Source organism: Micromonospora sp. NBC_01740, from assembly GCF_035920365.1.
Lineage (GTDB): Bacteria > Actinomycetota > Actinomycetes > Mycobacteriales > Micromonosporaceae > Micromonospora > Micromonospora reichwaldensis.
Genome location: NZ_CP109150.1, coordinates 6455509 through 6569115 on the forward strand (window position 1 = coordinate 6455509; position 113607 = coordinate 6569115).

The following is a 113607-nucleotide window of genomic DNA, read 5'->3' on the forward strand; positions in this document are numbered from 1 at the left end:
GAGTGGTACGGCACGCCCTCGGGGCTGAAGTAGCCCGAGTTCTTGATCTTGCCGTACTGGTCGAGGAACCGCTTGACGTAGGTGTTGTCCCCGCCGCCGGTGTCGTTGTCGATCTCGGTGGCGGTGATCGCCAGCGGCGCGTAGCCGGTGGCCGAGGCGGTGACGGTGGCGGTGCCGCCGAGCGTGTCGGCGTCCTCGGCCGCCGCGACGGTCACGTTCACCCCGGTGTTCCAGTTGCTCGGGGTCAGCGTCACCGAGGCCGGCGAGACGGTGATGTCGGTGTCGCCGGTGCGGGCGAGGGAGACCGGCACGTTGGCCGTCGGCGCGGCGCTGAGCTTGAGGTTGACCGTCGAGCTGCCGCCCTCGGTCACGCTCACCGCCGACGGGGTGGCGACCAGCACCGGCCCGGACGCCGCCGTGACGGTGAAGGACTTCTCCGCGGTGGCGGTCAGGTTCGCGTTGTCGTACGCCTTGGCCTGCACCGTGTACGCGCCGGCCGGCAGGTCCTCCAGCGTGTAGCCGTACGGGGCGGTGGTGTCGGTGTTGACCAGCAGGCCGTTGCGGTAGAACTCGACCTTGCTGATCGTCCCGTCCGGGTCGCTGGCGGTGGCGCTCAGCGGCACGTCGGCGGGGGCCTCGAAGGGGCCGGCCGGCACGCTCAGCGCGACCGTCGGCGGCTGCTGCTGGGTGCCGCCGCAGGTGACGCCGTTGACCGAGAATGACGTCGGCTTCGGGTTGGTGCCGCCGTGCGAGCCGTTGAAGCCGATGCTGGTCGAGGCGCCGGTGCCGAGGTTGCCGTTGTAGGACTCGTTGGTGGCCGTGACCTGGTTGCCGGTCTGGCTCCACTTGGCCGACCAGCCCTGGGTCACCCGCTGGTCGCCGGGGAAGGCGAACTTCAGCGTCCAGCCGTTGATCGGGTCGCCGAGGTTCTTGATGGTGACGTTGGCGGTGAAGCCGTTGTTCCAGTCGCTGGTCGCGTAGACCACGTCGCAGGCGGGGGCGGCCTGTGCGGCGCCGGCCGGCAGGGTCACCCCGCCGACGGCGAGCGCGGTGGCGGCGACCATCGCCAGGCGGCGACGTCTTGCCAGATTTCTCATGTGCGCGGTGTCTCCTCGGACCTGGCCGGGGACGAAGGGCCCCGGCGGGGCGCCCTCCCGCGAACGGGATTCGGGGGCACCCGGGATGGTGGTCGCCCCGGCCCGAGGCCGGGGTACGGCGGGCGGCGCCCCTGCGGGGCGGCTGCTCCGCCGACTGCGTCGGATGCCGTACCGGAGACACCGGCTGCCCTCGGCGACCCACGCTTGCGCGATCTGGCTCCGCGTCGCGGTGGCGACAGTGTGCCATGCATGGAAGCGCTCCCACAATGGCCGGAGGCGCACCGAAGCAGCAACATGTTTCGATCTCGTTTTGGGGCTTTCACAAAGCCGTGACGGGCGTTACAGTCGCAGCATCGGTCGATGGGAGCGCTTCCATCGACAGAGATCCAATTAGAAGATCACCCGGAGTCCGTCCATGACGGACCCTGGGGACTCAGCCCGAGGGCTGACGGCGGGCCAGCCCGGACACCGCCGTCAGCCATTCCCACCGACATGGAGGGAGGTGGATCCTCTAGCCACTCGCGTGGCCCGGCTCCCGCGCGACACGCACGACAGGACGCCAATTCCGCCCGTGCGTGTGCAGCAATGGTGGGGACGGGGGTTGCCCTCCCCCGTCCCCACACACTAAACCCCCCGCCACGGCGGGAAAAGAGGCCGACGGGACTGGCCGTGTCGCCGTTCCGACCGGCCTCGTCCGCTGTCCGCCCGTACCGCCCGGTCGACGCCCCGCGCCCCGGCGCCCCGCGTCCCGCGGCCGGCCACCCGAGCGCCGGCGCCACCGCGCGCCCCCGCTCCCGCACCGCCGCCACGGGCGCATCACGCACGCACCTTTCCGCCGCCCCCGATCGCCCTTCGCCCGGCCGGGCGGACGCGACCGGCCGGCGGCTTCTGCCCTATGCTGGGAGCGCTCCCGGCCCGGCGGTGGCCACGCAGACCATGAGGAGAACCGATGTCGATGCCCACCCCGCGCCCGCCCCACGGCGCCGCGCTCTCCGCCACCGCCCCCGCCCCTACCGGCCCCGCGCCGCGCGCCGACGAGACGCCGTCGGCAGGCCTGCGCTTCCCGCCGGGCTTCGGCTGGGGGGCGGCCACCTCCGCCTACCAGATCGAGGGCGCGGCCAAGGAGGACGGCCGGGGCGAGTCGATCTGGGACACGTTCAGCCACACGCCGGGCCGCACCCGCAACGGCGACACCGGCGACGTCGCCGCCGACCACTACCACCGGTACGCCGAGGACCTGGACCTGATGCGCGACATCGGGCTGGACAGCTACCGGTTCTCCATCTCCTGGCCGCGCGTACAGGCCGACGGCACCGGCGCGCCCAACCAGCGCGGGCTCGACTTCTACCGCCGTCTCGTCGACGGGCTGCACGAGCGGGGCATCGCGCCGATGGCGACGCTGTTCCACTGGGACCTGCCGCAGTCCCTCCAGGACGCCGGTGGCTGGGAGTCGCGCGACGTCGCCCACCGGTTCGCCGACTACGCCGAGATCGTCTTCCGCGCGCTCGGCGACCGGGTGCCGGTCTGGCTGACCGTCAACGAGCCGAAGACGGTGGTGCAGAACGGCTACCTCGAAGGTCACCACGCCCCGGGCCGCCAGGACCCGGACGCCGCGTACCTGGTCGCCCACCACCTCCACCTGGCCCACGGGCTCGCCGTGGCGGCGTTCCGCGCCACCGGCTCCGGCCGGATCGGCCCGGCGCTCAACCTGCACCCCTGCTACCCGGCCGACGACTCGCCCGAGGCCGCTCGGGCCGCCCGGCTCTACGACGGCTACGAGAACCGCCTCTACCTCGACCCGATCCTCACCGGCCGCTACCCGCAGGACGTGCTGGACGACCTCGGCCCCGACAGCCGACTGGTCCGCGGCATCCGCGACGGCGACCTGGCGACCATCGCCGCGCCGGTCGACCTGCTCGCCGTGCAGTACTACACGCCCTACTACCTCACCGGCGACGGCGCGACGGTCGGGCGCTGGCCCACCTCACAGGCTTCCTGGCAGCAGATCCACCCCGACGGGATGTACGACATCCTGACCCGGGTGACCCGCGACTACGGCCCGATCCCGCTGACCGTCACCGAGAACGGGCTACCCACCCCGGACACCCTCGACGCCGACGGCACGGTCGACGACGCCGGCCGGGTCACCTTCCTGCGCGACCACCTCGCCGCCGCGCACCGGGCCATGGCCGCCGGCGTGCCGCTGGAGAGCTACCACGTCTGGTCCCTGCTCGACAACTTCGAGTGGGACGCGGGCTACGACGAGCGCTGGGGCCTGGTCCACGTGGACTACCAGACCCAGCGGCGCGTGCTCAAGCGCAGCGCGCACTGGTACCGCCAGGTCATCGCCGCCAACGGTCTCTGACCGCCGGGCATCCGCCACCCCGGCGCCGCTCGGCGGCGCCGGGGTGGACGCCGTCGGCGCGCCCGCCGGCGTGGACGCCGGGCGGGCGCGTCGACCCGGTCAGCGGGGCAGGGCCTGCTGGAGTTCCGCCCGCAGCGCCGGGGTGAGCATCTCCCCCGCCTGCTTGGCCAGCCGCGCCATCTCGTAGCCGACCACACCGATGTCGGCCTCCGCCCCGGCCAGCGTGGCCAGGATGGAACCGTCACGTACCTGCATGACCAGGAAGTAGCCGCGCCCCATCTCGACGACCGTCTGCTTGACGATGTCCCCGTCGAACATCTGCGCCGCGCCCGCGGTGATGCTCATCAGCCCCGAGGTCACGGCCGCGAGCTTGTCGGCGTGGTCCCGGGGCAGGTGGTCGGAGATCGCGACCAGCAGGCCGTCGGAGGAGACCACGATGGCGTGCACCACCCCCGGCACCCGCTCCGCGAACCCGCTGACCAGCCAGCTCAGGTCGCGGGCCTCCCGGCTCAACGTCGTCATCGCTGTCCCCCTTCGGTGCGTACGCCGCCCGGCGGCATGGAAATCTCCGTGGTGTCCTCGGCCTCGGCCCGCCGTACCCCGCTGTAGAACCGGGACAGCATCCCCCCGACCGCCTCCGGGTCCGGGTCGTGGCGTACCGCCGGCTGCTCCGGCCGGGCCGGGCGGGTGACGGCCGAGAGCTGCGCCATCGGCACCCGGACGGGCAGGCCGCGTTCGTTGGTCCCGCCGGTGACCGGGACGGCCGGCGGCGTGGGCGAGGCCCCCGGCACCGGACCGGGCGACGGCCCCTGCCGGGACCACCAGCCCCCACCGGTCGACGCGGGCGGCCGGGCCGCCGGGGCGAGCACGTCCTCGGCCCGCACCGGGACCGACCGGGCCTGCCGGGGCGGGGCCTCGGACCGCCGCCCGGCCGCCGGCAGCTCGCCCGCCGGTCGCGCACCGGCCCACGCCGGCGGCCGCCCGGCCACCGGCAACCCACCGGGCGGCGGCGCCCCGTCCCACGCCGCGGCGGCCAGCATCCGGGCCGCGACGGGCGCCTCCCGCTCAGGCGCTGGCGCCAGCAGGCCACCGGGCAGCCGTACCCGGGCGACGAGGCCCTCCTCGCCGCCGGCCAGGCGCACCTCGACGCGGAGCCGGGCGGCCAGGTGGCTGACCACGAACAGGCCCATCCGCTCGACCGTCGCCACGTCGGCGGCCGGCGGGGTGGCCAGGACGGCGTTCGCCTCGGCCAGCGCGGCCGGGCTCATGCCGATCCCCCGGTCGGTGATCTCGATGACCGCGCCGGCCCCCTCGCTCCGGGCGGTGACCGCCACGACCGTGTCGGGACGGGAGAACGAGGTGGCGTTCTCCAGCAGCTCGGCGAGGATGTGGACCAGCTCGCCGACGGCGTGGCCGACGACGTGCAGGTCGGCGACCGCCCCGTGCCGGACCCGCTGGTACTGCTCGATCTCGGCGCTGGCGGCGAGCAGCATCGGGCCGAGCCCCGCCGGCCGGTTCCACCGGCGGGTCGCCTCCGTCCCGGCGAGCACCAGCAGGCTGTCGTCGTTGCGCCGCATACGGGCGGCCAGGTGGTCGAGCTTGAAGAGGTTCTCCAGCTGGTCCGGATCGCTCTCCTCGCGCTCCAGGTCGTCGAGCAGCTCCAACTGGCGCTCCACGAGCACCTGGCTGCGCCGGGCGAGGTTGACGAACATCGCGTTGACGTTGCGCCGGGTGGTCGCCTGCTCGACGGCGACATTGACCGCGCTGCGGTGCACCGCGACGAACGCCTCCGCCAGCTCGCCGATCTCGTCGAGCGAACGGACCACCGCCGGCGGGACCTCGATGGCCGGGACACCCCCGGTCACGGTACGCAGCCGGTCCAGGGCGTCCGGCAGCTCCAGCTGGGCGATCCGCAGCGCCTGGCCGCGCAGCAGCCGCATCGACCGGGCCATGGACCGGCCGACGAGGACGGAGATGAGCAGGGCGACCAGCAGCACCGCGAGGATGCTGCCGACGACCAGCAGCGTGGTCCGCAGCTGCGTCGCGCTCACCCCGTCGGCCTGCCGTACGGCGTCGTCGAGCACCGACGCCTCGATGCGGCGGAGCAGCTCCTGACGCTGCTCGCCGGCCGCCCACCACTGCGGCGCCGGCAGCACGCTCGGCGCGGCGGCCCCGGTCACCAGGCTCTGCTCCTCCAACCGGGTGGCCGTCAGGAACCCCGGATCCGTCGAGGTCTCGTCGTAGCGGCGGACCTGCTCGGCGGTGGCGGCGACCCGGAACGCGCCCAGGGCGGTCAGCTGCTGGGCGCGCAGGTCGGTCAGGACCACCTGGTCCTCCACGCCGTACCGGCCGGCGCGGGCGGCCTCGTAGAGCTGGGCCCGGACCCGTGAGGAGAGCTCCTTGACCCGGGCGAGCTGCACGTAGCGCAGCACCGCGTCGCTGAGTGCGGGCCGGTCCTCGCCCGGCGAGGGCTCGGCGAGCAGGCGCAGCAGCGCGTCGACGGCCCGGTGGTAGTTGCTCAGGATGGTGTCGCTGCCCAGCACCGCCGGGGGGATCGCGGCCCGGATGTAGACGACCTGGTCGTAGGCCTCCAGCACCTCCGAGTAGGCGACCCGCCAGGAGGCGTCCGCGTCGGCCAGCGGCCCGGCGGCCCGGCGCAGGTCGCGCAGCGCCTGGTCGGTGGCGGCCTGCAACGGCCTCAGCAGCACGATCGCCGAGTCCCGGTCGGCGCCCGCGCCGCCTCGGCGCAACTCGCCCAGCTCACCGGCGGCCCGGTCGCGTTCCTGCTGGAGCTGGTGCACCAGCGTGACGATCTCCCGGCCGATGCCGACCTGCTGGGCGAAGTCACCCAACGCGGTCGTCCGCCCGACGAGGGTGTGGGTCTGCACGCCGGCCAGCACCAGGAACGCGACCGACGGGATGACCAGCACGGTGACGAGCTTGGTGCGCATCCGCCAGTCCCGCAGCCGGAACGGGGAGCGGCGACGGTGCGGCACGACCCGGACGTCGAACCGGCGCCGGCGGTGCTGCGACACCCCGTCGTCGGACGGTTCCGGACCTGCCCCCACACCTACCCCCTCCCTGTCCCGCGTCCGCCGCGAGCCGGGGAGCGGAGTCCATCCAACCAGGCCCGCTAGCCGTGTCAACGGGGCGGGCTGAGGTGCTACTCAGGAGGGTGAGCCGGTCTCGTCCGTCCGGACGATGGCGGCGAGCCGGGAGGCGTCACCGATGCGCCCAAGGGCCACCAGCGCCGCGCCGCTCGCCCCGACCTCCGGGTTGCGCCCGTACCACACCGGCCGGGGCGCGAGCGCCGCCGCGAACGACGTACGCCACCAGTCGGAGGCCGCCACCGCTCCCCCGCCGAGCACCACCTCGACCGACTCGTCCACCGTGGACTCCAGCACGACGAGGTCGCCGGCGACCAGGTCGCACAGGCCCCGCATCAGCCCCGCCAGGATCTCCACCGAGGTGGTGCCGAAGCTCAGGCCCCCCAGCGCGCCCGAGCCGGCCGGGGACATCCCGGGCGGCCGGTCCCCGCCGAAGCGGACGTTCACCGGCAGGGTCCTGTCGTGCGGCACCCGGGCCAGGGCGGCCTCCAGCTCGCTGCCCCCGGGCAACCGCAGCTCCCGGTCGGCCCAGGCGAAGAGGTTGCCGCCGGAGGAGTACGCGGCGCCGGTCACCACGTGGTCGTGGTCGACCCGGTAGCGCCAGAGCTCCTCGGGCAGCGGTGGCATGGCCTGCCCCGCCGGGACGCGCTGCACCAGCCGCACCGCCGCCGACGTGCCGACCGTCACCGCGACCCGGCTCGGCTCGACGCAGCCCGAGCCGACGTTCGACGCCGCGCCGTCGCCCACCGGGCCGGCCCAGGGCGCGTCGGTGAGCTGCGGCCAGCGCCGCGCGTACGCCGGCCGCAGCCGGCCCCGCCATCCGTTCGGCGCCAGCTCGGGCAGCTCGTCGGCGTGGCTGCCGGCCAGCGCGCACGCCTCGGCGTCCCAGTCCAGCGTCCGCAGGTCCAGCAGGCCCGTGCCGGAGGCCTGGGAGATCGACATGGGTGCCGAGTCGAGCAGCTCGCCCAGCACGTACTCGGCCAGGCCGGCGAACCGGGCGACCCGCCCGCCGGTGTGTTCCCGCAGCCAGGGCAACCGGACCGACCAGTAGCAGCGGTGCCACCACGTGCCGGTGCGCCGGTGGAAGTCGGCCGGGTCGGCCGGGCCGGCCGGGCCGGCGGGCGCCTCGGGACGGGTGTCCAGCCAGGTCAGCACCGGTCCGAGGGGCGCGCCGTCGGCGCCGAGCGGGACCACCGAGTGCCACTGCCCGGACGTCGCCACCAGCGACACGTCGCGCAGGTGGCCACCGGCGGCCAGCTCGTCCAGGCACGCCACCAGGCAGGCCAGGTAGCCGGGGCCGTCCAGCGTGCCGGTGCCGTCGTCGTGCACGGCGAGGCTCACCTTGCGCCGGGCCAGCGCGCCGGGCAGCGGGCGGGCGTCCGTGTCCAGCACGAGTCCGCGTACCGAGGAGGTGCCCAGGTCGAGCGCGAGAATGTTCATCGCGGGTCAAGTTACCCGGTGCGGCGCGCCCCGGCGTCCCAGCGCCTGGGCCGTACGCCCGATCGGCTTTCCGGTGCCCGCGCGGGGCCGTAGGGTGATCGCATGCCCGCGCACCTGTCCTGCTGGTGGCCCGCCGATCTGGCGGCCATCCCCCGCGCGTAGCTTCCCACGCGGCCGCCCGACGAGGCGGCCGCCGGTCTCTCCCCGGCCCTCCCGGTCGCCCCGCCGGGCGCCGCCCGGCCCGAGGAGACCCGATGACCCACCTGACCGAGTTGCTCGCCGCCGTCGCCAGCGGCGGCGACCCCGGCCCGTTCGCGCTCGTCCGCCGCGAGGACGCCGCGCACCTGGAGCTGTTCACCGGCACGGTACGCACGGCGGGCCGGCTCGCCGACCTCCCCCTGCCCGGCGGGGCGCCCGGCCCCCGGACGCTGGCGCTGGTGCCCTACCGGCAGATCACCGAGCGGGGCTTCGCCTGCGTCGACGACGGCGTCCCGTTGGAGTTCCTCGAGATCGACCGGCACGAACGGGTCGTCCTGGCCGAGGCGCTCGCCGCCCTGCCCGACGTGCCCGTGCGCACGGCCGACGCCGCCTTCGACGTCACCGACGACGAGTACGCCGCCACCGTCGGCCGGGTGCTCGCCGAGGAGATCGGGCGCGGCGAGGGCGCCAACTTCGTCATCCACCGCTGCCTGCGCGCCACCGTGCAGGGTCCGCCGCTGGTCGCCGCGCTCGCCGCCTTGCGCCGGCTGCTGCGGAGCGAGCGCGGCGCGTACTGGACCTTCCTCGTGCACACCGGAACCCGGATCCTGGTCGGGGCCAGCCCGGAGCGGCACGTCAGCGTCGACGACGGCCTGGTCATGATGAACCCGATCAGCGGCACCTTCCGGCACACCGGCGCGGGCGCCGACCGGGCCGCGCTGCTGCGCTTCCTCGCCGACCCCAAGGAGGTCGAGGAGCTGTACATGGTGCTCGACGAGGAGCTCAAGATGATGGCCACGGTCGCCGAGCACGGCGGCCAGGTGGTCGGGCCCCACCTCAAGGAGATGTCCCACCTGGCCCACACGGAGTACCTGCTCGCCGGCCGGGGCACGAAGGACGTGCGGGAGGTGCTGCGGGAGACGATGTTCGCGCCCACGGTCACCGGCAGCCCGATGGAGAACGCCTGCCGGGTCATCGCCCGGCACGAGGGCACCGGGCGGCGCTACTACGCCGGGGTGCTGGCGCTGCTCGGCCACGACGACGCCGGCCGGCAGAGCCTGGACGCGCCGATCCTGATCCGTACCGCCGAGATCTCCCCCGAGGGCGAGCTGCGGGTGCCGGTCGGGGCCACCCTGGTGCGGCACTCGACCGCCGAGGGCGAGGTGGCCGAGACGCACGCCAAGGCGGCCGGCGTGCTGGCCGCGCTCGGCCTCGGCCCGCAGGCGCCCGCCGGTGGCCCGGAGCCCGCCGTACGCCTCGCCGACGACCCGCAGGTGCGGGCCGCGCTGGCCGCACGCAACGCGCCGCTGGCCCGGTTCTGGCTCGACCAGCGGTCGCCGGATGCCGGTGGCCTGCCCGGGCTGGCCGGCCGGCGGGCGCTGATCGTCGACGGCGAGGACACCTTCACCGGCATGCTGGCCCACCAGCTGCGCGCGCTCGGCCTGGCCGTGACAGTGCGGCCGTGGCACGCCGCCGGTCCGGTGGACGGCCACGACCTGGTGGTGGTCGGCCCCGGTCCGGGCGACCCGGGCAGCACCACCGAGCCGAAGATGCGCACGATGCGGGGGCTGCTCGCCGGGTTGCTCGCCGAGGGCCGGCCGACCCTGGCCGTCTGCCTGGGCCACCAACTGCTCGCCGGCCTGCTCGGGCTGGCGCCGCACCGTCGGGACGCGCCCTACCAGGGGCTCCAGCGGGAGGTGGACATCTTCGGCACGCGCCGCCGGGTCGGCTTCTACGCCACCTTCACGGCGCGCGCCGACGCCGACCGGCTGGACACCCCGTACGGCCCGGTGGAGCTGGCCCGGGACGCGGCGGACGGCGCGGTGCACGCCCTGCGCGGGCGCGGGTTCGCGGGGGTGCAGTTCCATCCGGAGTCGGTGCTCAGCCCCGACGGCGTGGCCGTCCTCGCCGATCTGGTGGGCGCGCTGCTGCCGGCGCCGACGGGACATCCGTCGACGGCGCACGGCGGGTTGTCGGGAGCGGCCGAGCGTGCATAGCCGCCCCGATCGGGGGTAGGGGTGCTGCGACCGGCGGCCCGGACGGGTCGAGAGCCCCCGCCCGGGCCGCCGGTCGCGCCGGTACAGCCGACCCGCTGGCAGCGCCGGTCCAGCCGGTGAACCGGCGACGCCGGGTCAGCCGGCCAGGCCCGCCTTCAGCGCCGCACCGATCCGCACCGCGCGCTTGGCGGTCAACGCGGTGGCGCCGAGCGCGATGTCGTCCGGCGCCGTCTCGCCGTTGTTGCTGGTGTGCGAGGCGCCGTAGGGGTTGCCGGCGACGAACTGGCTCGGGTCGGTGTAGCCGGGGGTCACCACGACTCCGCCCCAGTGGTAGAAGACGTTGAACATCGACAGCAGGGTGGCCTCCTGCCCGCCGTGCGAGGTGGCCGTCGAGCAGAACGCGGAATAGACCTTGTCCGCCAGGGCGCCCTGCGACCACAGCGGCCCTGTGGTGTCCATGAACTGCTTGAGCTGGGCGGCCATCACGCCGTACCGGGTCGGGGTCCCGAAGATCACCACGTCGGCCCACGACAGGTCGTCCAGCTGTGCCTCGGGGACGTCCTGGGTCTCCATCTGGTGCGCGTGCCAGCCCGAGTTGGAACGGATCGCCTCGTCCGGCGCCAGCTCGCGCACCTTGCGCAGCCGCACCTCGGCGCCCGCCTCACCGGCGCCTTCGCACGCCGCCTGCGCCATCTGGTACGTGATGCCGGTGGCGCTGTAGTAGATCACCGCGACCTTGGTCTGGGCAGCCATCGGGTGTTCCCTCCTCATGTCGGGTCAGCTCCCGCGACTACCCGATGTTTGCGCCGTCAAACGGTCACCCGGGGTCGCGCGCCCGGCCCGGGGCTTCGTGGACCTGCCCGTCATGCACCGCCCACTGTGACGGCCCCGCTGCCGTCGGTAGCTCAAGATGTCCGCAAGTTTCGATCCGTTCCGGTGCCGGTCCGACCGCCGGCCGGGAATGCTGGTGCCACGGCGCCGGCGGACCGGCAACCGCCCGGCACCGGCCACCCTGAACGGGGGATCGCGCTGCGCCGGCAGCGTCGCCGGCGAAGCGCGATCAGGGGAGCCGACGCGCCCCGGCCTGCCGCGGCAGGGGCCGCCGGGTCAGGTGTCGAGGCGGTCGCGCAGGTCGTCGACCTCCTGTTGGATCCGGTTCACGGCGTCCTCGTTGTTGAGGACGGTGGTGATCCCGGCGGCGAAGGCCAGCCCGATCAGCACCGCCAGGGCGCTGAGCACCAGGCCGCCGATCGCCACGCCCCGGCCGGTCACCCCGGGCCGACCGGCCATCCTGAGCCCGACGATGCCCAGGATCACGCCGATGATGCCGAGCAGCAGGCCGATCCAGGACAGGATCACGGTCAGCACGCTGATCAGCGCGGCCACCCCGAAGACCAGTGCGAAGGCGGCGGCGGCGCTGGTCTTGGCGGCCGGGCCGCCTCGGCCGGCGCGGGTCGGTGTGCCGGCGCCCCGGGCCGGCTCGCTGGACGCGGTCATGTCGCTCCCTCCGGGCGCGCGGACGGCGCGCCTGCTGGCCGGCCGCTTTCCCGCCGCGACGGCGGTCATGCGTCGGATGTCGGAGGTCGGCCCTAGTCTGGTGCCCCACCCGAGCGGAGGAGCCCCCATGCCAGCGGAGCTGACCGGGCGCGAGGCGCTCGCGCTGCGGATGACCGGCCTGCTGCTCCGCCCGCATCCCACGGCGGCGGTGGGCGGGGTCGAGGGCGTGGTGGGGTGGTTCGGGGCCATGCAGGCGCAGGACCTGGCCAGCGGCATGTGGTCGCTCGGGGTGCGGCTGCCCGCGCTCGGCCACGCCGACGTGCACGCCGCGCTGGAACGCCGGGAGGCGCTGCGCACCTGGCCGATGCGGGGCACCGTGCACCTCGTGCCGCCCCGCGACGCCCGCTGGATGCTGGAGCTGACCGGCGTACGCTCGCTGGCCGGCGCCGCCACCCGCCGCGCGCAGCTCGGGCTCACCGAGACCGACGCGGACCGCGCGCTCGACGTGCTCGGCGCCGCGCTGGCCGGCGGCGGCCGGCTCACCCGGGCGCGGTGCCTGGCCACGCTGGAGGCGGCCGGCATCGACACCGGCGACCAGCGCGGCTACCACCTGCTCTGGTACGCCAGCGTCCGCGGCGTCACCTGCCTCGCGCCCAACGTCGGCACCGAGCAGACCTTCGCCCTGCTCGCCGAGTGGGCGCCCGAGGCTCGCCGGCCCGAGCGGGACGAGGCCCTGGCGATGCTCGCCCACCGCTACGTCCGGGGGCACGGGCCCGTCACCGCCCGGGAGTTCGCCGGCTGGACGGGGCTGACGCTCACCGACGCGCGCCGGGGCTTCGCGGCGGCCGGCGACGCCCTGACCGTGGTGCGGGTCGACGGGCAGGAGGCGCTCGTCGACGCGGCCCTGCTCGACGCGCCCCGCGAGCCGGTCGACGACCTGCTGGTGCTGCCCGGCTTCGACGAGTACCTGCTGGGCTTCAAGGACCGCTCGCTGATGCTGGACCCCGCCCACGCCGAGGCGATCGTGCCGGGGCGCAACGGCGTGTTCCAGGCCACGGTCGTCCGGGACGGGCGGGTCGTGGGCACGTGGAAGCGCGCGGTCGGCAGAAACCGGGTGACGGTCACGGTGTTCCCGCTGGTGCCCTTCGAGGAGGGGACCCGGGCCCGGGTGGCGGTGGCGCTGGGCCGTTACGCCGACTTCCTGGGCCTGCCGCTACGGATCGTCTGGCCCGACTGACCGCCAGGCCGAAGGCGCGACCTATCCCACGGATCCCATCGGCCCCACTGGCCCCGGCGGACCGCCTCGCCCGCCGCGCCCGCCCGAAGGCCGGTGCTGCTCCTATCCGGCCGGCCGTCGACGAATCCGTGCCGGCCGGCCGGGTATCCGGCCCGTGACACGAGAGGGAGGTCGACGACCGATGAAGCTGAGTGCACAGCAGGCCAACTCGCTGTACGGACAGGACGTCAAGGACCGCTCGGGTTCGAAGATCGGAAGCGTGGGCCAGATCTGGGCCGACGCCGCCGGCGAGCCCACGTGGGTCAGCGTGCAGACGGGCCTGATGGGCCGCAAGGAGTCGATGGCCCCGCTGGACAAGGCCCGGATCACCGACGGCGGACTCACCGTCGACTACGACAAGTCGACCGTGAAGGACGCCCCGGCCGTGGACGCCGGCACCGAACAGCCGCTGGACACGACGCAGATCCAGCAGCTCTACGGCCACTACCGCCTGACGCCGCAGGCGCCGCAAGCCCCCGACCGGGGACGGAAGCCCGCCGCCGGCGAGGACATGATCCGGTCCGAGGAGCGGATGCGGGTCGGCACGGAGAGCCAGCCCGCCGGCACGGCACGGCTGCGCAAGTACGTGGTCACCGAGGACGTGCACACCACCGTGCCGGTCGAGCACGACGAGGTGCACGTGGAGCGGGAGCCCATCGCCGCCCGCGACGCACGCGGCATGCGCGCCGACATCGGCGAGGCCGAGCAGGAGATGACCCTGCGGGCCGAGCGGCCGGTGGTCGGCAAGGAGACGGTGCCCGTCGAGCGGGTCCACCTGGCCAAGGACGAGGTCGTCGAGGAGCAGCCCATCGACGACCGGATCCGCCGGGAGCGGGTGGACGCGGACATCCCGGAACGCAGTCGGCGACGTCGCTGACCGCTGACACGGCGACGGGCGGGTGGGTCGGTTCGACCCACCCGCCCGTCTCGGCGTACGTCAGTCGGCGAGCGCGCCCGCCGCCCGTCCCTCGTGCAGGGTCAGGTTGCGCCCGTCGGACGGGTCGAACAGGTGGATCTTCTCCAGGTTGAACCAGACGCGCCGGGTCTGTCCCTCCTCGACCGGGGACTCGGCGGAGAGCCGCGTCACCAGGCTGGCCCCACCGCCACTGAAGTCGGCGCCCGCATCGGCCGCCAGCTCCTCCAGTTCGGCGGCGCTGGCCCGCTCCCCCTCGACGCTGAAGTAGACGTACTTGTCGGAGCCCATGGACTCGACGATGTCGACCGGCGCCTCGAACTCCGCGCCCCGGCGGCGGGTGTCGTCGTCGATCAGCGCGGCGTCCTCGAAGTGCTCCGGCCGGATACCGAGGATCAGCTCGCGCGGGGCGTCGGCCCCCTCCAGCTCGCGCCGGATCCGCTCGCCGATCGGCACGTCGCCCAGCGCCGTACGCAGCTTGCCGTCCTCGACCGCGGCGTGCAGGAAGTTCATCGACGGCGAGCCGATGAAGCCGGCGACGAAGAGGTTGCGCGGGTGGTCGTACAGCTCCTGCGGCGGGCCGACCTGCTGCACGGCGCCGCCCCGCATGATCACCACGCGGTCGCCGAGGGTCATCGCCTCGGTCTGGTCGTGGGTCACGTAGACGGTGGTGGTGCCCAGCTTCTTCTGCAGGCGCGACACGACGGTGCGCATCTGCACCCGCAGCTTGGCGTCCAGGTTGGACAGCGGCTCGTCCATCAGGAACGCCTTGGGCTGCCGGACGATCGCGCGGCCCATCGCGACCCGCTGGCGCTGACCGCCGGAGAGGTTGGCCGGCTTGCGGTCCAGCAGCGCGGACAGCTCCAGGACCTTCGCCGCCTCCTCGACCTTCCGGTTGATCGTCTCCTTGTCCAGCTTCGCCAACCGCAGCGGGAACGCCATGTTCTCCCGCACGGTCATGTTCGGGTAGAGGGCGTAGGACTGGAACACCATCGCGATGTCCCGGTCCCGGGGCGCCTTGTCGTTGACCCGCTGGCCGCCGATGCGCAGCTCGCCGGAGCTGATGTCCTCCAGGCCCGCGATCATGTTGAGGGTGGTGGACTTCCCGCAGCCGGACGGGCCGACCAGGATGACGAACTCGCCGTCGGCGATCTCCAGGTCGACGTCGGCCACCGCGACGGTCCCGTCCGGGAACTTCTTGCTCACCTTGTCGAGCACGATGTCAGCCATGAGTACCACCTATCCCTTGACTGCGCCGGAGGTCAGGCCGGAGACGATGCGGCGCTGGAAGAAGAGGACGAACAGGATGATCGGAACGGTGATCACCACGGCGGCGGCGCAGATCGCCCCGGTGGGGTCCTCGAACTGCGACTCGCCGGTGAAGAACGACAGCGCCACCGGCACCGTGCGCGCCCGCTCGGTGGAGGTCAGCGTGATCGCGAAGAGGAAGTCGTTCCAGCAGAAGATGAAGACCAGGATCGCCGTGGTGAACAGTCCCGGCGCGGCGAGCGGGGCGATGACCCGCCGGAACGCCTGGGCCTGCGTCGCGCCGTCCATCTTCGCCGCCTTCTCCAGGTCCCACGGGATCTGCTTGAAGAACGCCGACAGCGTGTAGATCGCCAGCGGCAGCGCGAAGGTGATGTACGGCAGGATCAGGCCCGGCCAGGTGTCGAAGAGGCCGAGCTGCCGCTCGATCTCGAACAGCGGCGACACCAGGGACACCTGCGGGAACATCGCGATCAGCAGGGAGACCCCGACCAGCAGCCGCTTGCCGGGAAAGTCCAGCCGGGAGATCGCGTACGCGGCCATGGCGCCCAGCACCACGGCGATCACGGTGGCGATCAGCGCGATGCCGATCGAGTTGACCAGGGCCCGGACGAACTGGTCGGTCTGGAAGATCGTCCGGTAGTTGTCGAGCGTCCACTCCTGCGGGATGAACTTCCCGTCGGTCAGGGTCGCCGGCGTCTTGAACGACAACGACATGATCCAGAGCACCGGCACCAGCGCGAAGACGACCACGATGGCGTCCAGCAGGCCCCAGCGCAGCTTGGCCCGGGTGGTGGTGTCAGCCATCTCAACGCCTCTCCCCGTCGTCGCTGCCGGGGGCAGCGGTACCGAACAGCTTCACGAAGACGAAGGCGATGATCGCCACGGTGAGGAAGATCAGCACCGACATCGTCGACCCGATGCCGAGGTTCAGGCCCCGGATCAGGTTGTTGTAGGCGAGCATCGACACCGATGAGGTCTCGTTGCCGCCCGCGGTCAGCACGAAGATGTTGTCGAACACCCGGAACGCGTCGAGGGTGCGGAACAGCAGCGCGACCAGGATCGCCGGCTTCATCACCGGCAGCATCACCTTGGTGAAGCGCTGCCAGGAGGTGGCGCCGTCGGTGGAGGCGGCCTTGAGCAGGTCCTCCGGCACCAGGGCGAGGCCGGCCATGAGCAGCAGCGCCATGAACGGCGTGGTCTTCCAGATCTCGGCCAGCATGATGATCGCCAGCGAGCTGGCCCGCTCGGTCAGGGGCGCGCCGTCGCTGAACAGGTTGGCCAGGTAGCCCGTGCCCGGCGTCCACGCGTACCGCCAGGAGAAGGCCGCGACGACCGTGACGATGCCGTACGGGATCAGGGCGGCGGTCCGCACGATGCCCCGGCCGACCAGCGTACGGTGCATGATCAGCGCCAGTCCCATGCCGAGCGCCAGCTCGACGGCGACGGTGACCACCGTGATCAACGCGGTGACCCCGAAGGCCGTCCACCAGAACTCGTTGGTCAGCACGGTGGCGTAGTTCTCCAGCCCGACGAACTGGCGCTCGGCGGGAAAACGCAGGTCGTAGCGCTGGAGGGACAGCCAGACCGAGTAGATGATCGGGTACGCGGTCACCAGCACCATGACCAGCGCGGCGGGTGCGCAGAGCAGCCAGCCCAGCCGGCGCTCGGCCTTCTTGTTCTCGCTCAGCGGGGCCTTGCGGCCCCGACCGGCGCGCTGGGCCGGCACCTTGGCGTCCCGGCCGGGCCGGGCGGCCGTCTCGTCGGCGGCCACGTCGGCGCCGGCCGGCGTGGCGTTGACGCTCATGCCGCCACCTCCGGGCGGTCGGCGTCGAGTCGCCGGGTGCGCTGGCTCACGGCAGGACCCCCTTCGATTCGAGGGCGTCGGCGATGGCGTCGCGCAGCTCGTCGGCGGTCTGCTCGGGCCGGATCGCCGACGGCGGCGACAGGATCGCCGACATGACGGTGGAAATGCTCTGGTACGCCGGGGTCAAAGGCCGGACCGCCGGCTCCTTGAGCTCTTCGAGGATGGTGTCCCGCATCGGGTACGCCTCAGCCATCTCCGGATCGGCGTAGACCTTCTCGATGGTCGGCGGCACGCCGTCGTTGACCGCGGAGAACTTCTGGTTCTTCTCGTTGCGGATGCAGCGGGCCGCCTCGAAGGACTCCTCGGGGTACTTCGAGTAGGCGCTGACCGCCATGTTGATCCCGCCGATGGTGACCTTGCTCGGGGTGTTCTCGTCGACGCCCGGGACACGGGCCCAGCCGACCTGCTTCGCCAGCTCCGGGTCGGCCTCCTGCAGCGCCGGGTAGACGAACGGCCAGTTGACCTGGAACGCGCCGTCGCCGGACTGGAATTCCAGCCGGACCGGGTCCTCGGTGGCGTTGCTGAACGACGGCGACGTCACGCCCGACGTGGCGAAGCGCTGGAGCTGCTCCAGCGCCCGCACGGTGCCCTCGTCCATGACGGCCTTCTTGCCGTCGTCGCTGAGGATCTTGCCGCCGGCGCTCTCGGCGAGGGTGTTGTAGAGGACGACGAGGCCCTCGTACTGGGCGCCCATGGTGAGCACCTGGTGCGGCTTGCCCTGCTGCTTCAGCTCCTGGGCGGTGGAGATCATCTGGTCCCACGTCTTCGGCGGCTGCGGCACCAGGTCCTTGCGGTACCAGAGCAGCTGGACGTTGGTGTTCTTCGGCGCGCCGTAGAGCTTGTCCTCGTAGCGCGCCGTCTCCAGCGGGCCGGCGAGGGTGCCCTGCTCGACCTCGGCCCGGTCCTGCCCGGTCCACTCCCTGATCCAGTCGGCGCTGGCGAACTCCTGGGTCCAGGTCACGTCGAGGCCGAGGACGTCCATGCCGCTGTCCTGTGCCGCCAGCCGGCGGACCATCTGCACCCGTTGGTCGTCGGCCTGCCGGGGCAGCACCCGGTAGGCGATCTTGTAGCGCCCCTGGGCCTGCGCGTTGCAGTCGTCGACGACCTTCTGCAGGTTCTGCTCCGGCGGGTAGTACAGGTTGATCGTGGGTGTGCCGCCGTCCCCGTCGGAACCGCAGGCGGCCGCCATCGGTGCCACCAGCGTCAACGCCGCGGCGGCAGCCACCGCGCGCACGCGTGGCCGCCGTCGGCGTCCGGCCTTGTCAGGGTCGCTCATCACCCCTCCCCTCGTGTCGGCCAAGGCCGGGGAGAGGCTCCGCGCCCCGGCGCACGGCGAGCCGTTCGGGCCGTCTGACCAGCGGTTGCGTCGCCCGGACGTTTCGTGGCCCCAACACTGCCCGACCTGCGAAGTTGCGAAACCTGACGCTGTTGGGACGGCGCCGGAGGCACCGGCTGTGGCGCGGATCACCGCCGTGCGGGCCGGCCCGGTCGCCCGTAGGCTCGGCCGATGGACGCCACCTTCTTCCTCGACCCGGCCTGCCCGTGGACCTGGCGCACCTCCCGCTGGCTCGTCGCGGTCGCCGACGCCCGGGGCCTGCACATCGAGTGGCGGGCATTCAGCCTGGCCATCCTCAACTCGGGCGGGGTGCCGCCGGAGTACGCCGACGCGATGACCGCCTCAAGCCGGGCGCTGCGGCTGGTGGAGGCGCTGCGCGCCGAGGGCCGTCACGACGACGTCGCCCGGTTCTACGCCGAGGTCGGCGCCCGCAGCCACGACGCGGGCAACCCGCTGTCGGCGAAGATCGTGGACGCGGCCGTCGAGGCGGCGGGCCTGCGAGAGGCTGCGCCGGCACTCGACGACGACCGCTGGGACGAGGCGGTACGCGAGTCGCACGCCCTGGCGTACGCCTCGGCCGGCCCGGACATCGGCGCGCCTGTGCTCATGGTCCCGGGCGCCGAGCGGGGCATCCACGGCCCGATCCTGACCGAGGTCCCCGGCACCGACGACGCCCTGACGATCTGGGACTCGCTGCTACCCCTGATCCGGATGCCCGCCTTCCACGAGGTCAAGCGCGCCCGCCACTGACCTGCGGCAGTCGGCTGCCCGGGCCTACGGCAATCGCTCGCCCGGGCCTGCGGCCGTCGCCTACCCGGGCCTACGGCAATCGCTCGCCCGGGCCTGCGGCCGTCGCCTACCCGGGCCTACGGCAATCGCTCGCCCGGGCCTGCGGCCGTCGCCTACCCGGGCCTACGGCAATCGCTCGCCCGGGCCTGCGGCCGTCGCCTACCCGGGCCTACGGCGCCGTCGCCTTCCCGGGCCTACGGCCGTTTGCCTTCCCGGGGCCTGCGGCCGGCGCCTGCTCGGGCCTCCCCGGTCGAGGCGCCTCGCCCGCTCGGGGAGGCGTGGCTGGCTGGCCCGGTCAGGGCCCGACGCGGCGCCGGTTGGTGATCGCGCGCACCAGCAGCACCACCCAGCCGATCGCGGCGAGCGCGCCGGCCCCCGCCAGCCCGGAGAAGAGCAGCCAGGTGTCGCCGCCCTGGACGGCGAAGACGCCCCTGCGGGCGCCGGTGTCGCGGGCCGCCACGGGGGTCCCCTGGGTCAGCCGGTCCGGCCCGTCGTAGACGATGACGTCGTGACGCGGCGTCCCGCCCCCGTCCGGGACGAAGTCGCCGTACCAGACGCAGTAGCGGCTGCACTTCTCGTGCAGTGCGGTGAACGTGCCCGCCGTGCCGCCACCGGACTTCGCCTGCCAGGCCGGGGTGACGTCGGGTACACCGAGGGCCAGCCCGAGAAGGGCGAGGAAGGGAAGCCCGGCCCAGAGCAGGACCTTCCTCCCCCAACCAGCCGCTCCATCCGCCACGACCACACCGTAACAAGATCCCCCCACCCCGCCCCTGCCTCGTTGATCACGACGTTGGCGTGGCGATTCGTCCGTTTCGTCGCGACCAACCTCATGATCGGCGTCGGGCGCCCCGGGCCGGTCGGTCCGCCCCGATCGGTGGGTTCTCGCGGGAACCTCCGCCGCCGCCGGCTGCATTGGGCAGGATCGTTGCCAACGAGGAGGTGCCGTCGTGCAGGACACACGCGCCCTCGCCCTGACGTTCGAGGTGAGTGGCCTGCCACCGGTCAGGACCGAGGCGCTGTCCGTCTTCGCCGCCGGGCACCGGCAGGCGACGAGGGTCCGCGCCCTACTCGAGGCGGCCTGCGAAGCGGCCCAGCGCACCGGCTGGACGCCGCTGTCGGAGCCGATCGAGGTGGACCTCGTGCTGCGCTGCCCGCCCGGGCACCGCACCTCCGACGCCAGCGCCCTGCTGGGCGGGGTGTGTGGGGTGCTCCAGGACAAGAAGCGGGTGGCCAGCATCGGCCTGGCCCACCTCGGCGTCCTGGTGGACGTCGCCCTCTACGACGACGACCGGCAGATCCGCCGGCTGTCGTACGCGCAGGAGCCGGCCGAGAACTTCTCGTACCGGGTGCGGGTGGCCGCCGTACCGCACGTGGTTTGACCGATGGCCGCGGTGGGGTACCGCGGACGCCGACGAAGGGAGCGCCGATGTCGGAGCCACATGTCACGCTGGACCCTCGCGGGCTCGATCCCGTGCAGCAGAAGCTGCAGGGCCCGCTGGAGGACCAGCTGACCTCGGCGTTGCAGGCCGCCACGGAACGGATCAGCGCCAGCTACGCCGGTGAGCCGGTGGAGCAGGTCTGCCAGCGGCTGCTCGACGAGACGCGCTCAGGGCTGCACCCGGACATCGCCGCCGGATTCAATCCCGACATGGACGAGTTCTGCCGGGTGGCGGTGGCGATCGTGCGCGGCGAGGTCTCCTGAGACGTACGCTCCCGCCGCTCCCGCCCGCCCCGGGTCCGGTGGCGGGCGGTCCCACGCTGCAGGGCGCCCGACGGGCCGGACGGCCGGCACCGGGTGGTACCGGTCGGTCATGCTCGAAGACATGATCCGATTTGTGCTCAACGTGCTGTGGCTCGTCTTCGGCGGCGGCATCGTCCTCGCCGCCGGCTACGGCATCGCCGCGCTGATCTGCTTCGTCCTGGTGGTCACGATCCCGTTCGGCGTCGCGTCGCTCCGGCTCGCGGTCTACTCGCTGTGGCCGTTCGGGCGCACCGTCGTGCCCAAGCCCGGCGCCGGGATCGCCTCCGGGCTGGCCAACGTCCTCTGGGTGGTGCTCGCGGGCTGGTGGCTGGCCCTGTCCCACGTCCTGGCTGGTGTCGCGCTGTGCCTCACGGTCATCGGCATTCCGTTCGGAATCGCCAACTTCAAGCTCGTTCCCGCCGCGATCTGGCCCCTCGGACGCGAGGTCGTCGACGCCCCGTGACGTGCCCGGCAACGCTCGTTACCGGCCGGGCCGCCACGTCCCGGGCCGAGCCGGCGGGAGTAGCCCTTGCCCTGCCGCCCTCCGCAGGGCTCGGCCGCAGCGGCCCGCGACGGTGATCCGCCGGCGCAGTCAGGCGACCAGTGGGCCCACCCGCCGGCCCGCCGACGCACCGGTCACCGAATCGAATGGTGATGCCCACGGTGGCGCTCTGCGACAGCGGGTCTTCCGCCGTCAGGCGGCGCGACGGAGAGGCGATCCGCCGAGGGTGTCAGGACCGGGGCCGCAACTCCCCGGTCCTGCCCCCAGCCGTCCGGCGTCGTAACGGACGCACCGCGTGAGCACGTGGGCGTGGCACGCCGCCCACGCCGGGCTCGACGCGGCGAGCCTGCCGCCTGCACTCAGCTCCGTGTGCCCGGCAACCGGACTTCGGCACGCTCCCGGCCCACCCCGAAGGGCCGTGAGCGCCGAATCAGGCTAGGCGTGCCGCCGGGGCCCGGACAAGGACGAGCCGGGGCCGAGGCGGCGTGATTGATGTCAAGGTGGAAAAGCGGCATGTCGACGTAACACGCCCCTCGGGGCCAACGCTGTTTCCCGTCGAGGCGACCATTGTGTCCGGTGCGCCGCCGCCGCTTCCTGGCAGCCCGGCTGTGGCTCCCCGGCGGCCCGGCTGCGGCTCAGAAGTGGCGCAGCAGATCGGGGAACGCGGACAGCCGCAGCACGCCCGGGTCGGCCGGGTCCAGCTCGTCGTGTTCCAGCACCCAGGTGTTGTCGTTCGGGATGAACACGGCGTTCAGCCCGGCGGCGCGGGCGGGCAGGATGTCGGACTTCGGGGAGTTGCCGATCATCCACGTGACGGCGGGGTCGACGCCGTGTTCCCGGACCAGCCACCGGTAGGTGTCGACGTCCTTCTCCGGCACGATGTGCGCGGCCCGGAAGTGGTGCAACAGACCGAAGGCGTCGAGCTTGCGCTGCTGCTCCTCGTGTTCGCCCTTGGTCAGCAGCAGCAGGTGGTGCCGGGCGGCCAGGAGGTCCAGCGCCTCGGCCACCCCGGGCATCAACTCCACCTGGTGCGCGACCAGGGCCGCCGCCAGCTCCTCGATTTCGCGCCGCTCCGCCTCGGTCACGGGCCGCTGCCGTAGTCGCTCCAGGCACTCCCCCAGGCTGCGCAGGAACACCTTGCTGCCGTAGCCGTGCGCGACCGCGTTGGCCCGCTCGATGTCGTCCAGGATGGCCCGGGTCTCGGCCCGGTCGAGGGTCGGATGGTCCAGCCACTCCAGGAAGTCGTCGATCACCCGCTCGAACAGGACGTTGTTCTCCCAGAGCGTGTCGTCGGCGTCGAAGACGAGCACCTGCCCGTCGCGGCGGCGAATCGCGTCCCCCATGCCTCCCCGTCCCCTCCCCGCGATGCGATGCGACTCCGGGCCGTGCTGGAGGCGCACCTAGCTGATCTTGGACAGTTACCGTGCGGTGCGCACCGTAACTGTCCAAGATTCCGAGCGGCAAGCGAGTTGCGAGCGGTCGGCGGGGCGGTGGGCCGCGCAGGTTGGGGCCGGGGAGGGGCCGAGCCGCGGGGTCGGGGGCCGAGCCGCGGGGTCGGGGATCGGGCCGCCGGGTCGGGGGCCGAGCCGCCGGGCCGGGGTTGGGCTGCGGGGTCAGGGGGCGGCGAATATGCCGGACATGATCATTTCCTCGCGCTGTTCCTGAACGTCCGGGCGCAGCCGCCCTCCCCGCGTCAGCATGACCGTGCCGTGCAGCAGCGCCCACCCGACCTCGGCGAGGGTGTCGGGGTCACGGCCGGCAGCCAGTGGCGTCAGGGCCGCGCGCAGCTCGGCGGAGGCCGCCCGGGGCGCCCCGGGCCCCGGGTCGCGGCCCAGCGTGAGGTCCGCGGTGTGCGCGAGCATCGCGTCGTAGACCTCGGGACTGGCGTACGCGAAGTCCAGGTAGGCCGTCACCACGGCCGGCCATTGCCCACGCTCGCCTCCGGTGGCGGTGTCCCGGGCGGCGGCGAGCGCGGCGGCCAGGTCGGCGAAGCCGAGCACCGCCACGGCGGACATCAGCGCGGCCGGGTCGGGGAAGCGACGGTAGAGGGCCTCGATGTCGATCCCGGTCCGCTCGGCCAGCCGGCGGTGGGTCACCGCCGCCCACCCCTCGGCCTCGGCCAGCTGTCGGGCGGCCAGGACGAGGCGCTCCCGCTCGGCCGGCGCGGCGTCTGCTTCCTCTGCTGGCGACACGCCACCGATGCTAGCCACCGTCACCGCTTGTGAGGCATCCGCGACGGATTGACGACTCTGCGCCCCGGCGCGTCGCCGTCGCCGTCGCCGTCGCCAGAGATCTTGGTACCGGAGCGCCCCCATAGGGGCCGATTCCTGCCAAGATCTGCCCCGTTCGCCTCGCCGTGCCGCGACCGTTCGGGGAGCGGGCCGGCCGCACCGAGCCAGGACGGGCCACGCGCGGCGGAACGGGGCGCGGCGGATCAGGCCGAGGGCAGCGAGGGCGGGCCGACCCCCGACACGCCGGCACGGCGACCCGCCTGCGTCACGGCAGCCTGACCCGCCTGCGGCACGATAACCACGGCCCGCCCGGCACGGCGGCTTGGCCCCGCCCTGACCCGCCTGCGGCACGGCGGGCACCACCCGCCCGGGCTCAGGGCGGGCACCGCCCGCGGGCTCAGGGCGGGCACCGCCCGCGGGCTCAGGGCGGGCACGGCCCGCGCGGGGTCAGCGGCGCAGGGTGAGGATCAGGTCGGCGACCAGTGCCGTCCAGCCGGTCTGGTGCCAGGCGCCCAGCCCGGCGCCGTTGTCGCCGTGGAAGTACTCGGGGAAGCAGATCAGGTCCCGCCAGTCCGGGTGGGTCTGGAAGAGCTGGGCGGCGCCGTAGATCGGCCGCCGGCCCCAGTCGTCGCGGGTGAACAGGGAGATCAGCCGCGCGGAGAGGTCGTCGGCGATCTCGTCGAGGGTCCGCTTCACCCCCGACCGCGTCGGGTACTCCACCTGGAGGTCGTCGCCGAAGAATGCGGCGTAGTCGCGCAGCGCGCTGATCAGCAGGAAGTTGGTCGGCATCCAGATCGGGCCGCGCCAGTTCGAGTTGCCTCCGAACAGGCCGCTGGTCGACTCTGCCGGCTCGTAGCCGACGCTGAACTCCTGGCCGCCGAGGGTCACCGAGAACGGCTTGTCGAGGTGGGCCCGGGACAGCGTGCGCAGGCCGTACTCGGAGAGGAACTCGTCGGTGTCGAGCATCCGGGCGAGCAGCCGGACGATCTGCTCCGGGCCGACCATGGACAGCAGCCGGTGCTGGCGGCCGTCGGGCCCGAGCCGGCGGGCGCCGATGACGTCGGCGTACTCGGGGCGGTTGGCGAGGAACCAGCGCAACCGGGCGTGCAGCTCGGGCAGCCGGTGCAGGGTGTGGGCGGTGAGCCGGGTCGTCGCGGCCAGCGGCAGCAGGCCGACGACCGAGCGGACCTTCAGCGGCACCTTCGAGCCGTCGGCGAGGCGCAGCACGTCGTAGAAGAACGCGTCCTCGGCGTCCCACAGGCCCTGCTCGTACGCGGCCGCGGCGATGTAGGCGAAGTGCTCGAAGAACTTGGTGGCGGTGTCGACCCAGGTGCGGTCGTGCTCGGCCAGCACGACGGCGATGTCGAGCAGGTTCAGCGCGTACATGCCCATCCAGCCGGTGCCGTCGGACTGCTCCAGCACCCCGGCCACCGGCAGCGCCGCCGACCGGTCGAACGGGCCGACGTTGTCCAGCCCGAGGAAGCCGCCCTCGAAGACGTTGTTGCCGCCGGTGTCCTTGCGGTTGACCCACCAGGTGAAGTTGAGCAGCAGCTTGTGCATCACCCGGGCCAGGAAGTCGTGGTCCCGGCTGCCGTCGATCTCGAAGACCTTCAGCGCCGCCCACGCGTGCACCGGCGGGTTCACGTCGCCGAACGCCCACTCGTACGCCGGGATCTGGCCGTTGGGGTGCAGGTACCACTCGCGGAGCAGGAGCAGCAGCTGCTCCTTGGCGAAGCCGGGGTCGACCCGGGCGATGCTGACGCAGTGGAAGGCCAGGTCCCAGGCCGCGTACCAGGGATACTCCCACGGGTCGGGCATGGAGATCACGTCGAAGCTCGTCATGTGCCACCAGGCGCTGTTGCGCCCGTGCCGGCGGCCCGGGGGCGGGGGCGCGGAGCCGGGATCGCCCTCCAGCCAACGCTTGACGTCGAAGTGGTAGAACTGCTTGCCCCACATGAGCCCGGCGATCGCCTGCCGGGCGATGAGGGTCTCGTCCGGTGTCGCGGCGGTCGGGATGACGCCGGCGAAGAACCGGTTCGCCTCCGCCCGCCGGGCCCACACCACCGCGTCGAAGCCGTCACCCAGGTCCGCCGGCGGGGGCGGGGCGCCGCCGGGCGGTGGGGCGGTACGGGTCAGCCGCAGCCGGATCCGCCGCTGCGCCCCGGCCGGCACGTCCAGCACGTAGTGCAGCGCCCCCTTGGTGCCCTCCCGGGCCGGGTTGACCGTCGGGGCGCCGTCGACCACGTGGTCGTTGATGCCGTCCTTCGGGTAGGCGGAGCGGCCGGGCAGCCCCCAGAGCCGTTCGGCGTTGGTGTCGTTGTCGCAGAGCAGCGGCGTGGGCTCCCCGTCGCCCTCCAGCAGCAGCTGACCGAGCACCCGGTGCTCGCCGACGAGCCGCGATCCCTCGCCGACCAGCCGGGGCACCCGGTCGCCGCCGGGCAGCCCCCACGCCCAGGTGTTGCGGAACCAGAGGGTGGGCAGCACGTGCAGGGTGGCCGCCCGGTCGCCCCGGTTGGCGACGGTGACGACGACGCACAGGTCCGTCGGGGTGGCCTTGGCGTAGTCGACGGTCACCGCCCAGTACCGGTCGTCGTCGAAGATGCCGGTGTCGACCAGCTCGTACTCGGTGTCGTCCCGGCCGCGCAGCGCGTTCACCGCGACCAGCTCGTCGTACGGGAAGGCGGCCTGGGGGTAGTGGTAGCGCCAGCGCATCCACGAGTGGGTGGGGGTGGAGTCCTCGTACCACCAGTATTCCTTGGCGTCCTCGCCGTGGTTGCCGCCGTCGCCGCCGAGGCCGAACATCCGCTCCTTGAGGATCGGGTCCCTCCCGTTCCACAGGGCGAGGGCGAAGCAGAACGTCTGCCGGTCGTCGCAGACGCCCGCCATGCCGTCCTCGCTCCAGCGGTAGGCTCTGGACCGCGCGTGGTCGTGCGGGAAGTAGTCCCAGGCCGTACCGTGCTCGCTGTAGTCCTCCCGTACCGTCCCCCACGCCCGTTCGGACAGATAGGGACCCCATGCGCGCCAGTCCTGCTCCCCGGCGTCGGCCTGAGCCAGCCGGAGCCGTTCGGGGTCGGGCGCGGAGTCGTCGGGGGGCGGCACGTCGGTGATCACTCGCACATCTTCGACGCCGCCGGGGGACTTCACCACAGGAGCCATTCTCGTCGTGGCGTGTTGCACCCCGCCGCCGGTGGAGGAAAGTTGATCGACATTCGCTTCGGCCCGCAGGTGTGCGGCGACCTGACCGGCGGCGCCGCCCGGGAGTGGCTGGTCACCGACGGTCTCGGCGGCTACGCCACCGGCACGGTGAGCGGGCTGCGCACCCGCCGGTACCACGGGCTGCTCGTGGTGGCCGGCGAGACGCCGGCGTCCCGCCGCGTGGGACTGGTCGGCCTGGACCCGGCCGTGCTGTTCCCCTCCGGCGCCCGGGTGCGCCTGGGCGCGCACGAGTGGGCCTCCGGCGACGTCGACCCGCGCGGCTTCGAGCTGCTGGAGCGCTTCGACCTGACCGACGGCCTGCCCCGGTGGCGCTGGCGCGTCGGCGACGTGGTGATCGAGCGGGAGCTGGCGATGACGCACGGCCGCTCCTGCGTGGCCGTCGTGCACCGGCTCGTCTCCGGCGGGCCGGTGCGGCTCGAACTCGCGGCGGCCTGCACCTGGCGGGACGCGCACGGCGAGCGCCGCGCCGACGGTCCGGCCCCGCGGGTGGAGCCGGTGCCGGGCGGGGCGGTGGTCGAGGGCGCGTTCCGGCTCGCCGGGCCGGACTGGACCCCGCAGGGACAGTGGTGGCTCGGCGCGCATCACCGGGAGGAGGCGGCGCGGGGCCTGAACCCCGACGAGGACCTCTGGTACGCGGGCCGGTTCTCGGGCGAGCTGGAGCGCCCGGGCGACACGGTGTCGGTGCTCGCCTGGGCCGGCGAGCTGGCCGAGGAGCCGCCACCGGCGACCGAGGTGGTCGCGGCGGCCCGGGCCCGTAACCGGCGGGTGGTGGCCGCGGCGAAGCCGGCCGACCCGGTCGAGGCGACGCTCGCGCTGGCCGCCGACGCGTTCGTGGTCCGCACCTCCACCGGGCCGGACGTGGTGGCCGGCTACCCGTGGTTCGGCGCCTGGTCGCGGGACACGATGATCTCCTACGAGGGGCTGTTCCTCTGCACCAACCGGGCCGACGAGGGCCGGGAGCTGCTGCGGGCGTACGCGGCGACGCTGTCGGAGGGCATGCTCGCCAACACCGCCGACACCGGGCGGGTGGAGTACAACACCGTCGACGCGACCCTGTGGTTCCTGCACGCGGTCAGCCGGCACGTCACCGTCACCGGCGACACCGACCTCGGCGACGAGCTGCTGCCCGCGCTGCACGGGGTGGTCGACGCGCACCTCGCCGGCACCCGCTTCGGCATCGCCGTCGACCCGGCCGACGGGCTGCTCACCCAGGGCGGCACCCCGGGCACGGCGCTGACCTGGATGGACGCCCGGGTGTACGGGGTGCCGGTCACCCCGCGTACGGGCAAGCCGGTGGAGGTCAACGCGCTCTGGGTCAACGGGCTGGCCGGCCTGGCCGAGCTGACCGAGCTGGCGGGGCGGGACGCGGGCGAGCTGTGGCGGCTGCACGAGCGGGCCAGCGCTTCGTTCCGGCACCGGTTCCCGGCCCCGACGGGCTGGCTGCACGACGTGGTGGACGCGCCCGCGCCGGCGTATCCGCTGGGTGGGGCCGCGCACCACGACGACGACCTGCTGCGCCCCAACCAGCTGCTGGCCTGGTCGCTGCCGTACGCGCCGCTGGAGCCCGACGAGCCCACCGTGCGCCGGGTCGCCGGCGGGCTGCTCACCCCGCTGGGCCCGCGCAGCCTCTCCCCCGACGCGCCCGAGTTCGTCGGGCGGCACCGGGGCGGTCCGGCCGAGCGGGACGGCGCCTACCACCAGGGCACCGTCTGGCCGTGGCTGCTCGGCCCGTACGCCGACGCCGCCCGACGGGCCAAGATGCCGGTCGATGACCTTTTCGTCGGCATCGAGGCCCATCTGACCGAGTACGGCCTAGGATCGGTGAGTGAGACGGCCGACGGACTCGCGCCGCACGCCGCCACCGGGTGCCCGTTCCAGGCGTGGTCGGTCGCCGAACTGCTGCGCGCCCGCAGGAACGGCCGGTAGCGCTTTACACGACCGCAACGGCGGCGTCTCCGGCGGTTAGCCAGCCGCCAGCAGGATGGGTCCCGATCCAGTCCCGACCGTCACGGGCACCGCTCCGGTGCCGGCGGCGCGCACTCGGGGACAACTCAAGGGGGCCGCATTGTCACCTGACGCCGACGTGATCGACATCCATCCCGCCCGGCGACAGCGGGTGCTGATGCTCTCCTGGGAATACCCGCCGGTCCTCGTCGGCGGCCTCGGCCGGCACGTGCACGCCCTCTCCGTCGCCCTCGCCGCCGCCGGCCACGAAGTCACCGTCGTCACCCGCCACACCGACGGCGCACCCCTCGAGGAGTACGCCGACGGCGTCCGCATCGTCCGCGCCGCCGAAGACCCCGTCACCTTCCCCCTGGCCACCTCCTCCCTGCTCGCCTGGACCATGGCCTTCAACCACACCCTCACCCGCGCCGCACTACGCGCCACCGAAGCCGGCACCTACGACGTCATCCACGCCCACGACTGGCTCGTCGCCCACACCGCCATGACCCTGCGCGAACACCTCGACATCCCCCTCGTCAGCACCATCCACGCCACCGAAGCCGGCCGACACCAGGGCTGGCTGCCCGAGGAGATGAACCGCACCATCCACGGCGTCGAACACTGGCTGAGCAACGCCTCCGCCCGGGTGATCGTCTGCTCCGGCTACATGCGCGAGCAGGTCGCCACGCTCTTCGACGTGCCGGCCGGGCAGGTCGACGTGGTGCCCAACGGGGTCGACGACCGGGCCTGGCGCGCCCGGCCGGGGGCGGTCACGGCCGCCCGGGCCCGGTTCGCCGGCGACGGCCCGCTCGTCGGGTACGCCGGCCGGCTGGTCTACGAGAAGGGCGTGCAGCACCTGGTGCACGCCGTGCCGTACCTGCGCGACCGGCACCCCGGGCTGCGGGTGGTGATCGCGGGCGACGGCCCCTACCGCGGCGAGTTGGAGGAGGAGACCCACCGCCTCGGGCTCGGGCAGACCGTACGCTTCGCGGGATTCCTGGACTCGACCCGGCTCCCGGCGCTGCTCGGCGCCACCGACGCGACCGTGGTGCCCAGCCTCTACGAGCCGTTCGGGATGGTGGCCCTCGAGGCCGCGGCGGCCGGCGCGCCGCTGGCCGTGGCCCGCACCGGCGGCCTCGCCGAGATCGTCGAGCCGGGCGTGACCGGGGTGACCTTCCCGCACAGCGACCCGGGCGCCCTCGGCGAGGCGGTCGACCAGCTCCTCGGCGACGAGGTCTTCGCCCGGCGGGTGGCCCGGCGGGCGCGCGCCATGGTCGGCCGTCACTACGGCTGGACGACCATCGCCGCCCGGACCGCCGGCACGTACGCGACGGTCGGCCGGGTGCACGGCCCGACGCAGGCCCGGCGCGCCGCCGCCCGGCTCGGCGGGGCCCGCCAGAAGATCACCATCCCGGAGGGGAACCTGCTCGCGGTCGGCGGCGCCGTCCGCTGAGCCGCCGTCGCCGCCGCCCCACCGTCCGGTGGCCGACAAACCGGCCCCGATTGCCGCCCGGCAAGGGCATACTTCCTGCCGGTGCGGCAGATCCACCCACCCCTCCCCGCCACCGTCCCCGGTGGACCGTCCGGGCGATGCCCCTGCGGAGCGTCGGCGAACTACAGTGGCGTAGTTTTGGCGCTCAAGATCCCTGGGGAGGGTGAGCCGACATGATGGGACCGTCCCACGCGCTGTCCGGCGCGGCGGTGTGGCTGGCCGGATCCTGGGCGCTGCAACAGTTCGCCGACTACCACCAGTCGCCGCTGGAGCTCGCCGTCGGCACCGCCGTCTGCGCCGGTGGCGCGCTCTTCCCCGACCTCGACCTCTCCGGCAAGGTGACCCGCAACCAGGGCGGGGCGACCGTCGCCCGTACCTTCGGCGTGTTCTCGCTCTTCATCGCCGAGGTGATGGAGAAGGTCTCCCTCGGGGTCTACTACGCGACGAAGCTCAGCAAGGATCCACGCCGCAACAACGGCCACCGCACCCTGACCCACACCATCCCGTTCACCCTGTTGGTCGGCTGGGGCACCACCACGCTCTGCGCCGCGTACGGCAAGTGGGCCGTCATCGGCATCCTCTTCTTCATGTTCGGGCTGGCGCTGCGCGGCCTGTTCGACAAGTGGGCGGAGCGCGCCGGCTGGGTCATCGTCACCCTCGCGTCGGCCGCCGCCGCCTGGTACACCTTCGCCAACCTGCCCGGCGGTCGGGGCTATCCGCTGATCGGCACCGCCGTCGGGGTCGGCTGCTTCGTGCACATCCTCGGCGACATGATCACCCGGGCCGGGGTGCCCATCCTCTGGCCCATCCCGATCAAGCGTCGGATGTGGACGCCGATCGGGCTGCCGAACAAGATCGCCCTGCGGGCCGGCAGCAAGACCGAGGTGGTGGTCGTCCGGGCCGTACTGACCGCGATCTCGGTGCTCGCGGCGGCCGGGCTGGTCGCCCCGTCGGTGCTGCAACGCTTCAACATCGACGTCTGACGGCCTGCCCGCACCCGGTCAGTCCCACGCCTCGGCGGCCCAGCGGGCCAGCAGCTCAAGCACGGGCCGGCGGCCCGCCATCATCTCCGCCTCGTCGCGGGCGTCGTAGGTGCCGCTGATGGCGGAGCGGCCCAGCCGGCCGAGCATCATCGGCGCCAGCCAGAAGTACTTGGCCGCCCCGGTGAGCCGGACGGCACGGGCCACCTCCCCCGGCGCGACGGCGCCACGCAGCCCCTCGGCGTACCGGTCGGGCACGGTCGCGGCAACCTCGTCGAGCAGCGCGACGTCGACCAGCCCGTCGAGGAAGGTATCCAGCACCAGGTTGGCCGCGTCCTCGCCGACCGGCCCCGGGCCGACGCCGGACCAGTCCAGCAGCACCGGGCCGTCGGCGGCGAACACCAGGTTCATCGGCCAGCAGTCGTGGTGGCAGAGCGTACGCGGCAGCCGGTCGGTGGCGGCCAGCACGTCGTGCCGCCGCTCCCACAGCACCCGCAGCGCGTCGCGCAGGGAACGCGGCCAGGCGGCGACGGCGACCGGGTGCTCCCACGGCACCGGCGCGGCCACCGGGCGGCTCAGCGTGTAGTCGCGCAGCCAGTCGCGCGCCAGCCAGTCCGGCGGGCGACCGCCGGCCGCCAGTTCCCGCGCCTCGGGGTCGCCGAGCCAGCGGGCGTGTCCGGCGCCGAGCCGGACGGCCACCTCCCCGAGGTCGGCGGGCGTGCAGGCGACGCCCGGCCGGCCGGCGACCTCGGGCAGCCACAGCGCGACCGAGCCGTCCGGCCGGTCGTCGACCGCCAGCGCCGTCGGCGCGGCCAGCCCGGCGTCGGCGTACGCGGCGGTGGCCAGCCCGCTGCGGTACGCCTCGACCTCGCGGCGCCAGTAGTTCCAGTGCCCCGGCTCCTCGCTGCCGGCCCAGTGCGCCGGGCCGGGGCGACCGGGCGGGGTGAGGAGTTTCAGCACGGCCGACCGCCCGTCCCGGCGGGTGCGCCAGATGCCGTCGGTCACCCCGTTGAGCATGTTGTGGGTGAGCTGCCCGGCCGGCACGTCGGCGGGGACGAGGTCGGTCGGCGGGCGGGACGTGGTCACGGGGCCTCAGAGCCGCCGGGGTGGTCCACCGAGGACGCGGACGGAGCGACCGTGGCCGGCGAGCCGGGGCGGCACCAGCGGGCCAGCCACCCGGTCGCCGCCCGCGCCCCCTGCACCACGGCCGCGTGGACCACCACCGGGCAGAGCACGACCGTCGTCGTAAGAAACCAGGCCAACGCCGCGTCGGCGACGACCGCCCCGGTGACGGCCGCGATGCCGGCGACGTACAGGCCGACGAGGAACACGGCCACCCCGCAGGCCGCCAGCGTGCGAGCGAACGCGCCACGGCGGGCGAGGGCGACGTCGCCGATGACGACCGCCGGCACCACCACGAGCAGCACCAGGACGGCACCCGGCAGGGCGGCGTCCAGCACCATGAAGGGCCTGGCCAGTGGCCTGCCCGGGCCGGCGTCGGCGACCAGGGCCAACGCGAGCCGCGCCAAGAGGCCGAACGACCCCTCGGCGACGTACACCAGCCAGGCGGCGACCGCCCCGGCTATGTGCCGGGTCAACGTTCCGATCATCGGCCGGCCTCCCCCGTCGTCAGCGGCCCGCCGCGGTGTGCCACGGCGGCGGTGCCGCGCCCGCCGACGCTAGCGGAACAGCGGCCCGGCATGGGGGCGGTGGCCGGAGCGGACAGCCGCCGACGGGGTGCAGGCCGAGCGGAGGGCCGATCTGGGCGATCCGCCGTCAGCGACCTGCCCCGGGCGCACACGACCAGTCGGCCGAATCGCCGGCAACGGGAGTGGGGACGACGATACGTTCGGGTTGTCGAGCCCGCGGCCGGCCATCCGCACCGGCGTCCGCCGAAAGGAGCATCCGATGGCCCTCTGGGAGGATCTCGCGAGCTGGCGCGGCCCCACCGCCAACCGGGTCCCGAACGGCATGGTGGAGGTTCGCGGCCTGGTGGTACACATCGCCGACGGCACCTATGAGGGCACCATCAGCCACCAGCAGGACCCGGACACCGAAACCTCCTCGCACTTCATCGTCAGTCGTGAGGGTGACATCGCGCAGATGGTCGACACGGCGGACAAGGCCTGGACCCAGCGAGCCGGCAACGGGCACTGGCTCTCGGTGGAGTGCTCCGGGTTCAGCGTCGGTAGCCCGCACCACGCCAGCCATCCCGGCTGGGAGAGGCTGACCGACAAGCAGATCGCCGCCCTCGGCCGGATCTTCGCCAGGGTGCACGAGGAGTGCGGCGTCCCGCTCGCCCTGACGGCCGACCCGTCGGGCACAGGCCTCGGCCATCACAGCATGGGAGGCAAGGCCTGGGGGCACGACAAGTGCCCCGGCCCGCCGATCATCGCGCAGAAGCCGGACATCCTGGCCGCCGCCCGGCAGGTCGCCCGTCCGTCCGGGCCCACGCCCTCACCGGGACTCGTCGTACGGCGCGCCGCACCCTGAGACCCCCCGGGCCGCGCGACTGTCGGTCACCTAGGCGCCGATGCGCTGGGGTGGAACGGTCAGCCCGTAGAGCGCCATCAGTTCCGGGGTGTCGACCCGGCTGCCGTCGGCCACCGAGTCGCAGGAGATGTCGACGATCTGGTCCTTGTGCGCGAGCAGGTAGGGCCGGGCGCCCACGTCCGCGCTGGCCAGGGTGGCGATGCCGGACCAGTGCCGGCGTCCGAACAGCATCGGGTAGCCGCGCAGCCCGTCGTAGGTGGCGCAGACCAGCACGTCGGGGTACGGCAGCGCGACGACCCGACGCACGGCGGTGGCGGTCAGGCCGGGCATGTCGACCGGCACCACCACGACTGCCTCGATGCCCTCGTCGTCGAGCGCGGCGAGGCCGGCCCGGATGGACGAGCCGACGCCGGTCCCCCACGCCCGGTTGATCACCACCGTGGCCTGGCTCAGGTCCGCCGTCTCGCGGACCTGGTCGGCCGCGGCGCCGAGCACGACCACGATCCGCTCGCAGCCCGCCTTGGTCATCGTGTCGATCATCCGGTTCACCAGGGGCTTCTCCCCCTGGTGCAGCAGCGCCTCGGGACCGCCGATGCGGCGCCCCCCGCCCGCGGCGATGATCATTCCTGCGATCCGGTTCAGCTGGGCCCCCTCCACCGTGGAGCGGGCCGTGACACGAGGGCACGGCCCGCTCCGTCGTACGGACATCGGGAGCAACGAGGAGAAGGCAGACCGGGTAGCGGGGCGAAAAGGGAAAATAGTGCAACCGTTACCGGCCCGGAACCGCACCGCGTCGCCCGTCTCCGGCGCGGCTGGCTCGAAGGTGGGCAGCCCCGTCGAGGCTGTGCGTACGGTCAGGACGGCGCCCCGGCGGCGGCGACCGCGACCGGCATCGGGTCGCGGGGCGGACGCGACAGCAGGCGCGCCAGGTCGCCGTGGGTCCGCGCGAGGAACCCGGCCGCCGTGGCGGAGTAGATCGACATGAGCATGGCCGGCTGGAACGGCAGCAGGCCCGGGCCCGTCAGGGCGGCACGCCGCTCGCCCAGCGACACCGGGCGGTAGGGCACGCCCAACTCGACGGCGACGCCGGCCGCGGTGAGCGCGACGGGCCCGGTCAGCTCGTACGTGCGGCCGCGATGGACGGCCGGGTCGGCGGCCACCCGCACGGCGGCGTCGGCCAGATCCTGTCGGGCCACCGCGGCCAGCGCTCCCGTGCCGAACGGGGCCGTGACCGCGCCGGCGACCGGGGCGGCCAGCTGACCGAACAGCTCGGCGTAGAGGCCGTTGCGCAGGATCGTCCAGTCGAGCCGGCTCTCCCGCAGTCGACGCTCCGTCCACCGGTGCGCGAGCGCGAAGGCAAGGTGGTCGCCGTCGCCGACCAGGCTCGTGTAGACCACGTGCCGTACCCCGTGCCGCTCGGCGGCGGCGATCACCCGGTCGTGGCGGGCGACGACGACGTCGTCCTCGCCGTAGCCGGCGGAGACCAGCACCAGCACGCGTACGCCCGTCAGGTCCGGCCCCGCCGGGTCGTCGAAGTCCACGCTCCGCCCGGCGTCGCCGAAGCGACCGGGCGTACGGGTGCCGGCGAGCGGGGCGAGCCCTCGCTCGACCAGCCCGGCGTGGATGAGGGAGCCCAGGTGCCCGGAGGCGCCGGTGACCAGCAGCATGTGGCGAGCCTTTCGGTGGTACCGAATCGGAACTAGCCTCATCGTCGGGAACCACGGACGCGGTCACAAGGAGGCACTTCGATGTCGGCAGGGCACACGGCGGTAACCGACGCGCTGGCGCCCTGCGGCCTGCCCGAGCACCCGGACTGCGGCATCCGAGACGTGCTCGACCGCATCGGCGACAAGTGGTCGGTGCTCGCGATCGTCGAGCTCTCCTCGGGCGTCCGCCGGTTCCGGGAGCTGCAACGGGCCATCCACGGCATCTCGCAGCGGATGCTGACCCTGACCCTGCGCCGCCTGGAGCGCGACGGCCTGGTGCTGCGCACCGCGTACCCGACCGTCCCGGTGACCGTCACCTACGAGCTGACCGAGCGCGGCAGGAGCCTGACCCACCTGGTGCGGCAGCTGGCCGACTGGTCGTTGGCGCACAAGGACGCCATCGCCGAGTCACGGCACGCGTGGGACGCCGCCAACCCCGACTCCGGCGTCTCCTGAGCGGGCGGGAGCCGTCAGGCCGCGTCGGCGTAGCAGTCGACGACGGAGAGGTCCAGCGGGAAGCGGACCGGGGTGTCGCCGAAGAGCAGCGCGGCGGCCTGCTCGCCGCACCGGGTGACCGCGTCGGCGACCGCGTCGGCCCGCTCCGCCGGGCAGTGCACGATCACCTCGTCGTGTTGGAAGAAGACCAGTTCGCCGCCGGTGGCGGCGAGCCGGCCGCGCAGCGTCGCCAGCAGGGTCGAGGCCCACTCGGCGGCGGTGGCCTGGATGACGAAGTTGCGGGTGAACCGTCCCCGGGACCGGGCCGCCCGCGCCCGCGGCGACTGCGGATCGTCGCCGCCGTCGGGCAGGTCGGCGTCGGGGTCGCCGAACCCGGCCGTGCCGGGCGGGCAGGTGCGCCCCAGCCAGGAGCGCACCAGCCCGCCGGCCTCCCCCGTGCGGGCCGCCGCCTCCACGTAGCCGAAGGCCGTCGGGTAGCTGCGCCGCAGCACCGCCAGCGCCGGCACCGCCGCCCCGCCGGTCTGCCCGTACATCGCGCCGAGCAGCGCCACCTTGGCCCGGGGCCGGTCGCCGCCGAAGGCGTCCTGGGCGAGGGCGGCGTAGAGGTCGCCGGCACCACCGGCGGCGGCGAGCCGGGCGTCGCCGGAGACCGCGGCGAGCACCCTCGGCTCCAGCTGGCCGGCGTCGGCCACCACGAACCGCCAGCCCGGATCGGCCACCACCGCCCGCCGGATCACCTTGGGGATCTGCAACGCGCCGCCGCCCCGGGTGGCCCAGCGGCCGGAGACGACCCCGCCCGGGACGTACTCCGGCTGGAACCGGCCGTCGCGCACCCAGGCGTCGCGCCAGGCCCAGCCGTGCGCCGTCCAGATCCGGTAGAGCTCCTTGTATTCCAGGACCAGCGGCACCGCCGGGTGGTCCACCCCGCGCAGCACCCAGGCCCGGGTGTTGGGCAGCTCCACCCCGGCCCGGGCGAAGGCCCGCAACAGCTCCGCCGGGGAGTCGGCGTGCAGCTGGCGTACGCCGAACGCGTCGGCGATCCGCGCGGCCAGCTCGGCCAGCCGGCGGGGCGGGCCGCCCACCGGCGACGGCTCACCGAGCAGCTCCGCGAGGAGTTGGTCGTGCACGTCGGCCCGCCAGGGCAGCCCCGCGGCCCCCATCTCCACGGCGATCAGCGCGCCGGCCGACTCGGCGGCGACCAGTAGCCGGAACCGGCCGGGATGCTCGGTGGCGGCGATCCGGGCGAGCTGGTCGGCGTACACCCGGGTCAGTGCCTCGACGCCGGGGCCCGGCGGGCCGGGCAGGGCGTCGAAGAGCGCGGCCTGCCCGTGGCCGGGTGGCGCGGCCGGCCGGGGCGGCGGGTCGGCCGGCACCGGCGCGCCGGTCAGCCGGGCCCAGGCCGCCGCGAACGAACGGGGCTCGCCCCAGCGGCCGGCGTGGCCGAGCAGCAGGGTCTCGGTCAGCTCGACGTCGTGGCAGCGCTCGACCCGCACCCCGGCGCGCAGCAGCGCCGGGTAGACGGTCGCGCCGGAGGCCCACACCCAGCGCGGCCGGTCCGCCGCCTCGCGCGCCGCGACGGCCGCGGCCAGGTCGGTGACCGGCTGCACCGGGCCGACGGGCTGCCCCGCGGCGTCGAGGGTTTGCAGCACTCCCCCGCCCCGCTCGTCCGAGACCACCGCCACCAGCACGGATGTGATTCTGCCTCGCCCCTGCGACACTCCACCCACCAACCACCCCGGCGGCCCCCGCACCGGGACGGGTCGGCCGCAGGCGCCGGCGACGAAACGACGGCGCGGTACGGCGGAAACGGGGCGGTGCGGCGGTGCCCGGCTCGCTAGCGTTGACCGGTGCCACCACGGATCCCCCATCCCGAGCCCGGCACCCCGGACATCCGGGGGCCGATGCGGTACCTGTGGTGGCTGGTCCGCTGCCAGCCGTGGCGGGTGCTGCGCGGCAGCCTGTTCGGCACGGCCTGGATGACCGGCCTGGCGGTCCGGCCCTACCTGATCTCCCGCGCCGTGGACGACGGACTGCGGGCCGGCGACAACCGGGCCCTGGCCCTGTGGGTGGCGGCGATCGTCGTCGCCGGCGTCGGGCTGTCCTGGCTGGGCATCATGCGGCACCGCACGATGACCTTCATCCGGGAGGACGCGAAGGCGCGCTCCGCCGCCGTGGTGCTCCGCCGGCTGTCCCGGGTCGGCGCCGTGCTGCCACGCCGGGCCGCGGCGGGCGAGGTGGCCACGGTCGGCGGCACCGACATCGACCGGGCGGCGCAGGTGATGACGGTGACCGGGCCCGGCATCGGCGCGGTGGTCGCATACCTGGTCGTCGCCGTCGTGCTCTGGTCGATCTCGCCCCTGCTCGCGCTCTGCGTGCTGGTGGGCGTGCCGTCGGTCGTCCTGGTCGTCGCTCCCCTGCTGCGCCGGCTGGAGCGGGCGGAGTCGGTCTACCGGCAGCGGCAGGGTGAGCTGACCGCCCGGTCGGGCGACATCGTGGCCGGGCTGCGGGTGCTCGCCGGGGTGGGTGGCCGGGGCCTGTTCGCCCGCCGGTACGCGGCCCGCTCCCGCGACCTGCTCGTCGAGGGATACCGGGTGGGTTCCGTGAACAGCTGGATCGACGCGGCGACGGTGGCCGTCCCCGGGCTGTTCCTCGCGGCGGTGGTGTGGCTGTCGGCCCGGATGGCGGTCACCGGCGACATCAGCGTCGGGGAGCTGGTCGCCGTCTACGGCTACGTCGCGACTCTCGTCGTGCCGGTCTGGTTCCTGCTGGAGGGCGGCCACCAACTGATCCGGGGCCGGGTCGCGGCCCGCCGGATCGTCGCCCTGCTCGCCGTCGAGCCGGACAACGTGGGCGGGCCGCGCGACACGCCGGCCCGTGCCCGCGCGGCGACGGTTCCCGGCAGCCGCCAGCCGGCCCGCCCCGCCACCCCGGTCGCGGCCCCTGCCGGTCCCGACACCCCGGTCGCGCCCTCCGGCAGGCCCGCCGGTCCTGTCCCGGCCCCCAGCGGCCCCGCCGGCCCCGTCCCGGCCCCCGGCGATCCAGCCGGCCCTGTCCCGGCTCCCGGCGGCCCCGCCGACCTGTACGACCGGTCGAGCGGGCTGACCGTCCGGGCCGGTCGCCTCACCGCGGTGGCCGCCGCCGACCCGGCGGACGCCCTCGCGCTGGCCGACCGGCTCGGTCGGTACGCCGTCAGCGACGCCACCTGGGGCGGCGTGCCGCTGACCGCCGTCGAACTCGACCAGGTGCGGGCCCGCATCCTGGTCGCCGACCACGACGCCTACCTGTTCGCCGGGACGCTGCGGGAGGTGCTGCGCGGGGCTCGCCCCGACGGTGACCGGGAGCGGATCACCTCCGCCCTGCACGCCGCGTCGGCCGAGGACGTCGTCGACGCCCTGCCGGACGGGCTCGACACCCCGCTGGACACCCGGGCCCGGTCCCTCTCCGGCGGCCAGCGGCAACGGGTCCGGTTGGCCCGGGCGTTGCTCGCCGAACCGGAGGTGCTGATCCTCGTCGAGCCGACCTCGGCGGTCGACGCGCACACCGAGGCGCGCATCGCCGAGCGGCTGCGCCGCGCGCGGGCCGGACGGACCACCGTCGTGCTCACCACCTCGCCGCTGCTGCTGGGACGGGCCGACGAGGTCGCGCACCTGGTCGCAGGGCGGGTCGCCGCCACCGGCTCACACGCCGACCTGCTCGACCGGGACCCGGGCTACCGGCGGCTCGTGGCCCGTGGCGACGCCGACGCCGAGCAGGCGCTGCGGTGAGCGGGCTGCCGGTCGCCGACCGGGCCACAGTGCGCCGGGCGACCCGGGGCCTGATCGCCCGGGACCGGCGTGCGGTCGGAGTCGTGCTGGCGCTGCACGCCGCCGCCACGGTCGCCGGGCTCGCTCCGCCGTGGCTGCTCGGCAGCATCGTCGACCGGGTGTCCGCGGGGGCCGGCGTCGCCACCGTCGACCGGTTCGCCCTGGCGATCGCTGGGGCCGTGCTGGTGCAGACGTTGCTGTCGCGCTACGCGCAGTACGCCGGCCACCGCTTCGGCGAGCGGGCCGTGGCCCGGCTGCGCGAGGAGTTCGTCGAGCGGACGCTGAACCTGCCCGTCGGCGTCGTCGAGCGGGCCGGCGCCGGGGACCTGGCGACCCGCAGCTCGGTCGACGTGGCCACCGTCGGCCTCACGGTCCGGGACGTGGTGCCCGTCATCGTCATCGCCTCGGTGCAGCTGGTGCTGCTGTTCGGGGCGGTCTTCCTGCTGCACCCGCTGCTCGGGCTCGTCGCGCTGGCCGGGCTGCCGACGATCGCCCTGGTCACCCGGTGGTACCTGCGGCGCGCCGGCCCGGCGTACCTGGCCGAGGGGGCGGTCGCCGCCGAGCTGACCGAGACGCTGACGAGCACTGCGGAGGGCGCCCGTACGGTCGAGGCGCTGCGCCTCGCCGACGAACGGATCGGGCACGGCACCGCGCGCATAGCCCGGGTCTGGGCCGCCCGGCGGAAGACCCTGGCGCTGCGCACGGTGTTCTTCAGCGTGGTGGAGGCCAGTCACCCGCTGCCCGTGGCCGCGCTGCTGCTGGTCGGTGGCCTCCTGCTCGCGCGGGGTGCGGTCTCCCTCGGCGCGGTGGTCGCCGCCGCGCTCTACCTTCAGCAGGCGATCGACCCGCTGGACCGGATCCTCATGTGGACCGAGCAGGCACAGCGCGGCCTCGCCTCGTTCGCCCGGGTGCTCGGCGTCGGTCAGGTGCCGCCGGAGCGGCCCGGTCGGGCCGCCGCGCCGGTGGACGAGCGGCTGGTCGTCCGGGGAGCCCGGTTCGCGTACGGCGGCGGACCCGACGTGCTGCACGGCATCGACCTCGAGGTGCGGCCCGGCGAACGGTTGGCGCTCGTCGGGCCGTCGGGGGCCGGGAAGTCCACCCTGGCGCGGCTGCTCGCCGGGATCGACGCGCCCCGGGAGGGGGTCGTCAGCGTCGGCGGCTGCCCGGTCACCGACCTGGACCCGGCCGAACGCCGGCGGCGCATCGCCCTGGTCACCCAGGAACACCACGTGTTCATCGGCTCGCTACGCGACAACCTCGCGTTCGCCGCCCCGGACGCCTCCGACGACCGGATGCGCGCGGCGCTGGCCACGGTCGGCGCCGACTGGCACGCCCGCCTGCCCGACGGCCTCGGCACCCTGCTGGGCGACGGGGCGCACCAGCTCGGCGCCGCCGAGGCCCAGCAGCTCGCGCTGGCCCGGCTGGTGCTCGCCGACCCGCACACGCTGATCCTCGACGAGGCGACCGCCGCTCTCGACCCGACGACCGCCCGGCGCACCGAGCGGGCCCTGGCCGCCCTGCTCACCGGGCGGACCGTCATCGCGATCGCGCACCGCCTCAACACCGCTCACGACGCCGACCGGGTGGCGGTGCTGGAGGGCGGCCGGATCACCGAGCTCGGCAGTCACGACGAGCTCGTCCGGGCCGACGGCCCGTACGCCGCCCTGTGGCGCTCCTGGCACCCCTGACCCGCCCGGGTCTACTTCACCGCGCCCGAGGTGAGGCCCGACTGGATCTGGCGCTGGAAGATCGCGTACACGATGATCATCGGGAGGATGGCGATGGTCAGGGCGGCGAAGAGGCCGGACCAGTCGGCCTCGTAGCCGGCGTTCACCGAGATGTCTGCGATGCCCTGGGTGAGCACCCACTTCTCCTTGGCGTTGGAGAGCAGCACGAGCGGCAGCTGGTACTGCGCCCACTGGCCGATGATGTTGAAGATCCCCACGCTGATCAGGCCCGGCTTCGCCATCGGCAGCATCACCTGGAAGAACAGCCGGGTGTGCGAGCAGCCGTCGATCATCCCCGCCTCGGCGACCGACGTCGGCAGCGTCTTGAAGAACGCGGTCAGGAAGAACACGGTGAACGGCAGCGAGTAGGCGATGTAGACCAGCACCAGCCCGGTGTGGGTGTCCAGCAGCCCCAGGTTCTTCACCACGAAGAAGAGCGGCACCAGGGCGAGGAAGACTGGGAACGCAAGCCCCGAGACGAACAGGTAGTAGACCGCCCGGTTGCCCCAGAACTTGTAACGTGCCAGCACGTACGCGGCCATCGAACCGAACAGCATGGTGCCGAGGACGCTGAACGTCACCACGATCACGCTGTTCAGGAAGTATCGGCCGACGTTGGCCTTGGTCCACGCCCGGGCGTAGTTCTCGAACCGCAGCTCCGCCGGGAGCGTCCACGGGCTGCTGAAGATCTCCGTGGTGTTCTTGAACGAGGCGAGGAAGGTCCAGAGGATCGGCACGATCACGATCACCGCCCAGACCGCGAGCGCCACGTGCCCGAGGCTGGCGAAGAACCGTACCTCCGAGCGTCGGCCCCCGCCCCCGCGCTTGCCCGCGGCGCCCGGCTTGACGTTCTTCGGCGGTAGTGCCGCCGGTGTCGGCGGCAGCGTCGTCTGCGGGTTCATCAGTACTCCACGCTTTCCCGCTTGGTCAGCCGCAGCGTCAACGCCGCGAACGTGAGGGTGAGGAAGAACAACGCCACGCCCATGGCCGAGGCGTAGCCGTACTTCGAGTAGACGAAGGCGTTGCGGTAGATCTCCATGGCCAGCACCGTGGTCGCGCCGTCCGGGCCGCCGCCGTCCACGGAGAGCACCGAGACGATGGCGAACGCGTCGAAGGCGGCGATGCCCAGGTAGACCCAGGCGACCTGGAGGGTGTCCCAGAGCAGCGGCAGGGTGACCCGGAAGAAGAGCGTCACCCGGCTCGCCCCGTCGATCTCGGCGGCCTCGTAGATCTCGCCCGGGATCGAGGCCATGCCCGCCGAGAAGAGCACCACGTAGAAGCCGACCGCCTGCCAGACCAGCACCGCGATGATCGACCAGAGCGCCAGGTTCGGCCGGATCAGGAAGAGCACCGGGTCGAAGCCGAGCTTCATCAGCACACCGTTGATCAGGCCGGACTCGTTCGGCCGGTAGACCATCTGGAACAGCACCGCGATGATGGCCACCGCCAGGACCTGGGGGAAGAAGAACACCACCCGGTAGAACTTCGACCCCCAGACTCCCTGGCGCTGCCCGCCGCTGCTCTTCCCGCCCACGTTGAGCATGAACGAGAAGAACAGCGCGATGGCGATGGTGATCAGCGGCAGGGCAAGCAGCAGTACGCCGTGGTGCTGGACGGCCTTCCAGAAGTTGTCGTCGTCGAACAACCTCCGGTAGTTGTCGAAGCCCACCCACTGCGGGGCGGAGAACCCCCGCCAGTTGGTCATCGAGATCTGGAACGCCTGCGCGTACGGCGCGATGACGAAGACCACGTACAGCGTGACCGGGACGAAGAGGAACCCGATCACGAACGGATACTTGCCGTGCCGCATGACCCTCACGCCCCGATCAGCGCTTGAACTTGGTGATGGAGCTGTCCTTCTTGATCGCGTCGGCACGCTTCTGGATGCGCTCCACGAAGGCGTCCGCCTTGATCCGGCCGAACATCAGCTCGTTGGTGGCCGTGCGGACCTCCGTGTCGAGCTCCTTGTACCAGCCGTCGAAGTAGATGTTGAACACGTCCTGGCCGGCGGCCTTGAGCGCGGCCTGCGAGCTGGCCACGCCGGGCGGGAAGGCGAAGCCCTCCGAGCCGGCGGTGACCACGGTCGGGGCCTTGACCGTCTCGGTGAAGCCCTTCGCGCCGGCCACCGAGAGCATCTGGCGCATGTACTCCAGGCCGCCCTTGGGGTTCTTGCTCTTGGCCGAGACGAAGTAGCCCTCACCGGCGGTCGCCCGCAGCGCCGTCGCCGGCAGCTTGTCCGAGGCGGACAGGCTCGGCACCGGCATCAGCTGGTAGTCGAAGCCGGACGGGGTGTCCTTCTTCTGCTCGCCCTCCAGCCAGTCGCCGCTGGGGTAGAACGCCAGCTTGTACTGGTTCTGCCGCAGCTGCACGTCGGTGTGCTTGAGCCCCTCGAAGCTCTTGTCGACGTACTTGGCGCCGATCTCGGCCCACGCCGTGGCGGCCTGCTTGACCGCGTCCTGCTGCCAGGCGCCGTCCTCCAGGTTGTCGATGTTCTTCAGCACGTCGGTGCCGCCGATCTTCGCCGCGTGGGTGAGGATCACGTTCCACTGGTAGTACGCGGCGTTCGCACCGGCGTAGCCGTACGGGGTGATGCCCTTGGCCTTGATCTTGTCGAGCAGGGCGGTGAACTCGGACCAGTCCTTCGCCGGCGCCCAGCCGTTGTCCTTGAACAGCTTGCCCGAGTACCAGATGCCGAAGACGGTGGAGACGTAGTACAGGACGTACGGCTTGCCGTTGAAGGACCCGACGTCGACGGTGCCCGGCACCACGGTGTCGCGGACCTTCTTGTTCGGGTCGTCGACCGACGGGGCGTCCCACAGCTCGGTGAGGTCCTGGAGCTGGCCGTCGGCGACCAGGGCGCCGAAGTCCATCATCTTCTCGCCGGAGTTGTTCACGAACTCCGGCGGGTTGCTCGAGGCGAACCGCGGCTGGAGAACGGTGGAGACGGCCTGGGTCGACTGGTGCTTGATCTCGGCCTTCGGGAACGCCTTCTTGTACAGCGGCTGGTGCACGTCGGTGGCGTACTTCTCGCCGTAGCCACCGTTGAAGATGACCACCTCGATGGGGGCGTCCTCGGCCACCCCGAGCGGGTTGGTGGCGCTCTTCTTACCGTCCGCGACCTGCTCGTTCTTCTCGTCGCCGCCGCTGGTCGCGCAGGCGCTCAGCAGGCCTACGGCCGGGGTGGCGAGCAGACCCACGGCGGCGGCCCGGCGCAGCACGGTCCGGCGGCTCAGGTCGGCCGGGTTGTCGGGGGTAATCGACATCGTCGTCTCTCCTTGGGATGTTCGGGTCAGGCGGTCCGCCGGAGGCGCCCGGCGTACCTCGACTCGAGGGCGTGGTTGTGCTCGTCCCCGCCGGGGACGTTGGCGGAGAGGTAGATAGGGGGTACCTCCCCGGCCTGGTGGAACCGTCGTACGACCTCGGCGGTCAGCAGCTGCGCCAGCAGCGCCGCGGTGACCGAGGAGACCGCACAGACCGCGCCGCCGCCCTCGAGCGGCAGCAGTGCGTCGCCGTACGGCGCGCCGTTGTCCAGCACGACGTCGGCGAGGTCGGCGAGGCGCCGGCCGGACGGGTGCCGCGGGGCGACCCGTGCGGTGTGCGCGACCGAGGTGACCGCGATCAGCGGGTGGCCGCGTCCGGTGACCAGCGTCGCCAGCTCGACCACCGAGCCGTTGATGCCGGACTGCGACGCCACCACGAACACGTCCCGCGGCTGCGGGGCCGCCAGCGCGTAGAGCTGGTGGGCGATGGCGGGGTCGCGCTCCAGCTTCGGGTCGGCGAGCACGTCCCGCGGCGCGTCGCCGTGCAGCACCAGGTCGTGCAGGGAGAGCCGGTTGGTGGGCACCAGGCCGCCGGCCCGGGCGACCAGCTCCGCGGCGAACGCCTCGGAGTGGCCGGCGCCGAACGCCTGGAGCACCCCGCCGGAGCGCAGGCTGGTGGCGATCAGGTCGGCGGCGGCGCCGATCGCGTCGGCGCTGGCGTCGACGAGCCGGTCGAGCACCGGGCGGACGGCGTCGGCGTATCCCTGGGCGCTGATCATGCGGTGGCCCCCTTCGCGGCCTTGTGCCCGTCGACGGCCTGGGCGGTACGCCGGAAGGCCGCGTGGGCGCGGTCGTGGGTGCGCTGGGCGACGGCGATGTAGAGCAGGTCGAGCACGACCAGCTGCGGGTGCCGGGCGGAGAGCGCGTCGGGGCGGAAGGTGGTGGCCTGGCTCGCGGTGAGCAGCACGATGTCGGCCAGCTCGGCCAGCGGCGAGCGCGGGAACCCGGTCAGCGCCACGGTGGTCGCGCCCCGGCTGCCCGCCTCGGCGAGCATCTCGATGGTCTCCCGGGTCTGGCCGGTGTGCGAGATGCCGAGTGCCACGTCGCCCTGGCGCAGCAGGGCCGCGCTGGCGAGGCCCTCGTGCACGTCGTTCCAGGCCCAGGCCGCCACCCCGATGCGGTGCAGGCTGAACTGCATCTCCTCGCCGACCAGGGCGCTGCCGCTGGCCCCGAAGATGTTCACCCTCGACGCCCCGGCGATGGCGACGGCGGCCCGTTCCACCTCGGCGAGGTCGAGCAGCGCGGCGGTGTCGTGCATGGCGCGGGTGTCGGCGGCCATGATCTGGTCGAGCACCCGGGAGAGGGGGTCGCTGGGCTGGATCTCGCGGCCGATGTCGACGGTCCAGCCCGCCGAGCGGGCCCGGCCGGTCTCCGCGGCGATGCCGAGTCGCAGGTCGGCGTAGCCGTCGAAGCCCATCGCCCGGCAGAACCGGGTGATCGTCGCCGGGGAGGTGCCGCTTCGCTCGGCCAACTCCACGATCGTCGCCCGGGCGGCGGCCTCCGGGTCGCTGAGCACGTGCTCGGCGACGCGGCGCAGTGCCCCCGTCAGCTCGCCCGCGCCGGCCCGGACCCGCGCCAGCACGCCGTCGGAGCCGACCCCGAGCGCACCCCGCCGGTCGACCGCGCCGGCGTCGACCACCGCGGTCCCCGCGGAGGTGTCCACCTCGTGATCAACCATGGGGCACCTTTCGGAAAAGAGTGTTAACTGTTAGTGGTAAAAGTTCTTACTAAAGGCCCCTCCGTGTCAAGGCTGCGGGCGAAGTTTTCAAACTGTTACCTGGCGCACGGCTCCCGAGCCTGTCCGCCCCTTGCCCACCGCCGCCGGGCCGACCAGCATGAACGCGGCGTCGATCGAGAGGTGGGTGCGGATGTCCGACAGCGTCGTGGTCGGCCTCGACGTCGGGGGTACGTCCACCCGGGCGACCGCCCTGACCCTCGACGGGCGGCGGCTGGGCAGTGGCCGGGCGGGCGGCGGAAACCCCACCAGCCACGGTGCCGAACGGGCTGCGGGCGAACTCCTGGCCGCCCTGCGGGAGGCGCTCGCCGGCGTCGATCCCGCCCGGGTGCGTGGCGGCACGATCGGGCTGGCCGGGGCGGGCCGGTTGCTCGCCGATCCGGCGGGCCGCGACGCCTTCGACCGGGCCTGGCGCGACGCCGGCCTACGCTGCCCGTACGCGGTGCACGGCGACGCGCTGGTCGCGTACGCCTCGGGCACCGCCAGCCCGGACGGCACGGTGCTGATCGCCGGCACCGGGGCGATCGCCGCCGGGGTCCGGGAGCTGCGGCTGGACCGGGTCGCCGACGGTCACGGCTGGCTGCTCGGCGACGCGGGTTCGGGCTTCTGGCTGGGCCGGGAGGCGGTCCGCCGGCTGCTGGCCGACCTCGACCGGGGGCACGCACCCGGCCGGCTGGCGACCGGGGTGCTCACCGAACTGCTCGGCTCCGCCGAGGTGGCGGCCCGCCCCCGGGACACCGTCGACGCCCTGGTCCAGACGGTGACCCGGCGACCCCCCGTGGAACTGGCCCGGCTCGCGCCCCTCGTGGTCGCCGCCGCCGTCGACGACGAGCCGGTCGCTTGTGGGCTCCTCGACGAGGCCGCCGCGCACCTGGCGGAGAGCGCGGCGCGGATCCGCCCGGCCGGCGACGCCGCCCCGATCGTGCTCGGCGGCGGCCTGCTGACCGGCGACACCCCGCTCGCCTCGGCGGTCCGGGCCGAGGTCGCCCGGCGGTGGCCGGACGCGCCGCTGCACAGCGCCGGCGACGGCGCCGCCGCCGCGGCCTGGCTCGCCGCCCTGGACCTGCCCGAGGTGACGGATCCGCAGGCCCTGCACGCCCTGCTGGTCCCGCCGGTCTGACGCTGCGCGGGGCGGGCGAGTGGCCGCCCACGGCGCTCGTGTCGCCGCCCCCGCCGTCGGCCCGCGCTCCCGCCGCAGCGGCGAGGGGTGCCTCACACGGCGCTTTGGAGCTGAATCGTCTACGTCATCACGCGGTCGGCACCGGCGCCGCGTGACATCCCCCCGCGCTCATCGCAGCGGACCGGACGACGCGCCACCGCGCCACCGTCGCGCGAATCGTCTACGACATCAGCTCGACAGCGCGCGGACCGCAACCGGCCGGGCCGTTTCCGCACGCGCCGCGTCGCGCTGCGGAGCTGATCAAAACCGGTCCAGTCCGAATGGGCTCACTTGAGCTGGCCGGCGGTCAGGCCGGACTGGACCTGGCGCTGGAAGAGGATGTAGACCAGCAGTACCGGGACCACCGCGATGGTGAGGCCGGCGAAGAGCTGCGCGTAGTCGCCGGCGTAGCCCTGGTTGACCGAGAGCGCGGCGAGCCCCTGGGCGAGCACCCACTTGGACTCGTCGCCCTGCATGAGCACCTGGGGCAGCAGGAACTGGTTCCAGTGGCTGAGGAAGTTGAAGATCGCGACGCTGATCAGTCCCGGACGCGCCATCGGCAGCATCACCTGGAAGAAGAGCCGGAAGTGACCGCAGCCGTCGACCAGTGCCGCCTCCGCGACGGCCGTGGGCAGGGTACGGAAGAAGGCGGTCAGGAAGAACACCGTGAACGGCAGCGAGTACGCGGCGTAGACCAGGATCAGCCCGGTCCAGGTGCCGAACAGGCCGGCGTTGCGCACCACGAAGAACAGCGGCACCAGGGCGAGGAAGACCGGGAACATCAGCCCACCGACGAACAGGTAGTAGACGACCTGCTTGCCCCGGAACTCGTAGCGCGCGAAGACGTACGCGGCGGTGGCGCCCATCAGCATGGTCAGGGTGACCGAGCCCGCGACCACCACCAGGCTGTTCAGGAAGTACTGGCCGATGTGCGCCCCGCTCCACGCGCGCGACCAGTTGTCGAAGCGCAACGCGCCGGGCAGCGACCACGGGTCGGCCAGGATCTCCGCGTTGCTCTTGAACGAGCTGATGAACATCCAGAGCAGCGGCAGTACGGTCAGCGCACCCCAGAACAGCAGGAAGCCGTGCGACAGCACGTTGGCGACACCGAGTTCGCGGCGTACCGGGCGGTCGGCGGGGCCGGGAGGCTCGTCGGGCAGCGCCACGGACGCGGGCTTGTCCAGAGTCGTCACGAGTACTCGATCCTGTCTCGCTTGCTGGCCCGCAGCGCCAGCACCGCCACCGTGAGGGTCAGGAAGAACATCACCACGCCGATCGCCGAGGCGTAGCCGAACTTGGTCTCGCTGCCGAACGCCGTGTCGTACATGCGTACGCCGATGACGTCGGTGGAGAAGTTGGGACCGCCGTTGGTCATCAACTGCACCAGGATGAACCCGTCCAGGGCGAAGATGGCCAGGTAGACCCAGGCGACCTGGACGGTGTCCCAGAGCAGCGGGATGGTCACCTTCCACAGCGTGGTCAGCCGGGAGGCGCCGTCGAGCATGACCGCCTCGTAGATCTCCTTGGGGATGGCCGACATGGCTGCGCCGAAGAGCACCACGTAGAAGCCGACGTTGCTCCAGATCATCACGGCGAGCACGCACCAGAAGGCGGTCCGCGGATCCCCCAGCCAGGTGGGCGCGCCCAGACCGACGCTGTTCAGGGCGCTGGTGAGCAGACCCTTGTTCGGGTGGTAGACCTCTTTCCACAGCAGCGCGATGATCACGACGGAGAGCACCTGGGGGAAGAAGTAGACCGTGCGGTAGAACGACGAGCCGCGCACCCCGCTGACCCCCGCCCGGCCCTTGCGCCCGCCCATGTTGAGCATGGCGGCGAAGAAGAGGCCGAGCACGATCGTCAGCACCGGAACCAGCGCCAGCAGGATCGCGTTGTTCTTCAACGCGTTCCAGACGTAGTCGTCGTTCCAGAGCGTCTTGAAGTTCGCCAGCCCGACCGAGTTGGCGTCGGCCGAGTAGCCGAGCCAGTCGGTGGTGGAGATCTGGAACGCCTGCAGGTACGGCGACACGACGAAGATGACGTAGAGCAGCACCGGCGGCACCAGGAAGGTGACGATCAGCGGGTACTTGCCATGTCTCACGATGAGGTCCTACCTCTTCAGCGGCGGCCCGGTGGGACGGGGCGGTCCGCCCCGCCCCACCGGCCGGGGTGTCAGGCGGCCCGCTTGTACTTCTTGATCGAGCTGTCCTGGGCGATCGAGTCCGCGCCCTTCTGGCACTGGTCGAGGAACTCCGCCGGGCCGATCCGCCCGCTGAAGAACTCGCCGCACGCGGCGTCGATGAGGTTGCGCTCCAGCTTGCGGTAGTAGTTGTTGTAGACCCAGTTGAAGCCGTTGCTGCCGGAGGCCTCCAGCGCCTTGACGACCGTGTTCAGCCCGAACGGCAGCTCGACGCCCTCGCTGGCACCGGCCACCACGGTCAGGCTGGAGACCTTCTTGGTGAAGTCCTGCGCGCCCTTCTTGGAGAGCATGACCCGGAAGAACTCCAGGCCGCCGGCGACGTTCTTGGCCTTCGCCGGGACCATGAACGGCTCCCCGGCGGTGCCCCGGACGGCCTCGAACGGCAGCTTGTCGCCGCTGCCCAGGCTCGGGGTCGGCTGGATGGTCATGTTGAACCCGGCCGGCGTGACGTCCTTCTGCTCGCTCTCCAGCCAGGAACCGCAGGAGATGAAGGCCGCCTTGCCCTGGCACCACGCGGTCTGCGACTGCTTGTGGTCGAGGCCGGGCGAACCCTCGAGGATGAACTTGTCCTTGACGATCTGGTGCCAGGCGTCGGCTGCGGTCTTCATCGCGTCGGACTTCCAGGCGTTGGGCTCCAGGTTGTCGATCGCCGTGGCGACCGAGGGGCCGCCGAACTTGATGGCGGTCGAGATGACCGGCCAGCTCATGTAGCGCGGGTGCGCGCCCGCGTACGTCCAGGGGGCGATCCCCGCGGCCTTGATCTGCTTGCACAGCGCGATGTGCTCGTCCCAGGTCTTGGCGTACTCCCACTTGCGCTCGGTGAAGAGCTTGGTGGAGTGCCAGATGCCGTAGACGGTGTAGGTGTAGTTCATGACCAGGAACTTGCCGTCGTACGAGCCGACCTCGACGGCGCCCGGGAGCAGGGTGTCCTTGACCGTCTTGCCCGGGATGTCGAGGCTCGGGGCGGCCAGCAGCTCGCCCAGGTCGGCGATGGCGTTCTGCGACACCAGGCCGTTGAAGTCGATCTGGTTGGCGCCGGAGTTGTTGACCACGTCCGGCGGGGTGTTGTCGACGAAGCGCGGCTGGAGGGTCTTCGCGATCTCCTGCGTCGCCGAGTGGTTGATCTTCGCCTTCGGGTACTTCTCGGTGTACATGGCCTCGTGGGCCTTCGCGTACTCCTCGCCGAAGCCGCCGTTGAAGATCACCACCTCGAGGGGCGCGTCCTCCTTGACACCGAGCGGGTTCTGCTCGCTCTTGGTGCCCTTGTAGGTGCCGGCGTCGCCCTTGTCGTCGTCACCGCCGCCCGTGGCGCAGCCGGTCAGCAGGCCGGCGGCGGGGGTGGCCAGGAGGCCGGCGGCGGCGGTGCGCCGCAGGATGTCACGCCTGTTCATGGTCTCTCCTCGGATCGGTCCGGGCGGTCGCCGGATGGGGGATGGTGACCGCCGCACGAGGCGCAGGGGGAATTTGTCTTCAGTTCGCAATATGTTGCTGAAGAATTTCTACGGCAGGAGGGCGCGGACTTCAACCCCCGGGGACCGAACCGTTATCAGCAGCGGCCAGTCCACGCCTGACGTACCCTCGGGGCCATGCGCCGCCTGCGGCAACTCGCCGCGCGCACCCCCGCTGGTCGGCAACGTTACGTCGACCTGCTCCGGGCGCTCGCGATCGGCATGGTCGTTCTCGGCCACTGGGCGGTCGCCACGATCGGCGAGGACGCCGCCGGCCGGCCGACGGGGCGCTCGGCGCTGCCCGACCTGCCGTGGGCGTACCCGCTCACCTGGGTCGCCCAGGTCATGCCGATCTTCTTCCTGGTCGGCGGGTACGCCAACGCCGCCTCGCTGGCCGCCCGCCGGGCCGCCGGCGTCGACGCCACCGCGTGGCTGCTGGACCGGGGCGCCCGGCTGCTGCGCCCGACGACCGCGCTGCTGCTGGTGATCGCCGGCGGCGCCGCGCTCGCGTCGCTCGGCGGCGCCGGGGCGACGCTGGTGCGTACCGTCGCCTGGTTCGCCACGATCCCGCTCTGGTTCCTCGCCGCCTACCTGATCGTGGTGCCGCTGACCCCGGCGATGCTCGCCCTGCACCGGCGCTTCGGCCTGCTCGTGCCGGCGGCGCTGGCCGCGTTGGTCGTCGCCGGCGACGTGGGGCGGGCGCTGGGCCCGGCGGAGCTGGCGCTGCCGAACTACGTCCTCGGCTGGCTGGCCGTGCACCAGCTCGGCATCGCCTGGCGCGACGCCGACGCCGGGCGTCACGACGCCCACCCGGACGGGACGGGCGGGCACCCGCCACGCCCCGCGGCCGCGCGCGACCGGGCGGGGCCACGTCGGCTGCCGCTGTCGCGGCGCGCGGGCGCGGCGGCGCTGCTGGGCGGCCTGGCCGCAACGGTGCTACTGACCACCGTCGGACCGTACCCGGTGAGCATGCTCAACGTCCCGGGCGAGCGGCTGGACAACGCCGCCCCGCCCAGCCTGGCCCTGCTGACGCTGACCGCTGCCCAGTTCGGGCTGATCCTGCTGCTGCGCGACCCGGCGGAGCGCTGGCTGCGCCGCCCCCGCCCGTGGCAGGCGGTGATCGCGGTGAACGCCGTCGTGCTCACCGTCTTCCTCTGGCACCTCACCGCCGCGATCCTGCTGGTCGGCGCGCTGGACGCGGCCGGGAGGCTGCCGACCCCACCCGCGGGGTCGGCGGCCTGGCTGGCCTGGCGGGTGCCGTGGGTGCTGATGCTGACCGTGGTGCTGGCCGCCCTGGTCGCCGTCTTCGGCCCCGTCGAGGCCCGCACCGGCCGCGCCGGGCAGGGTCGGCCGGCCGGCGGCGGGGCCGCGTCGGGCCGCGCGCCGGCCGGCGGCGGGTGGCGGGCCACCGTGCGCAGCGCGCTCACCGCCGCCGGTTTCGCCGCCGTGGTGTACGCCCTGGTGGTCAACGCCCAGACGCCGAGGGCGGCGCCCGAGCCGCTGGGGCTGCCGGCGGCGGCGCTGGTGACGTACCTGGCCGGGGCCGGCACCCTGCGCCTGCTCAGGTCTGGGTGGGGAAGCCGAGGTTGACCCCGCCGTGCCGGGGGTCCAGCCAGCGGCTGGTGACCACCTTGCCCCGGGTGAAGAAGCGCACCCCGTCCTCGCCGTGCGCGTGCAGGTCGCCGAAGAGCGAGGCCTTCCAGCCGCCGAAGGAGTAGTACGCCATCGGCACCGGGATCGGCACGTTGACGCCGACCATGCCGACCTCCACCTCGTGCTGGTAGCGCCGGGCCGCGCCGCCGTCGTTGGTGAAGATCGCCGTGCCGTTGCCGTACAGGTTGGCGTTGACCAGCTCCACCGCCTCGTCGTACGAGCCGACCCGCAGCACGCCGAGCACCGGGCCGAAGATCTCGTCGGTGTAGATCGACATGTCCGGCGTGACGTGGTCGAACAGCGTCGGGCCCAGCCAGAACCCGTTCGGGTCCCCGTCCGGCTCGACGTCGCGGCCGTCCACCACCGGCACCGCGCCGGCGGCCACCCCCGCCTCGACGTACGCGCGCACCCGGGCGGCGTGCGCGGCGGTGACCAGCGGGCCCATGTCGCAGCCGCGCCGGCCGTCGCCGGTGCGCAGCCGGCCCATCCGCTCGGCGACCCGGGCGACCAGGGCGTCGGCGACCGGCTCCACCGCGACCAGTGCCGAGATCGCCATGCACCGCTCCCCCGCCGAGCCGAACCCCGCGTTGACCGCCGCGTCGGCGGCCAGGTCCAGGTCGGCGTCGGGGAGCACCACCATGTGGTTCTTCGCCCCGCCCAGCGCCTGCACCCGCTTGCCGGCGGCGGTGCCGCGCTGGTGGACGTGCCGGGCGACCGGGGTGGAGCCGACGAACGACACCGCCTTCACGCCCGGGTGGTCCAGCAGCGCGTCCACGGCCTCGGCGTCGCCGTTGACCACGTTCAGCACCCCGTCGGGCAGGCCGGCCTCGGCGAACCACTCCGCCAGCAGCAGCGCCGCGCTCGGGTCCTTCTCGCTCGGCTTGAGCACCACCGCGTTGCCGCAGGCCACCGCGATCGGCAGGAACCACAGCGGCACCATCGCCGGGAAGTTGAACGGGGAGATCACCGCGACGACGCCGAGCGGCTGCCGCAGGCTGTACGAGTCGACCTCGGTGGAGACGTTCTCGCTGAACCCGCCGCGCAGCGCGGAGGGGATGCCGCAGGCGTACTCGATGATCTCCAGGCCGCGCTGCACCTCGCCGGCGGCGTCGGCGAGCACCTTGCCGTGCTCGGCGGTGATCACCCCGGCGAGCCGGTCCCGCCGCGCGTGCACCAGCTCCCGGAAGGCGAACAGCACGGCCGTCCGCCTCGCCAGCGACGCGTCCCGCCAGAGCCGGGCCGCGCGCCCGGCAGCCTCCACCGCGACCGCGACGTCCGCCGCCGAGGCCAGCTCCACCCGGGCGGTACGCCGACCGGTCGCCGGGTCGAAGACGTCCCCGTGCCGCCCGGACGAGCCGCTGAACGGCTTGCCGTCGACGAAGTGGCCGATGACGTCCACGCCGTGCTCCGCCGCGCTCACGCCGCCACCTCCGCCGCCACGCAGGAGCGGATGGCGTCGACCAGGATGGCCAGGCCCTCGCGGGCCTCGTCCTCGGTCAGCGTCAGTGGCGGGCCCATCCGCAGCACGTTGCCGTACAGGCCGCCCTTGCCGGTCAGCAGCCCGCCGGCCCGGCACGCCTCGAAGACCCGACCGGTCAGCGCCGGATCCGGCTCGGCGGTGCCCGGCCGGACGAACTCGACGCCGAGCATCAGCCCCTTGCCGCGTACCTCCGCGACGCCGTCGAGACCGCCCACGGCGGCGCGCAGGCCGTCGGCGAGGATCGCGCCGGTGCGGGCCGCGTTGGCTTGGAGGTCGTGGTCGAGCAGGTAGTCGAGCACCGCGTTGCCGGCCGCCGTCGAGACCGGGTTGCCGCCGAAGGTGGAGAAGCTGATGCCCGGCACCGACTCCAGCACGTCCGCGCGGCCGACCACGCCGGCCAGGGCGAAGCCGTTGCCGATGCCCTTGGCGAAGGTGAGCAGGTCCGGGGTCACGCCGTGCGCCTGGTAGCCCCAGAAGTGCTCCCCGGTACGCCCCCAGCCGGTCTGCACCTCGTCGCAGACGAACAGGATGCCGTGGGAGTCGAGAACCTTCTTCCAGGCCGCGAAGAGCCCGTCCGGCGGGTGCACGAAGCCGCCCACGCCCTGGATCGGCTCGGCGATCAGGCAGGCCACGTCGCCGGCGGTCTGGGTGGCGAGCACCTCGTGCAGGTCCTCCACGGCCGCCTCGAGACGCTCGGCCTCGCCCAGCCGGGCCAGCAGGCCGCGCAGCCGCTCGCCGGAGTGCAGCCAGGCCACCTGGAGCGGGTTGAGCGCGCTGGCCGACCAGCCCCGGTTACCGGTCACGCCCATCGCCGCGTACGACCGGCCGTGGTAGCTGTTGCGCACGGCGAGGATCTGGTGCGAGCGGCGGTGGTTGGTGGCGACCAGCAGCGCCGCCTCGTTCGCCTCGGTGCCCGAGTTGGTGAAGAAGACCCGCGCGTCGGGGATGCCGGAGAGGCGGGCGACCTTCTCGGCCAGTTCGACCTGCTGCCGGATCAGGTAGAGGGTGGAGCTGTGCACGATGCCGGTGCGCAGCTGCCGCTCGACGGCCTCCCGGATCTCCGGGACGTCGTAGCCGATCATGTTGGTCAGCACGCCGCCGAAGAAGTCGAGGTAGGTGCGGCCCCGGGCGTCGGTGACCCGACGGCCGGAGCCGGAGACCAGCTCGATCGGCTCGTCGTAGTAGAGCGGCATCCAGGACGGGAGCACGGCCCGGTGCCGGGCCAGCAGGTCGTCGGTGGTCATCGTCGCACCCTCTCAGCGGCGTTCGCGGTAACCGCACGCTGCCACCAGCCGGCGGCGGGGACAAGGGGCGGTGGGTGGCGCGGCACCGCGGCCGCCCCACACCGTCGCCCGGCCCGGTCGTTCGTCGCCGGCCCGGTCGTCGCCGCCGGCCCGGTCGTTCGTCGCCCGGGCACCCGGCCGCCGGTACGATCCGGCGGTGCGGACCGGTGAGGAAGCGCCGCGTGGGGCGCCGGCGCTGCCGACCGGCGCGGCGGGCACGAGCGTCGAGACGATCGCGGCCGGCGTACGGGCCTGGGTGGGCTCCGGACCGCTGCGCGACCTCGTCGGGCACTTCGGCGGCACGTGGCCGGACGGGGACGTGGCGGGAGTGCTGGCCGGCCTCGACGACTTCTCCGCCCGGCACTGGGACTTCCGGGGTGGCCGGGAGCGGCCGGACGCCCGGGAACCGGCCGTCGACGCGGCCACCGCGCGGCTGGTGCTCGCCACCGCCGCCGCGCTCGGCATGGTGCGTCCGGCGGCGCCGGCCCGCTCGCGGTACGCCCACCTGGTCGTGCTCGGCGGGTTGGCGCACGCCTGCCAGCGCCGGGTCGCGTACGCGGCGCACCTGCTGCGCGGCGGCACCCGGGTCGGCGGCGAGGTGGCGGTGCTGGGCAGCTTCCGCCCGCTGTCGGACGCGGAGTGCCGGGCCCTGGAGGTGGCCGGCGTCCCGCCCTGCGACACCGAGGTGGCGGCGCTGGACGCGGCGGTGCGGCGGGAGTTCGCGGTGACCGTCCCGGCCGAGGAGGACGGCCACGACGCCGACCACCCCCACCGCTCCTGGTCGTCGCGCACGTACCGGCCCGAGGGCGGCCCGCCGGTGCGCGTACTGGCCGCCCCGTCCGGCGATCCCGCGCGGCGCCGCGCGCACACCGCAGACACCCAGCGGTTCTGGGCCGAGCACGTCCGCCTGCGCGCGGGCGACGCGGTGCTGATGGTGACCGCGCCGATCTACGTGCCGTTCCAGCACTGCGACGCGCTGCGCACCCTCGCCGTGCCGTACGGCTGCGCGATCGAGACCGTCGGCGTCGACCCGGCCCTGCCCGACCTGGCCGGGCTGCCCGAACCGGCGCTCACCCCGGGTCGCTACCTCCAGGAGATCCGCTCGGCCATCCGGTCCGTGCGGGCCCTGCACACGGCGCTGGGCGACGGCTGACCGGCGCACGACCGGGGGCCGACGCACGACGGATCCCCGCGCGCCGGCCCCGTGGACCGCGATCAGTTGACGTAGACGGGGGCGTTGCCCTTGCTGGAGTCCTGCACGGGCGAGTACGCCGCGGAGAAGTACGCCGTGCCGAAGCAGAGGCTGGGGCCGGAGAACTTCGTCAGCGTCTGGTTGGTGAAGGTGATCGAGTTGTTGGCGTTGGTCGCCGTGCCGGTCAGGCTGTTGGTGCTGGTCCGGTAGACGCAGGTGATCGCGCCGAGCAGCGAGTTCAGCACGACGGTGCTCTGGATCGGCGCCGTCGCCGTGCCGCTGATCTTGACCACGCCGGCGCTAGTGACCGAGGTGGCGTACGGCAGGTTCTGCACGGTCACGCTCTGCACCCCGGTGGTGCCGATGACGTTGGTGGTGCAGTTGGTGAAGGACTGGGCGGTCAGGCTCTCGGTGGCGGTGCCCGGGGCCGCCGGGTTGCTCAGCACCTTGGCGCTGAAGGTGGACGCGGCGCACTTCACGCCGGTGGTGCCCGAGGCGGAGGAGTAGAAGGTGGCGTTGGTGCCGGTCCTGAGGCTGGCCCGGATCACGTCGTTGACGGCGACGGCGGTGCCGCCCGGCGTCGGGTAGGTCAGCACGTTGTTGGCGAACGGTGCCGGGGTGGCGGAGCGCGGAGCGGCGGCCGAGCCCGGGGCGGCGGCGAGGCCGGTCAGCAGCGCGAGGGCGGTGAGACCCACGCCGATTCGTCCGTACCTGAGCATGGTTCTTCCTTTCCGGGGCGGGGGAGGGTCGACTCGCGTGGGCGGGGGGTGCCCGCGCGGCGACCGGGGCTGTCGCGTCATGGACGGCGGTGGGGGTTGCCGGGCGGCCGTCGGGGCCGGACGGCGGTGGCGGTGGTGGTGCGGCGACGTCAGCGGGCAGGCCGGCGTGGCACGCCGCGGCGCAGCGGCGTCACCTGCGTCTTTCCGGCCTTGGGAGGGCGCTCCTGTTCCGCGATAATGGCAGCCATCGAGCCCTCCTTCGATGAGTCAACGGGTGACCATCCGGAAGATCACCCATGGTGACGGGATCCCAACTGAGCGTGCAGCAAGTTATAAACCCCGGAGGGTCGTAAAGTCAATGAATGGAGAGGCAGGCACGTTGACCACGCAGCGCCGCCCGCATCCGGCACCCCTGCCGGGCGCACGCCCCGGTCGCGACCCCGATCGCGCGATCAAGCGTGGCCCGCGCCGGCTCTCCGCCGAGGCGGTGGCCGCCACCCAGCGCGACCGCCTCTTCGACGGGCTCGTGCGGGAGGTGGCGACGAAGGGCTACGACAACGCCCGGGTCACCGACATCTGCCACGCCGCCGGGGTGACCCGACCGGCCTTCTACGCCCTCTTCAGCGGCAAGGAGGACGCCTTCCTCGCCGCGTACCGGCACGGCGTCGCCGTGCTGTCGCAGCTCATGGAGAGCGCTTACCGGGAGGCCGGGCCGACGTGGTCGGACGCCGCCCGCGCCGCCCTGCGCACCCTGCTGGAGGTGCTGGCGAGCGTGCCCGCCTTCGCCCGGATGGCGCTCGTCGAGGTGGACGCGGCCGGCCCGGACGCCCGCCGGGAGCGCGACGCCCTGCTCGGCAGCTTCCGCCGGTTCTTCGCCGACGCCGGCCCCGGCCCGACGGTGGACGTGGACCGGGACGCGCTGGTCTCCACCGTGGTCGGCGGGATCCACGCCACAGTGCGCAGCCGGGTGGCCCAGGGCCGGGCGACGGAGCTGCCCCAGCTGCTGCCGGTGCTCACCTACGCGGCCACCGCGCCCTTCCTCGGCACCGACGACGCGGCCCGGGCGACGCGGCTGGCTCGCCCGGCCGACGGCCCGGGCACGACCGCGCCGTGCGCGCCGGCCGGCGAGGCGGCCACCCTGTCCTGACGGCGCCCCCGGCCTCCCGGCCGGGCAGCCGACGCCGCGCGGTCGGAAACCGCAGCGGTTTTTCACTTTGGCCGCATTTGGCAGATACCGCCTCAACCAGCTCCCACCGGCCGTTGACCCGGCATTTACTCGGCGGTAACTTCAGCCTGCGCAGAACCTTGAGTCGATTTCCCATTGTCGCCGATCAATTGATCTTCGAAAGGGAGCCCGCCATGTCGGAGCAGATCGCACCGATCGAACCCGATCCGCCGCGCAGCGGCGTGCGCTGGCGCCGGTTCGCCGCCACGCTGGGCACCGTCGTGGCGGGTGCCGCCGGCATGGTCGTGCTGACCGCCCAGGGCGTACTGGGCGCGCAGTTCGCCATCTCCGGCATGCCGTTCACCGTCACCGCCGACAAGCTCACCGGCACGGGATTCGAGCAGTTCGCCACCATCGACCAGATGATTCCGGACAGCCCCAACCAGGGCGACACCGGCGGACAGGTCCTGGTGATGGTGTCGGCGATCGACAAGGCCGAGCTGACGAACCTCTGCCAGAGCATCAACCTGGGCGGCGTCTACCTGAAGATCACCGCCGGCGGCGCCGGCACACCGGTCACCGCCCGCACCCTGGTCGTCGACGGCGACGAGGTCGCCGGCAACGCCTCCTTCAAGAACATCAACGTCGGGCAGGACGCCAGCACCCTCGACCAGGTCCCCGGGGTCAAAGGCAACCCCGGCGTCTTCGCCCAGCAGTCGGACACGGTGATCATCACCAACCTGCGGCAGAACAACTACGCCACCACGGCGGCCGTCTTCAACCTGCCCGACCTGCGCATGGCGTTCACCTCCGACGGATGCTGACGTGACCGCCGCGGGACACCACCCGGTGCCAGCCGCCCGCCGACCCGGCGGGCGCTGGCGCCGCTGGCGGCGGGGCCGCCCGTTCACCGCCGGGGTGCTGATCGCGCTCGGCGGCACGGAGATGCTCGTGACCCTGCGCGCGCCGCTCGGGGTGCTGCTGCACGTCGGGCCGCAGGGGCTGGCCGCGTACCTGGTGCCGGCCGTCCTGGTGCTCTGCGGGGTGCTGCTGGTCGCCACTCCGCAGCAGCGGGTCTTCTACGCCGTGCTCTCGCTGCTGCTCGGGCTGGTCTCCTGGCTGACCTCGAACCTGGGCGGCTTCCTGGTCGGGATGCTCCTGGCCCTCGTCGGCGGGGCACTCGCCTTCGCCTGGACGCCCGACAAGCGGCGCCAACCGGCCGGCGCCACCGGGGCGCCCGCAGCACCGGCCCCGCAGACCGGAACACCGCCCCCGCAGACCGGGGACCCGGACGACGACGCGGGCGACGACGAGCTGCTGCCGGGCCTGGGCACGACGCACCCGACGCCCGCCGACCGGGGCTGAGTCAGCCGGCGGTGTCGCGTACCGCCTGGGCGAAGACCTCGGAGCGGTGCTCGAAGTTGCGGAACCGCCCGTAGCTCGGCGCCGCCGGGGAGAGCAGCACCACCCCGTCGGCCGGGGTCACCTCGCGGGCCAGCCGGACGGCGTCGACCAGGTCGTCGACCACCTCGGTACGCACCTTCGGCAGGCCGGCGAGCGCCTCGACGATCCGGGCGCCGCTGTCGGGGATGCCGAGCACGGTGAGCTCGCGCTCCGCGAGGTGCTCGCGCAGCGGCGCGTAGTCCAGGCCCCGGTCGGTGCCGCCGACGATCACCGTCAACGGCCGCCCCTCGTACGCGTCGATCGCGTGCATGGCCGCGTACGGGCTGGTGGCGAGGGTGTCGTCGACGAAGGTCAGGCCGGACGGGTCGGCGATCTCGGTGAGGCGGTGGGCCAGCCCCTGGAACTCGGCGACCGCCACGGCCAGCGTGTCCCGGCGTTCCACCACGTCGACGCCGAGCGCGTCGAGCACGGCGAGCGCCACACAGAGGTTGCCCTCGTTGTGCCGGCCGACCAGGGGTAGCACCGCGCGCGGGAACAGCGGCCGGTCGCCGAGGTGGAACCAGGGCGTACCGTCCGCGCCGCCGGCCACGTGGGCGGTGTCCGGCAGGCCGGCGCGCACCGCCGCGCGGTCGCCCAGTTCGAGGGCGAGCCTCGGGTCGGCGCCGTTGACCACCACGGTCCGTGGCCCGTGCGCCAGCAGGTTGAGCTTGTCCCGGTAGTACTCGGCCTCGCCGCCGTGCGCGTCGAGGTGCTCGGGGAAGAGCGCGGTGACGACCGCGACCCGGGGCGAGTCGGTCAGGTCGCTGCACTGGTAGCTGGACAGCTCGAGCACGTACAGCTCCGCCTCGGGCAGGTCCAGCGTCGGCACGCCGATGTTGCCGCCGAAGACGTTCGGCCGGTCGACGGCGGCGAGCAGGTGGCTGATCAGGCTGGAGGTGGTGCTCTTGCCCTTGCTGCCGGTGACGCCGATCGTGCGGGCGGCGTGGTCGGCCATCCACAGGGCGGTGCCCTGGGTGACGGTCACCCCGCGTCGGCGCAGCTCCACCAGCCACGGGTGGGTCTGCGGCACGCCGGGCGAGCGGACCACCACGTCGGCGGCGGCCAGCCGGGCGAAGCCCTCCTCGCCGGTGACCAGCGGCGCGGCCTCGGCCAGCGGCCCCTCCCAGGGCAGGCTGAGGAAGTTGGCGCTGTCGTCGACGGCGACCAGGTCGGCCGGGCCGTGCGCGGCGATCGCGGTCACCGCGGCCCGGCCCTCCCGGCCGGCCCCCCAGACGGCGACGGTACGTCCGCGCAGGTCAGACAGGCGCACGGGCTCTCCTCAGGGGGTGTTGTCGGGCGTGGCAGGGGCGGGGTCCGGCGCAGCCGGACACGGCCGGACGAACCAGGGCCTAGTATGGCGTGTGCCCAACGAGCAGCTCCGGCGGATGGACGCCTTCACCTTCCCGTCCTACTCGATCGACCTCTCCACCGGGGAGGTGTTGTTCGACTACGCCCTCACCGGCCCCGACGGCGAGCAGCGGTTCACCGAGGTGGTCACCCTTCCCCTGCCGGACGCGCCGCCCTCGGACGAGACCGTGGCGACCCTGGGCCGGGTGCTGGAACTGCTGCACGTGGTCGCCGGCGTCAGCTACTACAAGGCCGCCGCGCCGCCCCGCCTGGTGCTGCCGGCGCCGCTGGGCCCGGCCGCCGCCGAGCTGGTCACCGCCGTCTACACCAAGGGCCTCGCGGAGTACGCGTACCGCAACCAGCTGCCGCACGTGCTCGAGCTGCGCCCGGAGGTGCCGGCCGGCACGGTCACCCCGGCCCGGGAGTACGACGACTCCGACCGGCGTCCGCTCTCGGCGGTCGGCGGCGGCAAGGACTCCATCGTCAGCCTGGAGGCCCTGCGCCGGGCGGGCTTCGACCCGGTGCCCTTCTCGGTCAACCCGAACCACGTGATCGTCGCGGTGAACGAGGCGTCCGGGCTGGGCCCGCTCGCCGCCCGGCGGCGCATCGACCCGGTGCTGTTCGAGCTGAACGCCGCCGGGGCGCTCAACGGCCACATTCCGGTCACCGCGATCAACTCGCTGATCGCCGTCGCCACGGCGGTGCTGCACGGCCTGGGCCCGGTGGTGATGTCCAACGAGCGCTCGGCGTCGGACCCGAACCTGGTCTGGAACGGCCACGAGATCAACCACCAGTGGTCCAAGGGTGTGGAGGCGGAGGGGCTGCTCCGGGCCGCGCTGGCCTCGCACGCCGGGCTCACCGAGCCCTACTTCTCGCTGCTTCGCTCGCTGTCGGAGCTGCACATCGCCCGGTCGTTCGCCGAGATCGACCGCTACGACGACGTGGTGACGAGCTGCAACGCCGCGTTCAAGCTGCGCGACGCCAGCGAGCGCTGGTGCCGGGACTGCCCGAAGTGCCGGTTCGTCTTCCTGGCCATGGCGCCGTTCATGCCCCGCGAGCGGGTCGCCCGCATCTTCGGCGGCGACCTGCTCGCCGACGAGTCGCAGATCCCCGGCTACCGGGAGCTGCTGGGCGTGGACGGGCACAAGCCGTTCGAGTGCGTCGGCGAGGTGGAGGAGTCGGTGGTGGCCCTGAGCCTGCTGGCCGAGCAGGACCAGTGGCGCGACGCCCCGGTCGTCCGCGCCCTGGTCGACGCGGTCCCGGCCACGGCCTGGTCGACGGCGGCCACCTCGGACGTCTTCACCCCGGGCGGCCCGAACCACATCCCCCCGCCCTACGCCAAGGCCCTCACCGCCCTCACCTGACCCCCTCCCTCTCCCCTCCCCCTCCCTCTCCCCACCCCCGCCCTCTCCCCACCCCCGCCCTCTCCCCGTTGATCATGAAGTTGTTGCGCTTCGCCTCGGCGTGTCGCGGCAACAACTTCATGATCAACGGGGTGACCAGGGGTCAGCGGGGCGACGCGGGGTCAGCGGGGTGATGCGGGGTGGGTGCGGATGGCGTCCAGGGCCAGCAGGGCCACGTGCAGGGAGAGGCAGGCCTCGACGGAGTCGAGGTCCACGTCCAGGACGCGGCGGATCCGGGCCAGGCGCTCGTAGAAGGCCGGTCGGGACAGGTGTGCCGCCCCGGCCGCCGCCGACTTGTTGCGGCCCTGCTCCAGGTACGCCCGCAGGGTGCCCAGCAACTGTTCCCGCGGGTGCTGCGCGTCGTGGGTCAGCAGTGCGCCCAGTTCCCGCTCGACGAAGGTCTGCAACCGGGGCTCGTCGCGCAGCAGGTGCAGCAGCCCCGCCAGCCCGACGTGCGGCAGCCGGAAGACCGGCAGGTCCCGCCGGTCCCGCCGGGCAGCGTCGGCGATCTGCCGGGCCTCGACCAGCGACCGGCGCGCCTCCCGCAGGCTGGGCACGCCAGAACCGGCCGCGACGAGCAGTCCGCCGCCTGCCGGCCGGGCCACGCCGTTCGTCCGCCCGTGGGACCGGGCCGGTCCGTCACCACGGACGGGGCCGCCCGGGCGGGCCTGGCCGTCGGGACGAGCCGAGCCGCCCGGGCGAGGATGACCCTCCGGGCGAACGAGCGAGTCCGGGCGGGCATGGCCGTCCGAGCGGGCGGGGGCGTCCGGGCGGGTGCGGTGCAGCGCGGTGGCGAACGCGGCCAGCGACCGCTCCTCGGCCGCCGGCTCCGGCAGGGCGAGCAGCACGCCGACGGCATGGTCGTCGATGGCGCTGGAAAGCCCGGTCAGCTTCGCCTCGTGCAACGCCTGCCCGACCGCCTCGGCGAGATCACGCAGCCGAGCAGGACCGGCCTCCGGACCGCCCGGCTGCCCCTGGTCCGGGGCCGGGCCGCCCTCCCCCGCCGGGTCGTCGGCCCGGTGCCGGACCACCACCCCGACCAGGTGCCGGCGCTCCAGCAGCACGCCGAGCGCCCGGGCCCGCAGGGCGACCTCGTCCACCGGCAGCGAGTGGTCGAGCAGGGCGGTGAGCAGCGTACGGTGGATCTGCCGTTCCAGGCCTTCGGCGTCGCGCCGGATGAGCCGGCCCAGGGCCAGCGTCGAGGCGGCCCGCTCGACGAGGATGGTCAGCCGGGTGGGCGGGACCACGGGCGGCGCGGCGACGCCGACGGGCGCACCGCCCTCCTCGGCGGGGTCGAACACGCGCCGGCCCGCCGCCAGGTCGCCCCCGCCGGGCCAGCGCAGCAGCAGCCGCCCCCAGTCCTGCCCCCGGGCGCCCACCGTGGTCACCAGCCACCCGTTGTCGCCGTCGTACGCGGTGCGCCCCGCCGGCCGGATCCGCCGCGAGTGCTGCTCCCAGCAGTCCAGCAGCAGCTCGGCGCTCTCCCCCGCCGGGTCGTACGCGAGCACCTGCCGGGAGAGGTTCTCCAGCACCACCGGGCAGCCGGAGAGGTCGGCGGCCTGCCGCACCACCTCGCTGGGGCCGGCGCCCTCCACCGACAGCTCCGTGAAGCGCTGGTGGATCTCCTCCGTCGCCCGCAGCTCGGTCAGCTGGGCGTCGACGATCAGCGCGTGCACGGCCTCGGTGATCCGGACGAACGGGGTGGCCCGCCGCAGCTCGACCAGGGGCAGGCCGCGCCGCTCGGCGGCGGCGGCCATCACCCGGGGCACCCCGCTGACGTACCGGCGGCCCAGCTCGACGACCAGGCCGGAGACGCCCACGTCGGCCAGGTCGCCGATGAAGGCGCGCAGCCCGGCGTCGTCGGCGGGCAGCCCGATCCCGGTGGTGAGCACCAGCTCGCCGCCGCCGAGCAGCGGGGCGATGTCGGGCACCTCGGTCACGTGCACCCAGCGCACCGGGCGGTCGAGACCGGCGTCCCCGGCGACCAGGCGCGGAGCGCCGTGGCGGACCGGGTCCAGCGCGAGGACCTCACGGACGGTAGGGAACACGGGCGACACGCTACCGTCCGTGACATAGATTCCGCACGGGCAGCCGCCCCGTCCCGGGTTCGTGCCGCCAAGTGCGTACAACCGGCGCGACAACCGCTGCCGAGACCCGGTCGGAAGTTGGGCGTTATCGCGGAAGCCGAACAGCCTACCTGGGCCGCCGCAGGGGTCAGTCGGTCGGCCGTGTCAGCTACGGGTCACGATGCCGGGTGCTCGACCTGTGCGCGCACCTGCGTAAACATCTTGCTCGGATTGTCGGCCGGCTTGAAGCCTCCGAAGTGAATCACGCCAATGACGTGCGGGGAGGCCCACCCGCAGACTTCGACGCGGACGCCGGCGTTCTTGCTGGTGCCGCAGCGTGCTATGCCGCCCAGCGGTCCCGGCGCGACCGGCTTCACGTCGACGACCGCCGTCAGCGCGCCGAACACGGCGTCGAGCGTCGTTTCCGGTGCGACAACAGTGCCGGAGACCCCGCTGACAAGCACGAACCGGCTGTCGTCGGGTCGATGAACCCCGAGCTCCGCTGAATACTTCTCCTTCCCTGCTGCGTAGGCGGTACCCACCGCGCTGGTCGGCTCACCCTGGAGAAGCCTTTTGAAGCCGCCGATGTTCTGCTTGGTCATATCGTGCAGTCGTCGGTCGATCGATTCGTTCCAGCCGTCGAGCAGCGTCTCGGGCGCGTCGAGTCGTATCGAAACGACACTGGGGCTGCTGCTGGGCGAGTGGCCGGCAGCGGGCCGTGACTCAGCGGTGTCCGTCGGCCGCGTGCATCCAGCCGCAAGCAGGACCGCCAGGACCAGTGCGTTGGCCTTCGCGGCGCGAAGGGCGCCACCCGTAGGCGTTGTCGTCATGCTCCACGCTTCCTCTCGAGGCCGGCGGCGCACGATATCGCGACGGGCCCGCGTCGCAGCAGGCTGGCCACCGCTGCGATGCCGCCCGAGTGTGTCGGTTAAGCGAATGCCTACTTCAGCCAGGTCTTGGCCCAGTGGGGTGATCGCTACAGCATCCAGTCCGATCCTTACCAGATCCTTGTGATGTCACGTCAGTCCCGGGCCCGCGCCCAGTCGAGGAAGCGTTCCCGCAGGTCGAGAGGGCGCTCGGGGTTGAGCTGGGTGAGCTGGGCGTGGGCCTCGGCCATCAGCCCGCCCAGGTGGAACAGCAGGCCGATGCGGTCGCCCCGGTACTCCGCCAGCAGGCCGAGCCGACCTGGCGGACAGGGCCACTCCGCGCCGCAGTTGCGGCACCGCCAGAGCGGGCGCATTGGCAGGTGCGGAATTCTCCGGTACGCCATCAGCGCATCCGCAGGGCGATGGCGCGAGCCTCGTCGTGGTTCAACGGCAGCCACCACAGGAACCGGCGTACCACGTCGATCGGGTCGGGGCCGCCCGGGTGGCCCCGGAGATCGCGGATCGCGGTGGTGAGTAGGGCCGACATCACCGGCAGCAGGTCCCGCGACGCGGGATCCGGCATCGCCCGCAGCTCGGGGCAGGGCCAGGGCTCCGTGCACCTCCGGCACCGCCAGTCGGGCGAACCGGCTACGTGCGCCGCCACGAGAGGCGTTCGCCGTCGGCCCCTGGAAACACACACGTCGACCTCCGTCGGCAGGGACGGGCCGCCCGGAAGCGGACGGCCGGGGCGGACCCGCCCGAGCCCTCCGGGCGCCGAGCGGGTCCGCCTGCGTGACAGTCTGGTGAGCGCGCGACTACCGTCGGAAGGCATTCGGCCCGGTCGTGGCCGCGCTTCGACAGCGGTACGCCGGGCCAGGATCCCGAGTGGAACTCAGGCGACCTGTGTGGAGGAACTGTGGAGGAGCCGACCGCCGACCTGATTCGCACCCAGCTGCGGCGGATGCGGATGAGCGCCAACCTCAGCCAGGAGGAGTTCGGCCGTATGGTGCACTATTCGGCGTCGATGGTGTCCGCCGTGGAGACGGGCACCCGCCCGCTCGACCGGGCGTTCCTGGCCCGCGCGGATGAGGTGCTCCGCTCCGGTGACCTGCTCGTGGCGCTGCTGCGGATCGCCGAACGGGACCGGGAGCCCTCGTGGTTCCGGCCGTGGCTGGAGGCCGAACGTGCCGCCAGGCAGCTCCGATACTTCAATCCAGCTCTGGTCCCCGGCCTGTTCCAGACGGAGAACTACGCCCGCGCCGTGCTGCGCTTCAACGACACCTTCTCCGAGGCCGAGGTCGAGCGGAAGCTGGCCGCCCGGCTGGCCCGGCAGGAAATCCTTATCAGGGAGGACCCGCCGCAGATCGTGGTGGTCGTGGACGAGTCGGTGCTGAGCCGGACGGCCGAGGGACTGAGCGGGATCATGGTGGAGCAGGTCGGCCGGCTGATCGAGGTGGCCGAGCTGCCGCACGTCCACATCCACCTCGTCCCGAGGAGCACCGGGCTGCACATCGGGTCGTCGGGCCCGTTCGCCCTGGCCCGCTCCGCCGACGGCGGCTGGGTCGGGCACCTGGAACATCAGCTCGGCGGGGCCGTGGTCGACGACGAGGACGGGGTGGCTGCCCTGCTGGCCCGGTGGGAGAATGTCCGCACCGAGGCCCTGCCCCGCCGGCAGTCCATCGACCTGATGAAGGAAGTGCAGGCGCACCATGAACCTCAGTGACGCCGTGTGGCGCACGTCCACCCGCAGCGGGTCGAGTGGCGGCGAATGCGTCGAGGTCGCCGACAACCTGCCCGGCGTCGTCGCCGTCCGCGACAGCAAGGACCCGGCGGGGGCGGCACTCACCTTCACGCCGGCCGCCTGGACGGCGTTCCTCGGCCTCGCCAAGCGCGCCTGACCGACACGGCCCGAGGGCGCCTCCCGCCGAGCGTTCCTCGATGCAGCAGACCCTGGATCTTGGAGCACACCCTGTCGTGGGCCACCCGCTGATGGCGCACTGTTCGCGACTACGAGCGCCATCCCGAACACACGCCGCGATGCCGCAGTGGGCCATGGCCGTCGTCCTGACCCGACGGTTGGTCCGCTTCCACCGCACCGGCCGCCTCCGAACCGTCACCAGCCCCGCCTGACTCGAACGACGACCCGCTGCGCGTCCTGAGCCGAGGCGGTAACGAGATACGGTCGAGATCATGACCATCATCTTCCCCGACCTCGGCCTGCACCTGGGCGTCCTGGACGCCCTGCTGGACGACGCGATCGCTGCCGACGACCTCAAGGCGCTCATCGAGTCGACCGGCCCCGACGGTCCGGAGGACGGCTACCCAGGTCCAGGCCCGCGCCTGGAGGCGTCACTGAAGCTGTTACATGCCGTCACGGTGCCGCCGGCCGAGGCCGCAGCGATCACCGAGTTGCAGTTCGACGGCGGCAGCGACATCTACATGCTGATCGAGCAGACCCTGGACATCGACACCGGCGGCGAGTCCGACGACTACAACGTGACGTCGCTGGAGGGCATTGACGCACTGTCCAGCCTGCGATCCCTGGACCTGGACGGCCACGGCTATCGTCCAGGGCCGTTGGACCTGACCCCGCTGACCGGCCACCCGGCCCTGTCGGAACTGGTACTGACCGGGAAGTGCACGGGAGCGGCGGCGCTGGAGTCGCTGCCTGCGCTACACACCCTGGACGTCTCGCTGGCGCACCTCGACGACCCCGATGTCCTGACCCGCCTGGAGGCCTGCGGAACGACGATCAACCGCTGACCGCGCCACCGCAGAGGCCGTTGCCCCACAGAGGCCGGGAGTCCTGGGCTTGATATGGCCCGCCCGCGTGAAGCCGTTGAATCCTGCTCGATCGGTCAGGGCGCAGGCACGGGTCAGCCGAGTGCCTTGCGCAGCAGCGCCGTCAACTGGTCCTGCTCGTCGGGCGAGAGTCGTCCGACCGCCGTGCGGGCGAAGGTGAAGGCCGTTGCGAACCGGTGGTTGATCTCGTCTCCCCGGGGGGTTCTCGCGACGAGCCGTGCGCGGCGGTCCCGGGGGTTCGGTTCGCGGGTCACGAGGCCGAGCGCTTCGAGACGCACGACGATCTGGGTGATGTTGGAGGCATCGCAGCCGAGTTCCTCGGCCAGGGCGCCCATGCCCCGTCGCTCATCGAGTCGCCCGAGCACACATGCCTGCGCCGGGCTGAGCGACAGCTCGGCTGCCGCCGTCTCGTAGGCGCGGTCGTACACGTCGACCAGGTCGAACAGGGCTGCTTCGGCCTCGGACGAGGGAGTCACGGGTCCGTTCGGCAGCGCCATGTCCCCCAGCCTAGATGAGTTGTTTGATTCGCTCAAATAGCTGTGGTCCAATGATCCTTGATGCACTCAAGTAAACGAGGGGGGACGATGGGGAGCAGAGCCGAGCGCACAGCGGGCGACGCGATCGTGGCACCGCAGATGAACGCGGTCGTCCTTGACCGGTTCGGCGGAGTCGACGAACTCTCGTCGCGCCGGATACCGCTCCCGCAGGTCGGCGACGACGACGTCCTCGTCCGGGTGGAGTACGCAGGCGTCGGGTCCTGGGACGCGGGCGAGCGGGAGGGGGGATACGACGGCGTCTTCGGCGTCGCCTCGACCTTCCCCTACGTCCTCGGCTGGGACGCGGCGGGCACGGTGGCCGCGGTCGGGCGCAACGTCACGCGGTTCGGCGTGGGCGAGCGGGTCTACGCCGCGACGATGCCGGTACCGCGTGGTGGCTCCTACGCCGAGTACGCCGTCGTCGAGGCGGAGTTCGTGGCTCGCGTGCCCGACCGGCTGCCGACCGAACAGGCCGGCGCGATGGCGTGGGACGCCCTGACCGCACTGAGCGGTCTCGACCTGCTCGGGCTGCGGCCGGACGAGACGCTCATGGTCTTCGGAGCCAGCGGGGGTATCGGGCACATGGCCGTGCAGCTGGCGCGACACAGCGGCATCCGGGTGTTGGCCGTGGCTTCTGGGGACGACGGTGTCGCCCTGGCCCGGCTGCTGGGCGCCGACGACGCCGTCGACGGTCGTCGAGACGACGTGTTGGCTGCGGCGTTCGAGTTCGCACCGGGCGGGCTCGATGCGGCTCTGGTCACCGTGGGGGGCGAGATCGCCGAACGATCTCTGCGCGCGATCAGGAAGTCGGGACGGATCGCCTGGCCGAACGGTGTCCTGCCCGCGCCGGTGACGTCGCCGGGTGCGACGGTGTCGCACTACGACGGGGACCGGAGCCGCACCGCCACCGATCGGCTGAACGCGATCATCGAGGCGAGTTCCTTCGAGGTCCACGTCGCCCGGGCCTTCCCGTTGGCCCGAGCCGGGGATGCGCACCGCGCCCTGAATGATCACTATGTCGGGAAGCTGGCCCTCAAGGTCGGATAGGACCCGACAGACGGCCCGAGGTCCCCTGAGCGACACGGCCCGGAAGCCCCTCGACGTGAGGGACTTCCGGGCCGCATGACGATCGTGTCCAGGAGCCGTCGCTCAGTCGACGCCGAACTCCATCGCGGCGCGGTCGAGGGCCTCGTCGGCGGCGGAGGGGACGCCCCGGGAGGCGATGGCCTCCGCGCCGCCCTGCGGCATCGCGCCGATCAGCCCGGTCGAGGCGGCCTGCGCGGCGCCGACCATCCGCTGCGGGGCCGCGCCGCCGACCATGCCGAGGGTCGCGTACTGCTCCAGCTTCGCCCGCGAGTCGGCGATGTCCAGGTTGCGCATGGTGAGCTGGCCGATCCGGTCCGACGGGCCGAACGCCGAGTCCTCGGTACGCTCCATCGACAGCTTGTCGGGGTGGTAGCTGAACGCCGGGCCGGTGGTGTCGAGGATCGAGTAGTCCTCGCCCCGGCGCAGCCGCAACGTCACCTCGCCGGTGACCGCCGTGCCCACCCAGCGCTGCAACGACTCGCGCAGCATCAGCGCCTGCGGGTCCAGCCAGCGCCCCTCGTACATCAGCCGACCGAGGCGGCGGCCCTCGTTGTGGTAGTTCGCCAGGGTGTCCTCGTTGTGGATGGCGTTGACCAGCCGCTCGTACGCGGCGTGCAGCAGCGCCATGCCGGGCGCCTCGTAGATGCCCCGGCTCTTGGCCTCGATGATCCGGTTCTCGATCTGGTCCGACATGCCCATGCCGTGCCGGCCGCCGATGGCGTTGGCCTCCAGCACCAGGTCGACGGGGCTGCCGAACTCCTTGCCGTTGATCGTCACCGGGCGGCCCTGGTCGAAGCCGATCGTGACGTCCTCGGTCGGGATCTCCACCGACGGGTCCCAGAACCGGACTCCCATGATCGGGTTGACCGTCTCGATGCCGGTGTCGAGGTGCTCGAGGGTCTTCGCCTCGTGCGTGGCGCCCCAGATGTTGGCGTCGGTGGAGTACGCCTTCTCGGTGCTGTCCCGGTACGGCAGGCCGCGTTCAAGCAGCCACTCCGACATCTCCTTGCGCCCACCGAGTTCGGTGACGAAGTCGGTGTCGAGCCACGGCTTGTAGATGCGCAGCTGCGGGTTGGCCAGCAGGCCGTAGCGGTAGAACCGCTCGATGTCGTTGCCCTTGAAGGTCGAGCCGTCGCCCCAGATCTGGACGTCGTCGGAGATCATCGCCCGGACCAGCAGGGTCCCGGTCACGGCCCGGCCGAGCGGGGTGGTGTTGAAGTACGCCCGCCCGCCCGAGCGGATGTGGAAGGCCCCGCAGGTCAACGCCGCCAGGCCCTCCTCGACCAGGGCGGCGCGGCAGTCGACCAGTCGGGCGACCTCGGCGCCGTAGCTGAGCGCGCGACCGGGCACCGAGGCGATGTCCGGCTCGTCGTACTGGCCGATGTCGGCGGTGTAGGCGCAGGGAACGGCGCCCTTGTCGCGCATCCACGCGACCGCGACCGAGGTGTCGAGGCCGCCGGAGAAGGCGATGCCGACACGTTCGCCGATGGGCAGGGAGGTGAGAACCTTGGACACAAGGAAGATTATGCACTAGGCCGCATGGCCATGCAAACCCAGGGTAGGGACATGACCAGCGACAGCGGGACCCGCCGCACGCCCGCACCGCCGCAAGGGTCCCGCTCTAGTAATAGTTGTCGATCGGCTGGCGCGCCTCGTCGAACAGCGCCGGCCCCTCGTACCGCACCGGGGGCAGCGGCGGGGTGACCGGCTTGACCTCCTCGAACTGTTCGGCGGACAGGGCGTACACCACCCGGCCGAGGCCGGACCGGTCGATCGCGGTCGCGCACATCGGGCAGGGCTGGCAACTGGTGAACATGGTGGTGCCGGCGGCCACGTCGGGAGCGAGTTCCCGAGCGGCCCAGCGGGCCAGCTTCAGTTCCGGGTGGGCGGTGATGTCCGAGTCGGAGACCACGGTGTTGTGGTCCTCGATCAGGACGGTGCCGTCCGCACCGACCAGCAACGAGCCGAACGGCCGTTCGCCGGATGCCCCGGCCTCGCTGGCGAGTTCCACCGCACGGCGGAGAAATCTCTCGTCGTCAGGGGTCATCGGTCCTCCTGGGATCTGTGGTACGCGGCCACGGCCGCAAGGGTCTGCCAGGCGCGTTCGGGCTGGCGGATCTCGGTCAGGTCGCCGTTGAACGGGTCGAGCACCACCGTTTCCGCCCCGAGCAGACGGATCTGGTCGATGTCAGCGATGATCTGCTCGATGGTGCCGACACCGGCGAGCCGGTCCGGGGCGGTGACCACTTCTCGGGTCTCCCGGAGTCCGATGCGTGGCATCAACGCGGGCACCGGCCGGCCCAGTTCGTCGGCGGTGGCCTTCAGCCGCCCCGCTGCGTCCGCCAGCCATCCGGGCGTGACCCGCAGCGGGTGCCAGGCGTCACCGAGCAGTACCGCGCGACGAATGCCGGCGTCGCTGTTGCCGCCGACCCAGATCGGGATCGGGGTCGTATCGTAGTCGTCGGTGTTCCGCCAGGCGTCGCGCATGACGTGCAGGTACTCATCGGTCAGCGCGCCGCGCCGCCGGAACGGCACGCCGAGCGCCTCGAACTCCTGCCGGGCCCAGCCGACGCCGACGCCGAGGACGAGCCGGCCGCCGCTGAGCCGGTTGAGGTTCGCCGCCATCCGGGCGGTGAGCAGCGGGTGCCGGTACGGGACGATGAGCACCGTGGTGCCCAGCCGGACCCGGCGGGTCACCCCGGCCAGCCAGGACAGCGTGGTGAACGGCTCGTAGAACGGCGCCGGATACTGCTCGGCCACGTCCGGGGTCACCGCGATGTGATCGGAGACCATCAGCAGGTCGAAGCCGAGGCCCTCGACCGTCTGCGCCCACCGTCGCAGCATTTCGGGGTCGGTACCCGGGGCAAAGTTCGGTACGTTGACGCCAATTTGCACGGGTTCCACGCTAGCCGGGGTGGGTTCCGTGTGTGAACATCGCGTTCCCTGCCTTTGCTGGCTTTTGCCGTGGATCCACCGGCAAGATGGCCCGATGGCCGAGAATCTTGACGCTGTCGATTGGTCCATCCTGATCGAGTTGCAGGGCGACGGCCGGCTGCCGATCACCGAGCTCAGCCGCCGGGTCAAGCTGAGCGCGTCGGCCACCAGCGAACGGGTGAGGCGGCTGGAGGCGACCGGTGTGATCAGCGGCTACCGCGCCGAGGTCGACCTAGCCAAGGCGGGCTTCGCCGTGCTCGCGGTGGTCCGGCTGAAGTACCCCGGCAGCCGGCACGAACCGCTGCGCCAGCTGCTGGAGCGACGGTCGGAGATTCTGGAGTGCCTGCGCACCACGGGAGACGACTGTTACGTGCTGAAGGTGGCCGCGACGTCGATGGCGCACCTCGAACAGGTCGTCGACGATCTCGCCGGGTTCGGCAGCACCACCACCAACGTGGTCTACAGCGCCACCCTGCCCTATCGCGGCCCGCGCCTGTCGCCGCCCCGCTCGTGACCGGGGCACGAACGCCCCCCGCGGCTGAAGCGGAGCACTAGGCCGGGTCGTCGCGGCCCAACTCCCAGCAGGCCACGGCGGTGGCGGCGGCGACGTTGAGCGAGTCGACGCCGCGGCGCATCGGGATCACCACCCGGACGTCGCTGCCGTCCATCGCCGCCCGGGTCAGGCCGGCGCCCTCGGCCCCCATGAGCAGCGCCGCGCGGGCCCGCTGCGACACTTCGAGCCGCTGGATCGGCACCGCGTCCGGCGCCGGGGTCATCGCCAGCACCGTGAAGCCGGCCGCGCGGACGTCGCCGAGCGCGTCCGGCCAGGGCTCCAGCTTCGCGTACGGGATTGCGAAGACCTCGCCCATGCTGACCCGGACGCTGCGCCGGTAGAGCGGGTCGGCGCAGGTCGGCGAGAGCAGCACGGCGTCCACGCCGAGCGCGGCGACCGCCCTGAAGATGGCCCCCAGGTTCGTGTGGTTGTTCACGTCCTCCAGGATCACCACCCGCCGCGCGGCGGCCAGCACCTCGGCGGCGGGCGGCAGCGGCTTGCGCCGGAACGACGCCAGCACGCCCCGGTGCACGTGGAACCCCGTGGCCCGTTGCAGCACGTCCTGCGTGGCGGCGTAGACGGGGGCGTCGCCGGTGTCCAGGTCGGCGAGCTGGTCGACCCGCTTGGCGTCCACCAGGTACGACCGGGCCGGATAGCCGGCGCGCAGCGCCCGGCGCAGCACCAGCTCGCCCTCGGCGATGAACAGGCCGTGCGGCGGTTCCCAGCGGGTACGCAGCTCGACGTCGGTCAGCGCGCGGTAGTCGGCGATCCGGTCGTCGTCGGGGTCGGTGATCGGGTGGATGGGCACCCGCCGATTCTGCCGGACGCGCCGCAGCCGCCCCGGGCCGCCCGACACCGGCGCACCCCGTGGCGTTTTGTCCCGGGAAAGACGGGAATGGCGGGCCGGAGCGGCGGAGCGACGGAAGGACAGTCAGGTGAACGCACGTCCCATGGGCACGCCGGGGCCGGCCCGCATCGACCAGCCGGACGGATGGCGCGTCGACCTGGGTCCGCTGCCCCGCGACGCCACCGTCGCGGACCACATCGTGCACCGGTTGGCCGGCTGGGGCGTCCGCCGCTACTTCGGCTATCCCGGCGACGGCATCAACGGCCTGACCTCGGCGCTGCAACGCACCCGGGACCGGGCTCAATTCGTCCAGGTCCGCCACGAGGAGACCGCCGGCTTCGCGGCGTCGGCGCACGTCAAGTACGGCGGCGGGCCGCTCGGCTGCGCGCTGGTGACCAGCGGCCCCGGCGCGATCCACCTGCTCAACGGGCTGTACGACGCCAAGCTGGACCACCAGCCGGTGGTCGCCCTGGTCGGCCACACCGCGCTCACCGCCGAGGGCGGCGGCTACTACCAGGAGGTGGACCTGCTCGCCCTCTACAAGGACGTCGCGGCCGCCTTCCTGGCCCAGCTCGACCACCCCAGCCAGGTCCGCCACCTGGTCGACCGGGCCTGCCGCACGGCACTGGCCCGGCGTACCGTCACCGCGCTGGTGCTGCCGTCCGACATCCAGGACAAGCCGGCCGTGCCGGAGCCACCGCACGCGCATGGCTACTACCGCACGAGCGACGTGCCCAGCAGCGCCCCGACGGTGCCGCCGGAGGCGGACCTGCGCCGGGCCGCCGAGGTGCTGGGCGGCGGCGAGCGGGTCGCCATGCTGGTCGGGCAGGGCGCGCTCGGCGCGGTGGACGAGGTCCGCGCGGTCGCCGACCGGCTCGGCGCGGGGGTGGCGGCGGCGCTGCTCGGGTTCGCCGCGGTCGACCACCGGGAGCCGTGGGTGACCGGCGCGATCGGCCTGCTCGGCACCCGGCCCAGTTGGCAGCTGATGAACGAGTGCGACCGGCTGCTGATCGTGGGCAGCAACATGCCGTACTCGGAGTTCTACCCGCCGCAGGAGCAGGCCCGGGCGGTGCAAATTGACCGGGACGGCACCCAGTTGGGGCTGCGGTACCCGACCGAGGTGAACCTGACCGGGGACGCCGCCCCCACCCTGCGGGCCCTGCTGCGCGAGCTCGGCCCCGGCCCGGGACCGACCCGCTGGCGGGCGACGATCGGCAAGGCCACCACCGCCTGGCGCCGTACGCAGCGGGAACTGGCCGGGCAGGCCGCCGACCCGGTCAACCCGCAGCTGCTCTTCGCCACCCTCAGCGACCGGCTCCCCGACGACGTGATGATCTCGGTCGACTGCGGCACCACGACCGCCTGGTACGCCCGGCACCTCCAGGTCCGCCCCGGCATGCTGGCCAGCCTCTCCGGCACCCTGCTCTCGATGGGCGGCGCGATGCCGTACGCGCTGGCCGCCAAGTTCGCCCACCCGGACCGTCCGCTGGTGGCCCTGATCGGCGACGGCGCGATGCAGATGAACGGGGTCAACGAGCTGATCACGGTGGCCAAGTACTGGCGGAGCTGGTCGGACCCCCGCTTCGTGGTGCTCGTGCTCAACAACCGGGACCTGGCCTTCGTCAGCTGGGAGCAACGCTCCAGCGAGGGCACGCCGATGTTCCCGGACAGCCAGCAGCTGCCCGACATCGGCTACCACCGGTGGGCGGAGGTACTGGGCCTGCACGGCGAGCTGGTCGACGCGCCGGAGCAGGTGCCGGGCGTCTGGGACCGGGCGCTGGGCGCGGACCGGCCCGTGGTCGTCAACGCGCTGGTCGACCCGGCCGAGCTGATGCTGCCGCCGCACTTCACCGCCGAGCAGGCCCGCAACACCGCCGCGGCCGTGCTGCGCGGCGACACCGACTGGGCGGGCATCATCCGGCGGGGCCTGCCCACGGCGGTCGCCACCCTCAGGCCGGGGCGCGGCCGAGGCTGACCGGGGAGGTTCTGCCGCCGCCGAGGCTGACCGGGGAGGCCGTGCCGCCGCCGGGGCTGACCGGACGGAGGGGTGCGCCCTGACGGGCCCCGCGCGGCCAGGCGTCAGCCGGCCCGGTGGTACCGCAGCAGCACGGACCTGCCGTCGAAGGTCCGCGACTCCGCCAGGCGGAACTTCATCCGCTCGGTGGCGGCGAAGACCGGCTTGCCGCCGCCCAGCACCACCGGGTGCACGAAGATCTGGTACTCGTCGATCAGGCCGAGGTCGGTTAGCGCGGCGGCGGCCTCGGCGCCACCGTTGAGCAGCAGGTCACCGCCCGGCTGCTCCTTGAGCGCGGTCACCTCCCTGGCGAGGTCCCCGCCGCCGACCACCCGGGCGCCGTGATCGGCCCCGGTGAGCGTGCGCGAGAGCACCACCTTCGGCGTCCGCCGCCAGATCGGCACGAACGCGAGGTCGTGCGGGTGGTCGGAGATCGACTCCGCCTGCGGCCAGTAGGCGGCCATGAACTCCCAGACCCGGCGGCCGTAGACGAGCGCGCCGGCCCGGTCGCACTGCTCCAGCGAGAACGCGGACAGCTCCGGGCCCATCTCCGGCCAGTCGAACTCGCCGTTCGGGCCCTCGATGAACCCGTCGAGCGACTGGTGCACCCCGTAGACGATCTTCCGCATGGCGCTGCTCCTCCTGACCCCTGACGCCCCCTCGTGGGCGCTTTCGCCAGGTGGTCGGAGCGGCCCCGCCCGATCCGACAGCCCGGCACCACGTTCTCAAGATTTTTCCTGGGGCTTGTTCGGGGCGGATACCGTGCCGCTCATGCGCCGTCCGATGATCATTGCTCTGATCGGCGTCGACGGGGCCGGAAAGACCACCCAGGCAAGGGCGCTGGCCGCCCGGCTGAGGGCGGCCGGGGTGCCGGCCAGCTACTTCGAGAACGCTGGCGGCCGGCCCGTCTGGAACCGGCTCGCGCAGGCGCTGGGCCGCCGCGACGGGCCGCACCTGTTCGGCCGCACCGGCTACGTGACCATCGAGGCGACCGTACGCTGGCTCGCCATCGCCCGGGCGGTGCTGGCCGCCCGGCTGACCGGCAGGACGGCGGTCATGGACCGCTGGTCCTGGTGCCAGTACGTGGTGATGCGGGCCCGCGGCGACCGGGGCGGGCGGTTGGTCCGCCTGGCGTACGCGATCTTCCCGCGACCGGAGCTGGTCTGCTTCCTGGCGGTCTCGCCCGAACGGGCGCAACAACGGGTGCTGGCCCGGGGCATCGACACCGAGGAGTTGACCCACCTGCGGGCCCTGGACACCGGCTACCGGGGGCTGCCGGAGTTCGGCTCGTTCATCGTCATCGACGCGGACGGCGACCCGGTCGATGTCGGCGCTGCCCTCGACCAGGTGGTCCGGGCCGCTCCCGCCCGCTCCCGCTGACCTCCGGTCCCCGTCGGCCGACCGACCAACATCGGGACCGGGACCGGGACCGATGTCGGCGTCCCTGCTGGCGCAGTAGGACGGCGGGCAGCCCGGGGGCGCGTATTCCCCGGTCGTGCCCTGTCGAGCTGCCCGCACAGGTGGGGCAGCCCAGCCACCCGAAGCAGGGCAGAGGCAGTGCAGCCACCCCGAAGCGGGGCAGCCGGCCAGCAGCGGCACGGTGGCGGTCAGCCGCGGCGCTCCAGCCAGCGGCGCAGGTCGGACAGGCGCTGATCGTCCGGGGCCGACGGCCGCCGCTCCTCGGACGGGCGGCGCTGTTCGACCGGCGGACGCTCCACCGGGCGGCGCGGGTCGCCGACCAGCTCGCGGCTGGGGGCGGCGAACTTCTTCTCCGGCTCGCCCGCGACGGCGGTGCCGATGACCCGGGCGACCGCGTCGATCACCCGCGCCTGCACGGCCGCGCCCACCGAGTCGGTCGGGTCGTCCGGGTTGGCGGCGATGCCCGCGACCGCCACCTGCGGGGTGAAGCCGACGAAGGTCTCGGTGGCGTTCTTCTCCGAGCTGCCGGTCTTGCCGGCCACCGGCCGGCCGTCGAGGATCCGGTTCACCGAGGTGGCCGTGCCCCCGTTGCACTGCGCGAGCGTGGACTGCTGGCCGACCGGGCAACGGGCGGCGTCGGTCGCGGCCCGGGCCACGTCGGCGTCGAGCACCCGGCGGCAGGACGGGTCGCCGACCGGCACCCGCTGGCCGTCGGCGGCGGTCACCGAGACCACCGGCAGCGGCGCGCAGTACGTGCCCTCGGCGGCCACTGTGGCGTACGCGTTCGCCAGGTCGAGCGGGGTGGTGGCGGTGACGCCCAGGGTGAACGAGCCCCAGTTGGCGGCGTCGTTCTCGGCGAACGTGGCGTCGGCGTCGGCCCGGAAGGTGATGCCGAGGCGCTTCGCCATCTCGACCACCTTCTCCTGCCCGACCTGCTCGGCCAGCCACACGAAGTACGTGTTCACCGAGCGGCCGAAGCCGTCCCACATCATCCGGTAGCCGTCCATCCACTCCGGGTTGGCGTTGGCCGGGCACCACCGGCCGTCGCAGCTGCCCTCGCCCTCGGCGGCGTACCGGGTGGGCAGCCGGCTGGGCGCGTCGAAGCCGGTGGACAGCGGCTTGCCGGCCTCCAGCGCGGCGAGCATGGTGAAGAGCTTGAACGTCGAGCCGGCCTGGTAGCCGGCCACGCTGTCGCCGCCGGAGATCAGCGGGTTGACGGTGTTGGGGCGGTTGGCCTGCCCGTCCGGGTTCGCGTCGAGGCTGTAGTGCCGGTTGACCGCCATCGCCAGCACCCGGCCGGTGCCCGGTTCGACGGCGGCGATCGGCAGGGCGCGCTTGTTGTCGTAGGAGTAGACGCTGGTGGCCTGCTTCTGCGCGGTGGCCTGGATCTTCGGGTCCAGCGAGGTCACCACGGTGTAGCCGCCGCGGCGCAGGGCCTGCTCGCGCTCCTCGACGGTCGCGCCGAACTCCGGCTGCGCGAGCCACCACTGCCGCAGGTAGTCGCAGAAGAAGCCCCAGTCGTCGTGGCCCTCGGCCACGGCGGTGCAGCCGTTGGGCTGGGCCGTGGGGCGCAGCGTCAGCTTCTCGGTCCTCGCCCGCGCGGCCTCGTCGGCGCCGATCGCGCCGGTGGAGACCATCGAGTCCAGCACGTAGCCGCGCCGCTCCAGCGCGGCGTCCGCGTCGCCGTCGATCGGGCTGTACGCCTCCGGCGACTGCACCAGGCCCGCCAGCAGCGCCGCCTCGCCGAGGGTCAGCTCCGCCGGGGACTTGGCGAAGTAGCGCTGGCTGGCCGCCGCGATGCCGTACGCCCCGGAGCCGAAGTACGCGATGTTCAGGTAGCGGTTGAGGATCTCGTCCTTGCTCAGGCGCTGCTCCAGCGCCGAGGCGTACCGGATCTCCTGGATCTTGCGCCCGACGGTCTGCTCGGTGGCCGCGGCGCGCTCCTCGGCGGTGCGGGTGGGGTCGGTCTTGAGCACGTTGCGGACGTACTGCATGGTCAGCGTGGAGCCGCCCTGCTGGCCGCCGCCGGAGACGTTCGACACCACGGCCCGCAGCAGCCCGCGCAGGTCGGCGCCGCCGTGGTCGTAGAAGCGCCGGTCCTCGGCCGCCACGATCGCCTGCCGCATCACCGGGGCGATCTCGTCGAGCGGCACGTCGGTGCGGTTGACGTCGTAGAACGTGGTGATCAGCGTCCTGCCGTCGTTGGCGTAGAGGTAGGAACGCTGCGGCGTGACCGGGGTGCGCAGCGCCTCGGGCAGCCCCGCGTACGACCCGACCGCGGCCTTGGCGGCGAACCCGAGCAGCAGGTTTCCCGGCAGCGCGGCGACCGCCAGGACGAGGCCGGCGAGCACGCCGGCGAGCAGCACGGTGAACAGCCGCGACAGCGGCGGGCGGGGTGGGGCCATGGTCCCCAGGATTGCCACGTAACGGGCCAACCGACCACCCCCGCGGCCCGGTTGTCAGCAATTTCACCGCCCGTGACCAGCGACTTCCCATCCCACCGCTCTCGCCGGCACCGCTGGCCCCGCTCGCCCCGGAGGCCCCGAGCACCCCGGCGGGTCAGGTGGGCAGGGGGCCGTTCGGGCCGGGGGTGGCCGGGGCGGCGGCGGTGGCGAGGCTCGCGCTGGCGGCGTCGCGGGCAATGTCCCGGGGCACCAGGCGGCCGGAGCGGTACCCGACGCCGATGCCGGCGATCAGCACGAAGATCGCACCGAAGGTCTGCAACGAGCCGATCAGCGCGCCGCCGACGCCCAGCAGCGGGGCGGCGATCATCAGCATGACGCCGTCGCCGATGCTGAACGTGCCGGACCGGGCCACCGACCAGCCGGTCAGCAGCCAGCCCAGGCTGTAGCAGGTGGCGCCGACGAGCACGAGCACGCGCGCGGTGGTGCCGAAGACGGGGGTCTGCTCCGCCAGCCCCGCGAAGGGGAGCATGAGCACCGTGCCGGCGATGGAGACGAGCAGGCCGGCGACGGCCGCCCGGCGGCTGCGGGTCGCCGCCAGCAGCCCGGTCAGCGCCAGCAGGGCGAGCAGCCCGAGCCACACCGCCGCCACCCAGCCCACCAGGTAGAGCGGCCGGCCGTCGGCCGGGTACGGGTCGTTGCCCACCCCGCCGTCGCTGCCCATCGCCACGACGGCGTAGAGGATGGCGTACGCGGGGAGCAGCCACACCGCGCCCCGGGCGAGCCGGCGCAGCGACCAGGCCCAGGTGGCGTTCGTGGCCGGCCCGATCGGCGTCGGCTCGACGAAGGGCAGCACCCCGAACCCCCCGCCGGTACGCCGGCTGCCGAGCGGCCCGGCGGGATCGTGCGCACCGGGCACCGGGGCCGAGGATCGTACCCGCTTCGCCGGATCCTTCATGCGTCACCTCGCTCGTCCGACGAACGGTGCGGGACGCGCCGGGGCGCCCCGATGCCTGCTCACCGCCCGTCCTAGGACCGATGGTGGCAGGCGACGGAGCGCCCCATGAGTGGTTCTCACATTTCCGGGCGACCGCGCCCGGACCCGGTCAGGCCCGTTCGCGCTGGTCGGCCGGGTCGTTGAGCAGGCTCGCCGGGGAGACCGGCTCCGGTGCCGGCAGCCCCTGCGGCGTGCCGCCCGTGGCCTGCGCCTCGGCGACGCGTACCTCGTCGTGGATCTGCTGGGCGGCGGCCGCCGCGGCCTGCGCGGCCTCGGCCGCCTCGCGCTCCACGTCGCTCGCGCTGCCGGCCGCCTCCGGGGCCGGCTCGTCGCCGACCATCCGGCTCAGCCCGCCGAGCGCGCCGCCCATGCCCTCCAGCGCCTTGGTCAGCTCGGCCGGCACGATCCAGACCTTGTTCGCGGTGCCGTTGGCGATCTGCGGCAGGGCCTGGAGGTACTGGTAGGCGAGCACCTTCTGGCTCGGGTTCGCCTGGTGGATCGCGTCGAACACCGTCTTGATCGCCTTCGCCTGACCCTCGGCCTGGAGGATCCGGGCCTGCCGGTCACCGTCGGCGCGCAGCACCGCGGACTGCTTCTCACCCTCGGCCGTGAGGATCTGCGACTGCTTGTGCCCCTCGGCGTTCAGGATCGCCGCCCGGCGGTCGCGCTCGGCGCGCATCTGCTTCTCCATCGAGTCGCGGATGCTCGCCGGCGGCTCGATCGCCTTGAGCTCCACCCGGGTGACCTTGATGCCCCACCGCCCGGTGGTCTCGTCCAGCACGCCGGACAGGTGCCGGTTGATCTGGTCGCGGCTGGTCAGCGCCCGCTCCAGGTCCAGCGAGCCGATCACGTTACGCAGCGTCGTGACGGTGAGCTGCTCGATGGCCTGGAGGAAGTTCGAGATCTCGTACGTGGCCCGGACCGAGTCGACGACCTTGAAGTAGAGCACCGTGTCGATCGAGACGACCAGGTTGTCGGAGGTGATCACCGGCTGGGGCGGGAAGCTGACCACCTGCTCCCGCAGGTCGACCTTGGTACGCACCGCGTCGACGAACGGGACCAGGATGTTGAGCCCCGGGTTGAGCGTGCGCTTGTACTTGCCGAGCCGCTCGACCACGTCCTGACGCTGCTGCGGCACGATCCGTACCGCCTTGGCCAGGGTGATCACCCCGATCAGAGCGATGGCGATCAGTAGGACCGGGATCACAAGTTCCATGTACTCACCTTTTCGCTTCGGGTAGCTCGCCGGAAGGGGAAACGTCGTCCCGCCACACCAGGGCGGTGGCGCCCCGCACCTGGATCACCTGCACCCGGTCGCCCGGGGCGAAGTGCTGGCTCGCGTCGTAGGAGCGGGCCTGCCACAGCTCGCCGTCGATCTTCACCATGCCCTGCCCGGCGTCGACCTGCTCCAGCACCAGCGCCGTGCTGCCCTCGATCGCCTCCACGCCGAAGGGCTGCTCGCCGCTCTCCAGCGCCGAGCGGCGGTGCCTGCGCAGCGTGGGCCGTACGCCCAGCACCGTCAGCGCCGACACGCCGGCGAAGACGATCGCCTGCACCTCGACCGGGGCGCCGAGCGCCGCCGCTCCCGCGGCGGCCAGGGCCCCGACCGCGAACATGATCAGAAATAGCGTCGTCGTGAAGATCTCAGCGACCGCCAGAACGACACCCAGCACGATCCAGAACACGGCGTCCACCCCCCGATCGTGACACGTCAAAGCACGTGGAGCCCACCCGCGAAGATCAGTAAGCTCGGCGGCACGCCGGCGGCCCACCCCGACGGCACCGGAATCCCCCGAGGAGAGCCCGTGTCCCTGCTGCCCGAGACCACCCGCCAGGTCGATGCCCTCGTCGCCGGGGCGCAGTCCGCCGGCCGTACGCCGTCGCTGCTGATCGGCGTGGTGCGGGACGGCGCGCTGACCCACCTCGCCACCGCCGGCGAGCACCCGCGCCCCGACGCCGACCTCCAGTACCGCCTCGGGTCGATCAGCAAGACCATGACCGCCACCCTGGTCATGCAGGAGCGCGACGCCGGCCGGCTGGCCCTGGACGACCCGCTGGAGAAGCACCTGCCCGGCACCGGTGTGGGCACACTCACCCTGCGGCAGCTGCTCGGCCACGCCAGCGGCCTGCGCCGCGAGCCGGACGGGCAGTGGTGGGAGCGCGCCGAGGTCGGAGACCTGGCGACGCTGCTGGCCGGGGTGAGCGCCGAGAAGATCGCCTATCCCCCGCACCGGGTCTACCACTACTCCAACCTGGCGTACGGGCTGCTGGGCGGGGTGCTCGAACGGATCACCGGCACCCCCTGGGCCGACCTGCTCCGCCAGCGCGTGCTGGAGCCGCTCGGCATGGGCCGCACCACGTACGCGGCCACCGAGCCGTTCGCCCGCGGTTACGTGGTGCACCCCTGGCACGGCACGCTGCGGGAGGAGCCGCGTACCGACACCGGGGCGATGGCCCCGGCCGGGCAGCTCTGGTCGACCGCCGAGGACCTGGCCCGGTGGGCGGCCTTCCTGGCCGACCCCGCGCCGCAGGTGCTGGCGGCGGAGACGCTGGCCGAGATGTGCGTCCCCGTGTCGATCAGCGACGTCGACTCGTGGACCGGCGGGCACGGCCTCGGGCTGGAGCTCTACCGGCAGGGCGAACGGGTGTACGTCGGGCACGGCGGCTCGATGCCCGGCTACGTGGCCGCCCTGGCGGTGCACCGCCCGTCGCGCACCGGCGTGATCGGCTTCGCCAACTCGTACGGCTTCCGCACCGGCGGAATCGGTGGGCTCGCGCTACGGATCCTCACCACCGTCCTGGACGCCGAGCCGGCGTTCCCGCAGCCCTGGCGGCCCGCCGCCGCTCCCCCGCCCGCCGAGGTCGACGAGGTGACCGGTCGCTGGTGGTGGATGGGGGCGTCGCTCGACGTCACCTGGGACGCGGCCAGGGGCGAGCTGGTCGTGTACGTGCGCGGCGAGCGGGTCAGCGTGTTCGTCCCGGAGGGGCCGGACCGCTGGCGGGGTCGCTCCGGCCCGGAGAACGGCGAGATCCTGTCGGTGCTGCGCGACGAGGCGGGGCGGGTGGCGGCCCTCGACATCGCCACCTTCGTCTTCACCCGCACCCCCGACCAGGAGCCCTGACGGCGCCCGCAGCCGCCGGCGGAGGATCCACACGCGAGACGCTGTCGGGCTGATGTCGCAGACGATTCAGGGGCCGTCTGGCGTCGCAGCGGCCACAAGCACCGCTGATGTCACAGACGACTCAGCTCGACAGCGTCGTACGACCCCTTCGCCCACGAACCAGGCCGCCGCCGACGGGCCGGACCGCGCTCGCGCTCAGGCCGGCTCGGTGACGAAGTCGATCAGGCGTTCCATCGCGTTGATCAGCGGGGTCTCCACGTCGGCGAAGCTGTCGACCCGGGACAGGATGTGCCGCCACATGTCCGCCGGCTCGGCGACCCCGAGCGCGGCGCAGACGCCCTCCTTCCACGGGCGTCCCGGCGGCACCACCGGCCACGCCCGGATGCCCAGCGCCGCCGGCTTGACCGCCTGCCACACGTCGACGTACGGGTGCCCGGTGACCAGCACGTGCGGGGAGGTCACCTTCGCGACGATCCGGCTCTCCTTGGAGCCGGCGACCAGGTGGTCGACGAGCACGCCGAGGCGCCGGTTGGGGCCCGGGGCGAAGTCGCGCACCTCGGCGTCGAGCGCGTCGATGCCGTCCAGCGGCTCCACCACCACGCCCTCGACGCGCAGGTCGTCGCCCCAGATCCGCTCGACCAGGGCGGCGTCGTGGATGCCCTCCACCCAGATCCGGCTGGCCCGGGCGACCTGGGCGCGTACGCCGTCGACGGCGATCGAGCCGGAGGCGGTGCGGCGGCGGGCGGCCGGCACCGGGGCGCGGGTCGGCCGGCGCAGCGTCACCGGCCGCCCGTCGAGCAGGAACGCCGCCGGCAGCAGCGGGAAGTTGCGCCGGCGTCCGTGCCGGTCCTCCAGCACCACCGCGCCGGCCTCGAAGCCGACCACCGCCCCGCAGAAGCCGGAGTCGGCGTCCTCGACCACGAGGTCCGGCTCGGCGTCCACCTCGGGCGTGACCTTCCGCCGCCGCCAGTCCCCCGCCAGCACATCGTCCGCGTACCGCCCCATGCCGATCAAGCTAACCTCCCACCCCTCCCCCCGCACCCGACACGCCGCCCGCCCCACCGCCCCACCGCGGCGATCATGCAGTTGTGGTGCCCCGCGAAAGGGGAAGAGGTCGACGATCCACCCACCACAACTCCATGATCGACGGGACGGGGGCGCATGATCAGCGGGGCGGCGGACAGTCGGAGCGGCAGTCGAGACAGGGGCGGCGGTGACCACGTACCCTTTCGGCATGTCCACCCCCGCAGCGGGCGCGGCCACTCTCACACCGCGCCGGTCCAGCCGGTTCGTGGCCTGGGTGCGCGCGTGGCGCGCCGGGCTGGTGCCCTTCGACGAGCTTGCCGACGCCATCGCCGGCGACGAGGAGCACCTGGTCGCCGACGCGCCCGGCACCTGGACCGACGTTCCCCTGCCCCAGGCGCTACCCACCCTCGCAAAGCTCTCGCCCGACGAGATCCGGCTCGTGCTGCCCGCGCCCGGCGACCCGCGCGGGCTGCCCGGGCCGGGCGACTTCGCCGGCACGGCGCTGGTCGCCGGCGAGGCGGTCGTCGCCGGCGGGCTCGGGCTCATCCCGCACGTGCGCACGCACACGTCCGGCTCCGGCGACACCTTCGAGACGGTCCTCTGGCGGGTCTACCCGCTGCCGGCCGACGCCCCGGCCGCTTCCCTCGCGTTGCCCGGCGCGGCCGAGGCCGAGGCGGAGCTGGCGGTGGCCCTGGCCGACACGACCGCCGCGCTGACCCGGCTGGACGTCGCGCAGTGGCGACCCGAGCTGGCCGGGGCCCTGGAGGCGCTGCGCCGGCCGGACGGCGCCACCGACCTGCCGCCCGGGTTCGACCCGCGGGCCCGGCGGCTCTTCGCCCGGGCCGCCGTGCTCGACCGGGTGCTCGCGCTGGCCGGGCACGCGGCGCCGGGCGGCGCGATCAACAACTACGAGGCCCAGCAGCGCGACGCCGCGCTGCGCCCGCTGACCACCGCCTGCCGGCAGGCGCTGGTGGCCGCCTGCAACGCCCCGCTGCGCCCCTGATCGCCGGTCAGATCTCGTCGACCAGGTCGGCGACGGAGTCGACGATCCGCGACGGACGGTACGGGTAGCGCTCCGCCTCGGCGCGGCTGCTGATGCCGGTCAGCACCAGGATCGTCTCCAGCCCGGCCTCCAGCCCGCAGAGGATGTCGGTGTCCATCCGGTCGCCGATCATCGCGGTCGTCTCGGAGTGCGCGTTGATCGTGTTCAGCGCCGAGCGCATCATCATCGGATTGGGCTTGCCGACGAAGTACGGCTCGATCCCCGTCGCCTTGGAGATCATCGCGGCGACGGAGCCGGCGGCCGGCAGCGCGCCTTCCACCGACGGGCCGGTCACGTCGGGGTTGGTGCAGATGAACCGGGCCCCGTCGTTGATCAGCCGGACCGCCTTGGTGATCGCCTCGAAGCTGTAGGTGCGGGTCTCGCCCAGGACCACGTAGTCCGGGGCGAAGTCGGTCAGCACGTAGCCGACCGCGTGCAGCGCCGTGGTGAGCCCGGCCTCCCCGATCACGTACGCGGTGCCGCCCGGACGCTGGTCGGCCAGGAACTGGGCGGTGGCCAGCGCGGAGGACCAGATCGCCTGCTCCGGCACGTCGAGGCCCATCCGGCTCAGCCGGGCCGTGAGGTCGCGGGGCGTGTAGATCGAGTTGTTGGTGAGCACCAGGAACGGCTTGCCGGAGGCGCGCAGCCGGGAGACGAACTCCGGTGCCCCGGGCACGGGCTGGCCCTCGTGCACCAGCACGCCGTCCATGTCGGTCAGCCAGCTCTCCACCGGCTTGCGGTCCTGCATCGTCACTCGTTCCAGGGTGTCGGGCCGCCGGCGGGGCCGGCGCGGCGGTCAGGAGGCCGGGTTCCCGGCTTCCTGGGCGGCGGTGGGGCGGCGTGCCGGGACGCAGCACACCGTGGGGCAGGTGTCCCACATGGGCAGCTCGCCGAGGCGGCGGCGCAGGCCGGTCCCGTCCGGGTCGGTACGCTCGCGGACCAGCTCGCGCACCATCGCCACGAACCGGGGGTCGGTGCCGGGGGTGGCGGCCCGGACGAAGTCCAGCCCGAGCTGCCTGGCCGTCTCCCGCGCCTCGGTGTCCAGGTCCCACACCACCTCCAGGTGATCGGAGACGAACCCGATCGGGCTGACCACCACGCCGGTGGTGCCGGCGTCGGCAAGCGTACGCAGGTGGTCGTTGACGTCCGGCTCCAGCCACGGCACCTGCGGCGGGCCGGAACGGCTCTGCCAGACCAGGTCCCAGGGCAGGTCCGGGGCGGCCGCGGCGTGGACCAGCCGGGCGACCTCGGCGAGCTGCGCCTCGTACCGGCCGCCGTGCGGGCCGGCGTTCGCGGCCATCGAGTTCGGGACCGAGTGCGCGGTGAACACGAGTCGGGTGCCGTCCCGCTTCGCCGGGTCGAGGCGGCGGAGCGCCGCCCGCACCGCGTCGGCGTGGGGCTCGACGAAGCCGGGGTGGTCCCAGAACTGGCGGAGCTTGTCGATCAGCGGGGCGTCGGGGCCGACCGCCGCGCGGGCGGCGGCGATGTCCTCCTGGTACTGCCGGCAGGAGGAGTAGCCGCCGAAGGCGCTGGTCACGAACGCCAGGGCGTGGGTGACGCCGTCGTCGCGCATCTGCGCCACGGTGTCGGCGAGCATCGGGTCCCAGTTCCGGTTGCCCCAGTAGACCGGCAGGTCGAGGCCGTTGGCGGCGAAGTCCTCCCAGACCGCCGCGAGCAGCTCCCGGCACTGCTGGTTGATCGGCGATACGCCACCGAAGTGCTGGTAGTGCTCGGCGACCTCCGCCAGCCGCTCCGGCGGCACGCCCCGCCCCCGGGTCACGTTCTGCAGGAACGGCATCACGTCCTCGGGCCGTTCCGGTCCGCCGAAGGACACCAGGACCACCGCGTCGTACGCCATGGCTCCCATTCTTCCCGGTGCCCGTCCCCGCCGGGCGCGGCCCCCTGGTCCGGGGTGTGAGGAAGGGCCCCCTGCAATGCAGAATGCGATTGCAGGGGGCCCTTCCTCACACGTCAGGCGCCGATGGCGTGGTAGCCGCCGTCGACGTGCACGATCTCGCCGGTGGTGGCCGGGAACCAGTCGGAGAGCAGCGCCAGGCAGGCCCGCGCCGCCGGCTCCTGGTCGGTGAGGCTCCAACCCAGCGGCGCGCGCTCGGCCCAGGCCTCCTCGAACTGATCGAAGCCGGGGATCGACTTGGCGGCGATGGTACGCAGCGGCCCGGCGGCGACCAGGTTGCTGCGGATGCCCTGCTTGCCCAGGTGCAGCGCCAGGTAGCGGGAGGCGGACTCCAGCCCGGCCTTGGCCACGCCCATCCAGTCGTAGACGGGCCACGCCTTCGTGGCGTCGAAGGTCAGGCCGACCACCGCGCCGCCGGCGGACATCAGCGGCAGCGCCGCCATCGCGAGGGACTTGTAGGAGTACGTGGAGACGTGCAGCGCGGTCGCCACGTCCTCCCAGGGTGCGTCGAGGAAGCCGCCGCCGAGGCAGCTCTGCGGGGCGAAGCCGATCGAGTGCACCACCCCGTCCAGGCCGTCGACGTGCTCGCGCACGCGGTCGCCGAGCCCGGCGAGATGGTCGGCGTCGGTCACGTCCAGCTCGATCACCGGGGCGGGCTCGGGCAGTCGCCTGGCGATCCGCTCCACGAGGGAGAGCCGGCCGTAGCCGGTGAGCACGACCTGCGCCCCGTTCTCCTGGGCGAGCTTCGCCACGGAGAAGGCGATCGAGGCGTCGGTGATGACGCCGGTGACCAGCAGCCGCTTACCGGCGAGCAGTCCGGACATGCAGGGATTCCTCCGTAGTTCTCAGTGACCGCTTGTCAGTGGCCCATGCCGAGGCCGCCGTCGACCGGGATGACGGCGCCGGAGACGTAGCCGGCGGCGTCGCCGGCCAGCCAGGTGACCACGCCCGCGATCTCGTCCGGCTGAGCGAACCGGTTGGCGGGGATGGCCTTGCGGTACTCGGTCCTGCGGTCCTCGGGCAGGCCGGCGGTCATGTCGGTCTCCACGTAGCCGGGCGCGACCACGTTGGCGGTGATGTTGCGGCTGCCCAGCTCGCGGGTGATCGAGCGGGCCACGCCCACCAGGCCGGCCTTGCTCGCCGCGTAGTTGACCTGGCCGGGGCCGCCGTAGAGGCCGACCACCGAGGAGATGAAGATCATCCGGCCCCACTTCGCGCGCAGCATCTTGCCCGAGGCGCGCTTGGCGCACCGGAACGCGCCCGTCAGGTTCGTGTCCAGCACGCGGGTGAACTGCTCCTCCGACATGCGCAGCAGCAGCGTGTCGTCGGTGATCCCGGCGTTGGCGACGAGCACCTCCACCGGCCCCAGCTCGGCCTCGATCGCGGTGAACGCCGCGTCGACCGACGCGGAGTCGGTCACGTCGCAGCGGACCCCGAACAGCCCCTCGGGTGGCTCGCCGCTGCGGTGGGTCACCGCCACCCGGTCGCCCTGCTTGGCGAAGGCCTGCGCGATGGCCAGGCCGATCCCCCGGTTGCCGCCGGTCACCAGGACGGTACGGGCCACGGTTCCCCCTGTAGTTCAGTGATCTCCCGGTCGGTCGGAGCCTAGGCGTTACCGGCAGGTAAGCGCTAACGCCGTGCACGTCCGGGCCGGCGCGGCGTCGCCCGGCACCGGCGCCTGCCCCGCCCCTCCGGCGACGCGGCGGCCCCCTCGGCCGAGGCCCGTGCGGCCGCTCGGCCGAGTGCGGCGACGGCGACCCGCGGGTGTACGATGATCCGCGTTTGCGGGCCGTGCGGCCCGCTTCCGGGCCCCGCCGACCGCAGGAGGTGATCGCTGTGCGAGATAGCGATCCTCCCAGTCGTGGCCGGGCCGAACGTCAGCCCCGCTGAGCCACGACTCAGCAGGTGAGCTGACCCAGCTCCGCTCCCCGCCCCGCCCGGTAACCGGCCCCGCGCCGGTCGGCCGTGCCGCGCCGGGAGCCGCCCGGTCACGACTTCGTGTGCGCGTCCCGACCCACCCCTCTGCGGTCCGCCCCCGCACGCGCGGACCGTCCAGTCGCCGCCCGGAGCCGTCCATGAGCCGCTACGTCGCCCCGCTGGGCTTCACCCTCGCCGCCGTCTGGGTGGCCGTCGTCTTCGTCCTCGCCGGCGGCGCCGCGCACTGACCACCGGCGACGGCACGCACCGACCGCCGGCACGCACCGACCGCCGGCGACGGCGCGGACCGACCGCCGGCACGCACCGACCGCCGCGCCGTCGCCGGCCGTCGGGGCGCGCCCGGCCGCCGGCCACCCCGCACCCGCGCGTCAGAGCATCCGCGAGGACCACAGCAGGTTGAGGGCCCCCGCGCAGAGTGCCAGCAGCAGGGCCACCCCCGCGTACCACTGGGTGACCTCGCGGGGTTCCGTGCGGAACCCGATCGAGCTGCCCATGTCCTGGTAGACCTGCTTCAGCTCGCTCACCGACGCCGCCTCGTAGAAGTAGCCCTCGGTGGCCTCGGCCAGATCGGCCAGGGCCAGCCGGTCCACCGGCACCCGTTGCAGCTGGCCGCCGATGTCCACCTGCCCGGAGTCGGTGCCGAAGGCGATGGTGGAGACCGGCACGTTCGCCGCCTGCGCCGCGGCGGCCGCCTCCTCCACCGACCGGCCCGAGGTGCGGTACCCGTCGGAGAGCAGCACGATGCGGGCCGGCGGGATTCCCGCCGCGCCGTCGGCCGGCACCGACCGGATCGCCTCCAGGCAGGTGAAGACCGCCTCGCCCGTCGCCGTCGCCTCGGCCAGCACCAGCCCGTCGATCGCGGCGGTCACCGCGTCCCGGTCCTTGCCCGGCGGCACCAGCACGTTCGCCGACTTGGCGAACGAGACCAGCCCCAGGTTGTAGCTCTCCGGCAGCTCGCCGACGAACTGCTTGGCCGCCTCCTGCGCCGCCTCCAGCCGGTTCGGCGCCACGTCGTCGGCCTGCATGGACAGCGACACGTCGATGGCGAGCATCACGGTCGCCCGTTCCAACGGCTCCCGGGTGTCGACCGACGGCCGGGCCAGCGCGGTCGCCAGCACCAGCAGGCAGAGCAGGAACGCCGTGGCCGGCACGTGCCGCCGCCAGCCCAGCCCCTTCGGCGCCAGGGTGCGCAGCAGGTCCACGTTGGTGAACCGCATCGCGTACGCCCGGCGGTGCAGCTGCCGCCAGACGTAGAGCGCGGCGAGGGCGAGCACCGGCAGCACGGCCAGCAGCCACCACGGTTGCAGAAAGCGGATCATCGTGTCGTCCCCCTGGTGCGCGCGTGCCGCTGCGCGGCGACGAAACGCACCATGTCGAGCAGCCAGTCTCGGTCCGTACGCAGTCGCAGGTGGGCCGCGCCGGCGCCGCGCAGCGCCGCGGAGATCTCCGCGCGCTGGGCGGCCGCCGCCTCGGCGTAGCGGTGGCGCAGCCGCGGGTCGGCGGTCTGCACCTCGTGCAGCTCGCCGGTCTCCGGGTCGACCACCGGCAGCACCCCGACGTCGGGCAGCTCCAGCTCCCGGGGATCGACCACCTCGATCGCCACCACGTCGTGCCGGACGCGCAGCTTACGCAGCGGCCGGGACCACCGCTGCGGCGGGGCGAGGAAGTCGGAGATGACCACCGCCACGCCCCGGCGGCGGGGCGGCCGGTTGAGCATGTCGACAAGCGTGCCCAGGTCGCTGCGCCCGGGGCGGATCTCGGTGCCGGCGATCGCCCGCAGCAGCGCGTGGGCCTCCTTGCGGCCGGAGCGCGCGGGCAGCCGGGTGTAGACGTCCGGGCCGGCGACCGGCGGCGCGGCGCGCCACCGGCGGGCCGGCGCGCTCGTGCCGCCGCCGCTGCCGATCACCGCGCCGATCCGGTTGCCGCCCCGGACGGTCAGGTGGGCCAGCGCCGCCGCGGCGGCCACCACGACGTCGCGCTTGAGCCACCGGCCGGTGCCGAAGTCCAGGCTCGCCGAGAGGTCCACCGCCAGCCACGTCTCCAGCTCCCGGTCGGCCACCGTACGCCGGACGTGCGGCATCGTCGTGCGGGCGGTGACCGGCCAGTCCATCCGGCGTACGTCGTCGCCGGGGCGGTACTCCCGGGACTCCCCCGCCTCGCTGCCCGGCCCGGGCAGCAGGCCGGCGTAGTCGCCCTGGAGCAGGCCGTCGAGCTTGCGGGTGACCATCAGTTGCAGCCGCGACAGGACGGCCTCGGTGCGGTCGGAGGGGACGTCGGCAGGCCGACGGGCGGGTGAGGTCACGGACGCTGCCCGGGCCAACCGGCGCCGGGCGGCGCGGAGGTCGGCATGGGTGCGGGGGTGGCCTGCTGCCGGGGCGCGACCGAGGGCAGCGGGATGGTGGACATCACCCGGTGCACCACGTGGTCGGCGGGCACGTCGTCGGCGAGCGCGTCGTAGCTGAGCACGAGCCGGTGGCGCAGGATGTCCGGCGCGATGTCCTGCACGTCCTGCGGCAGGGCGTAGTCCCGGCCACGCAGCAGTGCCAGCGCGCGGGTGGCCCGGACCAGGCCGAGCGAGGCGCGCGGGCTCGCGCCGTACTGGATGAGCTGGGCGACGTCCGGCATCCCGTGCTCCGCCGGGGCGCGGGTGGCCAGCACCAGCCGGACCGCGTAGTCGACCAGGGCGTTGTGCACGAAGACCTGGTCCGCCTTGCGTTGCAGGGCGATCAGGTCGGGGGTGGTGAAGACCGGCGCCGGCTGCGGCGGGGCGACCCCCATCCGGTAGACGATCTCCCGCTCCTCGGCGTCGGTCGGGTAACCGACGACGATCTTCATGAGGAAGCGGTCCCGCTGGGCCTCGGGCAGCGGGTAGACCCCCTCCTGCTCGATCGGGTTCTGCGTCGCCATCACCAGGAACGGGTCGGGCACCCGGTGGCTCTCGCCGCCGATGGAGACCTGCCGCTCGCTCATCACCTCCAGCAGCGCCGACTGCACCTTGGCCGGCGCCCGGTTGATCTCGTCGGCGAGCAGGAAGTTGACGAACACCGGGCCCAGTTCGACGTCGAACTTCTCGCTCGACTGCCGGTAGATGCGGGTGCCCATGATGTCGGCGGGCACCAGGTCGGGGGTGAACTGCACCCGGGCGAAGGAGCCGCCGACCACCCTCGCGAGGGTCTCCACCGCGAGGGTCTTCGCGACCCCCGGCACGCCCTCCAGCAGGCAGTGGCCGCGCGCGAGCAGCGCGACGAACATCCGCTCCACCATCCGGTCCTGCCCGACGATCACCCGTTTGATCTCGAACAGCGCCCGCTCGAGCAGGGTCGCGTCCTCGGCCGGCGTGGTCACCGGCTCGGGTGTCTCCGGGCCCGTCCCGTTCGGCGTCGGGGCGTCGGGCGTGGTCGGCTGGGCCACCGGTCCTCCACAGCATGATCGGTTGTCGCGCGGCGTGGTGCGTATCAAGACTCGCATGCCCGGCTGAGTGCCGAGGTGGGGAGAAGCCGATTCTCGCCGCCGCGTCCCCGATGCCGGGTCGCGGGCCCGCCACGCCGTCGGGCGGTACGAAATCGCCGCTCACGGGTGGACAGGGACCGGCCCGGCGCGTGTACCATTCACCCGTCGCCGGGCGGCTCCCCCCGTGGCCGCCCGGCGCTCAAACTTCCGGTGCCGCCACCGCCCCTAGACTGGTCGGGATGAGCAGCCCCCTTCCCGCCGACGAGCCGCTGGTCTGCTCGTCCCGCGGATGTCGTGCCCCCGCCCACTGGGCGCTGAGGTGGAACAACCCCCGGCTGCACGACACCGACCGGCGCAAGACCTGGCTCGCGTGCACCGAGCACCGCACCACCCTCGGCGACTTCCTCGACGCCCGTGGCTTCCTCCGGGAGGTCGTACCGGCGCCCGGATCGCCTACGCTCGAAGGGTGAGCGCGCACAACGGATGTCCCCGGTGAACAGTGACGGGTCCGCCGGCCCGCCGCCGGCGCCACCCCTACCGCCGGCGGGCCCCCTGGAGCCGTGGCCGGACACCGTCCGCTGGCAGTCGATCTCGTCCGACCTGATCTGGGTGGAGCTGATCCGCCTGGCGCTGGTGCTGGTCGTCCTCGCCCTCGGGCTGGGCGTCGGCTGGGCGTTCAGCGGCAGCGGCTTCCTCGGCGCGGCACTCGGCGTGGTGCTGCTCTTCGGCGTCCTGCGGGGCGTGACGATCGTCCGCGCCGTACGGGCCTGGGGCTACGCGGAGCGGGAGGACGACCTGCTGGTCCGGCACGGGCTGCTGGTGCGGCGGCTCTCCATCGTGCCGTACTCGCGGATGCAGTTCGTCGACGTCAGCGCGGGGCCGCTGGAGCGCGCGTTCGAGCTCGCCACCGTGCAGTTGCACACGGCCGCCGCGGCGAGCGACGCCCGGGTGCCCGGGCTGCGCCCGGCGGAGGCGTCCCGGCTGCGCGACCGGCTCACCGCGCTGGGCGAGGACCGGGCGGAGGGCCTGTGAGCGACCCGGCCGCCCGGGGCACGGACCACGCCGGCCCGTCCCCGGCGGAGCCGGGCGTCCCACCGGAGCCGACCGGACCCGGTGCGCCCCCGCCGCCGACCGGACCCGACGTGCCACCGGAGCCGACGGGGCCCGGTGTGCCGCCGGAGGCGGCATGGCGCGACGCCGGGTCCGGCTTCCCGCCCCCGGCGACCGGGCCCGTCACGCCGGGCCCGGTCCGGTCTGCCGGGGCGCCCGGGGGCGCCGAGCCGCGGCAGCGGCTGCACCCCCTCAGCCCCGCCCTGCACGGCGCCAAGTCCCTGGTCGTGGTGATCGCCGGCCTGTCGTGGTCGACGCTGTCGCGGGTCGGCTTCGGCTGGTTCGCCCTGATGGCGGTGGTGCTGGCCCTGGGTGCCACCGTGCTGGCCGTGGTGAGCTGGTACTACACCGGCTACCACGTGGTGGGCCGCGAGCTGCGGGTGCACGAGGGTCTCCTCTGGCGACGCACCCGGGCGATCCCGCTGGAGCGGCTCCAGGCCGTCGAGGTGGTCCGTCCGCTGCTCGCCCAGCTCACCGGCCTGGCCGAGCTGCGGCTGGAGGTGGTGGGCGGGGGCAAGACGGAGGCGCCGCTGGCCTACCTGAGCGTCGCCGAGGCGACCGCGCTGCGCCAGCGGCTGCTCGCCCTCGCCGGACGGATCGCGGCCGAGCCGGGCGCGCCGCCGGCGGGAGTGGCCGCGGGACCGGCGGGGACCCCGGCACCACCGCCCGGCCGGCCCCTGCACGCCGTGGCCAACAACGACCTGCTGGTCAGCCAGCTGCTGACCCCGCAGGCGTTCATGATCCCGTTCGGCGTCGCGTTCGTGGTGGCGCAGTTCCTCTCCGAGGACTCCTGGTCGTTCGTCGCGGTGGCGAGCACCCTCACCGCCATGGCCGGCGTGCTGCTGCAACCGGTGCGGCGGGTGCTCGACGACTGGAACTTCCGGCTCGCCCGGGACGAGGGCACGCTGCGGATCCGCAACGGCCTGCTGGAGACCCGCGCGCAGACCGTGCCGCTGGACCGGGTGCAGGCCGTCGGGGTGACCTGGCCGCTGCTGTGGCGGGTCAAGGGCTGGCTGCGGCTGCGCCTGGAGGTGGCCGGCTACTCCGCCGGCGAGGCCGACGAGCGCAACCGGCCGGACCGGCTGCTCCCCGTCGGTGACCGGGCGACCGGCGAGGCGATCGTGGCCGAGGTGCTGCCCGGGGTGCGGCTGGCCGCGCTGCCGCTGAGCCCGCCGCCGACGCGGGCCCGCTGGCTCAACCCGCTGAGCCGGGGCGTGCTCGGCGCCGGGCTCGACGACCGGGTCTTCGCCGTCCGCTCCGGCCTGCTCACCCGGCAGTTGGCGCTCGTGCCGTACGCCCGGATCCAGAGCGTGCGGGTCGTGCAGGGGCCGGCGCAGCGGCGGCTGCGGCTGGCGACGGTGCACGCCGACACCGCCGGCGGCGCCGGCGCGGCCGCCCGGGACCGGGACCTCGCCGAGGCGTGGGCCCTGGCGGCGGAGCTGACGGCCCGCTCGCGCGCGGCCCGCCGGGCGGGCTGACCGCGCCCGTCCGCACGCGGGTTGTTCAGCGGGTGGCCGTGACCGGCGGCGGCTCGGCGGCGGCCGGCTCGGCCTCAGCGTCTGGCTCCGCCGGGGACCGCCGGGCCTTGCGGGCCGCCCACCAGCGCTCCGCCAGGCCGACCACCAGGAAGGCCATCCCGACGTACGCCCAGCCGACGAGCACGTCGATGACGTAGTGCTCGCCGCTGTAGACGAGGGTGAACGTCATCGCCAGCGGGTACGCCAGCAGCAGCGGCCACCAGCGGCGGCGGGTCTGCCGCAGGAAGAACAGCACCACGAAGAGCGCGAACGCGGTGTGCAGCGAGGGCATCGCGGCCACCGGGTTGGAGGCGATCTGCCCGGCGTTGAGCAGGTTGCCGGCGCCGTGCATGCCGAACGCCTTCCAGCCGCGCGTGGAGATCCGCGCGACCTCCTCCAGCAGCCCGTTCTGCGCCGCCCACCAGGGCGGGGCGGCCGGGTAGAGGAAGTAGGTGACCAGGCCGGTGGCGCACAGGAAGCCCCAGCGGCGCATGAAGGCCGCCCACCGCCCCCGGTCCCGCAGCCAGAGCACCGCCGCGGCGGCCAGCGCCACCACGAAGTGTGAGAAGTAGACCCAGCTGACCGCGACGTCCCACCAGTGCACCTCGGGCCGGTAGAGGTGCTCCTGGAGCCAGGTCGTCGGCACCTGCCCGCCCGTCGCCCAGCCGAACATCACCCGGTCGGCGACGATCAGCTCGTACGCGTGCGGGGTGGCGCCGTTGTCGGCGAAGCCCCGGGACAGGTTGTAGACGGCGAGCAGCAGCACCACCGGCACCCAGTCCCGCGCGAAGCGCAGATGGCTGCGCCACGGCCGGCTGCTGTTCCAGGCGATCGTCCCCGCCCAGATCCACAGGAACGCGTACGCCGGGTCGGTCGGCAAACCGATGCCGAGCCAGCCGGCGACGAAGGCGACCCCCCAGAGTGTCATCGCGACCACGCGACGACGCCCGCCGTCGGGTGCGGCGGGTGGCTCGGTCCGGGCGGGGGGCTGGGGGTCGGTCGCGACAGACATCGCGGTCAAGGTTAGCGGCGCGGGCGGCATCGCCCCACGCCGACCACCCGGCCGCGCCGTCCTTCCGGGCGCGGCGGGACCGGCAGGCGCGGCAGACCGGTACGGCGGGCGCGGCGGGACCGGCAGGCGCAGCGGGACCGGCGCGGAACCGGCGGCCGGGTGCGGCGGTTCCGCGTCGCCCAGGGGCGGTGTGCGCCGGTGGGGGCGACCGACGTGCACGCGCCGCCGCCCGCCGCCCGCCTCGTCTAGGCTTTGGCCATGCAGGAGCAGCCGGAGCCCGCGCTGACCCCGGGCCTCACCGCCCGGGTGGAGCTGACCGTCGCCGACACCGACACCGCCCAGGCGGTCGGCTCCGGAGACGTGCCCGTCCTGGGCACGCCCCGGGTGCTCGCCCTCGCCGAGGCCGCCACGGTGGCGGCCACCGCCGCCCGGATGCCCGGCGGGTCGACCACCGTCGGCACCCGGGTCGAGCTCGACCACCGGGCGGCCACCCCGGTGGGGCGCACGGTGGTGGCGCAGGCCCGACTGACCGCGGTCGAGGGGCGGCGGCTGTACTTCGAGGTCAGCGTCAGCGACGGCGACGAGACGGTCGCCGAGGGCCGGGTGGAGCGGGTGCTGGTCGACCGGCAGCGCTTCGTGGAACGCGCCGCGCGGTCGTCGTGACCGCCCGCTTCACGCGGGTCGCCGACGGGGTGCACGTGCTGCGCGAGCCGCTGCTGCACGTCAACGTCACGCTCGTCGTCGGCGACGGGGCCGCCCTGCTGGTCGACACGCTCTCCACCGCCGGGCAGGCCGCCGAGCTGGCCGCCGCCGCCCGGGCGGTCACCCCCCATCCGTGGACGCTGGTGAACACCCACCACCACTTCGACCACTGCTTCGGCAACGCGACCCTCGCCGCCGACCCGCCCCGCCCGGTGTACGCCCACGAGCTGGCCGCCGAGGCGATGCGCGAGCCGGACCGGCTGCGCCGGGAGGCGTACGCGGAACTGCGCGACGCGCACCCCACGCTGGCCGCCGAGGTGGCCGGCACGGAGCTGCTGGCGCCGACGCACACCGTGCACGGCGAGACCGTGCTCGACGTGGGCGGCCGGCGGGTGGTGCTGCGCCATCCCGGTCGCGGGCACACCGCCGGTGACCTGGTGGTGCACGTGCCGGACGTCGACGTGCTGGTCGCCGGGGACCTGGTGGAGCAGAGCGGCCCGCCGGCCTTCGAGGAGTCGTACCCGTTGCAGTGGCCCGACACGGTGGCGGAGCTACTGCGGATGACCACCCCGGCCACAGTGGTCGTGCCGGGGCACGGCGAGCCGGTCGACGCGGCGTTCGTACGCGCGCAGCACGCCCAGCTCGTCGAGCTGGCCTGGCTCATTCGCGCCGGGCACACCGGCGGCGCCCCACCGGAGCGCGTCGCCGCCGAGGCGCCCTTCGGGGCCCGTCCCGCCCTGTACGCCGCCCGCCGCGGCTACGCCGAACTCGACGGCACCGCCTGACGGCGACCGCCTCGCGTCACCTGCGGCTGCTCTCCGTGGTCAACGGCTGGCCGGCACCCGAAGGCCTGGCGCCGGCCCTCGACTGGTCCGTCCGGGCCCTGCGGGCCCGCACGCCGGCCTAGCGGGCGAAGCGGGCGTGGACCTCCGCGCGGGTGGGCATGGCGGTCGCGCCGCCGGGTGACTCGCAGACCAGGCCGGCGACCCGCAGCGCGAACGCCACCCGCTCGTGCCAGCCCGCCGGATCGGCGGGTTCGCCGCCGGCCAGCAGCTCCGCGACGAGGGCGCCCATCACCGAGTCGCCCGCGCCGGTGGCGTCCACCGCGGCGACCTTCGGCGCGGGTACGCGTACCGGATCGGCGCCGGCGGCGGCGACCACCGCGCCGGCCGCGCCGAGGGTGACCACCACGGTGCCCGCGCCGAGTTCCCGCAGGTACGCCGCCACGCCCTCCTCGGGTTCGCCCGGGTAGAGCAGCTTCGCGTCGGCGGCGCTCAGCTTGACCAGGTGGGCGCCGGCGGCGAACTCGGCCACCACCTCGCGCAGCCCGGCCAGCGCGGCCGGCCCGTCGAGCAGCCTGGGACGGACGTTGGGGTCGAAGACCCGCAGCCCGGACGCCAGCGCCCAGGCCCGGCGCGCGGCGGCCAGCGCCGGCGGCTGGAGCAGCACGATCGACCCGCAGTAGAGGACGTCGGCGCCCGCCACCAGGTCGGCGTCGAGGTCGTCGGGGCCGAGCAGGCCGTAGGAGGGCGGCTCGCCGTAGAACCGGAAGTCGGGCTCCGGGCCGGCGAAGGTGGCCACCGCCAGCGCGGTCGGGGCGGCGACGGTGACCGCCCCGGCCAGGCCGACGCCCGCGCCGGTCAGGAAGTCGCGGATCCGCCCGGCCAGGACGTCGTCGCCGAGCGACCCGACGAACTGCACCGCGCCGCCGAGCCGGGCGACGGCGACCGCCACGTTCAGCGGCCCGCCGCCGACGGCCTGCCGGTAGACCGGCTCGCCGTCACGCTCGGTGTCGAGCAGGTCGACCAGTGCCTCGCCGAGCACCACCGCGTATCCCATTGGTGTCCTCCGTCCACGCCGCGCGCCGACCGATCTTGTCGCACCAGGCTGGCACAGTACGCGCCATGACGAGCGCCGAAGCCACCGTATCGGCCTACTGGACGGCCTTGGAGGCGCGGGACTGGGACGCCGTCGCCGGGCTGCTCGCCGACGACGTGGTCTACCACCTGCCGCAGACCCGCGAGCGGATCGTGGGCCGGGAGTCTTTCCTGCGCTTCAACCAGGAGTACCCCGACGGCTGGCACCTCACGGTGAACCGGCTGGTCGCCTCGGGCCGGCGCGCCGCCACCTGGATCACCTGCGCCTACCGGGGCGAGGAGCTTGCCGCCACGAGCTTCTTCGACCTCGACGACGCCGGTCTCGTCCGCGAGATCACCGAGTTCTGGCCGGCGGCCTACGAGCCGCCGCCCGGCCGCGAACACCTCGCTGACCGCTACTGACACATCGAGCAACGGCTATTGCGCCTCGTCACCGTCCCGTGGTGGGATGGCGCTTGCCGGGCGGTTGCGGGGGCTGCCGCGCCGCCGGCGCCGGGTTCACATCCACGCGAGGGCATCGGCCCGCGAGTCGGGCCGCCGACGGCGCACGTACGCCGGCCATCCGCGCCGGGGCACGTCCGCCGCGACCGTCTTGCCCGCGCCGCAGCGGGGCGGCCCGTGCTGCCACCCCGCGCGCGTTGCCCGTGGGACTCCCCCGTCCCACGAGTGAGGAGAACCCCCGTGTCCCACCGATCGCGTATGGCCGCGTTGCTCACCGCGGCCGCGACCCTTCTCGCGGGCGCCGTCGTCCTGACGGCGGGGCCCGACCCCGCCGCCGCGCACGGCACCCCGATGGCCCCCGGCAGCCGCACCTTCCTCTGCTGGAAGGACGGCCTCTCGTCCACCGGCGAGATCAAGCCGAACAATCCGGCATGCTCCGCCGCCGTGGCCCAGAGCGGGGCCAACTCGCTCTACAACTGGTTCAGCGTGCTGCGCTCCGACGCCGCCGGCCGGACCGTCGGCTTCATCCCGGACGGCAAGCTGTGCAGCGGCGGCAATCCGGGCTTCGCCGGCTACGACCTGGCCCGCACCGACTGGCCGCTGACCCACCTGACGGCCGGGGCGCGGATGGAGTTCCGCTACAGCAACTGGGCCCACCACCCCGGCACGTTCTACTTCTACGTCACGAAGGACAGCTGGAGCCCGGGCCGGCCGCTGGCGTGGAGCGACCTAGAGGAGCCGTTCCTGACGGTGACCAACCCGCCGCAGCGCGGCTCGAGCGGCACCAACGACGGGCACTACTACTTCAGCGGCAACCTGCCCACCAACAAGAGCGGCCGGCACCTCATCTACTCGCGCTGGGTGCGCTCCGACAGCCAGGAGAACTTCTTCGGCTGCTCGGACGTCACCTTCGACGGCGGCAACGGCGAGGTCACCGGCGTCGGCCCGGGGGGCACGCCGCCGCCCAACCCGACCACGCCCCCGCCCAACCCGACGACCCCGCCGCCCAACCCGACCACGCCCCCACCCAACCCGACCACGCCCCCGCCGCACGGCGGGGACTGCATGCCGATCTTCAAGGTGGTCGGCACCTGGAACGGCGGCTTCCAGGGCGAGGTAACGATCATGAACCACAGCTCGTCGACCTGGTCGGGCTGGACGGCCAACTGGACGTGGCCCAGCGGGCAGACCATCAACAGCCTCTGGAGCGGCACGCTGAGCGGATCCGGTTCGTCGGTCACCGTGACCAACGCGCCCTACAACGGCACGATAGCCCCGGAGGGCACCACGACCTTCGGCTTCGTCGCCACCACCAACGGCACCAACACCCTGCCCACGGTCACCTGCTCCGGCCGCTGAGCCCCGACCCCGACCCTGCGCCCAGGTTCGGCCCCCTGAAGTGATCAAGAGGTTTGCGTCCCCGGGAACGATTCCGGGGACGCAAACCTCTTGATCGACAGCGTTGGCCGCCGGCCAGGCGCGGGGCCCGGGTTGCAGTGGCCGGGTCAGCGGACCATGGAGCCGACCACGGGCTTGGTGAGCAGGGCGGACTGGTTGCGCTGGATGCCCGGGTCGAGGGTCTTGGCGACGAAGATGGCGTGCCAGATGCAGAAGATGAGCACCGTCCACACCTTGCGGGAGTGGTCGGCCTCCTCCCGCTTGTGCTCCTCCAGCAGCCGCATCGCGTACGACAGGTCGAGCAGGTCGCCGGCGCCGGAGGTGGACAGCACGTGCCGGGCCCACTCGTACATCTCGCCGCGCAGCCAGACCCGGGTGGGGGTCGGGAAGCCGAGCTTCTTGCGGTTGACGATGGCCGGCGGCACCACGCCCTGCAACGCCTGGCGCATCGCGTACTTGGTGGCGTCGGAGCGGGGCGGGAGCTTGAGGTCCACCGGGATCCTGGACGCCACGTCGAACACCGCCCGGTCCAGGAACGGCACCCGCACCTCCAGCGAGTGCGCCATCGAGATCCGGTCGGCCTTGACCAGGATGTCGCCGCGCAGCCAGGTGTAGAGGTCGACGTACTGCATCTTGGTGACGTCGTCGAGCTCGGTGCACTCGGCGTAGATGGGCGCGGTGACGTCGGTGTAGCGGACCGAGGGGTCGTAGCGGCGCAGCAGGTGCTGCTTCTCCTCCTCGGTGAACATCCGGGCGTTGCCGTAGTAACGCTGCTCGATCGGGGTGGTGCCGCGCTCCAGGAAGCTCTTGCCCTTCACGCCCTGCGGGATGGCCTTGGAGACCGCCCGCAGCCCCTTCTGCACCCCGTCGGGCAGCCCGTTGACCGAGCTCAACGACAGCGGCTCGCGGTAGATGGTGTAGCCGCCGAAGAACTCGTCGGCGCCCTCGCCGGAGAGCACCACGGTGACGTGCTCGGCGGCCTTCTTCGCCACGAAGTAGAGGGGCACCAGGGCCGGGTCGGCCACCGGGTCGTCCAGGTGCCAGACGATCTTCGGCAGCGCCTCGATCATGTCGTACGGCCCGATCTTGGTCGGGATGGTCGTCACGTCGAGGTGGCGGGCCGAGTCCTGGGCGACGTCGATCTCCGAGTAGCCCGGAACGTCGTAGCCGACGGTGAAGGTCAGGATGTTCGGGTTGAACTCCCTGGCCAGGGCGACCACCGCGGTCGAGTCGATGCCGCTGGAGAGGAACGAGCCGACCGGCACGTCGGAGCGCATGTGCATCCGGACGCTCTCCCGCAGCGTCTCCCGGATCTCGTGGTAGAGCCGCTGCTCGTCGTCGACCGGGGTGGGCCGGAACACCGGCCGGTACCACCGGCGCACGTCGATCCGCCCGCCCGGGGTCCAGGTCAGGTACTCACCCGAGCCGATCCGGCTGATGCCCTTGTGCAGGGTGCCGGGCTCGGGCACGTACTGCAGGGTCAGGTAGTGGCTGAGGTTGGCCGTGTCGATGCCGGCGTCGCCCTGGTAGTTGGAGTGCGCGAAGGGCAGCAGCGCCTTCTTCTCCGAGGCCAGGTAGAGGCCGTCGGCGGTCTCCAGGTAGTGCAGCGGCTTGATGCCGAAGTAGTCCCGGCCGCCGAACGCGCGGCGCTCCTGCCGGTCCCAGATGACGAAGGCGAACATGCCGCGCAGCCGGGTGAGCACCTGCTCGCCCCAGTAGTGGAAACCGGCGACGATCACCTCGCCGTCACCGGCGGTGGCGAACTGCGCGCCGAAGCTCCGGATCAGCTCCTCGCGCAGCTCGATGTAGTTGTAGATCTCGCCGTTGAAGGTGAGCAGGTAGCGCCCGTTCGCGTAGGACAGGGGCTCTTGGCTGGAGGCCACGTCGATGATCGCCAACCGCTTGTGCGCGAACACCCCGTCCGCGTACCGGCCGGAGGCGTCGCCGACCACCTCGACACCGGTCTCGTCCGGTCCGCGGTGGTGCAGGCATTCCAACGCCCCGGCGATGTTGTCGCGGTGGGCGGCGGCGTCGCCGCGCGCGCTGAAGAAGGCCAGGAGTCCGCACATGGTCGCCATCTTTCCACGCGGCCCGAGCGGGCGTCGCAGCACCGCTGGGCTCCACGCCGCGAGGCTGCCCGGCCCGCGCGTCGCACGCGTTCCGGGTCGCTGCCGACCGGATGCGCCTGCGGGAGGCTGTCGAGCTGATGTCGTAGACGACTCGGGCAACCCCCGATGTCGCGAACGACTCAGCTCGACAGCGTCGTGCGACCGACTCGCCCACCGCCCGGCTCGCCGGCCACCGCCTGTCCCGGCGCGATCCGGCCGCCGCGCTGCGCGGTAGCGTCTGACCTGCAACGATGCGGAGACGGAGGGGGCGGAGCATGACCGAGGGACGTACCGACAGCAGGCCGGCGGACGGCACCGGGTCGCACGACCCGGACTTCCCCGAGGCGTTCCTGGCGTTCATGCGGCAGGGCTGGCGGGACACCACCCTGCCGGTCGGCCCGCGGCCCGAGGTGCCGAACCACGCCAGGCGCCGGGCCGCGCTCTCGGCGGCCTTCCCGGGCGAGACCCTGGTGATCCCCACCGGCGGCGAGAAGGTACGTGCAAACGACACCGACCATCCCTTCCGGCCGGGCAGCGACTTCGTCTACCTCACCGGCGACCACGACCCGGACGGGGTGCTCGTGCTGCGGCCGAACGGGTCGGGCCACGACGCCACCCTCTACATGCGGCCCCGGTCGTCGCGGCGGACCGACGAGTTCTTCCGCAGCCGGCACGGTGAGCTGTGGGTCGGTCGGCGGCACACCCTGGCCGAGAAGTCGGCCGAGCTGGGTCTGCCCACGGCGGACCTGACCGAGCTGGACGCGACGCTGGCCGACCTGGCGCCGGGGCGTACCCGGGTGCTGCGCGGCTTCGACGCACGGGTGGACACGGCCGTGCGCCCGTACGACGGCCACCGCGCCGAGGGCCAGCCGGCCCGCGACCGGGAGCTGGCGATCGCCATCTCGGAGCTGAAGCTGGTCAAGGACGAGTGGGAGATCGCCCAGCTCCAGGACGCGGTCGACGCCACCGTCCGGGGATTCGAGGACGTGGCCCGGGCGCTGCCGGCGGACCGGGGCGTGTCGGAGCGCCTGCTGGAGGGGATCTTCGCGCTGCGCGCCCGGCACGACGGCAACGACGTCGGCTACGGCTCGATCGTCGGCGCGGGCGAGCACGCCACGATCCTGCACTGGGTGCACAACCACGGCGCCACCCGGCCGGGCGAGCTGCTGCTGATGGACATGGGCGTGGAGAACCGCAACCTCTACACCGCCGACGTCACGCGGGTGCTGCCAGTCGACGGCCGGTTCACCCCGCTCCAGCGCCAGGTCTACGACGCCGTGCACGCCGCGCAGCAGGCCGGCATCGACGCCATCCGCCCCGGCGTGGCGTTCCGGGAGGTCCACCTGGCGTCGATGCGGGTGCTCGCCCAGGCGCTGTCCGACCTGGGCCTGCTGCCGGTGGGCGTCGACGAGGCCATGGACGGGCGGTCGACGGTCTACCGGCGCTGGACGCTGCACGGCACCAGCCACATGCTCGGCATCGACGTGCACGACTGCGCGAACGCCCGCAAGGAGAAGTACCGGGACGGCACGCTGGGCGAGGGCTACGTGCTCACCGTCGAGCCCGGGCTCTACTTCCAGCCGGAGGACGAGCTGGTTCCCGAGGAACTGCGCGGGATCGGCATCCGGATCGAGGACGACATCCTGGTCACCGCGACCGGCGCGGTGAACCTCTCCGCCGGGCTGCCGCGCGCCGCCGACGAGGTGGAGACCTGGCTGGCCGAACAGCGCGAGGCGGGTCCGCGCCTGCCGGACTGACCGCGCCCCGCATCCTCGCCGCAGCCCGGCGCGACCCACGTCGCGGCCGGGCTGTTCGCCGAGCCCAGCGAGCCCCTCGCCCCAGCACCGCCAGACGACAAGCCGTCGCTTCGGTGACCGCCGCGCCGACCGCCGAGCAGCTCGAGGCTCGCCGTCCGGCCCCGGGCGGCGCCGTTGTCGCCGCACGGAGCTGGCGTCGGAATCCGCCCGCATATCGCCCGAAAAGCGCAGGTCTCTCACTTTCATCCTCATCGTGAAGACAGCTCACTTATGTTGTCACTGAACCTGTCTAACCGATTCAGGGCTGGTTACGCCCCCTACGGCGGTACGTGCCCGTTGGATACGAAAGATGTGGGTGAGAGCACATGTCAACCAATCAGTCCGAAGCAACCGGGGCTGGGCATCCGAGCGGGCGTCGCCGGAAGCGGCGCGTCCTGTGGGTCGCCACCGGCGTGGCCGGCCTGACCGGCGCGGTCGGCCTGGCGGCCACGGGGATGGTCACGCTGCCGGGCGCATCCGCGACGGGCAGCCTCGGGAACGTGGTCGACCGGCAGCTCACCGAGGCTGCCGCGCAGGCTACAGCCCCCCTGGGCCCGGACGACCGGGTCGACGCCGCAGCCGCCGGCATGAATCCCAGCGGACAGGACCCCACAGCGAGCGGCAAGGGGCCGGACGAGCAGGGACGCAACGACAAGGAGCAGGACGTCACGGACGTGCCCTGCGACACCGACGAACTGATCGTCGAACTCAACCGGGTGAACGCCGGTCACGGAGGGACGCTCAAGCTCGCGCGCGACTGCACGTACCTGCTGACGCTGAGCCGGGAGGGGAACGGCCTGCCGGAGATCGTCCGACCGGTCACGATCAAGGGCGAGAACGCCACCGTCCTCCGCGCCACGAACGCCGCCGCCTTCCGGATCTTCAACGTGGGGGTCGGCGGCGACCTGACCCTGCACGACCTCACGGTCAAGGGCGGGTTCGCCCAGCCCGGGCTGGGCGGCGGTGGCCTCCTGGTGCAGGCGGGCGGCAGGGCGACCATCTTCGACAGCCGCATCACCGGAAACCAGAGCAGCAGCGCCGGCGGTGGCGTCACGAACTTCGGCGTCACCCGGATCCTGTCCACGCACGCCACCGGCCCGGACGGCAAGGGTAAGGAGCACGCCGACGGAGAGAAGGACGCGGCCGGCACGGGGCACGACGACACCACCCCGGGCGACCTCAGCGGCACGGACGGGACAGCCCCGTCGACCGACAGCCGCACCGCCCCGAGCACCGGCGCCGAAGCCCCCGTCGTGCCCACGGATCCCGCGGGCACGGACACGAAGGCTCCCGCCGGCCCGGACACCAAGGCCCCCGCCGGCCTGGACACCGACGGCACCGACACCAAGACCCCCGGCGGCCTCAACACCGACGGCACCGGCACCAAGGCCCCTGCCGGCCTGGACGCCGACGGCACCGGCACCGGCACCGGCACCGGCACCAAGGCTCCCGCCGGCCTGGACGCCGACGGCACCGACACCAAAGCCCCGGCCGGCCTGGACGCCGACGGCAAGGCGGTCGCCGGGGACGGGACCACGGCGGGGGCCGCTGGCGGCGCCTCGGCCGCCCGGGACGCGGGCAGCCCCGGCCGGGACAACGAGAAGGACGACAGGGGCGACGACCGCGAGGACGGCGGGCACGGCAGCGAGGTCACCGACAACACCGCCGTGGGCAGCGGCGGCGGGATCCGCAATGTCGGCCAGCTCTTCCTCGAGGGCGTCCGGGTGAGCCACAACCAGAGCGGCGACACCGGCGGCGGACTGGAGAACGTCGCCTCCGCCGTCGTCACCGACAGCACGATCTCGCACAACATCGCCGAGGGCTCGGGCGGCGGCATCCAGAGCGGCGGCAACCCCAACGTCGCCACGACCGTCAAGCGCAGCCACGTGTTCGGCAACCAGAGCGGTGCGAGCGGCGGCGGCATCCGCAACGCGGGGACGATGTACGTGCAGCACAGCACCGTCCATGGCAACACCGCCGACGGTGACGGTGGCGGCATCGCCAACCTCGCCGCGGTCTTCGGCGGACTGTCGATCTCGAACAGCAAGGTCAACGAGAACGTGACCCGGGGCAACGGCGGCGGTATCGCCAACGACAGCGGTCAGGTGGTCATCTTCCACAGCGAGGTCGACCGGAACCGGGTCGCCGTGGACCTGCAGGTCGCGGGTGGGGTCTACAACCAGGGCGGAAGGATCTCCGTGATCAGGTCACGGATCACGGAGAACTCGTCGCTCCTCGCGCCGGGAGGCGTCTCCTCGGACAACGACGGAGTCACCGTCGACGACGAGACGGTGATCATCCGGAACAAGCCCACGAACTGCGAGGGCAGCCCGACCCCTGTTCCGAACTGCTTCGGCTGAGCGGGCGGACAGTCGGCGCTGCGCAGCGCGTTCCGGCGCCGCCCGGGAAGGGTCGTCACGACGACCTGCCCCGGGCCGGCGCCGGAACTTCGCGTACGGCCTGGTCCTGGTGGCGGCCGGGCCGCAACCGGAACTTCACGCACCGGCCCCTCCTGGTGGCGCCGGTCGCCGGTCAGCTGGGCGGGGGCCTTCGCTGAGGCAATCGCCGAGCCGGCGAGCGCCGGTCGACTCTCCTGCGGGTGTTTGTGCTGCTCAGGTGGTGTCCCTGCCCGGTAGCGGCCCGCTGCGGAGCGACAGCCGACGTGAGGCGAATGTGTGGATTACTCGGATAACGCACCATCGCGAGAATCGTTCTCATACGGTGATTCACGGAGGCTGCAACCCATTTGTGGCTGATCGCGCCGTCTTGCGTGGTGCGGTCCCCGTGAGAGCAGGAAAGGGCGGAAGGCTCTGATGTCCGATGACGTAACGAGACCTGACGGTGGCCCGCCCGTGGGCACACCGATGCGAGGGCGGCGCAAACTCTGGCTGGCTGCCGGGGTGGCCGGACTGACCGGCGTCGTCGGCCTGGCGGCGCTGGGCGGCCTGGCCGCCCGCGACGACAAGTCCGGCGACTCCGAGCGACTCTCCGACGCCCAGGCGTCGGCCCCGAAGCAGAACGTCAGCGACGCCGGCAGGGCCGACGACGACGCTGGCAAGGCCGACGACGAGGCCGGCGGCAACCCCGCCGCCGAGGGCGGGAACGCCTGGTCGGGTGGCGACTGGAGCGGCGACAAGGACCGCGGAAACGACGGTCGGGTGACGGAGGTGCCCTGCGACACCGACAAGCTGATCCAGGCGATCATCCACGCCAACCGGACCGACGGCGCGACGCTGAAACTCGCCAGGCACTGCACGTACGAGCTGACGCGCAGCGAGTACGGCAACGGCCTGCCCGTGATCAAGGAGTCGATCGTCCTCAAGGGCGAGGGCACCGCGATCGTCAGGGCGGCCGAGGCCGAGCGCTTCCGGATCCTGAACGTCGGTAGCGGCGGTCACCTGACGCTGAAGGACGTGACCGTCAAGGGCGGGCAGACCGTCGCCGCGAAGACCGTCCCGGCACCGGTCAGTTCGTTCGGGCGCACGAAGCCGACAGAGGCTGCGGCAGCCGCGGCGGAACCGGCCCGTGGACCGGCGATGGCGGCGCCCAAGGGCCCGGCCACCGCCGCCTCCGAACTGCCGGCCGCTCCGACGGCTCGTTCCGGCGGGGCAGCGACGGCCCGGCCGGACGGCACCGCGACGGCCGCGCCCACCGGCGCCGACGGAGCGGGCATCCTGGTCCAGCGGGGCGGTCGTGCCGACCTCGAGCACAGCAGGATCGTGCAGAACCACGCCGGCTGGAACGGCGGCGGCATCGCCAACTTCGGCACCACCAACCTGCGCCACACCTCGGTCGAGGAGAACAGCGCCAGCGGCTTCGGTGGCGGCATCTTCACCGTCGGGGTGCTGCGGGTCGAGGAGTCCAAGGTGTCGAAGAACAGCGCCCGGCTGGGCGGCGGCGGCATCGCCAACGGCACGACCCCGAACGGCACGACGGTGGGCGGCGGCACCGTCTGGGTGTGGAAGAGCACCATCAGCCACAACCGGACCTCGTCCATCGGCGGTGGCGTCTTCGACAACAGGGGCGACATCGTGCTCACGCAGAGCGAGATCACGGACAACACCGCCGGCACGGACGGGGGCGGGCTGGTCACCTTCAGCGACGGCAGGCTGTCCCTGGAGAAGGTCGTGGTCGCCAGGAACTACGCGGACGGAGAGGCCGGCGGCGTCGGCGTCGGCGGAGGCAGCAACGCCGTGATCGAGCACAGCGTGATCAAGGAGAACGTCGCCGCAGGCGGGGGCGGCGGGGGTCTGTACAACGACGGGGGCGACGTCACGCTGCGGGACAGCGAGGTGCTGGGCAACCAGGCGGTCGGCGAGTACGGGGTGGGCGGCGGCATCCTGAACGACTTCGGCCGGACGAGGCTGATCAGCACGAAGGTGGTCCACAACGTCGCCACCGGGCCGCCGGGTGGCATCTTCACCAACAACGACGGCGTCCTGATCGACCGGAAGTCCGCCGTGAAGGACAACCGGCCGACGAACTGCAAGGGCAGCACGGTCATTCCCGACCGCTGCTTCGCCTGAACATCCGAGAGCGACACCACATAGAGAGAGGGCTCCTCCACAAGCCGCCCCGGCGGCCGGAGGAGCCCTCTCACCTCCCGGCCCCTCGTGGCCGTTCTTCCGCCGAACGGGCCGTTCCGCGCCGAGAGCACCCGTTCTCCTGCGGACTCCCCTACCGACGTCGCTGCGGCGGATCGGCCGGCACGGACCGTCCGCACCGGCCAGGGGCACCCCGGACCTAATGCGGGCTTCTTTCGCATATGCCCGCGAGGCTAGGAAGATTCTCATATTGTCTAGTTCGGGAGCTACAACCGATTTGTAGCAGGGGACGCTCGCCTGTGGCGCTGCGACCCTGTCTGGTACGAGGAGAGGGCAGAGAGCTCCGATGTCCAACTACCTAACGAACAACGACTCCGAGCGGCCGGCGGCGCCCAAGCGTCGCCGCAAGCTCTGGCTCGCCAGTGGTGTGGCCGGGTTGACCGGCGTGGTCAGCCTCGCCGCGGTGGGCGTGGCCACCGGCGCCGGCGCGGTAGGTGCGGACGGCCTGAAGTGGGCCACCGCCCAGGTCAGCATGGACGGCGACCAGGACGCGGACCGCGAGAAGGAAGGCCGCGAGGGCGAGGAGGGCCGCGAAGGCGGAGAAGGCCGGGACCGGGACCACAAGGACCGGGACCACAAGGATCGCGGAAAGGAGGTGCCCTGCGACTCCGACAAGCTGATCCAGGCGATCGTGCACGCCAACGCCAACCACGGCGGCGTGTTCGAGCTGGCCAAGGACTGCACGTACACCTTGACCCGGCACGACTACTACGGCAACGGCCTGCCGGTGATCGAGCAGCCCATCACGCTCAAGGGCCACGACACCAAGATCGTGCGGGACGCCACCGCCGAGCAGTTCCGCATCTTCAACGTCGGCAGCGGCGGCCACCTCACCCTCAAGGGCCTGACCATCAAGAACGGCCAGACCCTCGAGCGGAAGCTGGCGGAGCCGGTCTCGGCGGAGACGGTGTGGTCGCGCTACTCGAACTCGGTCGAGGCCACCGAGGCGGCCAAGGCCGGCAAGCCGTACCTGCCGTTGCTCCAGGCCGAGCCGAAGGGTGCCGCGGCGGCGAAGGCTGCTGCGGCGAAGGCCGCGGCGGCCAAGGCCGGCGCCGCCGTGCTGGAGGAGCCGGAGGCCAACGACGGCGGCGGCATCCTGGTGCAGCCGGGCGGCTCCGCCGACATCGAGAAGAGCCACATCGTCGAGAACCAGGCCGGCGGCAGCGGCGGCGGCATCGCCAACTTCGGCAAGACCAGCCTGCGCCACACCACGGTCGCCGACAACACCGCCTTCTTCTTCGGCGGCGGCATCCTGAACGCCGGGGTGCTCAAGGTCGAGGAGTCCCACGTCAAGTACAACAAGGCCGGGATCGGCGGCGGCGGCATCGCCAACGGCGCCCCGGGCATCTTCCGCGACGACGTCGACGGCGGAACCGTCTGGATCGACAAGACCGACATCAGCAACAACCACACGATCGGCTTCGGCGGTGGCCTGCTCGACATCGAGGGCAACACCACCATCAAGTACTCCAGGATCCTCGACAACACCGCGCTGATCGCGGGCGGCGGCATCGCCGCGGCGGACGACAGCCAGCTGCACCTGCACAAGGTGACGATCGCCAAGAACACCACCGTCGGTGTCGGCGGCGGCCTGGCCCTGGCCTTCGGCGCCCACGTCACGGCGGAGAAGACCGAGGTCAAGGAGAACTTCGCCGCCTTCTTCGGCGGCGGCGTGTTCAACCTCGCCAGCGAGGTCACGTTCCGCGACAGCGAGATCGTCGGGAACCAGGCCGTCGGGCCGATCGGCATCGGCGGCGGCATCTTCAACGTCTTCGGCCGGGTCAACCTGCACGACACGAAGGTGGCGGACAACGTCTCCAGGTTCCGGCCGGGCGGGGTGTTCAACTTCGGCGGCGAGGTGAACGTGGACGACAAGTCCGCGATCAAGGGCAACAAGCCGACGAACTGCCTGGGCAGCCCCTCCCCCGTGGAGAACTGCTTCGGCTGATCGCCCTCGGCTGACGGGCGGCCTCTCCGGCCGCTCCGGACACCGAACAGGAACCGGCCCCCTTCCGCGTCGCGGAAGGGGGCCGGTCCACGTCGCGGGCTACTGCTGCACGAAGACCGCCACGCTGCGGGCCGGCACGGTGAACGTGCCGCTGGCCCGGTCGAAGGAGGCCGTCCGCAGCGACTCGTCCGCCGAGGCCCGCAGCACCGGGTGCAGCGCCACGTCCGCCCCGCGCAGCCCGGTCAGCCGCTGCCGCGCCGTCTCCGGCGTGGCGTTGAAGACCACCGTGACCGACTTCCACCGCCCGTCGAGGCCCCGACCGTCCAGCGTCATGGTGAGCACGCCGGGGGTCTCCCCCGCGCCGGAGAGCGGGAAGGCGACCCGCTTCTGCACCTGCTCCGCCGTGGTCAGCCCGAAGACCGGCGAGGAGGCCCGAACCCTCAGCAGCTCGGCGTAGCGGGCGTCGGCCAGGTCGATCGCCGCGCAGTCCGGCACCAGCGCCGGGTCGGCCAGCAGCGGCTTGGCGTACGGCCACTTGTCCCGGTTGTCCTGCTCGGGCGGCAGGCCGGCGCCGAACCCGTTGCCCTGGGCGCAGTCCCAGCGGATCTGGTTGAACCAGTCCCCCGAGTTGTACGAGTTGCGGTCCAGCGACTTCGAGCGCAGCCGCTCGGTGCCCGTGGTGACGAACCCGGGCCCCTGGCCCATCACCACCGTGCCCAGCGCCAGCACCTGCATCCGGGCCCGGTCCGCCGCCGAGGTGTCCCGCGGCAGCTTGTACGCCAGCGCGTCGTACAGGATCTCGTTGTCGTGCGCGTCGACGTAGGTGACCGCCTCCCCCGGCGCGGCGGTGTAGCCGGCGGGCGAGCCGTTGTAGTCGACCTGCGCGCCGGTAACCTGCCGGCCCGACGAGTCGGTGAAGCGGTAGCCGCGCAGGTTGCCGGTGAGCCCCACCTTGATCAGGTCGTGCTGGCGCAGCAGCCGGGCCCGCTGCTCGGCCGTGGACCCGTTGACGTCGTCGCCGTTCGGGTCGGTGAAGAGGCCGGAGGCGAAGCCCTGCACCCGCGGGTTGGCGTCGAACGGCCCGCCGCCGCGTACG

At 73.3% G+C, this 113607-nt stretch carries 99 protein-coding genes (2 of these 99 cut by a window edge); 42 read left to right on the forward strand and 57 right to left on the reverse strand.

The window, feature by feature from the left end; genetic code table 11:
- Positions 1-1088 carry the 5' end (the start) of a glycoside hydrolase family 48 protein gene (locus OG989_RS27995; RefSeq protein ID WP_327031249.1) on the reverse strand. The gene continues 1804 nt to the left of window position 1, outside the view, so only the first 1088 of its 2892 coding nucleotides appear in the window; its start codon is at positions 1086-1088; the stop codon falls past the left edge of the window.
- Positions 1089-2046: 958 nt separating this feature from the next.
- Here OG989_RS27995 and OG989_RS28000 point away from each other — a divergent pair.
- The gene (locus OG989_RS28000) at positions 2047-3462 is read left to right on the forward strand and encodes a GH1 family beta-glucosidase (protein ID WP_327028975.1); all 1416 of its coding nucleotides are present in this window, start codon (positions 2047-2049) and stop codon (positions 3460-3462) included.
- Between the two features lie 99 nt (positions 3463-3561).
- Here OG989_RS28000 and OG989_RS28005 read toward each other — a convergent pair whose 3' ends face one another.
- The 3 genes from OG989_RS28005 to OG989_RS28015 form a co-directional block, all read right to left on the reverse strand.
- Positions 3562-3984 carry a roadblock/LC7 domain-containing protein gene (locus OG989_RS28005; protein ID WP_088999490.1) on the reverse strand — a complete coding sequence of 141 codons (423 nt, stop codon included), beginning with the start codon at positions 3982-3984 and terminating at the stop codon, positions 3562-3564.
- Positions 3981-6530, reverse strand: coding sequence for a sensor histidine kinase (locus OG989_RS28010; RefSeq protein ID WP_327028976.1), 2550 nt, complete (start codon positions 6528-6530; stop codon positions 3981-3983). Before OG989_RS28010 ends, OG989_RS28005 begins: the two co-directional genes overlap by 4 nt.
- A 99-nt stretch (positions 6531-6629) precedes the next feature.
- On the reverse strand, positions 6630-8009 hold the full coding sequence (locus OG989_RS28015) for an FGGY family carbohydrate kinase (protein ID WP_151455263.1): 1380 nt from the start codon (positions 8007-8009) through the stop codon (positions 6630-6632).
- 254 nt (positions 8010-8263) lie between these two features.
- On the opposite strand from OG989_RS28015, the gene OG989_RS28020 reads away from it, so the two are divergent.
- Positions 8264-10204 (forward strand): chorismate-binding protein, encoded by a 1941-nt coding sequence (locus OG989_RS28020; protein WP_327028977.1) that lies wholly within the window; start codon positions 8264-8266, stop codon positions 10202-10204.
- 135 nt (positions 10205-10339) lie between these two features.
- On the opposite strand, the gene wrbA is transcribed toward OG989_RS28020, so the two are convergent.
- Both wrbA and OG989_RS28030 read right to left on the reverse strand, forming a co-directional pair.
- The gene (wrbA, locus tag OG989_RS28025; RefSeq protein WP_151455261.1) at positions 10340-10957 is read right to left on the reverse strand and encodes an NAD(P)H:quinone oxidoreductase; all 618 of its coding nucleotides are present in this window, start codon (positions 10955-10957) and stop codon (positions 10340-10342) included.
- 354 nt (positions 10958-11311) lie between these two features.
- The gene (locus OG989_RS28030) at positions 11312-11701 is read right to left on the reverse strand and encodes a DUF4190 domain-containing protein (RefSeq protein ID WP_151455260.1); all 390 of its coding nucleotides are present in this window, start codon (positions 11699-11701) and stop codon (positions 11312-11314) included.
- A gap of 127 nt (positions 11702-11828) precedes the next feature.
- On the opposite strand from OG989_RS28030, the gene OG989_RS28035 reads away from it, so the two are divergent.
- The gene (locus OG989_RS28035; RefSeq protein ID WP_327028978.1) at positions 11829-12938 is read left to right on the forward strand and encodes a winged helix DNA-binding domain-containing protein; all 1110 of its coding nucleotides are present in this window, start codon (positions 11829-11831) and stop codon (positions 12936-12938) included.
- Between the two features lie 181 nt (positions 12939-13119).
- Entirely contained in the window at positions 13120-13854 is a 735-nt protein-coding gene (locus OG989_RS28040) for a PRC and DUF2382 domain-containing protein (RefSeq protein WP_151455258.1), read from the forward strand.
- 60 nt (positions 13855-13914) lie between these two features.
- Here the strand turns inward: OG989_RS28040 and OG989_RS28045 are convergent, their stop codons facing one another.
- From OG989_RS28045 to OG989_RS28060, 4 genes are read right to left on the reverse strand one after another with little or no spacing between them, the layout of a single operon-like run.
- Positions 13915-15120: an ABC transporter ATP-binding protein gene (locus tag OG989_RS28045; protein WP_327028979.1), complete on the reverse strand. Its 1206-nt coding sequence runs from the start codon at positions 15118-15120 to the stop codon at positions 13915-13917.
- Between the two features lie 9 nt (positions 15121-15129).
- Entirely contained in the window at positions 15130-15963 is an 834-nt protein-coding gene (locus OG989_RS28050; RefSeq protein WP_121400801.1) for a carbohydrate ABC transporter permease, read from the reverse strand.
- A 1-nt stretch (position 15964) separates the two neighbouring features.
- Entirely contained in the window at positions 15965-16963 is a 999-nt protein-coding gene (locus OG989_RS28055; RefSeq protein WP_151455256.1) for a carbohydrate ABC transporter permease, read from the reverse strand.
- A gap of 46 nt (positions 16964-17009) precedes the next feature.
- The gene (locus OG989_RS28060; protein WP_151455255.1) at positions 17010-18299 is read right to left on the reverse strand and encodes an ABC transporter substrate-binding protein; all 1290 of its coding nucleotides are present in this window, start codon (positions 18297-18299) and stop codon (positions 17010-17012) included.
- A gap of 231 nt (positions 18300-18530) precedes the next feature.
- Here OG989_RS28060 and OG989_RS28065 point away from each other — a divergent pair, with 231 nt between their 5' ends.
- The gene (locus OG989_RS28065; protein WP_151455254.1) at positions 18531-19109 is read left to right on the forward strand and encodes a mycothiol-dependent nitroreductase Rv2466c family protein; all 579 of its coding nucleotides are present in this window, start codon (positions 18531-18533) and stop codon (positions 19107-19109) included.
- A 334-nt stretch (positions 19110-19443) separates the two neighbouring features.
- Here the strand turns inward: OG989_RS28065 and OG989_RS28070 are convergent, their stop codons facing one another.
- Positions 19444-19884: a hypothetical protein gene (locus OG989_RS28070; RefSeq protein ID WP_327028980.1), complete on the reverse strand. Its 441-nt coding sequence runs from the start codon at positions 19882-19884 to the stop codon at positions 19444-19446.
- Positions 19885-20095: 211 nt separating this feature from the next.
- Here OG989_RS28070 and OG989_RS28075 point away from each other — a divergent pair, with 211 nt between their 5' ends.
- From OG989_RS28075 to OG989_RS28085, 3 genes are all read left to right on the forward strand, one after another.
- Positions 20096-20527 (forward strand): hypothetical protein, encoded by a 432-nt coding sequence (locus OG989_RS28075; protein WP_327028981.1) that lies wholly within the window; start codon positions 20096-20098, stop codon positions 20525-20527.
- A 47-nt stretch (positions 20528-20574) separates the two neighbouring features.
- Positions 20575-20850: a hypothetical protein gene (locus tag OG989_RS28080; RefSeq protein ID WP_121400795.1), complete on the forward strand. Its 276-nt coding sequence runs from the start codon at positions 20575-20577 to the stop codon at positions 20848-20850.
- Between the two features lie 121 nt (positions 20851-20971).
- On the forward strand, positions 20972-21352 hold the full coding sequence (locus tag OG989_RS28085; RefSeq protein WP_101415103.1) for a YccF domain-containing protein: 381 nt from the start codon (positions 20972-20974) through the stop codon (positions 21350-21352).
- 674 nt (positions 21353-22026) lie between these two features.
- Here OG989_RS28085 and OG989_RS28090 read toward each other — a convergent pair.
- From OG989_RS28090 to OG989_RS28100, 3 genes are all read right to left on the reverse strand, one after another.
- The gene (locus OG989_RS28090) at positions 22027-22734 is read right to left on the reverse strand and encodes an HAD family hydrolase (protein ID WP_327028982.1); all 708 of its coding nucleotides are present in this window, start codon (positions 22732-22734) and stop codon (positions 22027-22029) included.
- Positions 22735-23004: 270 nt separating this feature from the next.
- On the reverse strand, positions 23005-23583 hold the full coding sequence (locus OG989_RS28095; RefSeq protein WP_327028983.1) for a TetR/AcrR family transcriptional regulator: 579 nt from the start codon (positions 23581-23583) through the stop codon (positions 23005-23007).
- A 486-nt stretch (positions 23584-24069) separates the two neighbouring features.
- The gene (locus tag OG989_RS28100; RefSeq protein ID WP_151453211.1) at positions 24070-26778 is read right to left on the reverse strand and encodes an MGH1-like glycoside hydrolase domain-containing protein; all 2709 of its coding nucleotides are present in this window, start codon (positions 26776-26778) and stop codon (positions 24070-24072) included.
- Between the two features lie 42 nt (positions 26779-26820).
- Between OG989_RS28100 and OG989_RS28105 the strand changes: the two genes are divergently transcribed.
- From OG989_RS28105 to OG989_RS28115, 3 genes are all read left to right on the forward strand, one after another.
- Positions 26821-28764 (forward strand): amylo-alpha-1,6-glucosidase, encoded by a 1944-nt coding sequence (locus OG989_RS28105; RefSeq protein WP_327028984.1) that lies wholly within the window; start codon positions 26821-26823, stop codon positions 28762-28764.
- Positions 28765-28903: 139 nt separating this feature from the next.
- Positions 28904-30235, forward strand: a complete 1332-nt coding sequence (locus OG989_RS28110; RefSeq protein ID WP_327028985.1) for a glycosyltransferase family 4 protein — start codon at positions 28904-28906, stop codon at positions 30233-30235.
- A gap of 212 nt (positions 30236-30447) precedes the next feature.
- A complete protein-coding gene (locus tag OG989_RS28115) occupies positions 30448-31257 on the forward strand; it encodes a metal-dependent hydrolase (RefSeq protein ID WP_311412960.1) in 810 nt (269 codons plus the stop codon).
- A gap of 18 nt (positions 31258-31275) precedes the next feature.
- On the opposite strand, the gene OG989_RS28120 is transcribed toward OG989_RS28115, so the two are convergent.
- Together OG989_RS28120 and OG989_RS28125 are read right to left on the reverse strand one after the other, a co-directional pair.
- Positions 31276-32340: a phosphotransferase gene (locus OG989_RS28120; protein WP_225852004.1), complete on the reverse strand. Its 1065-nt coding sequence runs from the start codon at positions 32338-32340 to the stop codon at positions 31276-31278.
- A complete protein-coding gene (locus OG989_RS28125) occupies positions 32337-32864 on the reverse strand; it encodes a hypothetical protein (protein ID WP_327028986.1) in 528 nt (175 codons plus the stop codon). Before OG989_RS28125 ends, OG989_RS28120 begins: the two co-directional genes overlap by 4 nt.
- 298 nt (positions 32865-33162) lie before the next feature.
- Here OG989_RS28125 and OG989_RS28130 point away from each other — a divergent pair, with 298 nt between their 5' ends.
- Positions 33163-33747 carry an N-acetylmuramoyl-L-alanine amidase gene (locus tag OG989_RS28130; RefSeq protein ID WP_327028987.1) on the forward strand — a complete coding sequence of 195 codons (585 nt, stop codon included), beginning with the start codon at positions 33163-33165 and terminating at the stop codon, positions 33745-33747.
- Positions 33748-33777: 30 nt separating this feature from the next.
- Here OG989_RS28130 and OG989_RS28135 read toward each other — a convergent pair whose 3' ends face one another.
- Both OG989_RS28135 and OG989_RS28140 read right to left on the reverse strand, forming a co-directional pair.
- Positions 33778-34371 (reverse strand): nucleotidyltransferase family protein, encoded by a 594-nt coding sequence (locus OG989_RS28135; protein ID WP_151453217.1) that lies wholly within the window; start codon positions 34369-34371, stop codon positions 33778-33780.
- 230 nt (positions 34372-34601) lie between these two features.
- The gene (locus OG989_RS28140) at positions 34602-35414 is read right to left on the reverse strand and encodes an NAD(P)H-binding protein (RefSeq protein WP_327028988.1); all 813 of its coding nucleotides are present in this window, start codon (positions 35412-35414) and stop codon (positions 34602-34604) included.
- A gap of 81 nt (positions 35415-35495) precedes the next feature.
- Here OG989_RS28140 and OG989_RS28145 point away from each other — a divergent pair, with 81 nt between their 5' ends.
- Complete coding sequence (locus OG989_RS28145) at positions 35496-35909, forward strand: winged helix-turn-helix transcriptional regulator (protein ID WP_327028989.1); 414 nt, start codon at positions 35496-35498, stop codon at positions 35907-35909.
- A gap of 14 nt (positions 35910-35923) precedes the next feature.
- Here the strand turns inward: OG989_RS28145 and OG989_RS28150 are convergent, their stop codons facing one another.
- Positions 35924-37627 carry a bifunctional 3'-5' exonuclease/DNA polymerase gene (locus tag OG989_RS28150; protein ID WP_327028990.1) on the reverse strand — a complete coding sequence of 568 codons (1704 nt, stop codon included), beginning with the start codon at positions 37625-37627 and terminating at the stop codon, positions 35924-35926.
- A 129-nt stretch (positions 37628-37756) separates the two neighbouring features.
- Between OG989_RS28150 and OG989_RS28155 the strand changes: the two genes are divergently transcribed.
- Together OG989_RS28155 and OG989_RS28160 are read left to right on the forward strand one after the other, a co-directional pair.
- Positions 37757-39673: an ABC transporter ATP-binding protein gene (locus OG989_RS28155; RefSeq protein ID WP_327028991.1), complete on the forward strand. Its 1917-nt coding sequence runs from the start codon at positions 37757-37759 to the stop codon at positions 39671-39673.
- The gene (locus tag OG989_RS28160; RefSeq protein WP_151453222.1) at positions 39670-41400 is read left to right on the forward strand and encodes an ABC transporter ATP-binding protein; all 1731 of its coding nucleotides are present in this window, start codon (positions 39670-39672) and stop codon (positions 41398-41400) included. The genes OG989_RS28155 and OG989_RS28160 overlap by 4 nt, the downstream gene beginning before the upstream one ends.
- A gap of 11 nt (positions 41401-41411) precedes the next feature.
- On the opposite strand, the gene OG989_RS28165 is transcribed toward OG989_RS28160, so the two are convergent.
- Genes OG989_RS28165 through OG989_RS28185 form a run of 5 tightly spaced genes read right to left on the reverse strand, consistent with a single transcriptional unit; the run spans position 41412 to position 46437 of the window.
- Positions 41412-42341, reverse strand: a complete 930-nt coding sequence (locus tag OG989_RS28165; protein WP_151453223.1) for a carbohydrate ABC transporter permease — start codon at positions 42339-42341, stop codon at positions 41412-41414.
- On the reverse strand, positions 42341-43249 hold the full coding sequence (locus OG989_RS28170) for a carbohydrate ABC transporter permease (RefSeq protein WP_151453245.1): 909 nt from the start codon (positions 43247-43249) through the stop codon (positions 42341-42343). Before OG989_RS28170 ends, OG989_RS28165 begins: the two co-directional genes overlap by 1 nt.
- A 16-nt stretch (positions 43250-43265) precedes the next feature.
- Positions 43266-44702, reverse strand: a complete 1437-nt coding sequence (gene ngcE / locus OG989_RS28175; protein WP_151453224.1) for an N-acetylglucosamine/diacetylchitobiose ABC transporter substrate-binding protein — start codon at positions 44700-44702, stop codon at positions 43266-43268.
- Positions 44703-44728: 26 nt separating this feature from the next.
- Complete coding sequence (locus tag OG989_RS28180) at positions 44729-45478, reverse strand: sugar isomerase domain-containing protein (RefSeq protein WP_151453225.1); 750 nt, start codon at positions 45476-45478, stop codon at positions 44729-44731.
- Positions 45475-46437, reverse strand: a complete 963-nt coding sequence (locus OG989_RS28185; protein WP_327028992.1) for a MurR/RpiR family transcriptional regulator — start codon at positions 46435-46437, stop codon at positions 45475-45477. Before OG989_RS28185 ends, OG989_RS28180 begins: the two co-directional genes overlap by 4 nt.
- 190 nt (positions 46438-46627) lie before the next feature.
- Between OG989_RS28185 and OG989_RS28190 the strand changes: the two genes are divergently transcribed.
- Entirely contained in the window at positions 46628-47614 is a 987-nt protein-coding gene (locus OG989_RS28190) for an N-acetylglucosamine kinase (RefSeq protein WP_327028993.1), read from the forward strand.
- A 326-nt stretch (positions 47615-47940) separates the two neighbouring features.
- Here the strand turns inward: OG989_RS28190 and OG989_RS28195 are convergent, their stop codons facing one another.
- The 3 genes from OG989_RS28195 to ngcE (OG989_RS28205) all read right to left on the reverse strand — a co-directional run bounded on the left by OG989_RS28195 (position 47941) and on the right by ngcE (OG989_RS28205) (position 51241).
- Complete coding sequence (locus OG989_RS28195) at positions 47941-48846, reverse strand: carbohydrate ABC transporter permease (RefSeq protein ID WP_425857501.1); 906 nt, start codon at positions 48844-48846, stop codon at positions 47941-47943.
- Entirely contained in the window at positions 48843-49751 is a 909-nt protein-coding gene (locus OG989_RS28200; protein ID WP_101411517.1) for a carbohydrate ABC transporter permease, read from the reverse strand. Before OG989_RS28200 ends, OG989_RS28195 begins: the two co-directional genes overlap by 4 nt.
- Before the next feature lie 71 nt (positions 49752-49822).
- The gene (ngcE, locus tag OG989_RS28205; RefSeq protein WP_132238802.1) at positions 49823-51241 is read right to left on the reverse strand and encodes an N-acetylglucosamine/diacetylchitobiose ABC transporter substrate-binding protein; all 1419 of its coding nucleotides are present in this window, start codon (positions 51239-51241) and stop codon (positions 49823-49825) included.
- A 195-nt stretch (positions 51242-51436) separates the two neighbouring features.
- Here ngcE (OG989_RS28205) and OG989_RS28210 point away from each other — a divergent pair, with 195 nt between their 5' ends.
- Positions 51437-52888 carry an acyltransferase family protein gene (locus OG989_RS28210; RefSeq protein ID WP_327028994.1) on the forward strand — a complete coding sequence of 484 codons (1452 nt, stop codon included), beginning with the start codon at positions 51437-51439 and terminating at the stop codon, positions 52886-52888.
- On the opposite strand, the gene OG989_RS28215 is transcribed toward OG989_RS28210, so the two are convergent.
- Positions 52860-54350, reverse strand: a complete 1491-nt coding sequence (locus OG989_RS28215; RefSeq protein WP_327031250.1) for a CoA-acylating methylmalonate-semialdehyde dehydrogenase — start codon at positions 54348-54350, stop codon at positions 52860-52862. The two genes, OG989_RS28210 and OG989_RS28215, sit on opposite strands and share 29 nt — an antisense overlap.
- A 17-nt stretch (positions 54351-54367) precedes the next feature.
- Positions 54368-55675 carry an aspartate aminotransferase family protein gene (locus tag OG989_RS28220; RefSeq protein WP_327028995.1) on the reverse strand — a complete coding sequence of 436 codons (1308 nt, stop codon included), beginning with the start codon at positions 55673-55675 and terminating at the stop codon, positions 54368-54370.
- Between the two features lie 196 nt (positions 55676-55871).
- Here OG989_RS28220 and OG989_RS28225 point away from each other — a divergent pair, with 196 nt between their 5' ends.
- Positions 55872-56867: a hypothetical protein gene (locus OG989_RS28225; RefSeq protein WP_327028996.1), complete on the forward strand. Its 996-nt coding sequence runs from the start codon at positions 55872-55874 to the stop codon at positions 56865-56867.
- Positions 56868-56929: 62 nt separating this feature from the next.
- On the opposite strand, the gene OG989_RS28230 is transcribed toward OG989_RS28225, so the two are convergent.
- Positions 56930-57625 (reverse strand): Tat pathway signal sequence domain protein, encoded by a 696-nt coding sequence (locus tag OG989_RS28230; protein ID WP_151453243.1) that lies wholly within the window; start codon positions 57623-57625, stop codon positions 56930-56932.
- Between the two features lie 379 nt (positions 57626-58004).
- On the opposite strand from OG989_RS28230, the gene OG989_RS28235 reads away from it, so the two are divergent.
- The 3 genes from OG989_RS28235 (at position 58005) to OG989_RS28245 (ending at position 60155) form a co-directional block, all read left to right on the forward strand.
- Complete coding sequence (locus OG989_RS28235) at positions 58005-58772, forward strand: TetR/AcrR family transcriptional regulator (RefSeq protein WP_327028997.1); 768 nt, start codon at positions 58005-58007, stop codon at positions 58770-58772.
- 212 nt (positions 58773-58984) lie between these two features.
- Positions 58985-59614, forward strand: coding sequence for a DUF6230 family protein (locus OG989_RS28240; protein WP_151457472.1), 630 nt, complete (start codon positions 58985-58987; stop codon positions 59612-59614).
- A gap of 1 nt (position 59615) precedes the next feature.
- Positions 59616-60155 (forward strand): DUF6114 domain-containing protein, encoded by a 540-nt coding sequence (locus tag OG989_RS28245; RefSeq protein WP_327028998.1) that lies wholly within the window; start codon positions 59616-59618, stop codon positions 60153-60155.
- A 1-nt stretch (position 60156) separates the two neighbouring features.
- On the opposite strand, the gene murD is transcribed toward OG989_RS28245, so the two are convergent.
- Entirely contained in the window at positions 60157-61503 is a 1347-nt protein-coding gene (murD, locus tag OG989_RS28250) for a UDP-N-acetylmuramoyl-L-alanine--D-glutamate ligase (protein WP_327028999.1), read from the reverse strand.
- Positions 61504-61594: 91 nt separating this feature from the next.
- On the opposite strand from murD, the gene OG989_RS28255 reads away from it, so the two are divergent.
- Positions 61595-62944: a hypothetical protein gene (locus OG989_RS28255; RefSeq protein ID WP_327029000.1), complete on the forward strand. Its 1350-nt coding sequence runs from the start codon at positions 61595-61597 to the stop codon at positions 62942-62944.
- 161 nt (positions 62945-63105) lie between these two features.
- Here the strand turns inward: OG989_RS28255 and OG989_RS28260 are convergent, their stop codons facing one another.
- From OG989_RS28260 to OG989_RS28275, 4 genes are all read right to left on the reverse strand, one after another.
- Entirely contained in the window at positions 63106-65031 is a 1926-nt protein-coding gene (locus OG989_RS28260; protein WP_442930331.1) for a PucR family transcriptional regulator, read from the reverse strand.
- A 194-nt stretch (positions 65032-65225) separates the two neighbouring features.
- Positions 65226-65879 carry a hypothetical protein gene (locus OG989_RS28265; RefSeq protein ID WP_151455760.1) on the reverse strand — a complete coding sequence of 218 codons (654 nt, stop codon included), beginning with the start codon at positions 65877-65879 and terminating at the stop codon, positions 65226-65228.
- A gap of 191 nt (positions 65880-66070) precedes the next feature.
- Positions 66071-66319, reverse strand: coding sequence for a flavin reductase (locus tag OG989_RS28270; RefSeq protein ID WP_151455759.1), 249 nt, complete (start codon positions 66317-66319; stop codon positions 66071-66073).
- Complete coding sequence (locus OG989_RS28275; RefSeq protein WP_151455758.1) at positions 66319-66498, reverse strand: hypothetical protein; 180 nt, start codon at positions 66496-66498, stop codon at positions 66319-66321. The genes OG989_RS28270 and OG989_RS28275 overlap by 1 nt, the downstream gene beginning before the upstream one ends.
- 333 nt (positions 66499-66831) lie before the next feature.
- Between OG989_RS28275 and OG989_RS28280 the strand changes: the two genes are divergently transcribed.
- The 3 genes from OG989_RS28280 (at position 66832) to OG989_RS28290 (ending at position 68678) form a co-directional block, all read left to right on the forward strand.
- On the forward strand, positions 66832-67638 hold the full coding sequence (locus OG989_RS28280; protein ID WP_327029002.1) for a helix-turn-helix domain-containing protein: 807 nt from the start codon (positions 66832-66834) through the stop codon (positions 67636-67638).
- Positions 67625-67813: a DUF397 domain-containing protein gene (locus OG989_RS28285; RefSeq protein ID WP_151455757.1), complete on the forward strand. Its 189-nt coding sequence runs from the start codon at positions 67625-67627 to the stop codon at positions 67811-67813. The genes OG989_RS28280 and OG989_RS28285 overlap by 14 nt, the downstream gene beginning before the upstream one ends.
- A gap of 292 nt (positions 67814-68105) precedes the next feature.
- Positions 68106-68678, forward strand: a complete 573-nt coding sequence (locus OG989_RS28290) for a DUF6892 domain-containing protein (protein ID WP_327029003.1) — start codon at positions 68106-68108, stop codon at positions 68676-68678.
- 113 nt (positions 68679-68791) lie between these two features.
- Here the strand turns inward: OG989_RS28290 and OG989_RS28295 are convergent, their stop codons facing one another.
- A complete protein-coding gene (locus OG989_RS28295) occupies positions 68792-69214 on the reverse strand; it encodes a MarR family winged helix-turn-helix transcriptional regulator (protein WP_327029004.1) in 423 nt (140 codons plus the stop codon).
- A gap of 87 nt (positions 69215-69301) precedes the next feature.
- On the opposite strand from OG989_RS28295, the gene OG989_RS28300 reads away from it, so the two are divergent.
- Positions 69302-70300, forward strand: coding sequence for a quinone oxidoreductase family protein (locus tag OG989_RS28300; RefSeq protein ID WP_327029005.1), 999 nt, complete (start codon positions 69302-69304; stop codon positions 70298-70300).
- Between the two features lie 102 nt (positions 70301-70402).
- Here OG989_RS28300 and argG read toward each other — a convergent pair whose 3' ends face one another.
- The 3 genes from argG to OG989_RS28315 form a co-directional block, all read right to left on the reverse strand.
- Complete coding sequence (argG, locus tag OG989_RS28305) at positions 70403-71854, reverse strand: argininosuccinate synthase (protein ID WP_132238770.1); 1452 nt, start codon at positions 71852-71854, stop codon at positions 70403-70405.
- Between the two features lie 106 nt (positions 71855-71960).
- Positions 71961-72386, reverse strand: coding sequence for a nucleoside deaminase (locus OG989_RS28310; RefSeq protein ID WP_151455753.1), 426 nt, complete (start codon positions 72384-72386; stop codon positions 71961-71963).
- On the reverse strand, positions 72383-73183 hold the full coding sequence (locus OG989_RS28315) for an LLM class flavin-dependent oxidoreductase (protein ID WP_327029006.1): 801 nt from the start codon (positions 73181-73183) through the stop codon (positions 72383-72385). The genes OG989_RS28310 and OG989_RS28315 overlap by 4 nt, the downstream gene beginning before the upstream one ends.
- A 145-nt stretch (positions 73184-73328) precedes the next feature.
- Between OG989_RS28315 and OG989_RS28320 the strand changes: the two genes are divergently transcribed.
- Positions 73329-73787, forward strand: coding sequence for an Lrp/AsnC family transcriptional regulator (locus OG989_RS28320; protein WP_151455751.1), 459 nt, complete (start codon positions 73329-73331; stop codon positions 73785-73787).
- Positions 73788-73824: 37 nt separating this feature from the next.
- On the opposite strand, the gene OG989_RS28325 is transcribed toward OG989_RS28320, so the two are convergent.
- Positions 73825-74682, reverse strand: a complete 858-nt coding sequence (locus OG989_RS28325) for a TrmH family RNA methyltransferase (RefSeq protein ID WP_327029007.1) — start codon at positions 74680-74682, stop codon at positions 73825-73827.
- A 94-nt stretch (positions 74683-74776) separates the two neighbouring features.
- Between OG989_RS28325 and OG989_RS28330 the strand changes: the two genes are divergently transcribed.
- Positions 74777-76648, forward strand: coding sequence for a thiamine pyrophosphate-requiring protein (locus OG989_RS28330; RefSeq protein ID WP_151455761.1), 1872 nt, complete (start codon positions 74777-74779; stop codon positions 76646-76648).
- A gap of 104 nt (positions 76649-76752) precedes the next feature.
- Here the strand turns inward: OG989_RS28330 and OG989_RS28335 are convergent, their stop codons facing one another.
- On the reverse strand, positions 76753-77316 hold the full coding sequence (locus OG989_RS28335) for a dihydrofolate reductase family protein (protein WP_151455749.1): 564 nt from the start codon (positions 77314-77316) through the stop codon (positions 76753-76755).
- A gap of 142 nt (positions 77317-77458) precedes the next feature.
- Here OG989_RS28335 and OG989_RS28340 point away from each other — a divergent pair, with 142 nt between their 5' ends.
- A complete protein-coding gene (locus tag OG989_RS28340) occupies positions 77459-78067 on the forward strand; it encodes a thymidylate kinase (RefSeq protein ID WP_327029008.1) in 609 nt (202 codons plus the stop codon).
- Positions 78068-78294: 227 nt separating this feature from the next.
- Here the strand turns inward: OG989_RS28340 and OG989_RS28345 are convergent, their stop codons facing one another.
- From OG989_RS28345 to OG989_RS28360, 4 genes are all read right to left on the reverse strand, one after another.
- Positions 78295-80511: a transglycosylase domain-containing protein gene (locus tag OG989_RS28345; RefSeq protein ID WP_327029009.1), complete on the reverse strand. Its 2217-nt coding sequence runs from the start codon at positions 80509-80511 to the stop codon at positions 78295-78297.
- Positions 80512-80665: 154 nt separating this feature from the next.
- Positions 80666-81466 (reverse strand): hypothetical protein, encoded by an 801-nt coding sequence (locus OG989_RS28350; RefSeq protein WP_327029010.1) that lies wholly within the window; start codon positions 81464-81466, stop codon positions 80666-80668.
- A gap of 148 nt (positions 81467-81614) precedes the next feature.
- Entirely contained in the window at positions 81615-82721 is a 1107-nt protein-coding gene (locus tag OG989_RS28355; protein ID WP_327029011.1) for an SPFH domain-containing protein, read from the reverse strand.
- Positions 82722-82725: 4 nt separating this feature from the next.
- Positions 82726-83199, reverse strand: a complete 474-nt coding sequence (locus tag OG989_RS28360; RefSeq protein WP_151457518.1) for an NfeD family protein — start codon at positions 83197-83199, stop codon at positions 82726-82728.
- Positions 83200-83310: 111 nt separating this feature from the next.
- Between OG989_RS28360 and OG989_RS28365 the strand changes: the two genes are divergently transcribed.
- Complete coding sequence (locus tag OG989_RS28365) at positions 83311-84627, forward strand: serine hydrolase domain-containing protein (RefSeq protein WP_327029012.1); 1317 nt, start codon at positions 83311-83313, stop codon at positions 84625-84627.
- Between the two features lie 195 nt (positions 84628-84822).
- Here OG989_RS28365 and OG989_RS28370 read toward each other — a convergent pair whose 3' ends face one another.
- On the reverse strand, positions 84823-85632 hold the full coding sequence (locus OG989_RS28370; protein ID WP_327029013.1) for a DUF3097 domain-containing protein: 810 nt from the start codon (positions 85630-85632) through the stop codon (positions 84823-84825).
- 229 nt (positions 85633-85861) lie between these two features.
- Here OG989_RS28370 and OG989_RS28375 point away from each other — a divergent pair, with 229 nt between their 5' ends.
- Positions 85862-86656 carry a hypothetical protein gene (locus OG989_RS28375; RefSeq protein ID WP_327029014.1) on the forward strand — a complete coding sequence of 265 codons (795 nt, stop codon included), beginning with the start codon at positions 85862-85864 and terminating at the stop codon, positions 86654-86656.
- 7 nt (positions 86657-86663) lie between these two features.
- On the opposite strand, the gene OG989_RS28380 is transcribed toward OG989_RS28375, so the two are convergent.
- From OG989_RS28380 to OG989_RS28410, 7 genes are all read right to left on the reverse strand, one after another.
- On the reverse strand, positions 86664-87443 hold the full coding sequence (locus tag OG989_RS28380) for an HAD-IIA family hydrolase (protein WP_121400752.1): 780 nt from the start codon (positions 87441-87443) through the stop codon (positions 86664-86666).
- Between the two features lie 48 nt (positions 87444-87491).
- Positions 87492-88553, reverse strand: coding sequence for a ferrochelatase (locus OG989_RS28385; protein WP_327029015.1), 1062 nt, complete (start codon positions 88551-88553; stop codon positions 87492-87494).
- Positions 88554-88666: 113 nt separating this feature from the next.
- Positions 88667-89434 (reverse strand): enoyl-ACP reductase FabI, encoded by a 768-nt coding sequence (fabI, locus tag OG989_RS28390; RefSeq protein ID WP_151457584.1) that lies wholly within the window; start codon positions 89432-89434, stop codon positions 88667-88669.
- Positions 89435-89469: 35 nt separating this feature from the next.
- On the reverse strand, positions 89470-90174 hold the full coding sequence (gene fabG / locus OG989_RS28395; RefSeq protein WP_151457585.1) for a 3-oxoacyl-ACP reductase FabG: 705 nt from the start codon (positions 90172-90174) through the stop codon (positions 89470-89472).
- A gap of 742 nt (positions 90175-90916) precedes the next feature.
- Entirely contained in the window at positions 90917-91867 is a 951-nt protein-coding gene (locus tag OG989_RS28400; RefSeq protein WP_151457184.1) for a VWA domain-containing protein, read from the reverse strand.
- Positions 91864-92868: a DUF58 domain-containing protein gene (locus OG989_RS28405; RefSeq protein ID WP_132238734.1), complete on the reverse strand. Its 1005-nt coding sequence runs from the start codon at positions 92866-92868 to the stop codon at positions 91864-91866. The genes OG989_RS28400 and OG989_RS28405 overlap by 4 nt, the downstream gene beginning before the upstream one ends.
- Positions 92847-93959, reverse strand: a complete 1113-nt coding sequence (locus OG989_RS28410) for an AAA family ATPase (RefSeq protein ID WP_132238733.1) — start codon at positions 93957-93959, stop codon at positions 92847-92849. The genes OG989_RS28405 and OG989_RS28410 overlap by 22 nt, the downstream gene beginning before the upstream one ends.
- Before the next feature lie 278 nt (positions 93960-94237).
- Here OG989_RS28410 and OG989_RS28415 point away from each other — a divergent pair, with 278 nt between their 5' ends.
- The 3 genes from OG989_RS28415 to OG989_RS28425 are packed head-to-tail and all read left to right on the forward strand — an operon-like array spanning position 94238 to position 96586.
- Complete coding sequence (locus OG989_RS28415; protein ID WP_327029016.1) at positions 94238-94468, forward strand: hypothetical protein; 231 nt, start codon at positions 94238-94240, stop codon at positions 94466-94468.
- Positions 94469-94481: 13 nt separating this feature from the next.
- Positions 94482-95030: a PH domain-containing protein gene (locus OG989_RS28420; RefSeq protein WP_327029017.1), complete on the forward strand. Its 549-nt coding sequence runs from the start codon at positions 94482-94484 to the stop codon at positions 95028-95030.
- Complete coding sequence (locus OG989_RS28425; RefSeq protein WP_442791890.1) at positions 95027-96586, forward strand: PH domain-containing protein; 1560 nt, start codon at positions 95027-95029, stop codon at positions 96584-96586. Before OG989_RS28420 ends, OG989_RS28425 begins: the two co-directional genes overlap by 4 nt.
- A gap of 25 nt (positions 96587-96611) precedes the next feature.
- Here the strand turns inward: OG989_RS28425 and OG989_RS28430 are convergent, their stop codons facing one another.
- Complete coding sequence (locus OG989_RS28430; protein WP_327029018.1) at positions 96612-97637, reverse strand: phosphatase PAP2 family protein; 1026 nt, start codon at positions 97635-97637, stop codon at positions 96612-96614.
- Positions 97638-97895: 258 nt separating this feature from the next.
- Between OG989_RS28430 and OG989_RS28435 the strand changes: the two genes are divergently transcribed.
- Both OG989_RS28435 and OG989_RS28440 read left to right on the forward strand, forming a co-directional pair.
- Complete coding sequence (locus OG989_RS28435) at positions 97896-98300, forward strand: thioesterase family protein (protein ID WP_151457646.1); 405 nt, start codon at positions 97896-97898, stop codon at positions 98298-98300.
- Positions 98297-99124 (forward strand): MBL fold metallo-hydrolase, encoded by an 828-nt coding sequence (locus OG989_RS28440; protein WP_151457647.1) that lies wholly within the window; start codon positions 98297-98299, stop codon positions 99122-99124. The genes OG989_RS28435 and OG989_RS28440 overlap by 4 nt, the downstream gene beginning before the upstream one ends.
- Before the next feature lie 118 nt (positions 99125-99242).
- Here the strand turns inward: OG989_RS28440 and OG989_RS28445 are convergent, their stop codons facing one another.
- Positions 99243-100178 (reverse strand): PfkB family carbohydrate kinase, encoded by a 936-nt coding sequence (locus OG989_RS28445; protein ID WP_327029019.1) that lies wholly within the window; start codon positions 100176-100178, stop codon positions 99243-99245.
- A 65-nt stretch (positions 100179-100243) separates the two neighbouring features.
- On the opposite strand from OG989_RS28445, the gene OG989_RS28450 reads away from it, so the two are divergent.
- Positions 100244-100618 (forward strand): nuclear transport factor 2 family protein, encoded by a 375-nt coding sequence (locus OG989_RS28450; RefSeq protein WP_151457649.1) that lies wholly within the window; start codon positions 100244-100246, stop codon positions 100616-100618.
- A gap of 279 nt (positions 100619-100897) precedes the next feature.
- A complete protein-coding gene (locus OG989_RS28455) occupies positions 100898-102016 on the forward strand; it encodes a lytic polysaccharide monooxygenase (protein WP_327029020.1) in 1119 nt (372 codons plus the stop codon).
- Between the two features lie 146 nt (positions 102017-102162).
- Here the strand turns inward: OG989_RS28455 and asnB are convergent, their stop codons facing one another.
- Positions 102163-104124, reverse strand: coding sequence for an asparagine synthase (glutamine-hydrolyzing) (gene asnB / locus OG989_RS28460; RefSeq protein WP_151455284.1), 1962 nt, complete (start codon positions 104122-104124; stop codon positions 102163-102165).
- 314 nt (positions 104125-104438) lie between these two features.
- Between asnB and OG989_RS28465 the strand changes: the two genes are divergently transcribed.
- The 4 genes from OG989_RS28465 (at position 104439) to OG989_RS28480 (ending at position 112511) form a co-directional block, all read left to right on the forward strand.
- Complete coding sequence (locus tag OG989_RS28465; protein ID WP_151455283.1) at positions 104439-105920, forward strand: aminopeptidase P family protein; 1482 nt, start codon at positions 104439-104441, stop codon at positions 105918-105920.
- Positions 105921-106285: 365 nt separating this feature from the next.
- Entirely contained in the window at positions 106286-108319 is a 2034-nt protein-coding gene (locus tag OG989_RS28470) for a hypothetical protein (protein ID WP_327029021.1), read from the forward strand.
- A gap of 453 nt (positions 108320-108772) precedes the next feature.
- Positions 108773-110485: a right-handed parallel beta-helix repeat-containing protein gene (locus OG989_RS28475; protein ID WP_327029022.1), complete on the forward strand. Its 1713-nt coding sequence runs from the start codon at positions 108773-108775 to the stop codon at positions 110483-110485.
- A gap of 364 nt (positions 110486-110849) precedes the next feature.
- Entirely contained in the window at positions 110850-112511 is a 1662-nt protein-coding gene (locus OG989_RS28480; protein ID WP_151456151.1) for a hypothetical protein, read from the forward strand.
- A 99-nt stretch (positions 112512-112610) separates the two neighbouring features.
- Here the strand turns inward: OG989_RS28480 and pulA are convergent, their stop codons facing one another.
- Positions 112611-113607: the 3' end of a pullulanase-type alpha-1,6-glucosidase gene (pulA, locus tag OG989_RS28485; protein WP_327029023.1), read on the reverse strand. The gene runs 4496 nt beyond the window's last position; the window shows 997 of its 5493 coding nt (coding positions 4497-5493); the start codon falls outside the window, past its right edge; its stop codon occupies positions 112611-112613.

Coding starts and splice junctions, on each gene's coding strand:
- OG989_RS28000 (WP_327028975.1), top strand. CDS start 2,047: ATGTCGATGCCCACCCCGCGCCCGCCCCACGGCGCCGCGCTCTCCGCC.
- OG989_RS28005 (WP_088999490.1), bottom strand. CDS start 3,984: ATGACGACGTTGAGCCGGGAGGCCCGCGACCTGAGCTGGCTGGTCAGC.
- OG989_RS28015 (WP_151455263.1), bottom strand. CDS start 8,009: ATGAACATTCTCGCGCTCGACCTGGGCACCTCCTCGGTACGCGGACTC.
- OG989_RS28020 (WP_327028977.1), top strand. CDS start 8,264: ATGACCCACCTGACCGAGTTGCTCGCCGCCGTCGCCAGCGGCGGCGAC.
- wrbA (WP_151455261.1), bottom strand. CDS start 10,957: ATGGCTGCCCAGACCAAGGTCGCGGTGATCTACTACAGCGCCACCGGC.
- OG989_RS28030 (WP_151455260.1), bottom strand. CDS start 11,701: ATGACCGCGTCCAGCGAGCCGGCCCGGGGCGCCGGCACACCGACCCGC.
- OG989_RS28035 (WP_327028978.1), top strand. CDS start 11,829: ATGCCAGCGGAGCTGACCGGGCGCGAGGCGCTCGCGCTGCGGATGACC.
- OG989_RS28040 (WP_151455258.1), top strand. CDS start 13,120: ATGAAGCTGAGTGCACAGCAGGCCAACTCGCTGTACGGACAGGACGTC.
- OG989_RS28045 (WP_327028979.1), bottom strand. CDS start 15,120: ATGGCTGACATCGTGCTCGACAAGGTGAGCAAGAAGTTCCCGGACGGG.
- OG989_RS28050 (WP_121400801.1), bottom strand. CDS start 15,963: ATGGCTGACACCACCACCCGGGCCAAGCTGCGCTGGGGCCTGCTGGAC.
- OG989_RS28055 (WP_151455256.1), bottom strand. CDS start 16,963: ATGAGCGTCAACGCCACGCCGGCCGGCGCCGACGTGGCCGCCGACGAG.
- OG989_RS28060 (WP_151455255.1), bottom strand. CDS start 18,299: ATGAGCGACCCTGACAAGGCCGGACGCCGACGGCGGCCACGCGTGCGC.
- OG989_RS28065 (WP_151455254.1), top strand. CDS start 18,531: ATGGACGCCACCTTCTTCCTCGACCCGGCCTGCCCGTGGACCTGGCGC.
- OG989_RS28080 (WP_121400795.1), top strand. CDS start 20,575: ATGTCGGAGCCACATGTCACGCTGGACCCTCGCGGGCTCGATCCCGTG.
- OG989_RS28085 (WP_101415103.1), top strand. CDS start 20,972: ATGATCCGATTTGTGCTCAACGTGCTGTGGCTCGTCTTCGGCGGCGGC.
- OG989_RS28090 (WP_327028982.1), bottom strand. CDS start 22,734: ATGGGGGACGCGATTCGCCGCCGCGACGGGCAGGTGCTCGTCTTCGAC.
- OG989_RS28100 (WP_151453211.1), bottom strand. CDS start 26,778: ATGGCTCCTGTGGTGAAGTCCCCCGGCGGCGTCGAAGATGTGCGAGTG.
- OG989_RS28115 (WP_311412960.1), top strand. CDS start 30,448: ATGATGGGACCGTCCCACGCGCTGTCCGGCGCGGCGGTGTGGCTGGCC.
- OG989_RS28125 (WP_327028986.1), bottom strand. CDS start 32,864: ATGATCGGAACGTTGACCCGGCACATAGCCGGGGCGGTCGCCGCCTGG.
- OG989_RS28130 (WP_327028987.1), top strand. CDS start 33,163: ATGGCCCTCTGGGAGGATCTCGCGAGCTGGCGCGGCCCCACCGCCAAC.
- OG989_RS28135 (WP_151453217.1), bottom strand. CDS start 34,371: ATGATCATCGCCGCGGGCGGGGGGCGCCGCATCGGCGGTCCCGAGGCG.
- OG989_RS28140 (WP_327028988.1), bottom strand. CDS start 35,414: ATGCTGCTGGTCACCGGCGCCTCCGGGCACCTGGGCTCCCTCATCCAC.
- OG989_RS28145 (WP_327028989.1), top strand. CDS start 35,496: ATGTCGGCAGGGCACACGGCGGTAACCGACGCGCTGGCGCCCTGCGGC.
- OG989_RS28165 (WP_151453223.1), bottom strand. CDS start 42,341: ATGAACCCGCAGACGACGCTGCCGCCGACACCGGCGGCACTACCGCCG.
- OG989_RS28170 (WP_151453245.1), bottom strand. CDS start 43,249: ATGCGGCACGGCAAGTATCCGTTCGTGATCGGGTTCCTCTTCGTCCCG.
- ngcE (WP_151453224.1), bottom strand. CDS start 44,702: ATGTCGATTACCCCCGACAACCCGGCCGACCTGAGCCGCCGGACCGTG.
- OG989_RS28180 (WP_151453225.1), bottom strand. CDS start 45,478: ATGATCAGCGCCCAGGGATACGCCGACGCCGTCCGCCCGGTGCTCGAC.
- OG989_RS28185 (WP_327028992.1), bottom strand. CDS start 46,437: ATGGTTGATCACGAGGTGGACACCTCCGCGGGGACCGCGGTGGTCGAC.
- OG989_RS28190 (WP_327028993.1), top strand. CDS start 46,628: ATGTCCGACAGCGTCGTGGTCGGCCTCGACGTCGGGGGTACGTCCACC.
- ngcE (WP_132238802.1), bottom strand. CDS start 51,241: ATGAACAGGCGTGACATCCTGCGGCGCACCGCCGCCGCCGGCCTCCTG.
- OG989_RS28210 (WP_327028994.1), top strand. CDS start 51,437: ATGCGCCGCCTGCGGCAACTCGCCGCGCGCACCCCCGCTGGTCGGCAA.
- OG989_RS28220 (WP_327028995.1), bottom strand. CDS start 55,675: ATGACCACCGACGACCTGCTGGCCCGGCACCGGGCCGTGCTCCCGTCC.
- OG989_RS28230 (WP_151453243.1), bottom strand. CDS start 57,625: ATGCTCAGGTACGGACGAATCGGCGTGGGTCTCACCGCCCTCGCGCTG.
- OG989_RS28240 (WP_151457472.1), top strand. CDS start 58,985: ATGTCGGAGCAGATCGCACCGATCGAACCCGATCCGCCGCGCAGCGGC.
- OG989_RS28265 (WP_151455760.1), bottom strand. CDS start 65,879: ATGACGACAACGCCTACGGGTGGCGCCCTTCGCGCCGCGAAGGCCAAC.
- OG989_RS28270 (WP_151455759.1), bottom strand. CDS start 66,319: ATGGCGTACCGGAGAATTCCGCACCTGCCAATGCGCCCGCTCTGGCGG.
- OG989_RS28275 (WP_151455758.1), bottom strand. CDS start 66,498: ATGCCGGATCCCGCGTCGCGGGACCTGCTGCCGGTGATGTCGGCCCTA.
- OG989_RS28285 (WP_151455757.1), top strand. CDS start 67,625: ATGAACCTCAGTGACGCCGTGTGGCGCACGTCCACCCGCAGCGGGTCG.
- OG989_RS28290 (WP_327029003.1), top strand. CDS start 68,106: ATGACCATCATCTTCCCCGACCTCGGCCTGCACCTGGGCGTCCTGGAC.
- OG989_RS28295 (WP_327029004.1), bottom strand. CDS start 69,214: ATGGCGCTGCCGAACGGACCCGTGACTCCCTCGTCCGAGGCCGAAGCA.
- OG989_RS28300 (WP_327029005.1), top strand. CDS start 69,302: ATGGGGAGCAGAGCCGAGCGCACAGCGGGCGACGCGATCGTGGCACCG.
- OG989_RS28310 (WP_151455753.1), bottom strand. CDS start 72,386: ATGACCCCTGACGACGAGAGATTTCTCCGCCGTGCGGTGGAACTCGCC.
- OG989_RS28315 (WP_327029006.1), bottom strand. CDS start 73,183: ATGCTGCGACGGTGGGCGCAGACGGTCGAGGGCCTCGGCTTCGACCTG.
- OG989_RS28320 (WP_151455751.1), top strand. CDS start 73,329: ATGGCCGAGAATCTTGACGCTGTCGATTGGTCCATCCTGATCGAGTTG.
- OG989_RS28330 (WP_151455761.1), top strand. CDS start 74,777: ATGGGCACGCCGGGGCCGGCCCGCATCGACCAGCCGGACGGATGGCGC.
- OG989_RS28335 (WP_151455749.1), bottom strand. CDS start 77,316: ATGCGGAAGATCGTCTACGGGGTGCACCAGTCGCTCGACGGGTTCATC.
- OG989_RS28340 (WP_327029008.1), top strand. CDS start 77,459: ATGCGCCGTCCGATGATCATTGCTCTGATCGGCGTCGACGGGGCCGGA.
- OG989_RS28345 (WP_327029009.1), bottom strand. CDS start 80,511: ATGGCCCCACCCCGCCCGCCGCTGTCGCGGCTGTTCACCGTGCTGCTC.
- OG989_RS28350 (WP_327029010.1), bottom strand. CDS start 81,466: ATGAAGGATCCGGCGAAGCGGGTACGATCCTCGGCCCCGGTGCCCGGT.
- OG989_RS28355 (WP_327029011.1), bottom strand. CDS start 82,721: ATGGAACTTGTGATCCCGGTCCTACTGATCGCCATCGCTCTGATCGGG.
- OG989_RS28370 (WP_327029013.1), bottom strand. CDS start 85,632: ATGGGGCGGTACGCGGACGATGTGCTGGCGGGGGACTGGCGGCGGCGG.
- OG989_RS28375 (WP_327029014.1), top strand. CDS start 85,862: ATGTCCACCCCCGCAGCGGGCGCGGCCACTCTCACACCGCGCCGGTCC.
- OG989_RS28380 (WP_121400752.1), bottom strand. CDS start 87,443: ATGCAGGACCGCAAGCCGGTGGAGAGCTGGCTGACCGACATGGACGGC.
- OG989_RS28385 (WP_327029015.1), bottom strand. CDS start 88,553: ATGGCGTACGACGCGGTGGTCCTGGTGTCCTTCGGCGGACCGGAACGG.
- fabI (WP_151457584.1), bottom strand. CDS start 89,434: ATGTCCGGACTGCTCGCCGGTAAGCGGCTGCTGGTCACCGGCGTCATC.
- OG989_RS28400 (WP_151457184.1), bottom strand. CDS start 91,867: ATGATCCGCTTTCTGCAACCGTGGTGGCTGCTGGCCGTGCTGCCGGTG.
- OG989_RS28415 (WP_327029016.1), top strand. CDS start 94,238: ATGAGCAGCCCCCTTCCCGCCGACGAGCCGCTGGTCTGCTCGTCCCGC.
- OG989_RS28420 (WP_327029017.1), top strand. CDS start 94,482: ATGTCCCCGGTGAACAGTGACGGGTCCGCCGGCCCGCCGCCGGCGCCA.
- OG989_RS28430 (WP_327029018.1), bottom strand. CDS start 97,637: ATGTCTGTCGCGACCGACCCCCAGCCCCCCGCCCGGACCGAGCCACCC.
- OG989_RS28435 (WP_151457646.1), top strand. CDS start 97,896: ATGCAGGAGCAGCCGGAGCCCGCGCTGACCCCGGGCCTCACCGCCCGG.
- OG989_RS28445 (WP_327029019.1), bottom strand. CDS start 100,178: ATGGGATACGCGGTGGTGCTCGGCGAGGCACTGGTCGACCTGCTCGAC.
- OG989_RS28450 (WP_151457649.1), top strand. CDS start 100,244: ATGACGAGCGCCGAAGCCACCGTATCGGCCTACTGGACGGCCTTGGAG.
- asnB (WP_151455284.1), bottom strand. CDS start 104,124: ATGTGCGGACTCCTGGCCTTCTTCAGCGCGCGCGGCGACGCCGCCGCC.
- OG989_RS28465 (WP_151455283.1), top strand. CDS start 104,439: ATGACCGAGGGACGTACCGACAGCAGGCCGGCGGACGGCACCGGGTCG.
- OG989_RS28470 (WP_327029021.1), top strand. CDS start 106,286: ATGTCAACCAATCAGTCCGAAGCAACCGGGGCTGGGCATCCGAGCGGG.
- OG989_RS28475 (WP_327029022.1), top strand. CDS start 108,773: ATGTCCGATGACGTAACGAGACCTGACGGTGGCCCGCCCGTGGGCACA.
- OG989_RS28480 (WP_151456151.1), top strand. CDS start 110,850: ATGTCCAACTACCTAACGAACAACGACTCCGAGCGGCCGGCGGCGCCC.